Below are 113,413 nucleotides of genomic sequence, written 5' to 3' on the forward strand. Positions count from 1 at the left end.
CGCCCCGGACCCCGGTCCTCAAACGCCGGACGGGCTGATACTCAGCCCCGCCGGCGATTGAGGCGCGGGCGCGGAGCGCCGTAGGGGTGACGGGCAGCGCCCGGACAAAGCGGCCGGGGCCCGGGGGCCGGGGCGCGGGGCGGAGCCCCGCGCCCGCCGAGCGAGTCGGGGGGACCTCCGGCCCGCACCCGCCGAGCGAGTCGCAGGCTACTTCGCCGTCTTGGCCAGGAACGCCAGCAGGTCCTGCCGGCTCACCACGCCCGTCGGCTTGCCCTCGACCAGGACGATCGCCGCGTCCGCCTCGCCCAGGGCCTCCATCAGGTCGGAGACCGGCTCGCCGGAGCCGACCTGCGGCAGCGGCGCGCTCATGTGCTTCTCCAGCGGGTCGCCCAGCGAGGCGCTCTGCGCGAACAGGGCCGCCAGCAGCTCCTTCTCGACGACCGAGCCGATGACCTCGGCGGCCATCACGTCGGGGTGACCGGCGCCCGGCTTGACGACGGGCATCTGCGAGACGCCGTACTCGCGCAGCACCTCGATCGCCTCGCCCACCGTCTCCTCGGGGTGCATGTGGACCAGGGAGGGCATGCCGCCCTCCTTGTCCGCGAGGACGTCGCCGATGCGCGCCGTCGGCCCGCCCTGCTCCAGGAACCCGTGCCCGGCCATCCACTCGTCCGAGAAGATCTTGCTCAGGTAGCCGCGGCCGCTGTCCGGGAGCAGGACCACGACCACGTCGTCCGGCCCGAGGCCCTCCGCGGCGCGCAGCGCGGCCACGACCGCCATGCCGCAGGAACCGCCGACGAGCAGGCCCTCCTCCTTGGCGAGGCGGCGGGTCATCTGGAAGGAGTCCTTGTCGGACACCGCGATGATCTCGTCGGTGACGTTCGGGTCGTAGGCGGTCGGCCAGAAGTCCTCGCCGACGCCCTCGACGAGGTAGGGACGGCCGGAGCCGCCCGAGTACACCGAGCCCTCGGGGTCGGCGCCGATGACCTTGACCTTCCCGCCGCTGACCTCCTTGAGGTAGTTGCCGGTGCCCGAGATCGTGCCGCCCGTGCCGACGCCGGCGACGAAGTGGGTGATCTTCCCCTCCGTCTGCTCCCAGAGCTCGGGGCCGGTCGTCTCGTAGTGCGAACGGGGGTTGTTCGGGTTGCTGTACTGGTCGGGCTTCCAGGCGCCGGGCTCGCGCGCGAGGCGGTCGGACACGTTGTAGTACGAGTCCGGGTGCTCGGGGTCGACCGCGGTCGGGCAGACCACGACCTCCGCGCCGTACGCGCGCATCACGTTGATCTTGTCCATCGACACCTTGTCAGGGCAGACGAAGATGCACTTGTAGCCCTTCTGCTGGGCCACGATGGCGAGTCCTACACCCGTGTTGCCGCTGGTCGGCTCCACGATGGTGCCACCGGGCTTGAGGGCTCCGCTCTGCTCGGCGGCCTCGATCATGCGCACGGCGATCCGGTCCTTCACGGAGCCGCCGGGATTGAAGTACTCGACCTTCGCAAGGACGGTGGCCTGGAGGCCTTCGGTCACACGGTTGAGCTTCACCAGCGGGGTGTTGCCGACGAGGCTGATCATCGAGTCGTGGAATTGCACCATGTTCTCCAAGGACGGGACTCCACGGGTTCTCCGGGAGGTTCGGCCAGAGTATGCGGAAAGGGATTGGACGACCGTCCGTACGGGGCAGGAAGGTCAACGAAGCCCCAGTCAGCGAAGCGAGGTGGCCTGAAGGGTGTCCAGGGCGAGAACGGCCCGCCGCATCGCGGCGGGCGCGGCGTACGGCGGTGGCGGGCTCGGGCTGGTCGGGGTCGCCGCGGTGGGGCTCGTACTCGCGGAGATGCAGTTCGCCAAGCGCACGGTGGGCAGCGGGCTGGGCGATCCCCCGCGCGCGGACGGACTGTACGGGAGCGATTTCAACGGGCCGGAACTGAGTCCGGGCCCGCTGCGGCTGGCCATGCTGGGCGATTCCACGGCCGCGGGCCTCGGCGTACGGCGGGCCAGGCAGACCCCGGCGGCCCTGATGGCGTCCGGGCTGGCGGCGGTGGCCGAGCGGCCGGTGGAGCTGCGCAACGTGGCCCTGTCGGGGGCCATGTCCGACGACCTGGACCGCCAGGTCGGGCTGCTGCTGGACGGGGACCGGCCCGCGCCGGACGTGTGCGTGATCATGATCGGGGCGAACGACGTGACGCGGCGCATGCCGCCCACGCAGTCGGTCCGCCACCTCACCTCGGCGGTGCGGCGGCTGCGCATGGCGGGCGCGGAGGTCGTGGTCGGCACCTGCCCCGACCTGGGCACGATCGAGCCGGTGTACCAGCCGCTGCGGTGGCTGGCCCGGCGGGTCTCGCGGCAGCTCGCGGCCGCGCAGACCATAGGGGTGGTCGCGCTGGGCGCCCGTACGGTCTCGATGGGCGACCTCCTCGGACCGGAGTTCGCGGCGAACCCCCGGGAGATGTTCGGCCCGGACTCCTACCACCCCTCGGCGGAGGGGTACGCGACCGCCGCGATGGCCGTCCTGCCCACGCTGTGCGCGGCGCTGGCGCTGTGGCCGGAGTCCGACCGGCTGGACGTGTCCCGCCACGAGGACATGCTGCCGGTGGCCAAGGCGGCGTCGGCGGCGGCCGGTCTGGCGGGTACGGAGGTCACGGCGGCCCGCGGCCCCTGGGTCCTCCTCAAACACCGCCGCCGGCGCCGGCTCACCGCCGAGGACCCGGCCGCCACCCCGGCCCCGGCCGACCTGCCGTAGCCCCCGCCGGACGGGCTGGAATTGCCCTGCGGGCAATCCGGCCGCGCCCGGCGGACGGCAACGGCCGAATCCAGCCCCGCCGGCGTTTGAGGCGCGGGGTCCGGGGCAGAGCCCCGGCAGCGGCGCCGCAGGCGCACGGCACACCGCCACCCCGCGGGAGCGACCGGCATCACACCGCCCCGGCGGTGACCTCGACCGTACGGGGCGGTAACTTCGCATGCGGTCCCGCAACGACGCACGCACCCCTTTGGAGTCCCGATGCCCGAAGCAGTCATCGTTTCCACCGCCCGCTCCCCCATCGGGCGCGCCGGCAAGGGGTCGCTCAAGGACGTCCGCCCGGACGACCTGACCGCCACGATCATCCAGGCCGCCCTCGCCAAGGTCCCCGAGCTGGACCCGCGCCAGATCGACGACCTGATGCTGGGCTGCGGCCTCCCCGGCGGTGAGCAGGGCCACAACCTCGCCCGTATCGTCGCCGTGCAGATGGGCATGGACTACCTGCCCGGCACCACGATCACGCGCTACTGCTCCTCCTCCCTCCAGACCTCGCGCATGGCCCTGCACGCCATCAAGGCGGGCGAGGGCGACGTCTTCATCTCCGCCGGCGTCGAGACCGTGTCCCGGTTCGCCAAGGGTTCCTCCGACGGCCTGCCGGACACCCACAACCCGCTCTTCGCGGACGCCGAGGCCCGCACCGCCGCCGTCGCGCAGAGCGAGGGCAGCGACTGGCACGACCCGCGTGCGGACGGCCTGATCCCCGACGCGTACATCGCGATGGGGCAGACCGCCGAGAACCTGGCCCGCCTCAAGGGCGTGACCCGTCAGGACATGGACGAGTTCGGCGTGCGCTCGCAGAACCTCGCCGAGGCCGCGATCAAGAACGGCTTCTGGGAGCGGGAGATCACCCCGGTCACCACCCCCGACGGCACCGTGGTCACCGCGGACGACGGCCCGCGCGCAGGGGTCACCCTGGAGGGCGTGCAGGGCCTCAAGCCCGTCTTCCGCCCCGACGGCCTGGTCACCGCCGCCAACTGCTGCCCGCTGAACGACGGCGCCGCCGCCCTCGTCATCATGAGCGACACCAAGGCCCGCGAGCTGGGTCTGACCCCGCTGGCCCGGATCGTCTCCACCGGCGTCACCGCCCTCTCCCCCGAGATCATGGGCCTCGGCCCGGTCGAGGCGTCGAAGCAGGCGCTGAAGCGCGCGGGCCTGACGGTCGGCGACATCGACCTGTTCGAGATCAACGAGGCGTTCGCGGCCCAGGTCATCCCGTCCTACCGCGACCTGGAGATCCCCCTCGACAAGCTGAACGTCAACGGCGGGGCCATCGCCGTCGGTCACCCGTTCGGGATGACCGGTGCCCGGATCACCGGCACGCTGATCAACAGCCTGCAGTTCCACGACAAGCAGTTCGGTCTGGAGACCATGTGCGTCGGTGGCGGCCAGGGCATGGCCATGGTGATCGAGCGGCTCAGCTGAGCCGTAACCGCAGCTGAGCGGAGCGTGAGCGGCCCCAGGCGCCGCAAGGGATCGGGCCTGATCCCTTGCGGCGTACCGGCGCCGAATCCAACCCCGTCGCGGCCGACCTGTGACCGAATCTCCCCCAGGATGTGACCTATCTCCTGGGGGCTCGGCATATATGCAGGTCAGGCGCCATGCGGATGGGCGCATCGGGACGAAAGACCTGTCCATTTCATGACGTAATGCACTGCACGCCATTCCCAGGTCGGGACACTCTGATGTAGGAAGTCGGGGGATCGAATCACACCGGGAGTCACTCAGTGAGCGCCATGTCTCTTGCCCTGCTGCTGACCGCGGCCGCTGCCACGGCCGTCGGCGCTGCTGCGCTGCACGCCGTCCACGGCCTGCGCAAGCAGGTCACGGCCCTGCGCAGTGAGCTGGCGGTGCCGCACCCCCGTGGTGCGACCGTCCCGCACGCCCGCAGCGCCGTGGAGTCCCCCGCCGCCGAGATACGAGCCGCGGTGGCCGAAGCCCTCGCCGAGGAGCGCGAGCGCGAGCTGGCCGAAGCGCGTGCCTTCTGGGCCGCGCAGGAGGCCCGTGACGCCGCCGACGCGCCGTCCCTGCTGGGCGGCCTGCCCGGCCTCGGCGACGACGGCCCGCACCTCTTCCTGCCCCGACAGGCCGACCTGGTGGGTCTGGAGCCGGTCCTCGGCGACGAGGTCCTCGACGAGAACCCGTACCCGGAGGACTCGGCCGAGCTGGCCGCCGCCCGCCGGCGCCACCCCTCGCACCCCGATTTCGTTCCGGTCCAGCCCTCGCACCCCGGCGCCGACCACGAGCGCACGGTCAGCCGCCTGGAGGAGCTCGCGGAGGCCCGTACGGCCCTCGCGGACGTCCGCCCCGGCCCGCTGGGCACCCTCGACGTGTACGTCTTCACGGACGGCACCACGCTCTGCATGACCCCGGGGCACCGGGAGACCGCCGAGCGCCTCGCCGAGGCCCTGCGCTCGGGCACCGCTCCGGTCCTCCTCGGCGGCTCGGGCATCTCCGGCGCCTACGCGCTGACCTTCTCCTGCGGGGACTCCGAAGACCCGGACAGCAACGTCTACATCCTCGCGGACCGCGTCATCGCATCGCTCTAGCCTCGGCCCGCTCCACCAGCCGCACGGCCTCGTCCAGCACCTCGGACGGGGCCTTCGCGCCGTCCTGGGCCGGTACGCCGCGCAGCGCCTCCGCCAGATCGGCGCCGGCCACCGCCACCTGGTCGCCGACGACGAAGAGCCCGGCGTCCGGGATCTCCCGCACGGCGGGGCCCGCCGCGCCCTCCAGGGTCTGCGCCGTCGCCGAGAGCTCGCGGGCCAGCTCCAGTGCCGCCTCGGCGGCTCCTTGGCGCAGGCGGCTCTGCGGCGCGGCCCGCAGCCGGTCTGCGAAACGGTCCACGGCGGCGGTCAGGGGTGAGGTATCGAGCACCCGGCCGACCTTACGCGCCGTCCGCGCACCATTGCCAACGGCCGAACTCTCCGGCACGGTGACGTGAAGAGAACAGCACGGCAACCTTCCGGAGGCGCCCATGTCCGTAGAGTTCTCCGAGCAGACCCACCGCAACATGATCGACAGAATCCCCCTGACCACCGGTCGTGAAGTGTCCGACTGGCTCCGCACCGTGGACGAAGGCCCCTCCCTCGTCCGGTTCGAGGAGAAGGTCAGCTGGCTGCGCGGCGCGCACGAGCTGTCGTACGGCCAGGCCAAGGCGATCATCCACGAGTACGACCTGCGCAGAGCCGCACGCCGGTTCGGCTGACCCCAGCCCCCAGCCCCCAGGACCCGACAACTCAGAACCCCAGTCCCCCTGGACGCGGGAAGGCCCCGCGGGCGTGTGCTCGCGGGGCCTTCCCCATGCGGTGGGCGAACCGGACGGCCGCCGGTGCGACTAGTCGTCGCCCGAGAGGATCTGGAAGAGGCGCAGCAGTTCCAGGTAGATCCACACCAGGGTCAGCGTGAGGCCGAAGGCCGCCAGCCAGGCCTCCTCGCGCGGGGCGCCGTAGGTCACGCCGTCCTCGACCTGCTTGAAGTCCATGGCGAGGAAGGCGGCACCGAGGAGGACGCCGATGATGCCGAAGACGATGCCGAGGCCACCGCTGCGGAAGCCGAGGCCGTCGCCACCGCCGAAGACGGCGAACAGCGAGTTGGCGACCATGAGCAGGATGAAGCCGAGGGCCGCCGCCATCACGAAGCCGGTGAAGCGTCGGTTGACGCGGATCCAGCCCATCTTGTAGGCGAGGAGCACGGCGGCGAAGACGCACATCGTGCCCATGACGGCCTGGATGACCACGCCGGCACCGAAGTAGGTGCTGGTGGCCGCGCTGATGACGCCGAGGAAGACACCCTCCAGGGCCGCGTAGCCCAGGATCAGCGCCGGGACCGGCTTGCGCTTGAAGGACTGGACCATGGCCAGAACGAACGCGACGAGGGCCGCGCCGATGGCGATGCCGTACGACTTGCCGAGGTTCGCCGGGTCGACCGGCAGGAGGACCCAGGACAGCGTCGCCGTGACGATGAGCGTGCCGAGCGTCATGGCCGTGCGGCTCACGACGTCGTCCATGGTCATCGCGTTCGTGCGCGCCGGCGCCTGCGGCATACCCGTCATCGGGTCGGTCGCGTACGGGTTCGTCGCGTACGGGTTGGTCCCGGCCTGCTGGTGCTGCGCGTCAAAGCCCGCGTAGCCACCGTTGTCGCGGCTGAACCCCCGTCGCGAGAAGACCGGGTTACTGCTCCTCATCTCACTCCTCAAGTGGCCACCGAGCGCGGCCTCGCATCAAGAGTAATGCGCTCGCAAAAAAATCACCCTACTGCTGGAGGAGGATCTTAGGAGAAGACATGGCGAAGCGCAGGGGATAAATCGACCGGGCCTCGGGGGAGCTGAGGAGTGCCCGGAGCCGGACTTGAACCGGCACGACCCGAAGGTCAGCGAGGTTTAAGCTCGCCGTGTCTGCATTCCACCATCCGGGCAGGGCGTGGCGGCCCCCGATAAAGCCTTCAGCGCTGCCCCGAGCCTATCCGGAACACCCCGGCCACCACCTGGCCGTCTTTCCGATGTTGTCTGATTTTATTGGCGATTGAGGGAGCGTCAGGACGCAGAACACACGGTGGGCCCCCTCTGCGGGACGATCACCGCCGGTACGGGAATGACGGGATTTCGATGTCCCGCGCCACCCCCGCCCGCCACCCGCGCGCCACCCCCGCGCGTCCCCGGGTCCGCGCAGGTGGATCAGGGTCGCCGTCATACCAGAGGCGTATGCGGACGTCCCCACGGTCAGACTCCAGTGGGCCTGCGAACCGGCACCGCGGCTGATCCGGAGCGCGGCCGGCGCGGAGACGATGGAAAGGTCCCCGCACCGCAGAACGAGGAGCCCTCCCGTGACCACCATGAACCACGCCCCGCGCACCACCCAGGCCGTGGCCGCCCGCGCCACCGGCCTCTCCAAGGTGTACGGCCAGGGCGAGACCCAGGTGGTCGCCCTCGACAACGTCTCCGTGGACTTCGCGCAGGGCCAGTTCACCGCGATCATGGGCCCCTCGGGCTCCGGCAAGTCCACGCTGATGCACTGCGTCGCCGGCCTGGACACCTTCTCCTCCGGGTCCGTGCGCATCGGCGAGACCGAACTGGGCTCCCTCAAGGACAAGCAGCTCACCCAGCTGCGCCGGGACAAGATCGGCTTCATCTTCCAGGCCTTCAACCTGCTGCCGACCCTGACGGCCCTGGAGAACATCACGCTCCCCATGGACATCGCCGGCCGCAAGCCCGACAAGCAGTGGCTGGACACGGTCATCGAGATGGTGGGCCTGTCCGGACGCCTCTCCCACCGCCCCACCCAGCTCTCCGGCGGCCAGCAGCAGCGCGTGGCCGTGGCCCGCGCCCTGGCCTCCCGCCCCGAGATCATCTTCGGCGACGAGCCCACCGGAAACCTCGACTCCCGCTCCGGCGCCGAAGTCCTCGGCTTCCTGCGGAACTCGGTGCGCGAGCTCGGCCAGACCGTCGTCATGGTCACCCACGACCCGGTCGCCGCCTCCTACGCGGACCGCGTCATCTTCCTCGCCGACGGCCGCATCGTCGACGAGATGTACGCCCCCACCGCGGACGGCGTGCTGGACCGCATGAAGGCCTTCGACTCCAAGGGCCGTACGAGCTGAGGCTCCCCCACCCCCCCCCTGCCCGGTCCCGCCGACTCCTCTGGACTCCTCCACCATGTTCCGTACCGCCCTGCGCAACGTCCTCGCGCACAAGGCCCGACTGTTGATGACGGTGCTGGCCGTCACCCTCGGCGTCGCCTTCGTCTCCGGCACCCTGATCTTCACAGACACCCTCGGCAAGTCCCTCTCCAGCCAGTCGGCCAAGAGCTACGACGGCGTCGCCGTCTCCGTGACCTCGTACGGCCAGGGCCGCAACGACGAGGGCCAGAAGGAGGGCGAGCCGGGCATCAGCGCGCAGACCCTCGACAAGGTCAAGGCGCTGCACGGCGTGGACTCCGTCTCCGGCCGCGTCTCCGGCTTCGCGGGCGTCGGTGACGAGAAGGGCGAGCTGATCGGCTCCGGCTGGTCCAACAAGGGCGCCAACTACGCGCCCGTCAAGGACGGCAAGGACCCGCGCTACGCCTTCACCGAGGGCGCCGGCCCGGCCAGGGCCGACCAGGTCGCTCTCGACAAGGCGACCGCCGACACCGGCAAGTACAAGGTCGGAGACAAGGTCCGCGTCGCCACCAACGGCCCGGTGAAGGAGTACACCCTCTCCGGTGTCTTCACCACCGAGGACGGCGCGGTCAGCGCGGGCGGCAGCCTGGTCCTCTTCGACACCGCCGTCGCCCAGGAGCTGTACCTCAAGCCCGGCTTCTACGAGGAGCTCTCCGTCGCCGCCAAGGCCGGCACCTCCGCCGACCGGCTGCTCGCCGACATCAAGCCGCTGCTCGACGCCAAGCACACCAAGGCGCAGACCGGTGCCGAACTCGCCCGGGAACAGGCCAAGGACGTGGAGCGGGGGATGACGAACATGAACCAGATGCTCCTCGCCTTCGCGGGCATCGCGCTCTTCGTCGGCATCTTCCTGATCTACAACACCTTCACCATGCTGGTCACCCAGCGCACCAGGGAACTGGCCCTGCTGCGCGCCGTCGGCGCCAACCGCGGCCAGGTCATGCGCTCGGTGCTCGTCGAAGCCCTCCTCGTCGGTCTCGTCTCCGCCGCCGTCGGCCTGGCCGGCGGTGTGGGCCTGGCGGTCGGCATCCGCTCCGCGATCGAGGCCTTCGGCGCCAAGCTCCCGGCCGGCGACCTCGTGATCGCCCCGACCACCGTCATCGCGGCCCTGGTCATCGGCGTCCTCGTCACCACCCTCGCCGCGCTGCTGCCGGCCTGGCGCACCGGCCGGATCGCCCCGGTCGCCGCGATGGGCAGCGCCCACCTGCCGGCCACCGCTAAGTCCCTGATCGTCCGCAACGTCCTCGGTTCGGTCATCAGCCTCGCCGGCATCGGCGTGGTCATGCTCGGCGTCTCCATGGCCGGCGACGGCCGCATGGTCATCGGCGCCGGCGCGTTCTTCCTGCTCATCGGCGTGATCGTGATCCTGCCGCTGCTGTCCCAGCCGGTCATCGCCGCGATCCGCCCCGGCCTGCAGAAGGTCTTCGGCGTGCCCGGCAAGCTGGCCGCCCAGAACGCCGTGCGCAACCCGCGCCGCACCGCCGTCACCGCCGCGTCGCTGGCGATCGGCCTGACCCTGGTCACCACCCTGTCGGTGCTCGGCATCACCATGGGCAAGGCCGTCGACCGGATGAGCACGGACAACATCAAGGCCGACTACAAGGTCTCCATGGCCGCCGACGGCATGCCCCTGGACAAGTCGGTCGCCGAGACCCTCGCCAAGGCCCCCTCGGTGAAGGCGGTCTCCGAGCAGGCCGCCGGCTTCCTGAGGATCGGCGACAGCTTCCGCTCTGCCTCCGGCGTCAATCCGGCCGGCATCGGCAAGCTGCTGAACATCCAGACCGTCAGCGGCTCGGTGGACTCCCTCGGCAGGGGCGAGGTCCTCGTCGCCGAGAAGACCGCCAAGGACAAGGACCTCAAGGTCGGCTCGACGCTCCAGGTCCAGTACGACGACGGCCAGAAGGCCACGCTCAAGGTCGGCGGCGTCTTCAAGGACCTCGAAAGCCTGCTGTCCCCGTACGTGCTCGACAACAAGATCCTCGCCGCGCACAGCGACGACCAGTACATCCGCGAGGTCTACGTCCAGACCGCCGGCGGCGCCTCCAAGGCGAACCAGCAGGCCGTCGTCGACGCCCTCGGCAAGAACCCTGCGATGAAGGTCTCCACCCAGCAGGACATGCGCAACGAGATGGGCGGCATCATCAACACGATGCTCAACATCATGTACGGCCTGCTCGGCATGGCCCTGATCATCTCGGTGCTCGGCGTCGTGAACACCCTCGCGATGTCCGTCTTCGAACGGACGCGGGAGATCGGCATGCTGCGGGCGATCGGCCTCGACCGCGGCCGGGTCAAGAACATGATCCGCCTGGAGGCCGTGGTCATCTCGCTCTTCGGCGCGGTGCTCGGTGTCGTCATCGGCGTCTTCCTCGCCTGGGCCGTCGGCTCCACCCTCGCCAAGGCGGTGCCGAACTACGCGCTCGTGCTCCCGTGGGACCGGATCGGTGTGTTCCTGCTGCTGGCCGCCGTGGTCGGCGTCCTGGCCGCCATGTGGCCGGCCCGCAGCGCGGCCCGCCTGAACATGCTGACCGCCATCAAGACGGAGTAGCGGGCAGCGCGTCACGCGGAAGGGCCCCGGGGCAACGGCCCCGGGGCCCTTCCGCGTCCCGTGCCCTACTCGGTCCAGGTGCGCAGCCGCAGCGGCAGGCCCGAGTCCCCCGTCGCCGAGGACCGCACCGCGAGGACCTGGTTGACGCCGAGCCGGCCCCGCTCGAAGCCCAGGGCGCAGGCCGCCATGTACAGCTGCCAGACCCGGGCCCGGCCGGGCGAGGTCAGCCGTGCGCACTCCTCCCAGTGCGTCTCCAGCCGCGCCACCCACGCCCGCAGGGTGAGCCCGTAGTGCTCGCGCAGCGCCTCCACGTCGCGGACCTCGAAGCCGGCCCGCTCCAGCTCGCCGACAGTGCTGCCGAGCGGGGACAACTCCCCGTCGGGGAAGACGTAGGCGTCGATGAACGCGTCGATCCGGTAGGCGTCTTCGTCGGGCTCCGGGGGCCGGGCGATCTGGTGGTTCAGCAGCCGCCCGCCCGGGCGCAGCAGGGCGTGCAGGTCGCGGGCGTACTCGTGGTAGCGCTCGGCGCCCACGTGTTCGGCCATGCCGATGGAGGAAACGGCGTCGTACGGACCGTCCTTGACGTCCCGGTAGTCCTGGATCCGGATCTCCACGAGGTCGGTGAGCCCCTCGTCGGCGACGCGTTTGAGGGCGTACGCGGCCTGCTCGCGGGAGAGCGTGACCCCGGTGACCCGGACGCCGTACTCGCGGGCCGCGTGCACCGCCATGGAGCCCCAGCCGCAGCCGACGTCGAGGAGCCGGTCTCCGGGCCGCAGCGCGAGCTTGCGGCAGACGAGGTCGAGCTTGTCGCGCTGGGCGCTCTCCAGGGTCGCGCCGGGTGTCCAGTAGGCGCAGGAGTACACCATCGAGGGGCCGAGCACCCGCTCGTAGAACTCGTTGCCGACGTCGTAGTGGTGGCTGACGGCCTGTCGGTCGCGTCCCTTGCTGTGCTGCTGCCCGCCGCGCCGGGCGGTCGCCTCCTCGGCCGGGGGCGCGGGCGGCGGCAGCGGTCCGGCGAGCGCGATCAGACCTCGTACGGCTGCCCGCCGTTCGGGGTCCCGCAGCAGCCGGGCGGCCTCCGGCAGGGCGGCCGGGCGGGCCTCCCTCGCACGGTCGGCGACGGCTCCCAGGGCCGCTCGCGGCCCGATCCGCCCGACCCGCTTCCCGGCCGGGCCGGCGGGCGCCGGGAGGGCGGCGGGCGGCATCTCGCGCCCCTTCTCCCAGACGAGGCCGGCCACCCGGTCCAGCAGCTCGAACAGGTCGCCGTCGACCGTCAGGTCGCCCGCGACCCAGGCACGGGCCAGGCCGAGTTCACCCGGCTTCCACAGCATCCGGCGCACGGCACGGCGGCGGCGGAAGACGAGCACGGGACCGGTGGGCGGGCCCGCCTCGCTGCCGTCCCACGCACGGATGCGCACGGGCAGCGGGGCTCCCGTCAGGGTCTCGGCCAAAGCAGCCAGCCGCGGCGCGGCGTCGTTCATGGCGCACCTCCACAAAGCTCCGACGAATCCGTCTACCCATTGCGGGCTCCGGGTACGCCGAAGGGGCCGCCCGCACCACGGATGGCGGGAGGCCCCTTCGGGGTCGTGCAGGGTGCGCCGGAGCGCCTACGAGGCCTTGGCCTTCTCCGCCGGGGCGGAGGCGGCGGCCGGAGCCGGCGCCGGCTTGGCGGCTTCGTAGAACTCCTCGCGCGGGGTCTCCAGCGCTCCGAGGGAGACGACCTCGCGCTTGAGGAACATGCCGAGGGTCCAGTCGGCGAAGACGCGGATCTTGCGGTTCCAGGTCGGCATGGCCATGCCGTGGTAGCCACGGTGCATGTACCAGGCGAGACGGCCCTTGAGCTTGATCTTCATCTTGCCCATGACGATCATCGCGACGCCCTTGTGGAGGCCGAGGCCCGCCACAGCACCCTTGTTGGAGTGCGAGTACTCGGTCTGCGGGAAGCCCCGCATGCCCGAGATGACGTTGTCGCCGAGGACCTTGGCCTGGCGCAGCGCGTGCTGGGCGTTCGGCGGGCACCAGGCGTTCTCGACGCCGGCCTTGCGGGAGGCCATGTCGGGAACCTGGGCGTTGTCGCCGGCGGTCCAGATGTAGTCCGTGCCCTTGACCTGGAGGGTGGGCTCGGCGTCCACGTGGCCGCGCGGGCCCAGCGGCAGGCCGTAGCGGGCCAGCACCGGGTTGGGCTTGACGCCCGCGGTCCACACGATGGTGTTGGAGTCGACCTCGAGGCCGTTCTTCAGCACCACGTGGCCGTCCACGCAGGAGTCCATGGAGGTGTTGAGGTAGATCTCGATGCCGCGGGACTCGAGGTGCTCCTTGCCCCAGGTGCCGAGCTTGGGCCCGACCTCGGGGAGGATCTTGTCGGCCGCGTCGACCAGGATGAAGCGCATGTCCTCGCGCTTGATCGTGGAGTAGTACTTCGCGGCGTCGCGGGCCATGTCCTCGACCTCGCCGATCGTCTCGGCACCGGCGAAGCCGCCGCCGACGAAGACGAAGGTGAGGGCCTTGCGGCGGACGTTCTCGTCCGTCGTGGACTCGGCCTTGTCGAGCTGCTCGAGGACGTGGTTGCGCAGGCCGATGCCCTCTTCGACGCCCTTCATGCCGATGCCCTGTTCGGCGAGGCCGGGGATCGGGAAGGTGCGGGAGACGGCGCCGAGCGCGATCACCAGGTAGTCGAAGGGCAGCTCGTACGCCTCGCCGACGAGCGGCGTGACGACGGCGACCTTGCGGTCCTGGTCGATGCTGGTGACCCGGCCGGTGAGTACCTCTGCCTTGGGCAGCACGCGTCGCAGCGGTACGACGACGTGCCGAGGCGAGATGCTGCCTGCGGCCACTTCGGGGAGGAAGGGCTGGTAGGTCATGTACGACCGCGGGTCGACGACCGTGACGGTCGCCTCGCCGTAACGCATCTTCTTCATGATGCGCTTGGCCGCGTACAGACCTACGTACCCACCTCCTACAACGAGGATCCTGGGACGCTCCGTGGTGCTCATGGAACGAGTATCCAGCACCCCCAGGGGTGATGCTCGTGAGCCCCTTCACAAGGTACGGGGGACCCTCTGCTACACTCCGCGGCCCGCGTGACGGAAGTCATGACGCGCAACGGGAACCGTGGCACATCGGGAATCGTTGTTCACCCGTCCTGAACTGGGCTGTAGGCCCTCAACCGGACTGGACCACCGGGATTTGTCCATACGTCTGACACGGAACCCGTCGACTCCGACATTCGCACGAACGCTCGGAGAAACGGGCCCGAGGGCCCTGGAAGAGCCTCAAACGCCCCCTCCAGTTGCCCCGCGGACGCCTTTTCCTTGTGAAGAACTTCACGAACTTCATGTGGATCAAGGGACCAAAGTCCCCTGCGGACCCCTGTAGAGGCAGCCTGAGAGAGCGTTCCGCCTGGGAATCCGCTGCCCGCCGCGCCGCGTCTCAGGCTACGGACCAGGCGATGCCGTCCAGCATCCCCGGTGAACCCGCACGTGTTCACTGCCGCACCGGCGCGTGTACACATGCGCGCGTACACTGCTGTCATGAGCGAGAACGCAGTGACCGTGCGCGAGGCCCGCGCCCATCTCGCGGACCACATCAATCGGGCGGAGCAGGGCGTACCGACCATAATCACCCGTAATGGCGCTCCGGTGGCCGCCCTGGTCCCCATCGCGGACTTCAACGCGCTCGAAGAGGCGGCGGACGAACTGCTCGCCCGCGAGGCGGAGGCCGTGCTGGCCGAAGACGGTCCGACCGTGACCATGGCCGAGCTGCTGGCCGACCTGTTCAGCGAGCGGGGTGACGGAGCGGCGTGAAGTACGCGTTCCGGTTCACCAGGGCGGCGCAACGACAGCTCCGGGCGATCGACAGGCCGACCGCGATGCGCATCCTCGCCGCGCTGACCGCGCTGGGAGACGATCCGTACCGCGAGGACGCCGACGTCAAGAAACTCACCGGGCCGTCCGGCCTGTACCGGCTCCGGGTCGGCAGCTACCGGATCGCCTATCAAGTCCTGGACGGTGAGCTCGTCATCCTCGTCGTCAAGGTCGGCGACCGGCGCGACGTCTACCGCAACATCTGAGTCCGACGTGACGACGGCGCTCCGGTCGGCCGACCGGAGCGCCGTCGTTCAGCGGCTCCTGCCGGCCTCGGCGTCTTCTGCGGTCTTGATGGCGATGCCGTCCAGGATGTCGTGCTCGGACACGACGACCTCCGTGGCCCCGATCCGTTCCATGATCGCCAGCAGGACCAGCGCGCCCGCGCCGATCACGTCCACCCGGCCCTCGTGCATCACGGGGATCGCGGCGCGCTCGGCGTGCGTCTGCGTCAACATCCGCCCGCTGATCTCCCGGACCTGCTCGTAGGAGATCCGGGAGTGGTGGATCCGCTCCGAGACGTACTCGGGCAGGCCGAGCGCGATCCCGGCGACCGTGGTCACCGAGCCGGCCAGACCCACCAGGGTCCGCGCCTCGTGCAGCGGGACCGACTCCTCGGCCAGGTCCAGCGCGGCCTCGATGTCGGCCCGCATCGCGGCGATCTGCTCCGCGGTCGGAGGGTCGGTGACGACCCCGTCGACCACCAGGTGGCGCTCGGTCATCCGGACGCAGCCCACGTTCACCGAACGGGCCGCCCGCACGTGCTCCTCGCCGACCACGAACTCGGTGGAGCCGCCGCCGATGTCCACCACCAGGAACGGCCGCTCCAGGTGCTCGTGGGAGGTCAGCTCCTTGGTGGCGCCGGTGAAGGAGAACTCCGCCTCGTCGTCCCCGGTGATCACCTCGGGCTCGACGCCCAGGATCTCCTTGACGCCCCGCACGAACTCGTCGCGGTTCTCGGCGTCCCGCGAGGCGGAGGTGGCCACGAAGCGCACCCGCTCCGCACCGAGCTCCTCGATGACCCGCGCGTACTCGCGGCAGGCCGCGAAGGTCCGCTCCAGGGCCTCCGGGGCCAGCCGGCCCGTCTTGTCCACGCCCTGGCCGAGCCGGACGATGGTCATGCGGCGGTCCAGCTCGACCAGGTCCCCGGTGGCCGGGTCGCAGTCCGCGACGAGGAGCCGGATGGAGTTGGTGCCGCAGTCGATGCCCGCGACCCGGGTCACTCGGACGCCTCTTCCTGGCCGTCCGCCTTCTCGGCCTCGTCCGCGCACGGGGTGACGCAGGGGCCCTTGGCCCACCACTCCGGCAGCATCGCGAGGGCCTCGTCGCCGAACGGGTTCACGCCCGGGCCCGCGGCCAGGGAGTGGCCGACCAGGACGTGCAGGCACTTCACCCGGTCCGGCATGCCGCCGGCGCTCGGGAAGCCCTGGAGCACCTCGATCGCGTCACGGCGCCGGATGTAGTCCTCGTGCGCGGCCCGGTAGGCGGCGGCCAGCTCCGGGTCCTCGGCGAGCCGGGCCTGCATCTCCTTCATCACGCCGTTGGCCTCCAGCGTGCCGATGGCGCCGGCGGCGCGGGGGCACGTCAGGTAGTACAGCGTCGGGAAGGGCGTGCCGTCGGGGAGCCGCGGGGCGGTCTCCACCACGTCCGGCTGGCCGCAGGGGCAGCGGTGCGCGATGGCGCGCAGCCCGCGCGGCGGGCGGCCGAGCTGCTGCTGGAAGGCGTCGACGTCGGCGTCGGTCGGCTCGGTCCGGTCGGTCTGGGGCGGGGGCGTCTGCATGCCTGGAGGAAGTCTCTTCGTTCTCGTGGATGGGTGCGGTGCTCAGTCGCCCGGGCGGTCGGCCTTGTCGACGCCGTCCCAGACGTTGGAGTACCAGGGCCGGACGGTACCGGCCTTGCCGGTGCGGTGCCGCTCGGCGGCCTCGGCTCCGGGGTCGGTCATGATGTAGCCGATCTCCCCCGGGCGCAGGAAGTGCAGGTGCTTGCGCGCCTGCTGCTCGGCGTAAGCGTCGTCCTGCCAGCGGGCCTTCTCGTCGCGGAGCCGCTCCAGGCGGTCCCGCGCCGCGGCGGCCGCCTTCTGCTGCTCCGCGATCTCCGAGCGCTGGGAGACGTACTGGCGCATCGGATACGCGAGGGCGACGACCAGCGTACAGAGGACGAGCACCAGGAGGGCCGCACGTCCGGTGAGCCGGCTGCGGCGTACCTGACGGCGCGACTGGGAGCGGTAGACGTGGGCGGCGGTCCGCTCGCCGAGCTGCTTGAGCCTGGTCGCGGTGGAGAAGGTGGAGAACCGATCCCGGTTCCCGGCCATTGATCCGCCTCCCCTGTGTACACGTACACGTACCAACCAATACGTCCCCGCACACGGTACGGGACCGAGTGCGGGGACGTACGGAGGCTAGACCCGGAGGTCCGGATCAGCCCTTGAAGCGGGGGAACGCGCTGCGACCCGCGTACACCGCGGCGTCGTCGAGGATCTCCTCGATGCGCAGCAGCTGGTTGTACTTGGCGACGCGGTCCGAGCGGGCCGGGGCGCCGGTCTTGATCTGACCACAGTTCACGGCGACGGCGAGGTCGGCGATGGTGACGTCCTCGGTCTCGCCGGAGCGGTGCGACATCATGCACTTGAAGCCGTTGCGCTGGGCCATCTCGACGGCGTCGAGGGTCTCGGTCAGCGAACCGATCTGGTTCACCTTCACGAGCAGGGCGTTCGCGGAGCCCTCCTCGATGCCGCGGGCCAGGCGCTCCGGGTTGGTGACGAAGAGGTCGTCGCCGACGATCTGCACCTTGGAGCCGATGCGGTCGGTGACGGTCTTCCAGCCGGCCCAGTCGTCCTCGAACAGCGGGTCCTCGATGGAGACGAGCGGGTACGCCGCGACGAGCTCCTCGTAGTACTCCGTCATCTCGGCGGCCGAGCGGGACTGGCCCTCGAACTCGTACTTGCCGTCCTTGTAGAACTCGGACGCGGCGACGTCGAGCGCGAGCGCGATGTCCTTGCCCGGGGTGTAGCCGGCCTGCTTGATGGCCTCGACGATGAGGTCGAGCGCGGCGCGGTTGGACTCCAGGTTCGGGGCGAAGCCGCCCTCGTCACCGAGACCGGTGGACAGGCCCTTGGTGTGCAGGACCTTCTTGAGGGTGTGGTAGACCTCGGCACCCCAGCGAAGGGCCTCGGAGAAGGACTCCGCGCCGATCGGGGCGATCATGAACTCCTGGATGTCGACGTTGGAGTCGGCGTGCGACCCACCGTTGAGGATGTTCATCATCGGAACGGGCAGCAGGTGCGCGTTCGGACCGCCGAGGTAGCGGAAGAGCGGAAGGTCGGAGGCCTCGGACGCGGCGTGCGCCACGGCGAGGGAGACGCCGAGGATGGCGTTGGCGCCGAGGGAGCCCTTGTTCTCGGTGGCGTCCAGGTCGATCATCGCCTGGTCGATCAGGCGCTGCTCGGTGGCGTCGTAGCCGACGAGCTCGGGGCCGAGCTGCTCGATGACGGCGAGGACGGCCTTCTCGACGCCCTTGCCGAGGTAGCGGTTGGGGTCACCGTCACGGAGCTCTACGGCTTCGAACGCTCCGGTGGAGGCACCGGACGGAACTGCAGCACGGCCGGTGCTGCCATCGTCGAGGCCCACCTCGACCTCGACCGTGGGGTTGCCTCGGGAGTCCAGGATTTCCCGGGCTACGACGACGTCGATGGACGGCACGAGCATCTCCTTCTGGGATGTGACGCTGGGTGTGCGGCGGCATGTCAGGCCATGGGACGGCCTTGCCGCTTAGAGCCTAACCGGCTCCGGGCACTCGGCCCGCCGACCGCCCGGGTCCTGGGACGAAAAAGGGCCCGAATACCCCCGTTCCAGGACATACGACTCTGGAGAAAGGTGTCTTGGCCCGCGCACACAGCACCGCCCGGCGCGTGGAGGGGAAGGCGCGCCGGGCGGTGTGGCTGTCACGTGTGGTGAAGACGCCTGCGGCTATTGCCGCATTGTTCAGCTGAGCTTCAGCTTCTGACCCGGGAAGATCAGGTCGGCGTCGGACACGGTGTCCTTGTTCAGCTCGAAGAGCTTCTCCCAGCCGCCCTTGACGCCGTTGGCGTCGGCGATGGCACCCAGGGTGTCGCCGTCCTTGACCTCGTACGAACCGTTCCCCGTCTTGGGGGCCTCGGTGCGCTCGGAGCGGGTGGTCGGGGCCGGGGTCTCGGAGCGCTTGGTCTCCGTCTTCTTCGGCTCGGCCTTCTTGGTCTCGGTCTTCTTCGGCTGGGTCTTCTTGGTGTCGGTCTTCGGGGTCTCCGTCGAGCCGCCGCCGGTGTAGGAGGAGTTCGACAGACCCACGCCGCAGGACGGCCAGGCGCCCTTGCCCTGGCCCTTGAGGACCTTCTCGGCGATGGCTATCTGCTGGGACTTCGAGGCCTGGTTGGCCTGCGGGGCGTACGACTTGCCGCCGTACGCGGCCCAGGTGGAGGAAGAGAACTGCAGGCCGCCGTAGTAGCCGTTACCCGTGTTGATGGACCAGTTGCCGCCGGACTCGCACTGGGCGACGCGGTCCCACTCGCTCGCGGTGGCGGCGCTCGCGGTGCCCGCGGCCATCAGGGGCGCGGCGACGACGGCGCCGGCGACACCGGCCAGCGTGGCGATGCGGACGGCCTTGGTGGCGCGACGGTGCTTGCCCTTGCCGGAAAGCAGCATGACGTTCTCCTCACCGACGCCTACGAGGTGAGCTGTCGGGTTCGGGCGGATGAGTTGCCCGGCCGTGCGACGCAGCGCACGTCTTGACCCCAAGCCGGTCGTGACCGTCTCTCAACGGCCGTTCCCGGCACTTACCTTGGTTCCCCCGCTCCTGCCTTCGGCGCTTGACGCGACGACTGTTCCCCCCGTCCGCCGGCAGGATTCGGCGATGCGGTCGAAGGAGCCCGCGGTGGCGGGCGATTCAGAAGGTAGGCAGGTCCCTCCCCGATGTTCAACGCGCGACATCGGGGAGAAACGGCCCCTACTTGCGTCCTTCTCGGGGGTGTTTGCGCAGGTGAGGACGGGGTTTGCGCAAGCCCCGAGGCGAGACACGCCAGTTGACCGGAAGAGACACATGTCTCACTTACAGAAAACAGACAATCAACTCTTACCGGTCAGCCGAAGTGCCCTTACTGTCCGGATAGATCCAGGTTCTGTCCGGGCTTGATCAAGTTGGCGTCCCCGCCGATGACCTGCTCATTGGCCTTGTAAAGGGCTCCCCAGCCGCCCTTGACGCCCTTGGCATCCGCGATGGCCGTCAGGCTGTCGCCCGACTTCACGGTGTACGTGGGCTTCGACGCGGCGTCAGACGCCCCGGAAGTCTCGGTGGCGGGCGCGCCGCGGTGCTTGCCGGTGCCGTCGGCGGACGTGACGGGCGGTGCGGTCGAGGCGTCAGGTGCTGTGGGGACGCCCGGGTTGGCGGGGTCGGTCGGGTTCACCGGGGGCAGGCTCGGGTCGGTCGGCGTCGTCGTGGGAGGCGCCGTCGGGGAGCCCGGGTCCGCAGGCTTACCCGAGTTGCCCTGATTGCCCTTACCGCCCTTGTTGTCCTGGTTGCCCTGGTCGCCCGGGTTGTTCGGGTTGCCCGGAGTCGTGGGCTGGTCAACCGGGAGGTCGGCCGGGGGCATGACGGGCAGTCCGAGGTTCGGCCCGAGCGGACCGTCGGCGATCCCCGGGGTCGGAGCCCCGAAGTCGGTGGACGGCGGCACGGCTCCGGAGGGCGGCACGACGTCGTCCGGACGGGAGGGCGTGGGCTTCACGCCGCCCTGGTGGCCCGGCTGTCCGGGGTCGACCACCGCGGCGGGGCCCTGCGCGTCCAGCCCGGCGGGCGCGGCGCACATCGGCCATGCCTGCGGGCCCTTCGCCGCGAGCACCCGCTCGGCGATGGCGATCTGCTGGGAACGGCTGGCGAGGTCGGCCCGATCGGCGAACTCGAGCCCGCCGGCCTCGCGCCACTCCTCCTGGGTGAACTGGAGCCCGCCGTAGGCACCGCTGCCGAAGTTGGCGCTCCAGCTGCCGCCGCTCTCGCATTCGGCGACCTTGTCCCACGTGGAGGTGTCGGCCGCGCTCGCGCCGGTGGCGGCGAGCAGCGGCAGGGCCAGCGCGGAGCCGGTGACTCCGGCGGTGACGACTATCGCGGGCACCTGACGGGGGCGTCTGTGGCGGCCGTTCCCGGAACGCATGAGGCTGCACCTTTCGCATAACGGCTGGGTAACGGCAGAACCTAGCCTCCATCGAACGCATGTCACAAGTTCAGTCGGGAACTGACTCCGGGTCAGGCACCCCTCAGATGTTCGGGACTGCGAAGCGAACGGGAAGAGTGCGCAGGCCACGCATGATGAGTCCGCCGCGCCAGCGCAGCTCTTCGGGCGGAACGGCGAGTTCCAGATCCGGCAGACGCGTCAGCAAACTCGCGAGCGCGGTCTGTCCTTCGAGTCGGGCGAGCGGAGCACCCAGGCAGTAGTGGATGCCGTGCCCGTAGCCGAGGTGCTGATTGTCACTCCGGGAGAGGTCCAGGGTGTCCGGGTCGGCGAACCGCTCGGGGTCCCGGTCGGCCGCCGCGAGGACGACCAGGACCGGATCGCCGGTCTCGATCGGCTCGCCGCCGAGGGTCATCGACTCGGTGGCGAACCGCCACGTCGCCAGCTCCACCGGGCCGTCGTAGCGCAGGAGTTCCTCGATCCCGGTCTCCAGCAGGCCGGTCTCCCCGGCGGCGAGGGAAGCCTGGAGGCGCTCGCGCTGGTCGGGGTTCATGAAGAGGGCGTGCAGTCCGTTGCCGATCAGGTTGACCGTGGTTTCGAAACCGGCGAAAAGCAGGATGAAAGCCATCGCGGTGGCCTCGGCCTCGGTGAGGTGGTCGCCGTGGTCACTCGCCCGGATCAGGTCGGAGATGAGGTCATCGCCCAGATCGTCCCGCTTCCGGTGGATCAGTTCCCCGAGATAGGTGCGCATCTTCTTCACCGAACGGGCGACTCCGCCGCGCGGACCGCCGCCGTGTCGGATCATCATCCCGGCCCAGTCGCGGAAGTCGTCCTGGTCCTCGCGCGGTACGCCGAGCATCTCGCAGATGGCGTAGATGGGGAGGGGGAAGGCGAACTCATGGATGAGGTCGGCCTCCCCGTTCCCGCCGGCCCCCGCCTTTTCGACGATCCTGTCGATGAGGTGGTCGGTGAGCTCCTGCACCCGCGGGGTGAACTCGGCCACCCGGCGCGGGGTGAACGCCTTCGACACCAGCCGCCGCAGCCGCGTGTGGTCCGGCGGGTCGATGTTGAGCAGGTGCGTCATCAACTCCGCCTTGCGCTCCCCCGGGATCCCCGTCTTGCCCTTGGCGTGCGCGGGCTCCGCGTGGTGCGCCGGGTTCTTGCTGAGCCGCTGGTCCGCGAGGGCCTGACGGGCATCGGCGTACCGGGTGACCAGCCAGGCCTCGACCCCGCTGGGGAGCTTGGTGCGGTGCACCGGGGAGTGCTCGCGCAGCCAGGCGTACGCCGGGTACGGATCGGTCGCGAACTCCCAGTCGAAGAGGGTCGGCCCCTCGGCGGAAGAGGGGTCGGCGGGAACGTCTGCGGGGGCTGCGGGAGTCTGCTCGTGCACCCGACGACCGTATCCCGCCGCCCACCCGTCATCCCATATGGCCCGTTCGTCGCGGCTGTCCGTAGATGGCCCTCCGCTTGACCTCGCGCACTCCGGTGTTCCTACTTTCGGTTCTGTGGACGTGAGGATCTTGAAAAGCAGTTTCGCGGTGGTGGAGAGACGGGCCGAGCACGCGGTCAAGTTCTTCTACTCCCACCTCTTCTGGCACAACCCCGGACTCCGTGAGCTCTTCCCGGCCTCCTTCGAAGACATGGAAAGACAGCGGGACCGGCTCTTCGCCGCGCTCACGCACGTGATCGCCCATCTGGAGAACGAGACCCTCGTCCCCTATCTACGCGACCTGGGGCGCGACCACCGCAAGTTCCTGGTCGAGCCCCGGCACTACGCGGCCCTCGGCTCCAGCCTGCTCGCCGCGCTCGCCGAGACCTCCGGCGACGCCTGGACCACACGGACGGAGAAGGCGTGGGTCGAGGCCTACCAGGTGATCGCCGACGCGATGATGGCCGGCGCCGCCGCGAGCGAGGACCCGCCGTGGTGGGACGCCGAGGTCGTGCGACACCTGCGGTACGGGGAGGACATCGGCGTGCTCACCCTCCAGCCCCGGATCCCCTTCCCCTATCTCCCCGGCCAGTACACGAGCGTGAGCAGCGAACGGGTCCCGACGACCTGGCGCACGTACTCCCTGGGCAACGCGCCCCGCCCCGACGGCACCGTCGACCTGCACGTCAGCCGGATCGACCGGGGCCGCCTCAGCCCCTGCCTGGTCCGGGACACCCAGCCGGGCGACGTGCTGCGCCTGGCCGCGGCCGGCGGGCGGATGACCTTCCGCCGCGCGGACCGGCCGGTCAGCCTCATAGCCGCCGGCACCGGCTGGGCGCCGGTGCGGGCCATGCTGGAGGAGCTGACGGAGCACCCTCCCGATCAGGACGTGCGGCTGTTCGTCGTGGCGCGGGACGCCGCGCACCTCTACGACCGGCCGCTCATCGACGAGTACGCCGCCGGCTGCGACTGGCTGGGCGTCACCTACATCACGCCCGCTCCCGGCCGGCACCGCAACCAGGCCACGGACCGGCTCATCACCGCCCTCGGCAACCGGGGGCTCTGGCCCGACCAGGACGTCTACGTCAGCGGGCCACCGCTGTTCATCAACGAGACCGCCCGGCTCCTGGAGGAACTGGGTGCCCCTCCCGACCGGATCTTCCACGACTCCGTGCCGGCCAGTGGCAACGGACACGGTCCCGGGTACGGGCGCCCGATGGGTTTCGGCGAGTGGTTCCTGAACCCCCCGCCACCCCACTGGCACGACCCGTCGAGCCGAGACCCGCAGGACGGCCCCGGCTCCTGAACACCGCCGCCGGTGGTTACGCGCCGACTCCCTCGGCCGCACGGATCGCGTCCCGGTAGACGCGGGCCGCCGCTCGCAGAGCCGTCTCGGGGTCGATCCCCTCCTCCTCGGCGCGCGCCGCCAGCGCCAGCAGCTCGTACCCCACGCCCTCACCCCTGGGCAGCTCCACGGCCAGTTCCCCCGCACGGGCACGGCCGGCGAGCTTCGCCGCGAGCGCGAGACCGGGCTGGCCCAGCGGGATCCCGTCGGTGACCGACTCCCGCCGCTTCTCCACCGCCTTGGTGCGCTGCCAGTGCGCGTGCACGTCCTCGGGGGTCTCGGCCGACGCGTCGCCGAACACGTGCGGATGCCGGTTGATCAGCTTCTCGACGAGGGTCCCGGCCACGTCGTCGATGGAGAACGCCCCGCCCGCGCCCTCTTCGTCCTCGTCGTCCTCGTCGCCCGTGCCCTCCTGGGCGATCCGCGCGTGGAAGACCACCTGGAGCAGGACGTCGCCGAGCTCCTCGCGCAGCTCCGTACGATCCCCGGCCTCGATGGCCTCGACGAGTTCGTACGCCTCCTCGATCGCGTACTTCGCCAGGCCCTCGTGGGTCTGCTGCGAGGTCCACGGGCACTCGCGCCGGACCCGGTCCATCACCTGGACCACGTCGAGCAGGCGCGCGCCCGGCAGGTCGTAGGACCCCGGCAGCAGTTCCAGGTCGGGCATCGAGAAGCGGCCCGAGCCGGCGAGCCGCGCCAGCCCGTCGGTGAGCCGCTGGTCGCCCTCCCCGCCGGGGAGCACCACGACCGTGCGGCCGCCCGCGCAGGCGTCGACGAGCGCGTGCGCGTCGGGGGCCTCGTGCTCGACCTCGATGCCGGCCTCCCGCAGGTACGGCAGCTGCGGGTGGCCGGGGTCGGCGCACAGCACCCGGTCCGCGGCGTGCAGGGTCTGCCATGCCGGCCAGGACAGCACGCCGGGGGCGACCCGGTGGCTGGTGGTCAGCAGGACGATGCGGCCGGTGGGCTCGGCGGCGGAGTCGGTGGATGCGGGGTCGGCGGGTGCGTGGTCGGTCACCCTTCGAACCTACCTCTGCGCGGCCGCCATCGGATCCACGGGGGCGCCCTCGGCCCCGGAGCGCTGGACGATCCAGGGGGTCTTCCCGGCGCCGAGCCTGATCTCCTTGTCGTCCCAGGACCCGTAGCGCGGGTTCACCTCGATGTGCAGCGCCTTCACCGCGGCCCGGGCGGGCTCTTCGAGCTTCCCGTTGCCGTACTTGGCGGTCAGCTTGCCCAGCAGGACGCGGTTGCGCAGGAAGCGGTCGGCCTGGCCCGGGGCCATGGCACCGCCCTGGAGGAGCTTCGCCTCGAACTGCTTGCTCCCGCCCTCCTCGGCCACCAGCGCCTTGCGCGCCTCCTCGACGTCCTTGTCGGTGGCCTCGATCCCGGCGGTGTCGGCCATCTTGTCGATGATCCGGGCCTGGAGCATCGCGTCGAGCTTCTGCCGCTCCAGGTTCGGGGTGCTCGCGATGAGCTGGGCGGATCCCTGCCCGGAACGGTTCTGCGCGGCCCGGACGTCGTTCACCTGAGCCTGGAGCGCGGAGGTCGTGATCCGTTCGCCGCCGACGACGGCCGCGGTACCGGGGCGGGCCTGACCGGAGCAGGCGGTCAGCAGGGGGGCCGCCACGAGCAGGGCGGCGGAGACGGAGATCGCTGTGCGACGGTGCAAAGGAGCCTCCAGGGCCGGGAGATTGTGCGTTCTTGCACAAGGCCGTGCGGTGATCGATGTTATGAGGTCGGGGTGTTCCGAGCCACTGGTTCGACCAACGATTCGCGCGCGGACTGAACACGCTCCGTTCATAGGCGAGTCGGCCGGCTTCGGCGATCCGCCGCGCCACCCGGTCACCCGTCCTGGGGACCCCGCCGCCCGGGCCGCGCGCGGGGGCGACCGTCCACCCGGAGGCCACCCTTCGGTCATCCGCTGCTGCCAAGGTGCGCGCACCATGTCGACACCGCACCCATCGCAGCCCGGCGCACCGCACAGCGCACCGCGCCGCCGCAGCCTGCACGGCTCCGCGCTCGCCGCCCTGCTCACGACGGTGGCCGTGTGCGCCGGGGACGCCGTCGCCCGCGTCGACCCGTACGGGCCGCGCCACCGCAGCATCAACGACCTCGGCAACCAGTTCGTGCCCTTCCACGCGCAGCTGTGGGACCTGCTGCACGGCCGGGCGGAGGGCGGGCTGCTGTTCAACTGGCGCTCCGGGTACGGCACGAGCTTCCTGCCGGATCTGGGCACCTACCTGACCAGCCCGTTCGCCCCGCTCGTCGCCCTGTTCCCGCGCGCGGACATCGACCTCGCCGTGTACGTGGTGACCGTGCTCAAGACGGCGGCCGCGGCGGCGGCGATGACCTGGCTGCTGCGCACCCACCGGCGCGGCCCGTGGTGGGCGGCGGGGCTGCTCGGGGCCTCGTACGCGCTGTGCGGCTGGTCGGTGATCGAGGCCTCCTACAACCCGATGTGGCTGGACGGGCTGATCGCCTTCCCGATGCTGTGCCTGACGGGGGAATGGGCGCTGCGCGGCCGCCGCCCCCTGCTCGGGGTGGCGGTCGTGGCCGTCTGCTGGACGGCGAACTTCTACACGGCCTACATGGCGACGCTGGGCGCCGCGCTGGTCGTCCTCGTACGGGTCGTGCTGACCCGGGAGGGCGTCCGGGCCCGGCTCGCCGTGGTCGGGCGGGCGGCCGGGACGACGGTGCTGGGGATCGCGCTGGCGGCTCCGGTGCTGCTGCCGCTGTTCCTGAGCTCCGGGCGGGCCTACCCGGGGTGGGTCAAGGAGTTCCGGCCGGTGTCCTGGGCCGACCTGTTCGCGCGGCTGTTGCCGGCGACGTACTCCTTCTCCTCCCCCGCCGTGTTCGTCGGCACCGGCACGCTGCTGCTGGTGGCGGCGCTGCCCTTCCACCGGGACGTGCCCGCACGGACCCGGCTGTGCTGGGCGGGGCTGACCGCTGCGGTGGCGCTCTCGCTGCAGTGGGCGCCGACGCACCTGGTGTGGCACCTGTTCGCGACCCCGAACGGCAGCCCGTACCGGCAGACCTTCGTCCTGGCCGGGATCGCCGTGATCGCCGCCTGGGCGGGGCTCGCGGCCGGACTGCCGGGGCCGCGCGCCCTGGCCGGCGGGGCGGGCCTGCTGACGGCGGCGGCGCTGTGGGCGGCCGACAGTCCCCTCACGACGCGGATCGGGTACGTGCTGTTCGCGGGCGGGCTGGTGTCGGCGGGCGGCGCGTGGTGGGCACTGCGCCGGCCGCGGCTGGTCCTCCCGGCGGCGGCCCTGCTCGCGGCGGTGCTCGCCGGTCAGGCCGCGGCGACCACGGCGTGGGGCCACAAGGGCAAGCTCGGCGGCCTCGACGACTACCCGTCCTGGTCCACCGCCCACACCGCGCGCGCCGAGGCGCTGGCGGCGGCCGAGGGCTGGCCCGCGTACCGCACGGACCCGAGCCGGCCCGCCCTGACGGGCAACGACCCGATGCTGCTGGGCGGGGAGGGCGGCGCGTACTACAGCAGCCACACCCCGGCGGTGTTCACGAACACGATGGTGGCGCTGGGGGCGGGCTGGACCTCGCGGGGCCGCAACGTCCAGAGCATCGACAACCCGGTGACGGACGCCGTGTTCGCGGTCGGCGCCCGCCTCCAGCCGGACGGCACGGTCCGCCGCGCGCAGGTGCCCCCGCTGGTGACCACCCGCCCGCCGGGCGCGCCCGGCTCCTACGGGGACTCGCCGTTCGCCAACCAGGAGCTGCTGCTGGGCGCGAAGGTGTACGAGGATCCCGAGGCGCCCGGGGTGTGCCGCGCGGGCACCGAGGCCTTCCTGTGGGCCCCGGAGTACAACGCGACGGCCCGCCTCGCCGACGGGCCCGCGTTCCGGCTGAACGGCAACGCGCCCCGCAACCGGGCGGCCGTCCAGCCGCTGGGCGTCTCCCGCGGGCCCGCCTCGGCACTGGTCTTCGACGCGGCGGCGCCGCCCCGCTGGACCCTGTCCTGCCTGGACCGCTCGCGCCTGGACCCGGCGGTGGCCGCCCTGCGCGCCCGCGCCGCCACCTCGGTGCGCGTCGACTCCTCGGGGGTCCGGGCGACGCTGCCGCCGGGCGCCACGGGCACGGCGGTGCTGTCCGTTCCGGCGATCGCGGGGTGGAGCTGCAACGACCGCCCGGCCCGGGCGTACCTGGGCCTGGTCTCCGTCCCCCTCGACGGCCGCACCACCACCGTCACCTGTTCCTTCCGACCGCCGGGCCTGCTGCCGGGCACGGCGGCGGCGGGGACGGCCCTGGCGGTGCTGTCGGCTCTGGCGCTGCGCAGGCGGCGTCAGCGCACCTGACCCAGCCACTGGAGGGTCCGGCGCACCTCGGCGGGGAAGGGGTGGGCCGGGCCGTGCAGGCGCTCCGCGTCGAACAGGAGTCGGACCAGGGTGTCGTGGGCGGCCTGGCGGTCGCCGAGGGAGAGCTGGAGGTGCGCTATCCGGCGGCGGACCTCCAGCGGCAGTCCCGGGTCCGGGTTGGCGTAGTGGTTCTCGAAGAGCGGGAGCAGCGAGCGGTACTCCGCCAGCGCGGCGGCCGGTTCGCCCAGTTGCTCCAGGCACTGGGCCGAGTCGTAGCGGAAGCGCAGGGCCTGGGGGTCGCCCGCCGGGAACTCGTCGGCGAGGCGGCGCAGTTCGGGCAGGGCGCGGCGGTACTGGCCGTCGTCCATCAGCGTGGCCGCGTACTGCTTGCGCAGGGAGCGGACCACCGGGGAGTGCTCGCCGTGCTCGGCGGCGGCCGCCGGGAGGATGCCGCCGAGGATGTCCACGGCCTGGGTGAGCCGGCCCTGGGACAGGAGCCGGCGGGCCTGGTCCACGGCGCCGGGGATGTCCGGCTTGGCGGGCGCCGTCGGCGGCGCGCTCGGGCGGGGCGGGATGCCCGGTGCCGACGACGGGGCGGGCGAGGGGGCCGGGATGCCCGGCACGGACGGGGCGGCGGGGGTCGCGGTGAGCGACGGCGCCCGGTCGGGCCAGGGGGCCTGCGGCCGCAGGAAGGGGCGGGTCGGGTCGAGCGGGCCGGTCGGGGCGGCGCTGCCGCGGGCGGGCAGCAGCGGGGTGAGGGCCTCGTAGACCTCCTGCGCGGAACCGGGGCGCTCCTGGGGGTCCTTGGCGAGGAGGCGGAGCAGGATCGCCTCCAGCTCCGCCGGGACCTCCGGACGCAGCCCGCGCACCGGCTGCGGGGGCTCGTAGAGGTGGCGGTGCAGGACGCCGAGTGCGGTGGATCCGGCGAAGGGCACGTTGCCGCTGAGGAGTTCGTAGAGCAGGACGCCGAGCGCGTAGAGGTCGGTGTACGGGCCCACCGCGCCGCCCATGGCCTGTTCGGGCGCCATGTAGGCGGGGCTGCCGATGGGAGAGCCGGTGCTGGTGAGGCGGGTGGTGTCGGTGTCCATCACCGAGGCGACGCCGAGGTCCAGGACGAGCACGGTGCCGTCGGGGCGGATCATCACGTTGCGGGGCTTCAGGTCGCGGTGGACGATCGGCACCGCGTGCACGGCGGACAGCACCGAGCACAGCTGCGCGACGACGGACACCGCCCACTGCCACGGGTAGGGGTCGTGCTCGGCGAGGTGGTCGGCGAGGTCGGCGCCCTCGACGTACCCCATGACCAGGAAGAGTTCGTCGCCGTCGCTGCCCGCGTCGTGGACGGTGACCAGCCCGGGGTGGTCGACCTGGGCCGTCACCCGGCACTCGCGCACGAAGCGGCGGCGCAGCTCCTCGGCGACGGTGCCGGGGCCCGCGACCTTGTCGGGGCGCAGCAGTTTGACCGCGACGCGCCGGTCGAGGCGCCGGTCGTAGGCCGTCCAGACCTGGCCCATGCCGCCCTGGCCGAGGATGGTGGCGAGTTGGTAGCGGTCGCCGATGAGCCGGTCGGTCACTGGTGCGGGTCCTGGAAGGAGGTCGGGCCCTGGTTCGGGGGCTGGTTCGGGGGCTGGTTCGGGTCCTGCCTGCGCAGCAGTTCGCTGAGCTCGTCGAGTTCGGCGCGCACCTGGCCGATGCGCGGCACGGCGGGCGCCTGCGGGGGCACTCCGGGTGCCTGCATCTGGCCGGGTACGGGCGTGGGCGCCTGGGGCGGGTAGCCGTAGCCCGGCTGCTGGGGGTAGGTGACGGTGGGCGCCTGCTGCCCGTACCAACCCTGGGCCGGGGCCGGGGTCTGGCCGGCGGCCGAGTAGTGCCGGATGTCCTCGTAGAGGAAGTAGGCGATGACGGCGATCGCGGTGGTCAGCGAGGTGATCATCGCGATGTTGGTGTTCGGCCCGGTCTCGCCGTCGGGCGAGTTGTCCGAGCCGACGAACGCGATGCACACGATGTTGACCACGACCGTGCCGACGAAGAGGATCCAGTTCCGGCGCGCCCGCGTGACGATGGCGATCTTCAGCATGGCCGCCCATGCCAGGAACCCGCAGCTGAGCAGGGTGAGCGCGACGAAGAGCACGCGCAGCGATACGTGCAGCCCGTTGCCTGACTGGTGACCGGGCTGCGGCGGCGGGAGGCCGGGGCCGTGCATCGTTGCTCCTGACGGGCCGTGCGGAAAGGTTGCGGGTCTGAGCGTATAAGCCTTTCCGGCCATCGGTGAGGGGGTGTGCGCAACCGTTGCACGCCTGCTGCACACCCCGCGCGCCGCAGCACTAGTCGGGGGCGACCGTCCCGTCCGACAGGCCGTCGTAGAGGCCCTGTACGAGCTGTTCGCCGAGCCGCCCGGCCAGCCTCAGCGCATCCTCGAACTCGGCGAGGGCGCGGAACCGGGCCCCGTATCCGCGCTGCTCGGCCAGCGGTTGGCGGGGCAGCCGCAGCCGGCGCACGTCGAGCCGGGTGGCGGTGGAGGCGTGGCTGCTGGCCCGGCGGGTGCCGGCGGTGCCGCGCAGGAATCCGGCCAGGAACCAGGGGTCGAGGGCGGCCGGGTCGGGCCGCAGCAGGACCAGGCCCCGGCCGGGGACGGCGCCCGCGGTGTCCGCGTCGACGACGCGGGCGACGGAGGCGGCGCCGACGACGGGGACGAGGACGTCGCCTGGGGCGGTGAGCAGGGGGGCCTCGGGGCCCGCCGTCAGGGTGCCGGTGGGGCCCGTGCCCGCGTAGACGTCCTGTTCGGTGAGGACGGGGGCGCCGCCGCTTCCGGAGCCCGTGCCGGTGTGGAGCTCCAGGGCTCCGGCACGGGCCAGTTCGCCGATGGTGGTCAGCGGCGGCCTGGCCGCGGCCCGGGCGGGTGGGGCGGCCGGCGGCGGGGTGAGCCGGGCCGCCCGGCCGAGGGTCTCGGCGAGGCGGTCGCGTACGGCGGTCAGCTCGGCGGGGCCGCCGCCCGCGGCGGGCGGCGGCAGGTGGCGGGCGGGGGTGAGGTCCACGTCGTCGTCGAGGAGTTCGACGACGGGCACGACGCGGGTGGCGCCCGGCACCTCCTCCACCGTGCCGGAGGCGTCGTACGCCGCCCAGGCGGCCTCCACGGCGCCGTTCCCGGCGGCCGCGGCGGCCGCGGTGTCGATGAGCAGCAGCCCGGTCGGGGGCGCCGCGTACGGGGCGGGCCTGCGCAGCACCCACAGGTGCAGGGGGATCCCGTACGGCGGCGCCGCGCCGGCCGGGAGGGCGACGACGGCGCGCAGTGCGCCGCGGCGCAACAGGTCGGCGCGGATGCGGCGGCCGGAGCGGCGGGCGGCGACGGCGGGCGGCATGAGCAGGACGGCGGTGCCGCCCTCGCGCAGGTGGGCCAGGCAGTGCTGGACCCAGGCGAGTTCGGATTCGGTGCGGGCCGGGAAGCCGTACTCCCAGCGGGGGTCGTAGGCGAGTTCCTCGTGGCCCCAGTTGCGTTCGTTGAACGGGGGGTGGCAGAGCACGGCGTCCACGGCGGCGCCCGCGAAGGCGTCGGCGCGCAGGCTGTCGGCGGCGGCCGCGCGGACCGGGGCGGGCCCTCCCAGGGCCAGGCGCAGCGCGGTGAGGGCGGCGAGTTCGGGCGAGGAGTCCTGCGCGTACAGGGCGGTCGCGCCGGGGAGCGCCCGCAGCAGGGTGCCGGTGCCGCAGGCGGGGTCGAGGACGGTGCGGGGGGCCTGCCCGGCCTGGTCGGCGGGTGCGACGAGGGCGGCCATGAGCGAGGCGAGGCCGTCCGGGGTGAGCGTGTACTGGCGGGGGTTGGCGTCGAGGTGGCGGCCCAGGAGGAACTCGAAGGCCTGGTGGGCGCCGAGTTCGGCGGCGAGTTCGGCGGCGGCCCGCAGCAGCGGTACGGCGGCGACCGGCAGCGGGACCTCGGTGAGGGCGTGGCCGGGTCCGAGGCGGGCGCGGAGCACCTCGTCGAGGACGGGGCGCAGCTGTTCGGCCAGGTCCCCGTCGGGGCCGGCGGCCAGCTTCAGCCACTCGGCGGGCCGTTCCCGTACGACGAGCAGCGCGCCGCCCGCCTTGACGAGCGCGGCGACGGACCCGCCGGGGTGGGCGGCGATCTGCTGCCAGACGCGTTCGCGCAGCGGGACCTCGGCGAGCTTGCCCTGGGCGCGCAGCCACCGTTCGACCTCGGGGAGGGCGAAGGAGGGGCTGGTCTCGGTGCCGCCCACGGGTTTGGGGAAGTCGGCGTGGCGGCGGCGCCAGTTGCTGACGGCGGCGCGGCCGACTCCGGCCAGGCGCGCGACCTCGGCCGCGGTGACTTCCGCGGGGGCGGTCACGGCGGGGGTGGTCACGGCAGGGGCGGGGGTGTGGGGAGTGGGGGTGTGGGGGGCCTGGGGTGCGTGGGGGGCGTGGGGGGCGTGGGGGGCGCCGATCTCCTCGGACATGCGGCGGAGCATACCCGTTCACACTCAAGAGACTCATTCACAGCGTGAACTCAACTTCTTCAGTGAATCCTGTTGACTCGGTTCACAAGCATCTGATGTGATCACTCCGTCGAACAGAGAACGCTCAGTAGCCGGAATACGCCGGAGAGGCAGGAGCCACCCATGTCCCACACCTCGCACAAGAGCCGGACCACTCGCCACAAGGTCCTCATCAGCGGTGGCGCGGTCCTCGCGCTCATGACGCTCGGTGCGTGCACCGGCACCGACACCGCGGGCAAGGACGACGCGGCGAAGAAGCCGGCGGCCCCGGCCCCCGCGGCGGGCGGCGACTCCGCGGAGAAGAAGGCCGCCATCAAGGGCAGCGGCACGTTCGAAGTGGGCAAGGACGTCCAGCCGGGCACCTACCGCACCACGGGCAACGGCAGCGCCGGCTGCTACTGGGAGCGGGCCAAGGACTCCTCCGGCGAGGCCGACTCGATCATCTCCAACGACAACGTGGTCGGCGCGAGCTACGTGACCATCGCGGACACCGACAAGATCTTCAAGACCAACGACTGCAAGGCCTGGGAGGCCGTGGACCCCAAGGCCGCGGGCGGCTCGCCGAAGACCGAGTTCTCCGGCAAGGCCGGGATGCTCAAGGTCGGCACCGACATCGCGCCGGGCACCTACAAGTCCGCCGGCCCCGCCGAGGACGGCGCGGGCTGCTACTGGGAGCGCACCAAGAGCGCCGCCCACGACATCGACTCGATCATCGCGAACGAGAACCCGACCGGGCCCGCGGTCGTGACGATCGGAGCCGACGACGCCTACTTCAAGACCAACGACTGCGGGGACTGGAAGAAGTCCTGACCCGCTCCGCCCCGAGCCCGGCCGGCCCCCACCCGGCCGGCCCGACCAACCCCCCACTCCCCCCCACCCGGCCCCCCACCGGCCCGGCCCCCCACCGGCTGCCGCCCCCACCGGCTGCCGCACCCACTAACCGGACCCCCGGGTTCCGGTTGATTTTCGTCCCCCCTTAGCCTTCCCCCCGCCCGCTTTCACCTGCCGAGAGAGTCCCCCCATGCGCACCGTTCGCCGTCCCCTCGCCACCACCGCCGCCCTCGCCTGCGTCGCCGGCCTCGCCCTCACCGGCTGCTCCCTGCTCAAGCCGGCCGCGTCCGGCCCGTTCCCCGACATGACCGGCTCCCAGGTGGCCAACAAGTCCGTGACCGCCCTGCGCGGCACGAACTCGCTCACCGTCAGCGGCAACGTCTGGGACGCGGGCAAGAAGATGCAGCTGAACATGGCCGTCAGCAAGGGCGGGGACTGCAAGGGCACGATCTCCAGCCAGGACGGGTCGTTCGAGCTGATACGCAACGCCCAGTCCGTGTTCATCAAGGCCGACGAGCCCTTCTACCGGGCCCAGATGAAGGACCTGCCCAAGGAGCAGGCCGACGCGGCGGTCAAGACGCTGGCGGGACACTGGCTGAAGTCGAAGGCCACGGACGAGGACTCGAAGGAACTGTCCGCCCTCTGCGACCTGAACCAGCTGCTCAAGGAGTTCGACAAGAGCGAGGGCGCCGAAAAGGGCAAGGTGACCACGGAAGGCGGCCAGGAGGCCCTGACCCTCACCACGAAGACCACCGACGGCACCGAGACCCTGCTCGTGGCCACCAAGGGCGAGCCGTACCTGCTCAAGGCGAGCAACACCGGCAAGGAGCCCTCGGACGTCTCCTTCAGCGCGTTCAACGAGCCGGTGAAGGCCGACGCGCCGACCGGCAAGGACGTCATCGACGCCGACAAGCTGGGCTGACGACGCCCCGCACCGGGTGCACGTGGGGGCCGGGCCCGTCGGGCCCGGCCCCCACGGCCGTCACGAACCGAGGATGGTGGTGAGGAACTCCCCCGTCCAGGCCAGCAGTTCCCGGCCGACCAACGGCTTCCCGCCGATCTTCCCCGTCTTCGGGCGCGGGACCAGCACCTGCGAGGTGGCGGGCTTCAGCAGCGACCCGGGGTAGATCCGCTTCAGCCGCAGCTCCTGCGATTCGCGCAGTTCCACCGGCCCGAAGCGGATGTTGGGGCCCTGGAGGGTGATGTCGCCGACGCCGCACGCCCGGGCCAGCATCCTCAGCCCGGCCACGAGCAGCAGGTTCTCCACCGGCTCCGGCAGCTTGCCGTAGCGGTCGGTGAGTTCCTCGCGCACCGCCTTGATGTCCGCCTCGGAGTTCGCGGCGGCGATGGACCGGTACGCCTGGAGGCGCAGCCGCTCGCCGGGCGCGTAGTCGTGCGGGACGTGCGCGTCGACCGGCAGCTCGATCTTCACCTCCAGCGGCGGCTCCTCCTCCACCCCGCCCTCGACCGCGGCCCGGTAGTCGGCCACCGCCTCGCCGACCATGCGGATGTACAGGTCGAAGCCGACGCCCGCGATGTGACCGGACTGCTCGCCGCCGAGCAGGTTGCCCGCGCCGCGGATCTCCAGGTCCTTCATGGCCACGTACATGCCGGCGCCCATCTCGGTGTGCTGGGCGATCGTCGCGAGCCGCTCGTGCGCCGTCTCCGTCAGCGGCTTCTCCGGCGGGTAGAGGAAGTACGCGTACCCGCGCTCGCGCCCGCGGCCCACACGGCCGCGCAGCTGGTGCAGCTGGGAGAGGCCGAAGTTGTCGCCGCGCTCCACGATCAGGGTGTTGGCGTTGGAGATGTCGATGCCCGACTCGACGATCGTCGTCGAGACCAGCACGTCGAACTTCTTCTCCCAGAAGTCCACCACGACCTGTTCCAGGGCCTGCTCGGACATCTGGCCGTGCGCCGTCGCGATCCGCGCCTCGGGCACGATCTCACGCAGCTTCGCGGCGGCCCGGTCGATGGACTCGACCCGGTTGTGGATGTAGAAGCACTGGCCCTCGCGCAGCAGTTCGCGCCGGATCGCCGCGCCGATCTGCTTCTCCTCGTACGGGCCCACGAAGGTGAGCACCGGGTGCCGCTCCTCCGGCGGGGTGGTGATCGTCGACATCTCGCGGATGCCGGTCACCGCCATCTCCAGGGTGCGCGGGATCGGCGTCGCGGACATCGTCAGCACGTCCACGTTGGCGCGCAGCTTCTTCAGCTGCTCCTTGTGCTCGACGCCGAACCGCTGCTCCTCGTCGACGATGACCAGGCCCAGGTCCTTGAACTTGGTCTCCTGCGAGAAGAGCCGGTGCGTGCCGATGACCACGTCCACCGAGCCCTCCTTCAGGCCCTCCATGGTGGCCTTGGACTCGGAGTCGCTCTGGAAGCGGGACAGCGCCTTCACGTTGACCGGGAACTGGCCGTAGCGCTCGGAGAAGGTCCCGAAGTGTTGCTGCACCAACAGCGTGGTGGGGACGAGGACGGCGACCTGCTTGCCGTCCTGCACCGCCTTGAAGGCCGCCCGGACCGCGATCTCCGTCTTGCCGTAACCGACGTCGCCGCAGATCAGGCGGTCCATGGGGACGGACTTCTCCATGTCCTCCTTGACCTCGGCGATCGTGGTGAGCTGGTCGGGCGTCTCCGCGTACGGGAAGGCGTCCTCCAGCTCCCGCTGCCAGGGGGTGTCCGGGCCGAAGGTGTGGCCGGGCGCCGCCATGCGCGCGCTGTACAGCTTGATCAGGTCGGCGGCGATCTCCTTGACCGCCTTCTTCGCCCGCGCCTTGGTCTTGGTCCAGTCGGCGCCGCCGAGCCGGTGCAGGGTCGGGGCCTCGCCGCCGACGTACTTGGTGACCTGCTCCAGCTGGTCGGTGGGGATGTACAGCCGGTCGCCGGGCTGACCGCGCTTGGCGGGCGCGTACTCGACGAGGAGGTACTCGCGGGTCGCGCCCTGCACGGTGCGCTGCACCATCTCGATGTAGCGGCCGACGCCGTGCTGCTCGTGGACGATGTAGTCGCCGACCTCAAGGGTCAGCGGGTCGATCGACTTGCGGCGCCGGGTCGGCATCCGGCCCAGGTCCTTCGTCGCGGTGCGCTGCCCGGTCAGGTCGGTCTCGGTCAGCACCGCGATCTTCAGCGCCGGGTCGACGAACCCGTTGTCGAGGGAGCCGCACGCCACGTGGACGATGCTCGGCTCCAGGGTGGCGAGGTCCGCCTCCAGCCGGGCCGCGATGCCCTCGCCGCCCAGCACCTCGACGGTACGGGCGGCCGGGCCGTGGCCCTCGGTGAGGTAGACGGTGTGCCAGCCGTCGGCGATCCAGCCCTTGGTGTCGGCCAGCGCGCGGGCCGTGTCACCGCGGTACGCCTCCGGGGCCTGCATGCCCAGCTTCAAGGTGTCCCCGCCGGCCGTCTCGTCGGCGGCGAAGGGGGACACCGACCACCACATCATGCCCAGCTCGCGCGCGTGGTCCCGGACGTCGGCGATCCCGCGCAGCGAGGCCGCGCCGACGTCGATGGGAGCCTCGCCGCCGCCGGCGGTGGCGGCCCAGGACGCCATCAGGAACTCCTGGCTCGTCGCCACCAGGTCCGCGGCCCGGGTCCGCACCCGCTCGGGGTCGCACACCACGGCCATCGCCCCGGCCGGCAGCACGTCGATCAGCAGCTCCATGTCGTCGACCAGGACCGGGGCGAGGGACTCCATGCCCTCGACCGCGATCCCCTCGGCGATCTTGTTGAGCAGTTCCCCGAGCTCCGGGTGCTGCTCGGCGAGGGCAGCGGCCCGCTCCCGCACCTCGTCCGTCAGCAGCAGCTCACGGCAGGGCGGGGCCCACAGCCCGTGCTCGGCGATCTCCAGGGAACGCTGGTCGGCGACCTTGAAGTAGCGGATCTCCTCGACCTCGTCGCCCCAGAACTCGATGCGCAGCGGGTGTTCCTCGGTGGGCGGGAACACGTCGAGGATGCCGCCGCGCACGGCGAACTCCCCGCGCTTCTCGACGAGCTCGACGCGGGCGTACGCGGCGGCGGCCAGCGCCGAGGTCACCTCGCCGAGGTCGACGCTCTGCCCCTGCCGCAGCCCCACGGGCACCAAGTCCCCGAGCCCCTTGACCTGTGGCTGGAGCACGGACCGGATCGGCGCGACGACCACGGAGACGGGACCTGCGGCCGGGTCGTCCTTGCTCGGGTGCGCGAGCCGGCGCAGCACGGCGATCCGGCGGCCGACCGTGTCGCTGCGCGGGCTGAGCCGCTCGTGCGGCAGGGTCTCCCAGGACGGGTAGTCCACCACCTCGTCGGGCGGGAGCAGCGAGCGCAGCGCCGCGGCCAGGTCCTCGGCCTCGCGCCCGGTGGCGGTGACCGCGAGGACGGTCCGCTCGGTGCGCCGGGCCAGCGCGGCGATCACGAACGGCCGGGCGGCACCGGGACCGACGACGTCGACGTGCATACGGTTGCCGTCCCCGGCCGCGGTGGCCGCCTCGGCGAGCGCGGGATCCCGGGTGACGGCGTCGAGCAGTCCGTGCAGGCTCATGAAACGGCTTCCATCCGGTGAGGGGGCAACGCGAAGGACCCGACACGTCACACGGGCCGGGGGTTCCCACCCTACGACGCTCCCCTCCACCACGCGCGAGGGATTCCGGTCCCCCGTGGGAGTGACGGATCAGGCGCGGACCCGCACGCCGGGAACACCGGGATCGGGCGGTCCCGATCTACGATGTCGATGTACTGACCGTCTGAGCTCGCCGCGTCGCCGTCGCCGGAGAGACACGACCGGCCGAGGGGCACGACTCCGTGACGAGTGACGCGATAGCACGTCCGACGCCGGTGACACCGGCCCCCGCGAAGCCGGGCCGGACCTGGTGGCCGGGGCCCTGGGTGGTGGCCGGCGGGCTGTTCCTCGTCTACCTCGTGCTCTCCGTCGGGCGGTTCCGGCGGATGGAGTGGGCCTCCTGGGACCTGGGGATCTTCGAGCAGGCCATCCGCGCCTACGCCCACCTACAGGCGCCCGTCGCCGACCTGAAGGGACCCGGGGCCAACATCCTCGGCGACCACTTCAGCCCGATCATCGCGGCCGTGGCGCCCGTGTACCGGGTCTTCCCCGGCCCCGTCACCCTGCTGGTCGTCCAGGCCGCCCTGTTCGCGGTGTCCGCCGTCCCCGTCACCCGCGCCGCCGGCCGGCTGCTCGGGCGGCCCCGCGGGATCGCCGTCGGCGTCGCGTACGGGCTGTTCTGGGGGATCCAGCGCGCCGTGGAGTTCGACTTCCACGAGATCGCCTTCGCCGTGCCGCTGATCGCCTTCGCCCTGGAGGCGCTGCTCGCCGGCCGGTGGCGGGCCGCACTGCTGTGGGGGCTGCCGCTGGTCCTCGTCAAGGAGGACCTGGGCTTCACCCTCGCCGCCCTCGCCGTCGTGGTGGCCTGGCGGGCCCGGCACACCGACCGGCGGGCCGTGTGGACCGCGCTCGGTGTCGCCGCCGGAGCCGCCGTCTTCGCCGTCCTCGTCTTCACCGTCTTCATACCGGCCTTCGCGACCGCGGGCTACGGCTACTGGGACAAGATCCACGGCGCGGGCCCCCTCGACGGCCTCGGCACCAAGCTCACCACCCTGACCTGGGTGCTGCTGCCCACCTCCGGGCTGCTCGCGCTGCGCTCCCCGCTGCTGCTGGTCGCCGCCCCCACCCTCGGCTGGCGGTTCCTGTCCGGGGACGACCACTACTGGTCCACGGACTGGCACTACAGCGCCGTCCTGATGCCCGTCGTCGCCCTCGCCCTCGTCGACGCCATCGACGCCCTGCGGCGCAGCGAACGGCCGTGGCTGCGCTCGTACGCCCTGCACATGCCCATCGCCGTGCTCGCCGCCTCCCTCGCGCTGGCCGCGACCTCGATGCCGACCGCCAAGCTCGTCGAGGCGAAGACGTACGAGAAGCCCGCGCGCGTGACCGCGATCGAGCACCTCCTGTCCCGGATCCCCGACGGGGCGACCGTGGAGGCCGACACCGGGCCGCTGACCCGGCTGACCTCCCGCTGCCGGGTGCTGTGGATCGGCGGGAGCAAGGGCGTGGTCCCCGAGTGGATCGCCATCGACAACGGCTCGAAGTGGGCGGGCCAGGACCCGACCGCGTACGCCACACAGCTGCACCCCGGCGAGCGGTACGACCTCGTCGGCGAGGCCGAGGGCGTCGTCCTGATGCGGCGCGTGCACTGAACGCACGGCGCCGGCCCGGAACCTCCCCCGTGGGTCCCGGACCGGCGCCTCCCCCGTACGACCGGGGGCGGTGCTACTCGCTCGCGATCGCGTTCAGGACGTTCATCCGCCCTGCCCGGAAGGCCGGGACCAGCGCGGCGAACAGGCCCACCAGGGCCGAGCCCGCGAACACCCCGAGGATCGTCGGCCACGGGATCTCCAGCACCTTCAGGCCCTGGAGCGCGAGCAACTGGTGCGCGGTGGCTCCCCAGCCCATGCCCAGCCCGAGGCCGAGCAGCGCGCCGAACAGGGCGATGACCACCGACTCCAGGCGGATCATGCGGCGCAGCTGGCGGCGGGAGAGGCCGATGGCGCGCATCAGGCCGATCTCGCGGGTCCGCTCGACCACCGACAGGGCCAGGGTGTTCACGACGCCCAGGACCGCGACGATGATGGCGAGGGCGAGGAGCCCGTAGACGATGTTCAGGAGCTGGCCGACCTGGTCCTTCAGGGACTGCTTGTAGTCGGCCTGGTTGCGGACCGCGTACTGCGGGTACTCCGCCAGCCCCTTCTTGACCGCCTCGTACGCGGCGGCCTCGTCCTGCCCGTCCTTCGCGCTGGCCAGCAGCATGAAGGGCTGCGGCAGCCGGTCCGCCGGGACGTTCGCCTGGGCGACGGCGGTGCTGACGTACTTCATCGTCTTGTCGAGGTTGCCCTCGTCGCTGGTGATCGCCGCGACCTTCAGCTTGACGGTGTTGCCGCCGGTGAAGGCGACCGTCAGCTCGTCGCCGAGCTTGACGCCGTGCTTGCCCGCGTACTCCGAACCCACCGACATCGAGTTCGCCCCGTACGCCGCCGCGTGCTCGCCGGCGACCATCTTGCGGCGGATGTCCTTGGCGTACGTGGGGTCGGTGGCGCCGAGCCCCACTTCCTCGGTGGTGCCGTCGGGCGCCGTGACCTTGGCGTCGACCTCCCGGTAGGCGGTGACGTGGTCGAGGCCCTTGACGGCGCGCATCGCCTGCTCGGCCTGCGGCATGACCGGCTGCCCGGTCTGGGAGTTGACGATGAAGTCGGCGCCGACGGACTTGTCGAGCTCTTCGGTGGCGGAGGCCACCATCGAGGACCCGACGACCGACAGACAGGCGACCAGCGAGAGGCCGATCATCAGGGCGGCGGCGGTGGCGCCGGTGCGGCGCGGGTTGCGCAGCGCGTTGCGCTCGGCGAGCCGGCCGACGGACCCGAAGGGCCGCAGGACGACGCCGGAGAGCACCCGCACCACGCCCGCGGCGAGCAGCGGGCCGATCACGATGAAGCCGATGAGGGTGAGGACGACGCCCAGGCCCAGCCAGAGCGCTCCGGGTCCGGCCTTCTCGGCGGCCGAGGCCAGGTAGAGCCCGGCGCCGCCGGCGGCGGTGAGGACCAGGCCGATGACGGCGCGGACCACGCCGGCCTTCTTGTCGCCCGGGGTGCCCGACTCGCGCAGGGCGGCCATCGGGGAGACCTTGCCGGCCCGGCGGGCCGGGATGAAGGCGGCGACGACGGTGACGACGACACCCAGGAGGATGCCGGCGACCGGGGTGGTCCAGGCGATGGTGAGGTCGTCCGTGGACAGGTTCATGCCCATCTGGCCCATGAGCTTCATCAGTCCGACGGCCAGGCCCACGCCCACGCCGATGCCCGCGATCGAGCCGACGAGACCGAGGAGGAAGGCCTCCAGGACCACGGAACTCAGCACCTGGCCGCTGTCGGAGCCGATGGCGCGCATCAGGCCGATCTCACGGGTTCGCTGGGTGACCAGCATCGCGAAGGTGTTGAAGATCAGGAAGATGCCGACGAGGACGGAGATGAGGGCGAACCCGAGCATCGCCCACTTCATGACGTCGAGGAAGGAACCGACGTCCTTGCGGCCCTGGTCCGCGGATTCCTTGGCGGTCTGGAGCTTGTAGGTGTCGGCGCCGACGGCGGCGGCGATGCTCGTCTTGAGCTGCTCGTCACTGACGCCGTCCTTGGCCGTGACGTTGATGTTGGTGAACGCGCCGGGGGCGGCGAGCAGTTCGCGCTGCGCGGTGGCCGTGTCGAAGTAGACGACGGTGGCGCCCGGGTTGGTCACCTTGAAGGTGGCGATGCCGGAGATCGTGGCGCGAAAGTCGCCGGTGACGGCGATGGTGCGCAGCTCGTCCCCGATCTTCAGCTTGTGCTTCTTCGCCGTGTCGGCGTCGACCATCACCTCGGTGGGGCCGCGCGGCTCGTGGCCGGAGCCGACCTTCATCGACTTGAGCTCGTTGTCGTTCCAGCTCGCGGCGATCGTCGGGGCGCCGGAGGTGGGGCCGACGTTCTTGTTCCCGGCGGCCACGACCGTCACGGACAGGGAGACGACGCTGCCCTGGGCGGACTGGACGCCCTGGACGGCCGCGACCTTCTGGACGGCGTCGCCGGGGATGACCGCGGGCCGGGCGTTGCGCGGGTTCTCGACGTTCTCGTCGCCGCCCCCGGCGGGCTTCGCGGAGACCGTGACGTCGGCCCCGGTGGTCGCGAAGAGCTTGTCGAAGGTGGCGTTCATCGTGTCGGTGAACACCAGGGTGCCGCAGACGAAGGCGACGGAGAGCAGGACGGCGATGGCCGAGAGCGCCATCCGCCCCTTGTGCGCGACGAAGTTGCGCCGCGAGGTCTTCAGGACGGTGTTGCTCACGAGGTCCGCCCGCGCGCGTCGAAGTCCTTCATGCGGTCCAGGACCTGGTCGGCCGTCGGCCCGTACATCTCGTCGACGATGCGTCCGTCGGCGAGGAAGATGACGCGGTCCGCGTAGGAGGCGGCGACCGGGTCGTGGGTGACCATGACGATGGTCTGGCCCAGCTCGTCGACCGAGCGGCGCAGGAAGCCCAGCACCTCGGCGCCCGCCCGGGAGTCCAGGTTTCCGGTGGGCTCGTCACCGAAGATGATCTGCGGGCGGGCCGCGAGGGCGCGGGCCACGGCCACGCGCTGCTGCTGGCCGCCGGACAGTTCGGTCGGGCGGTGCTTGAGGCGGCCGGCGAGGCCGACGGTCTCCACGACCCGGTTCAGCCACTGCGCGTCCGGCTTGCGGCCCGCGATGTCCATGGGGAGCGTGATGTTCTCCAGGGCGTTGAGCGTGGGCAGCAGGTTGAACGCCTGGAAGATGAAACCGATCCGGTCACGGCGCAGCTGCGTGAGCTTCTTGTCCTTCAGCCCGGTGACCTCGGTGTCGTCCAGGAAGATCTGCCCGCTGGTCACCGTGTCGAGCCCGGCGAGGCAGTGCATCAGCGTGGACTTGCCGGAGCCGGACGGACCCATGATCGCGGTGAACTGCCCGCGCATGATGTCCACGTCCACGTCGTCGAGGGCGACCACCCGCGTCTCCCCGGAGCCGTAGGCCTTGACGACCTTCCGCGCCCGGGCCGCGACGGCTTCATGCCCTCCAGTACCCCCGTGCCTGGTTTCGGTCATAGCCGTTGTCACGGTCTTTCTCCTTCTGCGGTGTGCGGTGTGCGGTGTGCGATCTGCGGGCTGCGATCTGTGGGCTGCGGCCTGCGCTGCCGTCGTCCTGAAGTCTCCGGCGGGAGGGGTGTCGGGCGCGCTGGTGCCCATCGCCGTATCCGCCCGGGGGTTAACCCCACCCCCGGCCGTCCGGCCCCCGGCCCCCCTGGCCCGTATGTTCCAGTCAACGAGCCGCCGGGGGCCGATTCCTCCTCCGCCGGGACGAACGGCCCCTGGCCCGTAATACGGAGGTCCCCTTAGGGGTTGTCCACCCTTCGGACGATGCGTCCTGGGGGATATCCCGGGGCACCACCGCGGTGAGATGGTGTTCCCCGCATATACGTGTACGGGGAAGGGATCTTGTGGGCGCAAGGGAAGGCACGACCGGCGCGACCGGGACCACGGGGATCGCGCCCGCCGGGCGACCGCCCCGGGCCGTCGTCGCCTCGCTCATGCTCGGGATGGCCCTGGTCGCCCTCGAAGGCACCGTCGTGGCCACCGCGGTCCCGCAGATCGTCGGCGACCTCGGCGGCTTCTCCGTCTTCTCCTGGCTCTTCTCCGGGTACCTGCTCGCCGTCACCGTCACGCTCCCCGTCTACGGGAAGCTCTCCGACACCCTCGGCCGCAAGCCCGTGCTCCTCTTCGGCATAAGCCTGTTCCTCGTCGGCTCCCTGCTCTCCGCCGCCGCCTGGAACATGGCCGCCCTCATCGCCTTCCGAATCGTCCAGGGCCTGGGCGGCGGCGCCCTCCAGGGCACCATCCAGACCCTCGCCGCCGACCTCTACCCGCTCGCCGAACGGCCCAGGATCCAGGCCCGCATGTCCACCGTGTGGGCCACCTCGGCCGTGGCCGGCCCCGCCATCGGCGGGCTGCTCGCCTCCTACGCGCACTGGCGCTGGATCTTCCTGGTCAACCTGCCGCTGGGCGCCCTCGCCCTGTGGATGATCTCCCGCCACCTCGTCGAACCCGTACGCTCCCCCGGCCGCCGCGGCCCGGTCGACTGGGCCGGCGCCCTCGGGGTCTTCGCCTGCGGCGGGGTGCTGCTCTTCGCGCTCGTCCAGGGCGGGGTCGCCTGGCCCTGGCTGTCCGCGCCCTCGCTCGGCCTCTTCGCCGCCGGCGCCCTCCTGGCCGCCGTGGTCGTCCGGGTGGAACGCCGGGCCGAGGAACCGATCCTGCCCGGCTGGGTCTGGCGCCGGCGCACCATCGCCGCCGTCAACCTCGCCATGGGCGCGCTCGGCCTGCTGATGGTCGCCCCGATGGTGTTCATGCCGACGTACGCCCAGTCCGTGCTCGGCCTCGGGCCCGTCGGCGCGGGCCTGGTCATGTCCGTGATGACCCTGAGCTGGCCCATCAGCGCGGCCCTCAGCCAGCACGTCTACCGGCGCATCGGCTTCCGCAACACCGCCGCCCTCGGCATCTCCCTGGCCGCGGCCATCCTCTTCGCCTTCACCCTGCTGCCCCACCCGGCCCGGCCCTGGCAGCCCGCACTGATCATGCTGCTGCTCGGCGGGGCCCTCGGCCTCTTCCAGCTCCCGCTGATCGTCGGCGTCCAGTCGACCGTCGGCTGGGCCGAGCGCGGCACCACGACCGCCTCCGTGCTGTTCTGCCGTCAGGTCGGCCAGAGCGTCGGGGCGGCCTTGCTGGCGGCCGTCGCCAACGCCACCCTCGCCGCGCGGCTCGCGGACGCCCCCGTGGCGGGACTCCCCGGCCACCTCGACGACGTCGCGAAGGCGCTGGAACGGCCGGAGCTCCTCCCCGGAGCCGCCGCCGCGTACCTGCGCGAGGCCGTCGCCGCCGCTGTGGACCACATCTTCCTCGGCGCCACGGCCGCGGCCGTCGCGGCCCTGCTGATCCTGCTGCTGGTGGCCCCGCGCCGGTTCCCCGTCCTGCCCGACCAGGAGCAGTGACGACAGGGGGCACTTGTCATGACCCCGGCCATTCGGACACCCTGTGACCAGGACCGCATCCGGGGGGACGACATGGCATCCACGCTCTTCGCACTGGCGTTACTCGCCGCACTGACCGTGCCCGTCGGCCTGCGCCTGCGCCGCCACCCCGGTTTCATCACCGGCCGCGACGGCCGCCTCTCCACCTCGATCGTCCTGGCCCTGGCCTGGACCGTCATCCTCGTCTGGCTGCTCCTCGCGATCCTCGTCCACGGCCTCACCGCCGGCGGCGGAGTCTCGTACTTCCAGGGCGACGACGGCCCGCTCTCCACGCTGACCGGCGTCTACCTGCCGCTGCTCGGCGGCCCGTACGCGGCCCTGATCGGCGCGAAGACCGTCGTCGGCATGCGGCTGGAGAACGGCAGCATGGCCAAACCCGCCCCGAAGCCGACCGCCTCCGGCCGCAGGCCGCTGCGCGAACTCGTCGCGAACGACAGCGGCCGCGTGGACCTCGTCGACCTCCAGTACGTCGCCCTCAGCGCGGTCACGATGGCGTACGTGGTCCTGTTCTTCCTCGCCGACGTCGACGGCGGACTCCCCCGACTCCCCTCGGAGATCTGGGCCCTGACGGGCGCCCCGGCCGGCGCGTACCTGATCAACAAGATGGCCGTGCGCGGCAACCCGGTCATCACCGGCGCCACCCTCACCGGCCCGACCCTCACCATCGAGGGCGGCGGCTTCACCCCCGACCCCACGGTCACCGTGAACGACAGCGCCACCCCGGCCACCTCCGACCCCGCGACGGGCACCCTGACGGCCACCCTCCCCGAGGGGACGAAGCCCCCGCTCACCCTGGTGGTCACCACCAACCGCGGCCTGCGCAGCGACCCGTACCGCCTGGAGCCCTAGGCCGCCCCTTCCCCCTTGTGGCGGGCGTAATACCGGGCCACCCGGGCCCGGTTGCCGCACACCGACGCCACGCACCAGCGGCGGCGCGGGTGCGCGGGCAGGAACAGCAGCACGCACCCCTCCCCCTCGCACGCGCGCACCGACCCCACCCGGGGATCCGTCAGCAGGTCCACGACCGCGTCGGCCAACTCCGCCGCCAGCCGCCGGGCCGGCGGGGCCGCCCTGCGCGGGACGGCCACCACCCCGCCCCCGGCCTCCCAGGCCAGCTCGCGGTGGGCCGGCGCCGCGGCCAGGGCCCCGTTCAGCACGCCCAGCGCATCCGCCGGCGGCCGCTCCCCGCTCCGCACCGCCCCGACCACGGCACGCGCGGCCTCCCGCACCCCGCACACGGCCGCCACCTCGGCGGCGCCCACCTCCCCGACCGGACCCAGCCGCCCCTCCTGCACGGCCAGCCACGCGGAGAGACCGGCCGGGTCGGCGATCAGATCGCCGACGGCGGTACGGGTGTTGAGGAGGTCCAGGGCGAGGGGCTCACCGATGAGCGGAAAGTCGACAGTCACGTCCCTAATGCTATCAACCCCCCTTGACCCATTAAGGATCATCGACAAGACTAATGGAACCAACACCCCAGGAGGCATGTGATGAGCGCAGTCGCAGTCGAAGTCCGGCACCACACGGTCGACGTCGACGGAGTCCGCGTCGCCTACCGCGAGAGCGGCCCCGCCGACGGCCCCGTCCTGCTGCTCCTGCACGGCTTCCCCACCGCCTCCCACCAGTTCGCCCGCCTGATGGACGCCCTCGGCGACACCCCCTGGCGCCTCATCGCCCCCGACCACCCCGGCTTCGGCCGCACCGAGACCCCCGCCGACTTCACCCACACCTTCGACCGGCTCGCCGACACCCTCGAAAACTTCACCGACGCCCTCGGCCTGGACCGCTACGCCCTCTACGTCTTCGACTTCGGCGCCCCCATCGGCCTGCGCCTCGCCACCCGCCGCCCGGACCGCGTCACCGGCCTGATCGTGCAGAACGGCAACGCGTACGAGGAGGGCATGTCCGACATGGCCCGCGAGTTCACGGCCCTGCGGCGGGACGTCCCCGGCAACGAGGAACAGGTCCGCGGCCTGTTCACCCTCGAAGGCACCCGCTTCCAGTACGAGGCCGGCGTCGCCGACACCTCCCTGATCTCCCCCGACAGCTGGACCCTCGACGCGCACTACCTCGGCCTGCCGGGACGCGCCGACGCACAGGCCGACCTGGCCTTCGACTACGCGTCCAACCTGCGGCGCTACCCGGAATGGCAGGCCTGGCTCCGGAACTCCGGGGTACCGGTCCTGGTCGTATGGGGCGCCGGCGACCCCTTCTTCACCCCGGTCGGCGCGAAGGCGTACCTGCGGGACGTGCCGGACGCCGCCGTGCACGTCTTCGACGGGGCGGGCCACTTCGCCCTTGAGACCCACCTGAACGTGATCGCACCGCTGATCGCGGCCTTCCTGACGACCCTCCCCTGACCCCGCCGCTGCCGGGGCTCCGCCCCCCGCCTGCCCGGCGCCGCTGCCGGGGCCCCGCCCCGGAAGCCGCGGGACCTCACCCAGCCGAGCCCCCCGCAGGGGGCCCCGCCGGGGTCCGACCCGTCAGCGCCGCCAGGCTCGCCCGGACGTGGTCCATGTGCGCCCGCATCTCCTCCTCCGCCTCCGCGTGCTCCCGCAAGACCCGCTCCGTCTCTCGCCCCACCCGCTCCTCCTCCACCCGCGCCCCCGCCAACACCTCCGCGGCCAACGCCTCCGCGTCCTCCTGGCCGTGCCGCGCCGCCTCCTCCGCCTCCGCGAACCCGCGCCGGGCCCCCGCCAGACGGGACTCCGCCGCGCGCTCCGCCTCCGCGTGCCGCGCGGCCGACTCCGCCTCCCGCGCCTCCAACTCCCGCTCAGCCGCGTCCCACCGGTCCACGTGCTCCTGCTCCCGGTCCGCCAGCAGCGCCTCCGACCGACGCCGCACCGCGTCCAGACCCGCCGCCGCCTCCGCCCGCCACCCCGCCGCGTCCTCCCGCGCCGCACCCCGCGCGTCGTCCGCCTCCCGCTGGGCCCGCAACAGCCCCTGACGGGCCCGGACCTCCGTCTGCTCCCGTACCGCCACCGCGTCCTGCCGCGCCAGCTCCGCCACCCGGTCCGCGTGCGCCTCGGCCGCACCCCGCGTCGCCGACGCGTCCGCCCGCGCGTCCACCCGCAGCGTCTCCGCCTCCTCCTGCGCCAGCAGCAGGATCCGACGGGCGCGCTCGCTCAGCTCGTCGTACGTCTGCGGCTGCGGCGCCAGCGCCGCCACCGCCTCCCGCAGCCGCTCCGCCTCCGCCTCCATCTGCTTGGCCAGGACCGTCAACCGCGCCACCCGCTCCCAGGCCTCGTCCCGGCTGCCCGACAGCCGGGCCAGGTACCGGTCCACGTCCTCCACCCGGTAGCCACGGCCGCGCACGATCGCAATGGGTGCACTCATCCTGGAAGCGCCTCTCTCGCGGGGATTCCCGTCAAGGATGCGCCATTTGCTCCCGGAAGCCCGAATGGCCGGGCCGAAACCCCTTTCGAGGGGTCTCGACCCGGCCATTCGTCCACAGCGAACGGGCCGCCGCTACAGCAGCCCGTCCCACATCTGCTCCAGCAACACCGACCACCAGCTCTCCGGCGAAGCCAGCGCCGCACTGTCCAGCCCCGCCAGGTTCGCCTGGAAGTCGACCGTCCAACGCCCCGCCTGCTCCGGCGTCAGGTGCTGCCGCAGCCGCCACATGTGACCCAGCATCGCCAGCGACCGCACGAACTGCGGCAGGCTCGAATTCACGAACTGCGGCGGCACCGGCGCACCGCCCGGACCACCCTCCACCGGCACCGCCACGATGTGCGCCGTCCCGTACTGCACGCACAGCGCCTTGCCGAAGTCACTGCCGACCACCAGGTACGAACCCGCGTCCGAAGCCGGCTGCACCTGCCGCTGCGCCGCCATCTCGGCCAACGTCGGCACCGGCTGACCCGGCACCGCCTGCGCCCAGAAGAACGGCCCGAAGTCGACCGGCAGACCCGACCACATCAGCGTCTGCGCCACGATCTCCGGCACACCCTGACGGGACACCGCCCGCTGGTCGAAGCGGAACACGCCCTGCGGACCGAACGCCCCCGCCAGCTCCGCCGCGATCGCGTCCAGCGGGATCGCCGGCTGCAGCGGAACCTGCGGCAGCGGCGCCCGCACCGGCGCGGGGCGCGCCGGACCGTCCGCCACCTGGTGGAGTTCGCCCTGATGGGTGAGCAGATGCCGCATGCCCTGCTGACGGCCCGCATGGTCCTTGCCGTACGGAGCCACGCTCGTGATCCGCACCTGCGGCCACGTCTCCCGGATCATCCGGGCGCAGTAACCGCCCGGCAGCTCACAGGACTCCAGCTCCGTGTGCAGCTCCAGCACCTGCTGCGGCGGCACGTTCATGGCGCGCAGCTCGTGCAGGATCTGCCACTCCGGGTGCGGGGTACCGGGCGCCGAGCGGCGGATGAGCTGCTGCTCGGAACCGTCGGGCGCGCGGTACCGGAGCACCGCCTGGTAGCCGGGCCCGACCGTGGGCACGCCGGAGGGAGCCGGCGGCATCTGGTGCGCCGCAGGGGCCTGGGGCGCCGCATGCCCCGCCACGGATCCGCCCGGGGGCGGGCCGGGGGGCGCCGGCGGCCGACCGGTGACGGCCGGACCGGCCAGCATCGTCGCGGCATGGTCCAACCCGCCCCCGAGCGACCCGCCACCGGGAACCCCCGGCGGACCGGGAGGCTGCGGAGCGCCACCGGGAGCCCCCGGAGGACCGGGAGGCGCCGGCGGCTGACCCGTGATCGCCGGACCCGCCAACATCGTCGCGGCATGGTCCAACCCACCACCCAGCGACCCACCACCGGGAACCCCCGGCGGACCGGGAGGCTGCGGAACCCCACCACGCGGAGCCCCCGGAGGACCGGGAGGCGCCGGCGGCCTACCCGTGACCGCCGGACCCGCCAACATCGTCGCGGCATGGTCCAACCCACCACCCAGCGACCCACCACCGGGAACCCCCGGCGGACCGGGAGGCTGCGGCGCCCCCGGCGGAGGCGGCGGCATCGGCGCACCCTGCGGCCCCGGCGTACCCGGCACTCCTTGCACTCCCTGCACTCCCTGTCCTTCCTGCACTCCCGCCGACAACGGCGCGCCCGACCCTCCGGACGCCCCCGGAGCCACCGGCGGGGGCGGCACGGCAGCGCCGCCGGCGCCCCCGGCCGAGTCGCCCCGCCGATCGATCCTGGCCCGGCTCGTGGGCGCGTCGGCGATGTCCGCCGCGTCCGACCCGAGCGCCGGCACGATCCGGGTCTTCGGCAGGCTGCTGCCACCGGGGATCAGCGTGGTCTTCGCCTCCGGGGCGACCCCGGAGGACGGGGCGTCGTCCAGGTCCGACCCGGACAGCGGCGGCGCGAACACGGTCGCGGGCAACGGCACGGAGGCGTCGTCCGTACCGGAGTTCACATCCGTACCGGCCCACGGGGTGGACCCGGCCGGCACCCCGTCGTTGGCGGTCGGCTCGTACGGGATCTCACCCCCGCGCCGCAACGGCACCGCGTCCACGGGCTCCGCGGCCCGAACCGGCACGGCGTCCACGGGCTCGACCGCAACGGGCTCCGGAGCCCCCACGGCCACGCCACCACCATCAGACGCACCGGCCCCGGCGCCCACACCCACAGACGCACCAGCAGCCACACCGGCACTCGCAGGCACACCGGCATCCGAACCGCCAAGCCCAGCCGCAGGCGTCACGGCAGGCGTCACCGCCGGCGGAATCCCCGCCCGGTCCGCCGCCTCCTGCAACCACTCCGGCGGGCTCAGGATGAACGAAGTCTGCTCCGAATCGATCCGCGGCGGCGGAACCGAAGCCTCCGAAGCCGACGCGGCCGCGGCCGCCCCGTACTCCTCCTCGTACCGGCGGATCACCTCACCCACCGGCAACCCCGGCCACAACGTCACCTCACCGCTGTCCCTCGCGATGACCAGCCGCTGCCGCCCACCACCGGACACCGGACCGGCCGCCCGGTCCTCCGCCCACACCACGAACCCGAGCCCGAACTCCCGTACCCGCACCTCACGATGCTGGTACCCGGGCACGTCCCCGTTGATCCACTCCTCGGCGCGCTCCTGCGCCTGCGCAAACGTCACCATCGCGCGCTCAACCCTCCACCCGCGCCGGACCCGCCACGGGAACCGAGCGTGCGAATCCGCCGTCCACCATCAGACCGGCCACCGTTTCCAGCTCCGGCGGATTGCCGGCCAAGCGCTCCAGGAAGGCATCGAAATCAGCGCCGCACGGCAACAACAGCCGCTCCACACGCTCCTGGACGGACCACCCGTCCCGGTCACGCGCGTCGTCGTACGGCGAGAACCACACCGACCCGATCGACTCGCCCTTGACCTTCAGCGCCAGCAGCCCGCCCTGCGCGAAGGCCACGCACAGGTAGTCCTTCGTCAGGTGGTCGCGCAGGCACTTGTTGACGTAGACGAGATCGTTGACCGCCGCCTCCTCACGCACCGTGAAGAACGGCTGGTCCACCAGCAGTCCGAGGTCCACGTCCAGACCCGCGCCCACCGGAGCACAGCCGCCCGCCGCCTTCAGGAACGACCGGTACGCCTCCGGCAGCCGGTAGCCGAGATCCTCCTCGACACCCTGCACCTGCGACTCGGACACCGAGACCACCGACTTCGGCAACCCCATGTGCACCGGACGCACCTCCTGCAACGGCCTCGTCCCACGCTTCTCGTGGTCCACCGGAGCCGTCGCCAGGCCCGCGTGATGCCGCAACAACGCCTTCACCTCGACCGGCACCAGCTCCATCCGCCGCGAACCCGCGACGTGGTGCCACGTCCAACCGTGCGGCGTCGCGACCGGACCGACCGTGTCCCACAGCTCGTGACCCGTCGCCTTCATCGCGGCGTTCGCGGACACGTAGTCCGTCAGACGCAGCTCGTCCACGCCGAACCCCTCCGGCGGCTCGGCGATCTCCACCGCCGCCCGCGCGTACGCGGAGAAATCCGGATGCCCCGCACCGCCCATCCGCACTCCGTGGGGATGCCGAGCAGCCCGGACCGGGTCCGGGAAATGCACGACCTGCCCCGAGTACGCGGCGTTGGGTGGCGCGGCATGCTGCCCGAGCCGACCTGTCGTCATGGCGGTAGCCCCCTGCTGGATCTGGCTGGTTCACCACAGCCTATGCGCTGGGGCAAGAGCGTCACCCGCCCGCGACCGGCCCACCCACCCGCGGGCCGGGAACATCCGAATTGATACGAATATTCGACCCCGCTTCCGTATGACGGATGACATTTGGCAGGCTGTCCCCGCAGCACGGGGGCGTGCGCACAGCGGCGACCACCGCGGCCACGGGAGGGAAAGCGCGAACATGCACAACACGGCAACACGTACAGACCGGGCCGACTCCACCGGCCCCGGAACCGGACCCCCCACGGGCCCGGCCACCCCCCAGGCCACCGCTACGGCCGCCGCCCAGGCCCCCGAAGCGAGCGGCCCCACCGGCGACCCCCGCCTACGCTGGAGCAGCACCAACGGCCGCCCCGCCGCGCCCGTCCTGCGCTTCCGCCGCGACGGCATCCTCCCCACCATCGCCGCCGCCCTCTCCGTCCGCGGCGAAACCCTCACCGGCACCGCCGGCAAGGGCGACCAACCACCCGCGCTCCACCCCCTCGTACAGGACTTCCTCGACACCCTCACGAGCGGCCAGCGCGAACGGTTCACCGGCCGCTGCCCCGAGGCGATCCTGCTCTCCCGCCACCTCGCCGGCGTCGAAGGCGCCCGCTCCAAGCGCGCCTCCCGCAAACCCCTCTCCCCGAGCGAGGCCCGCCGCTCCCTCAAGCACTCGAAGATCACCGCACGCCGCATCCGCGAGGACGGCGACCCCCTCCACGGCAGCTACGCACCCCCCTGCCGCTCCTGCGAGGCCCTCCTCGCCCACTTCGGCGTACGCCACGTCGACCTCACCCCCGCCGAGTAGCCATGACCACCACCTCAGCCTCCTACGACCGCTCCTCGGCCACCCGGTTCCCCGTCTCCGTGGACTCCGCCCTGCGCACCGCCGGCTGGGAACCCGGCCGCTGGGACATCAAGCAGGCCGAGTACTGGGCCGACGCCCTCCGGGACCACACCACCCCCGCCGGCCACCGCCACACCGTCTTCCCCGCCGCCGTCGAGGCCTGGGCCGAATTCGGCGGCCTCACCATCACCACCCGCGGACCGGGCCGCCAGATAGCCCCTGTGGCGATCCGCGTCGACCCGACCACCGGCCTCCACCTGGCCCGCACCTTCGCCGACCTGGGCCGCGCCCTGTCCACGGAGCTCTGCCCCCTGGGCACCGAGGCCGACGCCGGCTCCCACCTGGCCATCGACCGCGAGGGCCGCGTCTACGGCATCGACCACACCGGCGACTGGTACCTCGGCGCCAACCTCGACGAAGCCCTCGCCCTCCTCCTGACGGGCCTCCAACCCACCCGCCTCACCACGGGCTGACAGGCCCGGGCCCACGACGGGGCCACCCCCGGCACCCGCACACACGCACTCAGGCGGGCCGAATCCAGCCCCTCCGGCGTTTGAGGAGCGGGGGTCCGGGGGCAGCGCCCCCGGCAACGGCGCCGCACCGGCCCACCCAGCCGGCACCCGACCTAGCCCCCCGCCCCCACAGGCAGCACCGCCGACACCTTGAACCCGCCCCCATCCGTAGGCCCCGACACGAACACCCCACCCAGCCCGAGCACCCGCTCCCGCATCCCCACCAGCCCGTTCCCCCCACTGGGAAGCCCCGGCTCCGGAGCCTGGGCATCACACGGCCCGTTCTCCACCTGCATCGCCACCTCCCCCTCCCGGTGCGCGAGCCGTACGACGACCCGCGCGCCCGGAGCGTGCTTGTGGCAGTTGGTCAGCGCCTCCTGCACCACCCGGTAGGCGGTCTGCTCCACCTCCGCCGCGTACGCGGACACCGCCTCCCCGTGCACCACCATCTCGACGACCATCCCCGCCACCCGCGACTGCCCGACCAGCGCTTCCAGCTCGCACAGCGAAGGCCCGTCCTCGACCCCCGGACCCCCCACCAACGCCACCGGCACCGCGGCGGCGGCAGCAGCCGGGACCGCCACCCTCACCGGCTCCTCCCGCCGCAGCACCCCGAGCATCTCCCGCAGCTCGGTCAGCGCCTGCCGCCCCATGTCCCCCACCAGCGCCGCGTTCTTCGCCGCCCGCACCGGATCCTTCGCGGCCACCGCCTCCAGCGCCGCCGCGTGCACCACCATCAGCGACACCCGGTGCGCGACCACGTCGTGCATCTCCCGCGCGATCCGGGTCCGCTCCTCCGTACGGGCCCACTCGGCCCGCTCCTCCGCCCGGTCCGCCAGCAGCGACAGCTCCCGCTCCAGCGAGTCCGCCCGCTCCCGGAGGCTCTCCATCAGCCGCCGCCGGGCCCCCATGTACAGCCCGAGCAGCACCGGCGGCACGGTCAGCGCCACCGCCACGAACACGGACAGCATCAGCACGAACGTCCGGCCGGCCTCCGTGTCCCCGCTGGTCCGCAGGTACATCACGGCGAAGGTCGCGGCGAGCGCCATCGAGGTCAGCGTGGCGGTGATCCGGCGGGGCACCTCGGAGGAGGCCACCGTGTACAGGCCCACCACCCCGAGCAGGAACCCCATCACGGCCGGCGTGACGCCGATCCCCACCAGCACCACGGCCACCGGCCACCGGCGCCGCACGAGGAGCGTTGCCCCCACCATCACCCCGAACAGCACCCCGGCCGCGGTCGGCACCCCCGCCTCGTGGGCGAAGGACACGCCCTCGAACCCGCACTCCACGGCGGACGCCACACCGAGCGCCACGTCCACCACGACGTCCCGCCGCCGCCCCCACCACCACACAGGCGGGCCCGCGCGGCCTTCCACATCCCCCGAACCGGTCATGCCGACCAGCGTACGCAGGGGCCCCAGCACACGGTCGACCGGAATTCCGACGAACTCGCGGTAATCGCACGTACGAATGATTAGCCCGTAATCCGAGATCTGAATCCCGCATTCCGGACGACATTGGGGACATGACCGAAATCCGACGTCGCCCCGGCGACGGCACCGGCGGACTCCGCCACGGCACCACGACCTTCGAATCCCTCCGCGAGCAGGCGGTGACCCTGCGCCGCGAGGGCCTCAGCCGCCGCCAGATCCGCGACCGCCTGCACGTCCACAACAACGACATCCTGAACCGCCTCCTGGACGGCGAGCCCGCCCCCGAGTGGACCAAGCGCCCGAACGCCAAGGACGACCTCCGCGCGAAGGCCCGAGAACTCCGCCTCCAGGGCCTCACGTACGACCAGATCCAACTGGAACTGGGCTGCTCGAAGAGCTCGATCTCCCTCTGGGTCCGGGACCTGCCGAAGGTCGACCACCGGTCCCCTTCGGAACAGGCCCGGGACGCCGCACTCAAGCGCTGGGCCCACGAGAGCCCGCGCCGCGGGGAGGCTCGCGAAGCGGCCATCAAGACCGCGCGGGAGGAGGTCGGCCCCCTCGCCGACCAAAATCTGTTCCTCGTCGGTGTCGCCCTCTACTGGGCCGAGGGATCCAAGAGCAAGCCCTACCGCCGCGACGAGACCGTCACCTTCATCAACAGCGATCCCGGCGTCATCCGGGTATGGCTGGCCTGGCTGCAGCTCATGGAGATCCCCCGCGAGCGCCTGAAGTTCCGGGTGATGATCCACGAATCCGCCGACGTGGAGGGCGCCGAGCAGTACTGGGCCGACCTCGTCGGAGTGCAACGAACCCAGCTCCAGAGGACCACCCTCAAGAAGCACAATCCGAAGACCGTGCGCAAGAACACCGGCGCGGAGTACCGGGGATGCCTGATCGTCCGCGTCTCCGCCAGTTGCGAGTTGTACCGTCGCATTGAAGGTGCATGGTGCGGCATAGTAGGTGCCGTCGACTCGATCAACAGAGGCGAATGTCCGATTTAGTCGGCTTTGCTATCCCCTGTGGTGTAATCGGCAGCACTGGGACCTTTGGAGTCCTATGTCCGGGTTCGAGTCCTGGCAGGGGAGCAGAGCAAGGATCGGGTCCTGACCTTCAAGGTCAGGACCCGCCCTCGTTTCCGGCCCATGACCCCCCGGTATCCTTCACGGGTCCACTCCCGAAAGCCGAAGGGCACACCCGTGAGCGCCAACCGCCCGGCAGCCGTCGTCGTACTCGCAGCGGGTGAAGGCACCCGCATGAAGTCCGCGACTCCCAAGGTTCTGCACGAGATCAGCGGGCGCTCGCTCGTCGGTCACGTCGTCGCCGCCTCCCGTGAGCTGGACCCCGAGCACCTCGTCGTGGTCGTCGGGCACGCCCGGGAGCAGGTCGTCGCGCACCTCGCCGGCATCGATGCCGACGTCCGCACCGCCGTCCAGTACGAGCAGAACGGCACCGGGCACGCCGTCCGCATGGCCCTCGAAGAGCTCGGCGGCGCGCCGAACGGCACCGTGATCGTCGTCTGCGGCGACACCCCGCTCCTCACCGGCGAGACGCTGCGCCAGCTCGCGGCGACCCACACCGCCGACGGCAACGCCGTCACCGTGCTCACCGCCGAGGTGCCGGACTCCACCGGCTACGGCCGCATCGTCCGGGACTCCGAGAGCGGCGCGGTCAAGGCGATCGTGGAGCACAAGGACGCCACCGACGCCCAGCGCGCCATCCGGGAGATCAACTCCGGGGTCTTCGCCTTCGACGGGGCCCTGCTCGCCGACGCGCTCGGCAAGGTCCGCACGGACAACAGCCAGGGCGAGGAGTACCTCACCGACGTGCTCGGCATCCTGCGCGAGGCCGGCCACCGCGTCGGCGCGGCCGTGGGCGCCGACCACCGGCAGATCCTGGGCATCAACAACCGCGTGCAGCTCGCCGAGGCCCGCGCCCTGCTGAACGCGCGGCTGCTGGAGCAGGCGATGCTGGCGGGCGTGACGGTCGTCGACCCCGCGAGCACCTTCGTGGACGTGACGGTGACTTTCGGCCAGGACGCGATCGTGCACCCGGGCACCCAGCTGCTCGGCGCCACCCACATCGCCGAGGGGGCCGAGGTCGGCCCGAACACCCGGCTGACGGACACCCGGGTGGGCGAGGGGGCCCGTGTGGACAACACGGTGGCCGACAGCGCGGTCATCGGCGCGCAGGCCTCGGTGGGCCCCTTCGCGTACCTGCGTCCGGGCACGAACCTGGGCGTGAAGGCCAAGGCGGGCACGTACGTGGAGATGAAGAACGCGACGATCGGCGAGGGCACGAAGGTGCCGCACCTGTCGTACGTCGGGGACGCCACGATCGGCGAGTACACCAACATCGGCGCGGCGAGCGTCTTCGTGAACTACGACGGTGAGCACAAGCACCACACCACCGTCGGCTCGCACTGTAAGACGGGGTCGGACAACATGTTTGTGGCACCCGTCACCATCGGGGACGGTGCGTACACCGCCGCCGGGTCGGTGATCACGAAGGACGTTCCGGCCGGCGCGCTGGCCGTGGCCCGGGGCCAGCAACGGAATATCGAGGGCTGGGTGGCTCGGAAGCGCCCGGGAAGCGCCTCGGCGACGGCGGCTCAGTCGGCGGTCCAGGTGGACTCCGACGCCCGTTGAGGTGAACTGACCGGAAACGGGTACGTTCAGGACGGCGTACCGTGATAGGTGCACCCAATTCGGCTGGCTCACCGTGTGCGGGACGGACGCACATGGGGGCGAGCAGCTTTCAACACGTCTGAGGAGACAGTGCTGTGACCGGGATCAAGACGACCGGCGAGAAGAAGCTGATGCTCTTCTCCGGCCGCGCCCACCCCGAGCTGGCCGAGGAGGTCGCGCACCAGCTCGGTGTCGGCCTCGTGCCGACCAAGGCTTTCGACTTCGCGAACGGCGAGATCTACGTCCGCTTCCAGGAGTCGGCGCGCGGCGCGGACTGCTTCCTGATCCAGAGCCACACGGCTCCGATCAACAAGTGGATCATGGAGCAGCTGATCATGATCGACGCGCTGAAGCGCGCGTCGGCCCGCTCCATCACGGTGATCGTGCCGTCCTACGGGTACGCCCGTCAGGACAAGAAGCACAAGGGTCGTGAGCCGATCTCGGCCCGCCTGGTCGCCGATCTGCTGAAGACCGCGGGTGCGGACCGCATCCTGACGGTGGACCTGCACACGGACCAGATCCAGGGCTTCTTCGACGGCCCGGTGGACCACCTTTCGGCCCTGAACGTCCTCGCGGACTACGTGGGCGCGAAGGTGGACCGCTCGAAGCTGACGATCGTCTCCCCGGACGCCGGCCGCGTGCGCGTCGCCGACCGCTGGTGCGACCGTCTGGACGCGCCCCTCGCCATCGTGCACAAGCGCCGCGACAAGGACGTCGCCAACCAGGTGACCGTCCACGAGGTCGTCGGTGAGGTCAAGGGCCGCGTCTGCGTCCTGGTCGACGACATGATCGACACGGGTGGCACGATCTGCGCCGCCGCCGACGCGCTGTTCGCGCACGGCGCGGAGGACGTCATCGTGACGGCCACGCACGGCATCCTGTCGGGTCCGGCGGCCGACCGTCTGAAGAACTCCAAGGTCAGCGAGTTCGTGTTCACGAACACCCTGCCGGACCCGTCGGACCTGGAGCTCGACAAGATCACGGTGCTGTCGATCGCCCCGATGATCGCGCGTGCGGTGCGCGAGGTCTTCGAGGACGGTTCCGTGACGAGCCTGTTCGAAGAGGACCACTGAGCCTCTAGAAGATCCTTTTGAAGTGCGGCCTTCCCGCCGGGTAGACTCCTGAAGTTGCTCGGCGAGGGAGGCCGCACTTTTGTGTGCGGGCACTCCGTTATCGACGCGCTCTTCGTAGCAGGCCGTTTCGGCCGGGTGACCCTGTCCTTCTTTCCGTCACCCCACGAGGAGTGAGCATGTCCGAGGTCAAGCTTTCCGCCACCCTGCGCGACACCTTCGGCAAGGGCTCTGCCCGCCAGGCCCGTCGCGACGCCCTGATCCCCGCCGTCATCTACGGTCACGGCAACGACCCGAAGCACGTCAACGTCGAGGCCCACGGCCTGGCGCTGGCGCTGCGCACCCCGAACGTCCTGATCTCCCTGGACATCGCGGGCGACGGCGTCGAGCTGGTCATCCCGAAGGCCGTTCAGAAGCACCCCCTGAAGCGCTCGATCTCCCACGTCGACTTCCTGATCGTCAAGAAGGGCGAGAAGGTCACCGTCGACGTCGCGATCGTCACCGAGGGCGAGCTGGCCGCGGGCGGCAACATGCTGGAGACCCTGCAGAACACCGTCTCCGTCGAGGCCGAGGCCACCCACATCCCGACCGAGGTCACCGTCTCGATCGAGGGCCTGGAGGCCGGCGCCACCATCCACGCCAAGGACCTGGTCCTCCCGGCGGGCACCACCCTGGCCATCGACGGCGACGTCGCCGTGCTGCAGGTCGTCGCCCCGCAGGCCGAGGAGCCGGCCGCCGAGGCCGAGGGCACCGAGGCCTGAGCTTCGCCTTCGCCCTTCAGCAGTTGCTGACCGACCGCCGTCCGGCTCCACTGGAGCGGGACGGCGGTCGTCTTCGTTTAAGGAGCTATTGATGTCGGATGACGCGGCGACTCCGTGGCTGATCGTGGGCCTGGGCAATCCGGGTGGTGAGTACGCGGGCAACCGCCACAACATCGGGTTCATGGTGGCCGACCTGCTGGCCGAGCGGATCGGCGGCAAGTTCAAGGCGCACAAGGCGCGTGCGCAGGTGTTGGAGGGGCGCATCGGGCCTCCGGGGCCGGCGAACCGCCGTGTGGTGCTGGCGAAGCCGATGTCCTTCATGAACCTGTCGGGTGGTCCGGTGACGGCGCTGCGCGATTTCTACAAGGTGCCGTTGGAGCGGGTCGTCGCGGTCCATGACGAGTTGGACATCGACTATCCGACGTTGCGTCTGAAGCTGGGCGGCGGGGACAACGGGCACAACGGTCTGAAGTCGATGACGAAGTCGATGGGTGCGGACTACCACCGGGTGCGTTGTGGGATCGGTCGGCCGCCGGGTCGGATGCAGGTCGCGGACTTCGTGCTGAAGGACTTCTCGTCGACGGAGCGCAAGGATCTGGACTGGTTCGTGGACCGGGCGGCGGATGCGGTGGAGTGTCTGATCGCGGAGGGTCTGGAGCGCGCCCAGTCGGCGTACAACTCGTAGGTCTTTTCATGGGGAAGCCCCCGCACCGTGGGTCGGTGCGGGGGCTTTTTCGTGTGCCCGTGTGTCCGCGGGGCGGTCGGGCGGGCGGTCAGCCGGTGTTGCGCAGGCCGGCGGCGACGCCGTTGACGGTGAGCAACAGGGCGCGGGCGAGGAGCGGGTCGGGCTCTTCGCCGCGGGCGGCTGCGGCGCGCTGGCGGGCCAGGAGGGAGACCTGGAGGTAGGAGATGGGGTCCAGGTAGGCGTCGCGCACGGCGAAGGTCTGCTGGAGGACGGGCTGGGAGGCGAGGAGTTCGTCGCCTCCGGTGATGCGCAGGACTTCGGCGACGGTGAGGGCGTGTTCGGCCTCGATGCGGTCGAAGACGTGCTTGAGCTCGTCGGGTACGAGGGTGTCGACGTAGTGGCGGGCGATCCGCAGGTCCGTCTTGGCCAGCGTCATTTCGACGTTGGAGAGGAAGTTGCGGAAGAAGTGCCAGCGCTCGCCCATTTCGGTGAGGACGTCCTCGTGGCCGGCTTCGCGCAGGGCCTTGAGGCCGGAGCCGACTCCGTACCAGCCGGGGACGATCTGGCGGGACTGGGTCCAGCCGAAGACCCAGGGGATGGCGCGCAGGCCGTCGAGGCCGGCGCCGGAGTCGGGGCGGCGGGAGGGTCGGGAGCCGAGGTGGAGGTCGGCGAGCTGGTCGACGGGGGTGGCGGCGAAGAAGTAGGAGGGGAGGTCGGGGTCCTCGACGAGTGCGCGGTAGGCGCCGTGGGCGGCTTCGGAGACGATGTCCATGGCCGTGTCCCAGCGCGTGAGGGCGTCGGGGGACTGGCGGGGCGCGGTGTGGAGGGCGGATGCCTGGAGGGTGGCCGCGACGGTCAGTTCGAGGTTTTCGCGTGCGAGGGACGGGACGAGGTACTTGTCGGAGATGACCTCGCCCTGTTCGGTGACCTTGATCTCGCCTTCGAGGGTGCCCCAGGGCTGGGCGAGGATGGCGTCGTGGGAGGGACCGCCGCCGCGGCCGACGGTACCGCCGCGGCCGTGGAAGAGGCGCAGGCGGACGCCGTAGCGGTGGGCTACGTCGCGCAGGCGGCGCTGGGCGCGGTGGATTTCCCACTGGCTGGTGGTGATGCCGCCGAACTTGGAGGAGTCGGAGTAGCCGAGCATGACCTCCTGGACGTCTCCGCGGAGGGAGACGAGGCGCCGGTAGGAGGGGTCGGCGAGCATGTCGCCGAGGATGACATCGGCGGCGCGGAGTTCGTCGGTGGTTTCGAGGAGCGGCACGATGCCGATCTTGGCCCAGCCGGCGTGGAGGTCGATGAGGCCGGCTTCGCGGGCGAGGACGGCGGCGGCGAAGACGTCGTCGGCGCCCTGGCACATCGAGATGATGTAGGACTCGATGACTTCGGGGCCGAACTTCTCGAAGGCGTCCTTGATGGCGAAGAAGACGCCGAGGGTCTTGTGTCCGGCCGGGTCGAGGGGGGCCGGGGTGGGGGCGAGGGGGCGGCGGGAGCGGAATTCCTTGGCGAGGAGCTTCTGCCGGTAGTCGCGGGGCATGTCGGCGTAGCGCCAGGATTCCTCGCCGAGGCGGTCGAAGAGCTGGCCGAGTGCGTGGTGGTGGGCGTCGGCGTGTTCGCGGACGTCCATGGTGGCGAGCTGGAGGCCGAAGGCGGCCAGGGTGCGGATGGTGCGGTCCATGCGGCCGTCGGCGAGGAGTCCGCCGCGGTGTTCGCGCAGGCTGGTCTGGATGAGGGTGAGGTCGGTGAGGAGCTCGGCGGTGCCGAGGTAGTCGCGGCCTTCCTCGTGGGGGGTGCCCTTGGCGAGGCGTTCGCGGGTGTTGAGGAGCTTTTGGCGGACGCAGGTGGCCTTGAGGCGGTAGGGCTCTTCGGCGTTGAGTCGCTTGTAGCGGGGGCTGATCTCGGGGAGGCGTTCGAGGTCGGCCTGGAGGGAGGCGAGGAGTTCCTCGGTGGCTCCGGCGTAGCGGATGGAGTTGGACAGGAGCGAGCGCAGGAAGTCGACGAGTTCGAGGGCGTCGCTGATGCCGTGTTCGTGCTGGAGGATCAGGATGTCGCGGGTGACGTCGGGGGTGACGTTGGGGTTGCCGTCGCGGTCGCCTCCGATCCAGGTGCCGAAGGTGAGGGGGCGGGTGCCGGCAGGGAGTTCGACGCCGACGCGCTGGAGTTCGGCGGCGAGGTCTTCGAGGACGTCGCCGACGGCTCCGGCGTGGAGTTCGTCGAGGTAGTAGATGGCGTTGCGGGCCTCGTCGGAGGGTTCGGGGCGGACGACGCGGAGTTCGTCGGTCTGCCAGACGAGGTCGATGTTCTCGGCGAGGCGCAGGTCGTGGCGGCGGCGGTCGCCGGCGCCGGTGACGGGCTCCTCGAGGAGGGCGGCGATGCGGCGGAGCTTGCCGAGGACGCTGCGGCGGGCGGCTTCGGTGGGGTGTGCGGTGAAGACGGGTCGGACGTTGAGGTTCTTGACCGTTTCGCGCAGGTGCTCGGGGTCGGCGTCCTTGAGCATGTCGGCGGTGCGGGCGAGGAGGCCGCCCTCGGCGGCGCGGTGGGCGCGCAGTTCCTTGCCTCGGTGTACCTGTTCGGTGACGTTGGCGAGGTGGAAGTAGGTGGAGAAGGCGCGCACGAGCTTGGCGGCGGTCTCCAGGTCGGTGTCGCCGAGGAGGGTGGCGGCGGCTTCGCCGTCGGTGCGGGTGAGTGCGCGCACGCGTTCGACGAGGTCGAGGAGGTCTTGGCCCTCCTGGCGTACGAGGGTTTCCCCGAGGAGGTCGCCGAGGCGGCGGATGTCCGCGCGCAGCTCTGCGTTCGCGGCGTCCGTGGTGTGGGCGGGGGCCTGGTCAGCACTGCTCACAGGTGCGGCTCCTTGCAGTGTTTCGAGCGCTACTGGGCGGTGGGCTCCCGACCGCGCGCAGCGCTGCTGCTTCCTGATGCGCAGCTCGGGCTGCCCGTGCGGACCGCGCTGTCCGCCGGGGACAGGATAGGTGTCCTGTGCTTGTGCCTGGGCAAATGTCTCACCAGACGGCAAGTGGAGGGGCCGTGCGGGGGGTGTCTTGGTCGTGGGGGTGGTGTGCTCTCGCGCGCCTCGGGCGCGCGCCTGTTGCCTGGTGGCCCGCCTTTGCCATACTTACGTTGCCGTAGGTTACGGGTCCGTAACCTCGGCCCTGCCGGCTTCTCACCCTCAGGGGACCTCCATGACCACCAGTCCCGATCTGATCGAGGACGTGTCCGCGCCCTCCGACGGGTCTGTGCCATCCGCGACTCTCGGCGGCGAGAACAAGCGGTCCATCGAGCAGATCGCGCTTCTTCTGTTCATCACCGTTCCCTTCGTGGCCGTGCTGGCGGCGGTTCCGCTGGCCTGGGGCTGGGGGGTGAGCTGGTTGGATCTGGGCCTGATGGTGTTCATGTATTTCGTGGCGTGCCACGGGATCACGGTCGGTTTCCACCGGTACTTCACGCACGGTTCCTTCAAGGCGAAGCGGCCGTTGCGGATCGCGCTCGCGGTGATGGGTTCGCTGGCGGTGGAGGGGCCGCTGGTGCGGTGGGTGGCCGATCACCGCAAGCACCACAAGTACTCGGACCACGAGGGTGACCCGCATTCGCCGTGGCGGTTCGGGGAGACGGTGCCGGCGTTGATGAAGGGCCTGTGGTGGGCGCACATCGGTTGGCTCTTCGACGAGGAGCAGACGGATCAGCAGAAGTACGCGCCCGATCTGATCAAGGATCCGGCGATCCGGCGGATCTCGCGCGACTTCATCTTCTGGACGATGTTCTCGCTGGCGATCCCGCCGTTGGTGGGGGGTCTGGTGACGATGTCGTGGTGGGGTGCGTTCACGGCGTTCTTCTGGGGTTCGCTGGTGCGGGTCGCGCTGTTGCACCACGTGACGTGGTCGATCAATTCGATCTGTCATGCGGTGGGGAAGCGTCCGTTCAAGTCGCGTGACCGTTCGGGCAACGTGTGGTGGCTGGCGGTGCTGTCGTGCGGTGAGTCCTGGCACAACCTGCACCACGCGGATCCGACGTCGGCTCGTCACGGTGTGCTGCGGGGACAGGTCGATTCCAGTGCCCGGCTGATCCGCTGGTTCGAGCAGTTGGGGTGGGCCACGGACGTGCGGTGGCCGTCGGCGTCGCGCATCGACGCCCGACGCAGGGAAACCGCGTCGAAAGCGGCATGATGGGGGACGTGGCGATCGACGGCGGTACTTCCAGCAGTGACAAGCCCAGGCGAGGACGCCGGGTGCGGATGACGGGCGCCGAGCGGCGCCAGCAGCTGCTGGACATCGGCCGGGCGCTTTTCGCGGAGAAGGGCTTCGAGGGCACGTCGGTGGAGGAGATCGCGGCGAAGGCCGGGGTGTCCAAGCCGGTGGTGTACGAGCACTTCGGCGGCAAGGAGGGTCTGTACGCGGTCGTCGTGGACCGGGAGATGCGCCAGCTGTTGGACGGGGTGACGGGCGCGCTGACGGCCGGGCATCCGCGGGAGCTGTTGGAGCAGGCGGCCTTCGCGTTGTTGGACTACATCGAGTCCTATACGGACGGTTTCCGGATCCTGGTGCGTGATTCGCCGGTCGCGCAGTCGACGGGCACGTTCGCGTCGCTGATCAGTGACATCGCCACGCAGGTGGAGGACATCCTGGGTCTGGAGTTCAAGGCCCGGGGCTTCGATCCGAAGCTGGCGCCGCTGTACGCGCAGGCGCTGGTGGGGATGGTGGCGTTGACGGGGCAGTGGTGGCTGGACGTGCGCAGGCCGAAGAAGGCGGAGGTGGCGGCGCACCTGGTGAACCTGGCGTGGCACGGGCTGGACGGGCTGGAGTCGAAGCCGCAGCTGGTGGGCCGCCGCAAGAACTGAGCGCGCTCCTGGGTACGCGACGGCGCCCCGTCACCGGTGATCCGGTGGCGGGGCGCCGTCGCGTGGTGCCGGTGGGCCGCTGTCAGGCGCAGGGTTCCAGGGTGTGCGGGTCGAGGCCGTGCGGTTCGAGGAATTCGAGCCGGTTGCCGACCGGGTCTTCGGAGTAGAAGCGGCGGTGGCCGGGCAGGTTGTCGTCCCAGACGACCTTGGCCCCCCGCTGTTCCAGTCTGCTCGCGTACTCGACGATGCCGGTCACGCGCAGTCCGGGGTGGGCCTTGCGGGCGGGGCGGAAGTCGTCCTCGACGCCGAGGTGGAGCTGGACGGGGCCGGCGGTGAACCAGCAGCCGCCGCGTGCGGCGAGGACGGGTGGTTTGGGGATCTCGGTCATGCCCAGGACGTGGATGTAGTACGCGCGGAGCAGGTCCTCGGATCCGGGGGGCGCGGCGAGTTGTACGTGGTCGACGGCGGTGAGCACGGTCAGGCCTCCTTGCGTGCGACGGCGAAGATGCGGCGGAAGGGGAAGACGGTGCCGCGCGGTCCGGGCTGGTAGGCCTCGCGGAGCCGGTCGCGGTACTCGGCGAGGAAGGCGTGGACGGCGTCCTCGTCGTCGCCGAGGGCGGTGAGGACGGGCCGCAGGGCGGTGCCCTTGACCCAGTCGAGGACGGGGTCGGGGCCTTGGAGGAGCTGGTGGTAGGTGGTTTCCCAGACGTCGACCGCGCAGCCCAGTTCGGTGAAGCGGGCGAGGTACTCGGCGGGTTCGAGGAGGTGGATGTAGCGGGCACCGTGGCCGGCGAGCCGGGTGCGCCAGCGGGGGGTGTCGCAGAGTTCGGCGAGCAGGGCGTGGCTGGGGGCGGTGAAGTTGCCGGGGATCTGGAAGGCGAAGGTGCCGCCGGGGCGCAGTCCGTTGATCCAGGCGCCGAAGGAGCCGGGGTGGCTGGGGACCCATTGGAGGGCGGCGTTGGAGACGATCAGGTCGTAGGGCTCGTCGGGTAGCCAGGAGGCGAGGTCGGCGTGCCGGAAGTCGAGGCTGCCGCCGCCGGGGGTGGGGCCCTCGTGTTCCTGTGCGGCGCGGTGGAGCATCTCCGGGGAGAGGTCGAAGCCGGTGATCCTGGCGTCGGGCCAGCGGTCGGCGAGGAGGGTCGTGACGTTGCCGGGGCCGCAGCCGAGGTCGGCGATGCGGGCGGGGGCGGTGGGGAGTTCGGGTATGCGGTTCAGGAGGTCGAGGAAGGGCCTGGTGCGGTGGCCGGAGTGGCGGAGGTACTGCTGGGGGTCCCAGGTGGGTGCGGACGGCGCGGTGGACGTGGGGGTCCCGGCGCGCGCGGTATCGGAATGCATGTTCGAGCCTCCCTGCTGGCGGGGCGGTCGGAAGCGGAATCGGTTCCGGGACGCTCCATGCCCCACGCTCACGGCAATTATATCTCGACATCAAGATAGTCGTGGTCAAGAAGCTCGACATGAAGAGACTTCATGTCGACAGACCCCTTACACTGATCGGCATGGAGGACGAGGTCGACCGACTGGTAGCGGCATGGCGCCGGGAGCGCCCTGACCTCGACGTGGAACCGCTTGAGGTGCTGAGCCGCGTGAGCAGGCTCGCGCGCCACCTCGACCGCGCCCGCAGGCTGGCCTTCTCCGAGCACGGCCTGGAGCCCTGGGAGTTCGACGTACTGACCTCCCTGCGCCGCGCCGGAGCGCCCTACCAGCTCTCCCCCGGCCAGCTCCTGACGCAGACGCTGGTCACCTCCGGCACCATGACCAACCGCATCGACCGGCTCGCCAAGAAGGGCCTCGTCGAACGGCTCCCGGACCCCAGCGACCGCCGGGGGGTCCTCGTGCGACTCACCCCCGAGGGTCGCGACCGCGCCGACCAGGCCCTCGCCGGGCTGCTGGCCCAGGAGCGGGCGATCCTCGCCCAGCTCTCCCAGCACCAGCGCGCGGACCTCGCCGGGCTGCTACGCCAGTTGACCGCTCCGTTCGACAACATCCCCGGCTAGCCCCAGATCGGCCGGCCGTACGCCCGCCCGCCGGGCCAGGGCCACCGCCGCCAGCGTGGAGTGCACGCCCAGCTTGCCCAGCACGTTCTGCATGTGCGTGCGGACCGTGTGCGGGGACAGGAACAGCCGCGCCGCCACGTCCTTGCGGCCCAGCCCGGCCACCATGCAGCGCAGCACCTCGTGCTCGCGCGGGGTCAGCGACTCGACCAGCCGCTCGCTGTCCGTACGGTGCTTGCGCGCGGCCGTCAGCTCGCGCAGCACCCCGGTGAGCAGCGCGGGCGGCAGATGGGTCTCCTCGCGCAGGACCCCGCGGATCACGGCCAGCAGCCGCGAGAGCGAGCAGTCCTTGGCCACCCAGCCCGAGGCTCCCGCCTGGAGCGCGTGCGCGGCCCGGCGCGGTTCGTCGCGCTCGGCCAGGACGACCGTGCGCACGCCCGGGTGGGCGCCCCGTACGGTCGCGACCAGCGCGATCCCGTCCGCGCCCGGCGGCGCGGCCCCGGAGCCGGACTCCCGTTGGGCGGGCACGCCCCCGGAGGGCCCGGAGGCGCCCGGGGACCCGGCCGCGGCGGCCAGGTCGGCGTCGACGAGCAGGACGTCGAAGCGGCGGCCCTCGGCCACCGCCCGTTCGAGGCAGCGCAGGGCGGCCGGACCGCTGCCGGCCGCGGACACGTCCACGTCCGGCTCGGCCGCGAGCGCGGCTGCGAGCGATTCGGCGAAGATTCGGTGATCGTCGACGACGAGAACCCGGATACGAGCCACAAAACCCCCAAGGGTAGGGGAACGGACGACGGCGGGTACGGCGCCCGGACCGGGTGATCCGCAGCTGCCACGGCCGCCGCCGAGACATCTCTGCACTACCCCGGACCGGACGTCGTACCCGACTTGTCTCGACCCCTGAATCAACACCGGCCCCCACCGGTGTCACGCATCAGCGTAGGGCCGGGGGCGACACGCGGTTGGCCGAATAGCAGAAGTTTTCCCTGTGATTTTCCTGTGGGGACGGCCCGAACGGGCTTTGTGGTGGCTTGAATTCGACTGCACCGAAGGTCCGGATGGCGGCATCCGCACCGGCGTGTGCCACGGGCAGTTGCACGGGGTGCATTTCACCCGGCGTGTGCACGCCGGGCGCCCGCGCACAGCGCCCGCAAACCGCGTGTGCCTGACAGACACGCGCCCCCCGCACCGGAGGGTGCGGGGGGCGCGTGGGAAAGCGGATGAGCGGGGTGGTTCAGGAGGCGTCCCTGCGCGCGAAGTTCCACGCGTCCGTGATGATGCCGGTGAGGTCCGGCCGGCTCGGGGTCCAGCCCAGGCGCTCGTGGGCGGTGCGCGCGGAGGCCACCAGCTTCGCCGGGTCGCCGGGCCGGCGCGCGGCGACGACCTCGGGGATCTCGTGGCCGGTCACCTTGCGGACGGTCTCGACGACCTCGCGCACCGAGAACCCGCTGCCGTTGCCCAGGTTGCAGATCAGGTGCTCGCCGGCGGTGGCGTTCTCCAGCGCCGCCAGGTGGGCCTCGGCGAGGTCCGCGACGTGGATGTAGTCGCGGACGCAGGTGCCGTCGGGCGTCGGGTAGTCCTCGCCGTACACCGAGATCGCCTCGCGCTCGCCCAGCGCGACCTGGAGCACCAGCGGGATCAGGTGGGTCTCGGGGCTGTGGCGCTCGCCGAACTCCTTGTAGGCGCCGGCCACGTTGAAGTAGCGCAGGGACACCGCGGCCAGGCCGTGCGCCACGCACTCACCGGCGATCATGTGGTCGACGGCCAGCTTCGAGGCGCCGTACGGGTTGGTCGGCGCGGTCACCGAGGCCTCGGTCAGCAGGCCCTCCGTCGGCTCCCCGTAGGTGGCGGCGGTGGAGGAGAACACCAGCTTGCCGATGCCCGCCTCGCGCATCGCGGCCAGCAGGGCCATGGTGCCGCCGACGTTGTTCTGCCAGTACTTGCCCGGGTTCACCACGGACTCGCCGACCTGCGAGGAGGCCGCGAAGTGCAGGACGCCGTCGAAGGAGCCGTCCACGTACTGCGCGGCGTCCTGGATCCGGCCCTCGATGAAGGAGGCGCCCGCCGGGACGCCTTCGCGGAAGCCGGTGCTGAGGTCGTCGAGGACGGTCACCTCGTGGCCGGCCTCCAGCAGGTGCGCCGCGACCACGCTGCCGACGTATCCGGCCCCACCCGTTACAAGGTACTTGCTCACTCGACTACTGCCTCTCCCAGGGAAACGCGCACAGGGGTACGCGCGTACTAGGAGACTGGCTTACCGGATGAGGCGGCTCCGGGGAAATCCGGGGCCCCGATCAAGCCTCCCCCACGCCCCGCGGCGGGCCCGCCCGGTCCAGCAGGCCGGTACGGGCGGCCAGCGCGGCCGCCTCCAGCCGCGAACCCACGCCCAGCTTCATCAGGACCCGCTGCACGTGCGTACGGGCGGTGCTCGGGGCGATGGCCATGCCCGCCGCGATCAGCCGGGTGTCCTCGCCCTCCGCGACCCGCACCAGCACCTCCACCTCGCGCGGGGTCAGCAGCCGCAGCAGCCTGCTGCCCTCGTCGTCGGGCTGGGCGGCGGGGTTCAGGAGCTCCGCGAACGCCCCCTGGAGCAGCCCGGGGGCGATGGCCGGCTCCCCGGCCCGCGCCTTGGCCAGAGCGCGCTCCACGCCCTCGATCCGCTCGTCCTGGCGTACGTAGCCCGAGGCGCCCGCGGCGAAGGCGGCGGCGATGCCGCGCGGGCTGGGCACCGGGCCCAGGACGACGACGGCGATCTGCGGGCGCTCCCGCTTGATCCGCACGATCGGTTCGAACACCCCGGGCTCGGCGGGGGTCGCGGTCCCCAGCAGGCAGACCTCGGGGGCCCGGCTGATGACCAGCTCGGCGGCACCCGCGGACGGCGCGGTGGCCGCCAGCACCCGGTGACCGCGCAGTTTCAGGGCAGAGGCGAGCGCCTCGGCCAGCAGCCGGTGGTCGTCGACCACCACGACCCGTACGCCCATTGAGGCACCCACCCCCGAATCATCTGACCCGGCAAGCTACACGCTTGTTCGACGGTCCGCTCCGGTATCGACGCAGAAGCCCCCGGAAGGACGGACCTTCCGGGGGCTTCCCGCCACGTGGCGGCGCGGCGCGGGCGTCAGCTCGCGGTGAAGGAGATGAAGAGGTACTCCGGGTCCCTGTCCGAGATCGGCTTGCGGACCGACGTGCGGGAGATGAAGAGCTTCCCGTTGTGGTAGCGGTATTCGGAGTATTCGGGCGAGAAGGCGGTCTCGGCCCGCTGGCTCGCCTTGTCCGCCGGGTTCTCCATGAGGAGGGTTTCCTTCATCGTCTTGCCGTCGATGCTGACGATCTGGCCGCCCTTGTCGTACGGGGGCTCCTTGTAGGCGATGACGTTCGGGCCGTCCATGCGCAGCGGCGTGATCTGGTACCGCTCGCCCGCGTCGGCGCGGTCGGAGGTCTGCTTGCCCGTCGACAGGTCGAAGGAGAGCAGCTCGTTGGTGCGGCTGATGCCCTCCTTGCCCTGGTGCTCGTAGGAGGACAGGTAGAGCTTGCCGTTGCCGACGACCATGCCCGTGCACTTCTCGACGTCGGTGGCCGCGCACCTGCCGTCGAAGTTCCCGGAGGTGAGCGCGATGCGGGCCTTCAGCTCGCCCTTGTCGTCGACGACGAAGAGGTCGCTGACGCCGGTGGCGTTCTTCGCGGTCTTGCCGACGTCGGCACCGACGATCAGCGGGTTGGTGGAGACGATGCTCGCGTAGTCGATGCCCGGGGACAGCTTGTAGGAGGCCTTGGGCGCACCGGTGTTCGGGTCCAGGACCTGCGCGTACAGGGTGTAGTTGGGGCTCTGGCCGCACTTGCGGATGACGGCGAGGGCCTCGCCGCCGGCGTAGCCGGTGTCGCGGCACTGTTCGGCGTCGACCTTGGGGACCCACAGGGGCTTGCCGTCGGCGAGGCTCCAGGCGGCGCCGCCGGTGGAGATGTCCGCGGCGGCCACGGTGTTGCCGCTGATGGTGACCTCGCGCAGGTTCGCGGGCCGGTCGCCGCCGCTGGCGCTCTTGGCGTCTGCGGACCAGAGGAGCTTGCCGGCGTCCAGGTCGATGACGCCGACCATGGTGCACGCCGGGTACTTGGTCTCGGCCGTCGGCTGGGTGGGGCGGAAGAGGATCGCCGACTTGTTCTGGCTGACGTGCTTCGTCGCCCCGCAGACCTCGCCCGGGAGCGGGATCTCCCACTTCTTGCCGCCGTCGACCAGGTTGTAGCCGACGACCTTGGACACGTCGGACTTCACGTAGGTGGAGTCGGTGATCCAGGAGCCGATGGTGCCGACCTGCTCGGCGGGCTGCGGGCTGGTCAGGTTGAAGAGCGTCTTCGCCTTCGGGTTGGAGGGCGCGTTCTCCTTGCCGGCGCCGCCTTCCTGGGGCTTGTCGTTGCCCGTGGAGGCGCTGGATCCGCCCGCGGTGGTGTGCCCGCCGTCGTCGTCGCCGGTGCCGGAGGCGTACCAGAGTCCGCCGCCGACGATGAGGACGACGGCCAGCAGGGCCGCGCCGACGATCATCAGCTGGTTGCGCTTGTCGTTGCCGCCGCCGGCCGGGGCGCCCGTCGTCGCCGGGGGCTGGGGGGCGTACATGGGCGTGGTGGCGGGCCCGGGCTGCTGCTGCGGGTATCCGTAGCCGGGTCCGGGCTGCGGGTAGCCGTACGCGGGCTGTCCGGGGGCTGGCGGCGCTGCGGGCGGTGCGGGCGGCGGCGGCACGGGCTGGGCCGCGGGCTGGGCCGGCATGGTCGCGGGCTGGGCCGCGGGCTGGGCCGGCATGGTCGCGGGCTGGGCCGGCGGCTGCTGCGCGGGCGCCGACGGCCCGGGCGGCGGAGGCGGGGGGAACCCGCCCGGCGGGCCGAAGCCGCCCGGCGGGGGATCCTGCGGCGCTCCGAAGCCGCCGGACGGCGGCTGGCTGGGGGGCGGCGGGGTACTCATGCGTTGCTACTGCCTCTCGGTGGGTGGCTGTCGGACACGTTCACTTTCCGAAGACCATGAGGAGCTTCTCTTCCTTGCCCTCGGCCTTCAGTCGGCCGGTGGAGATGAAGAACCGTCCGTCCACCCAGTCGACCTTCGGGAGACGGAACGAGTGCTCGATCGGAGCGGCGGGGCCCGACGGGTTGCGCAGGAGCGCGGTGGGGGTGCCACCGGCGGCGGGGATCGAGAGGATCTCGCCGCCCTTGTCCTCCTCGGCCAGGCGGTAGAAGACCAGTTGTCCGTCCGCGGCCTTGAGGGGGGTGATGGTGCGCCCGTCCCCGGCCGGGGTGCGCCACTTGGCCTTTCCGGATGCCAGGTCGAAGGCGACGATCTCGTTCGCCTTGCCGCCCGACGCCTTGGTGGCCAGGTAGAGGGTGTCGTCGGCGACGGCGGAGGAATCGCACGTCGTCAGGGAGCGGAAGAGGCCGGTGTCGCCGCAGCCGACGGGGAAGCTGCCCTCGCCGCTGAGGGTGGCGGTCTGCTTCCCGTCGGGGCCGATGACGACGATGGAGCGTTCCTTGCTCTCCTCGTTGCCGAGGTCGAGGACGACCGGGTCCACCGAGTAGATGCCGGTGACCTTGAACTTCGGGGGGAGCCGGAACGTCCAGCCCTTCGTGCCGGTGACCGGGTCGATGCCCTGGACCTCGGCGGTGCTGTTCTCGTCCCGGCAGGTGGCGAGGGCGATCATCTTGCCGTTGCCGGACGTGTAGGAGTCGGCTCCGCAGCCTTCGGCCTGGTTGCCGCTGAAGAGCTTGTCGCCGGTGCTGATCCTGAAGGCGCTGGCGTTGCCGCCGCGGCTGATGGCGACGGTGTCGCCGGTGATGTCCACCGTGGGGCTGGTGAAGAGGTCGAAGAGCCCTTCCTTGGGCACCTCCTTCGACCAGACCTCCTTGCCGGTCTTGAGGTCGACCACGCGCATCTGCGTGCAGGAGGCGGTGTCCGACTCGCCGTCCTTGTACATGACGACCGTCTTGCCGTCGGTGGTGGTCTGCGAGGTGGTGGCGCAGATCAGCGCGGGGAAGGGCAGGGTCCACTTCTCCTTGCCGTCGGCGACCGACCAGGCGGTGAGGGACTTCCCCACACCCTTGACGACGGTGTCGCCGGTCACCCACTGGCCGGGGGACTCCACGCCCATGCCGGGACCGTCGATCTTGACCGTTTTGAGCCAGAGGACCTTGTCCTCGCCCTGCTTGCGGCCGGAGTTGAGGTCGGCTTCCCCGCTGCCGTTGCCACTGCCGTCGCCGTTGTCGACGGAGGTCGACGCGGAGGGCTTGCCGTCGGCGGGGGACCCCTGCGCGACGGGCTTCTTCGGGTCACCGTCCCGGCCGGCGAGGGTGAGGTAGACGACGCCTCCGATGAGCAGGAGCCCCGCCACGGAGGCGGCGACGAGCACGGTGGACTTCTTCTTCGGCGGGGTTCCGGGCACGGTCGGCGGCATCCCGGGCGGGCCGGGGGGCGGCGGCGGATATCCGTACATCGGCTGCGTGGCGGGCTGTTGGGGCTGCTGGAACTGCTGCGGCTGCCGGGTCTGGGGCTGCTGGGCGTACGGGTTGGCGCCCTGCGGCGGGTAGCCGTACGCGGACGGCTGCGGGGGGCCGGGCAGGTGACCGTAATCGGAAGGCGTCGGCGGCTGGTTCGGCGGCTGGGGCGGCTCGGTCATCAGCGCAACCTTCGGCTTCGGATGGTCGTGGGGGATGACCTTTCTATCACTGCCCGCCTGCGCACAACGGGCCGCTCCGCCCCTGTTCCCAAGGGAGGACCGGCCCGTGACGCCGCCGTTATCGGGGCGGTTGCGCGCTTCGGCTACTGGGCCTCTTCGGCCAGTTCCAGCCAGCGCATCTCCAAATCGTCCCGCTCCGAGAGGAGTTCGCGCAGTTCCGCGTCGAGCTTGGCGACCTTGTCGTAGTCGGTGGAGTGCTCGGCGATCTGCGCGTGCAGGTTGCTCTCGCGGTCGGAGAGCTTGTTCAGCTGGCGCTCGATCTTCTGGAGTTCCTTCTTCGCCGCGCGGGAGTCACCGGACGAGCTGGACTTCGCGGCGGCAGCGGCGGGCGCGGGCGCCGGGGCGGCCGCCTCGATCATCCGCTGTCGGCGTTCGAGGTACTCGTCCAGACCGCGCGGCAGCATCCGCAGGCTCGCGTCGCCGAGCAGGGCCATCACCGTGTCGGTGGTGCGCTCGATGAAGAACCGGTCGTGGGAGATCACGATCATCGAGCCGGGCCAGCCGTCGAGGAGGTCCTCCAGCTGGGTCAGGGTCTCGATGTCGAGGTCGTTGGTGGGCTCGTCGAGGAAGAGGACGTTCGGCTCGTCCATCAGCAGGCGCAGGATCTGCAGCCTGCGCCGCTCGCCACCGGAGAGGTCGCCGACGGGCGTCCACTGCTTCTCCTTGGTGAAGCCGAACTGCTCGCACAGCTGGCCCGCCGTCATCTCGCGGCCCTTGCCGAGGTCGACGCGGTCGCGCACGCGCTGGACGGCTTCGAGGACCCGCAGGGACGGGTCGAGTTCGCCGACCTCCTGGGAGAGGTAGGCGAGCCGGACGGTCTTGCCGACGGTGACCTGGCCGGCCGCGGGCTGGGACTCGCCCTGGGTGCGGGCGGCTTCGGCCAGGGCGCGCAGCAGGGAGGTCTTGCCGGCGCCGTTGACGCCGACGAGTCCGATGCGGTCACCGGGGCCGAGGTGCCAGGTGAGGTGCTTGAGGAGGACCTTGGGGCCGGCCTGGACGCTGACGTCTTCCAGGTCGAAGACGGTCTTGCCGAGGCGGGCGTTGGCGAAGCGCATCAGCTCGGACTTGTCGCGCGGCGGCGGCACGTCGGCGATCAGCTCGTTGGCCGCCTCGATGCGGTAGCGCGGCTTGGAGGTGCGGGCGGGGGCGCCGCGGCGCAGCCAGGCCAGCTCCTTGCGCATCAGGTTCTGCCGCTTCTGCTCCTCGGTGGCGGCGATCCGCTCGCGCTCGGCGCGGGCGAAGACGTAGTCGCTGTAGCCGCCCTCGTACTCGTGGACGTCTCCGCGCTGGACGTCCCACATGCGGGTGCAGACCTGGTCGAGGAACCAGCGGTCGTGGGTGACGCAGACGAGCGCGGAGCGGCGCTCCTGGAGGTGCTTGGCCAGCCAGGAGATGCCCTCGACGTCGAGGTGGTTGGTGGGCTCGTCGAGGACGAGGAGGTCCTGGTCGGCGATGAGCAGCTTGGCGAGCGCGATGCGGCGGCGCTCGCCGCCGGAGAGCGGGCCGATGACGGTGTCGAGGCCCTGGCCGAAGCCGGGGAGGTCGAGCCCGCCGAAGAGGCCGGTCAGCACGTCGCGGATCTTGGCGTTGCCGGCCCATTCGTGGTCGGCCATGTCCCGGATGATCTCGTGGCGGATGGTGGCCGCGGGATCGAGGGAGTCGTGCTGGGTGAGGACGCCCATGCGCAGGCCGCCCGACTGGGTGACGCGCCCGGTGTCGGGCTCCTCCAGCTTGGCCAGCATGCGGATGAGGGTGGTCTTGCCGTCGCCGTTGCGGCCGACGACACCGATCCGGTCCCCCTCGGACACGCCGAGGGAGATGCCGTCGAGCAGGGTACGTGTGCCGTACACCTTGCTGACTGCCTCGACATTGACCAGATTGACGGCCATCAGACGCGCTCCAGGGAAGGGGTGTGGATCAGCCCCTCAGCCTAACGCGCCGGGCAGCGCCGGACCGTTCCACCAGGAGCCAACCGCCCAGTGCCATCGCGATGGCGGCCGGCGCGGTGACGGGAACGGCGATCAGGGTCGCGCTGTGGCCGTCGAGCAGGCCGCCGAGTCCGGTCATGGACAGCCCGAGGACGCCGAGGAGGCACAGGGTGATGCCGGCGGCGGCGCGGGGCCCGCTGCCGGGGCCGGCGGGGGCCGCTGCCGGGGCCGGCGGGGCCTCGAAGCGGCGGAACAGGGTGACCAGGGCTCCGGTCAGGGCGGCCGCCGCCAGGACCCGCACGGGCACCTGCGCCCACCAGGCGGCGGTGGCCGGCTCGGGCAGGGAGATGCCGAGGGCGAGCTGGGCCGCGTACACGGCGAGCATGGCGGTGAGGTGCCAGAGGAAGGCGGTCATGGCGATCCCGTTGGCGGCGACGACGCCGCGCCAGACCCGCGGGCGGGCCAGCCAGGCGGCGGCGGGCTTCGTCACGAGCTGGACCGCGCCGACGAGCCACAGGCCGTGGCAGAGCAGGGCCAGGGTGGGCGGGGCCATGTTGGAGACCTTCTCGCCGGGCATCCCGACCATGGACAGCGGGTACGGGCCGTACGCCACCAGCAGCGCGGCCCCGGCCAGGCCGGCGGCGGCGAGGAGGGCGGGGCGGCGGATGCGGCCGTCGGCGCGGAGGAAGCCGAGCTGGTGGACGGCGAGCCAGACGAAGCCGAAGTTCAGGAACTCCACGTACGGCACGCCGAGCGCGAAGCGCAGTACGTCCACGACGGCGGCCGCGCCGCACAGCCCGGCGAAGGCCGCCCAGCCGTGGCGTTCGTGCAGCTTCAGCAGCGGCGGGGTGAAGGCGACCATGGCGAGGTAGATCCCGATGAACCAGAGCGGCTGCGTGACCATGCGCAGCGCGGCCCCGCTCAGCCGCCCGTCACCGGCTCCGGCGAGCTGCACGGCGAGCGCGAGGGCGGCCCAGACGAGGACGAAGACGAGCGTGGGCCGCAGCAGTCGGCGCAGCCGGGCGCGCAGGAAGTCGGCGTAGACGGGCCGGCCGTCGCTCCGCCGCACCAGCGACCGGTAGGACAACGCGTGCGAGAACCCGCCGACGAAGAAGAACACCGGCATCACCTGGAGGGCCCAGGTGAGCACCTGGAGCGCGGGCACGACGGCGAGGAGGTTCCCTATGCCGTCGGTGCTGACGGCGGCCATCAGCCAGTGCCCGCCGATGACGGTGCCGAGGGAGGCGACCCTCAGCAGATCCACGTACCGGTCCCGTCCGGCGGGGGTGGCCCCGGCGATGTCGCGTGCGCTGGCTGTCATGAGGCTACGGTCCCCCGCGGCCCGGCTCCGCCGACAGGGTGCGGATACTCAACTCCCGCCTGAGTATCCCGCCGTTGCGGGGGCTCCGCCCCCGAACCCCCGCGCCTCAAACGCCGGCGGGGGGGGGGGGGCGCCGCCCCCCCCCCCGCCGGGTGGTGGGGGGGGGGCGCGGGCCGGCCCCCGGGGGGGAGGGCGCGACCCCACCGCCCCGAGGCCCGGGGGTGGGCCCCCCCCGGGGTCCGGGGCGGAGCCCCGGGGGGCTACGGCAGGACCACCGCTCCCGGTGCCGGGGACGACGCCACGCGGGTGGTGCGGCACGTGCCCGAGGCTTCCAGGGCCGCGGCCACCTTCAGCGCGGATTCCGGGTCGCGGACCAGGAAGGCCGTGGTCGGACCCGAGCCGGAGACCAGCGCGGCGAGCGCACCGGCTTCCACGCCCGCGCCCAGCGTCGCGGCGAGCGACGGCCGCAGCGACAGCGCCGCCGGCTGGAGGTCGTTGGACAGGGCGCCCGCCAGCGCCTCCGGGTCGCCGGAGGCGAGGGCCGCGAGGAGTGCCGGCGAGGCCACGGGCTCCGGGATCTCCCGGCCCTCGGCGAGCCGGTCGAACTCCCGGAACACCGCCGGCGTGGACAGCCCGCCGTCGGCCACCGCGAACACCCAGTGGAAGGTACCCGCCTCCACGGGGGTCAGCAGCTCCCCGCGCCCCGTGCCGAGCGCGGCCCCGCCGACCAGGCTGAAGGGGACGTCGCTGCCGAGCTCCGCGCAGATGTCCAACAGCTCGGCCAGCGGGGTGTTCAGCCCCCACAGCGCGTCGCAGGCCACCAGGGCCGCCGCGCCGTCCGCGCTGCCGCCCGCCATGCCCCCGGCCACCGGGATGTTCTTCGCGATGTGGAGGTGCACCGAGGGGGAGATGCCGTGCCGTGCCGCGAGGGTCTCGGCGGCCCGCGCGGCCAGGTTCGTACGGTCCAGCGGGACCTGGTCGGCGTCCGGGCCGGTGCAGCTGACGGTCAGGGAGTCCGCCAAAGTCGCCGTGACCTCGTCGAAGAGGGAGACGGCGAGGAAGACGTTGGCGAGGTCGTGGAAGCCGTCGGGACGCGCCGCGCCCACCGCCAGCTGGACGTTGACCTTCGCGGGGACCCGTACGGTCACACCCGCACCCGCACCCGCACCCGTGCTCACAGCGCCGGCCTCTCCGCCTGCGGCTTGTGCTCGGCGATCGCGGCGAACTGCTCCACCGTCAGCGACTCACCGCGCGCCTGCGGGGAGATCCCGGCGGCGACCAGCGCCTCCTCGGCGCCCGCCGCCGAACCGGCCCAGCCGGCCAGCGCGGCGCGCAGCGTCTTGCGGCGCTGTGCGAAGGCGGCGTCCACGACCGCGAAGACCTCCGCCTTCGAGGCGGTGGTCTTGATCGGCTCGGTGCGGCGGACGAGGGAGACGAGGCCCGAGTCGACGTTGGGGGCGGGCCAGAAGACCTTGCGGCCGATGGCGCCGGCCCGCTTGACGTGCGCGTACCAGTTGGCCTTGACGGAGGGGACCCCGTACACCTTGTTTCCGGGTTCGGCGGCGAGCCGGTCGGCGACCTCCGACTGCACCATGACGAGGGTCCGCTCGATGCTGGGGAACCGGTCGAGCATGGTCAGCAGCACGGGCACGGCCACGTTGTAGGGCAGGTTCGCGACGAGCGCGGTCGGCGCCGGCCCGGGCAGCTCCGTGACCAGCATCGCGTCGGAGTGGACCAGCGCGAAGCGGTCCTTGCGGTCGGGCATCCGCGCCTCGATGGTGGCGGGCAGCGCGGCCGCGAGGATGTCGTCGATCTCGACGGCGGTGACCCGGTCGGCGGCCTCCAGCAGAGCGAGCGTCAGCGAGCCCAGCCCCGGCCCGACCTCGACGACCACGTCGTCGGGCCGCACCTCGGCGGTGCGCACGATCCGGCGGACCGTGTTGGCGTCGATGACGAAGTTCTGCCCCTTCTGCTTCGTCGGCTTCACGCCGAGTACGGCGGCCAGCTCCCGGATGTCGGCCGGGCCGAGGAGGGCGTCGGAAGGGGCGGGGGGGTTCTCGTTGGGCTGCTGCTCTGCGGTGCTCACCGGGCAAGCCTACGGCCGCAGTGCGGCCACGGGCTCGCCCCCCGCTGCACGTAGAGCTTCTTCGCCCGGTACGTCTGCTCCCCGGCCGGTGCGTCCTGCGGGCGGCCGCTGCCGCCGAGGGCCTGCCAGGTGCGGACGTCGAACTGGTAGAGGCCGCCGTACGTGCCCGAGGCGTCGGTGGCGGAGGGGCGGCCGCCGGATTCGCATTGGGCGAGGGCGGCCCAGTCGAGGCCGTCGGCGCCGGAGACGGAGGTGGGCAGTGGCTTGGTGCCGACCTTGACGAGCTGGGTGACGGGCTCGCGGACGGTCTCCTCGGCGATGCGGCGGGGCTTCTGCCGGACCCCGTTGACGGTGCGCAGGCCGTAGGTGACCCGGCGGGCGCCGGGCCTGCCGGAGCGTTCCACGACCTCGGTGCCGGTGAAGAGGGAGGGGTCCTCGGTCCTCTCGACGGCGTACGGGATGCGTTCCTCGCGGACCTCGCGGGTGCCGGTGATGCGCAGGACGGTGACGGTCTGGCCGTCGCGCGGGAAGGAGTCCGGGGGGACGGAGGTGGTGTCCTGGCCGTGGAGGGTGATGCCGGCCTGGTCGAGGGCCTCCTGGACGCTGGCGGCGTTGGTGCGGATGGTGCGTTCCCTTCCGTCGGCGAGGAAGGTGACGCTGCGTTCGGTGCGGACGCTGAGGGCGAGGCCCGTGCGGGGGACGGGGGCCTCGCGGGGGGAGGAGAGGTAGGCGCCCTCGGCGCGGATGCCGAGCTGGCGCAGGGCGCCTTCGACGGTGCGGGCGGTCGTCCACAGTTGGCGGGGCTGTCCGTCGAGGGTCAGGCGCAGGGGGCGGCCGTAGCGGACGATGACCTCTTCGCCGTCGTCGAGGGGTTCGCCGGGGGCGGGGGCGACGAGGTCGTGGGGGCCGACGCCGAGGCCTTCGGAGGCCAGGAGTTCGTCGACGTCGTCGGCGAAGGTGTGGAGGTTCCTGGGGACGCCGTCCACGGTGAGCCGGACCGTCTTGTCGGCGGCGACGAAGGCGGTGGTGCCGCCGGCGAGGAAGGCGACGACGAGCGCTTGGGGCACGATCCGCCGCCAGGTCCCTCCCGGGGTGGGCGGGGGTCCGGCCGCGGCCCGTCTGCGCCTGGTGCCGGGCCCGGCGGGGGCCGTCGGGGTGGCGTCCCCGCCCCGGCGGCCGGTGCCGGGTCCGGCGGGGGCCGGCAGGGTGGCGGGCTCTGCGCTCCGGCGGCGGCCGGTGCCGGCGGGGGCCGGCGTGGTGGCGGGGTCCTGGCCCCGGCGGCGGCCCGTGCCGGGGCCTACGGGGGCGGGGGCGGGGGCCCCGGCGTGGCGCCTGCCGGCCACCGGCGGTGCCTCCGCTCCGGGAGGGGCGGCGGGGCTCGGGGCCTCGGCCGCGGCACCGCGCCGCCGACCCGGCCCCGGTGGGGCGGGGGCCGTGGCCGTCGCCCCACCCGCCGCGCCCCGGCGGCGGCCGCCGACCGGTGCGGCGGGGCCGTCCTGCGGGGTGGGGGCGGCGGTCCGGTCGAGAGTCTGGCCCCGGGCCCGCCGACGCGAGCCGCGTCCACCGCCCCGAGGGGCCGGAACCTCGGGGTCGGCCGCCCCGAAGCCGGCCCCGGACCCCGGCGCGGACTCGGGGGTGGGCTCCGGGGCGGATGCGGACACGGCGGTCGGTCCGGGGCCCGGCCCGGGTCGGCCGCGGCGGTGACTGCCCTGCGTATCGCTCACGACGCTCACTCCCCTGTTGGTCGGCACCCGCTGGTTCGGGGGCACGGCACCATAGCGGAGGAGTCGTCACACTCCAAAGTTGTACGACTACTCAGGGTGGCGAAGCAGGGCTGTGTCGGACGGCGTCAGTAGTCGAACGCGCGGGCCGTGTTCGCCGCCAGGGCCGTGGCCATCGCGTCCTCGTCGATGCCGCGCACGGCGGCCATCGCGCGCACCGTCAGCGGAATGAGATACGGGGCGTTGGGCCGGCCGCGGTAGGGCGCCGGGGTCAGGTACGGGGCGTCGGTCTCCACGAGGACGAGTTCCAGCGGGGCCACCGCCAGGGCCTCCCGCAGCGGGGCCGCGTTCTTGAAGGTGACGGTCCCGGCGAAGGACATGTAGTACCCGGCGGCGGCGCACTCCCGGGCCATCTCGGCGTCCCCGGAGTAGCAGTGGAAGACGGTCCGTTCCGGGGCGCCCTCCTCGCGCAGTACGCGCAGTACGTCCGCGTGGGCCTCGCGGTCGTGGATGACGAGGGCCTTGCCCTGCCGCTTGGCGATCTCGATGTGGGCGCGGAACGAACGCTCCTGCGCGGCCATCCCCTCCGGCCCGGTGCGGAAGTAGTCCAGTCCGGTCTCGCCGACCGCCTTGACGTGGTCGAGGGCGGCCAGCGCCTCGATCTCCGCGAGCGCCTCGTCGAGCGCCGCGTCGCCGCCGCCCGCCCGCGCGCCCTGGCGGGACCAGCCGTCGGGGTCCCCGTGCACGATGCGGGGGGCCTCGTTGGGGTGGAGGGCCACGGCCGCGTGGATGTTCTCGTACGCCGCCGCGGTCTCGGCGGCCCACCGGGAGCCCTTCACGTCGCAGCCGACCTGGACGACGGTGGTCACTCCGACGGAGGCGGCCTTCGCGAGGCCCTCCTCGACGGTGCCGGACTGCATGTCCAGGTGGGTGTGCGAATCCGCGACCGCCACCCGGAGGGGTTCGGGCAGCGGCGGCGGCGCGTCTTTCGAGGAGGGGCTCATGCGGCCGATCTTATGACCGGCGGAAGATCCCCATCAGCCGGGAGAGCAGGCCCCGGCGCCTTTCCGACTCGTCCACCGGGACGGGTCCCGGGGCGTCGTGCGCGCGCGGCTTGGGGGTCCGGGGGACGTTCGCCCCGGCCGGCACCGGCCCGGCGATCCCCGGGGCGATGCGGTGGTGGTAGAGCCTGTCGATCGTGCCGAGTACCGAGGAGACCTGACCGGCCCGCATGATGCGCACGACGTGGCCGTCGCAGTTCATGCAGGTCGGGTTGGACAGCGGGGAGGGAACCCGCTCGCCGCCGACCATGTACATGATGAACTGCTCGCCCCTGCCGTCCACGTGGTGTTCTATCGCGTAGGCCTGCTCCCAGGCGTATCCGCACTTCATGCAGGCGAAGGAGTACGCCTCGTGCACGGTCTGCACGGGAGCGGATACAGGGCCGGGTACCGCGGCGGCTACGGGTACCGGGGTGTCAGCGATCTCACTCATGCCAGCTCCTCTTGTTCCACTGGTGCCATTGCCAGTGGACGCCTCTTCGGGCGGGAGCGCATCAGGCCCTGTCTACTGTTGGACGGTATTTGGGCGACTCATGTCCCAAAGCGCCCGGTGCGCGGTCTGAGCTTTGCTTTTCAGGTTAGCCCTTTACCGACCTGGGGCATCTTTTGAGCCACATTCTTTGCCGCGACGACCGCGTCGAACACTTCCCGCTTGGGTACTCCGGCCTCCGCCGCGACCGCCGCGATGGCCTCCTTGCGGCGCTCCCCCGCCTCCTCGCGCACCCGTACCCGGCGCACCAGCTCCTCGGCGTCCACGTCTCCGGGGCCGGCCGCCGGGGCCCCCTCGACCACGACGGTGATCTCCCCGCGCACGCCCTCGGCGGCCCAGGCCGCCAGCTCGCCGAGGCCGCCGCGCTTGACCTCCTCGTACGTCTTCGTCAGCTCGCGGCACACGGCGGCCCGCCGGTCCGCACCGAAGACCTCGGCCATCGCGGCCAGGGTGTCGTCGAGCCGGTGCGGGGCCTCGAAGTAGACGAGCGTGCGCCGCTCGCCCGCGACCTCGCGCAGCCGGCCGAGGCGCTCGCCGGCCTTGCGCGGCAGGAACCCCTCGAAGCAGAAGCGGTCCACGGGCAGCCCGGACAGGGCGAGCGCGGTGAGCACGGCGGAGGGACCGGGGACGGCGGTGACCTTGATGTCCTTCTCCACGGCGGCGGCCACGAGCCGGTAGCCGGGGTCGGAGACGGAGGGCATGCCGGCGTCGGTGACCAGCAGGACGCGCTTGCCGTCCTCCAGTGCATCGACGAGTTCGGGGGTGCGCGCGGACTCGTTGCCCTCGAAGTACGAGACGACGCGCCCGGTGGTGTGCACGCCGAGGCCCTGGGTCAGCCGGCGCAGCCGCCGGGTGTCCTCGGCGGCGACCACGTCGGCCCGCTCCAGCTCGGCCGCGAGCCGCGGCGGGGCGTCCGCGAGATCGCCGATCGGCGTCCCGGCGAGGACGAGCACGCCGACGGTGGAGGAGGGTTCGGTACGGAGGGGCTGGTCAGTCGTCACCGGCCCATCCTCTCAGTCCCGTGGCCCGTCGCCCCCCGGGTACTGGGGCGCACACAGATCTCTTCCCTACGATGTGCCGGTGACCAGTACCGCGACGCCGCCGCCCAGCCCCGCGGGGGCACCTCCCGCCCTGCCGTCGGGGCGGGCCGAAGAGCAGCCCACCTGGCTGCGCCGCCTGCGCGGATTCGGTTACGCGCCGCCCGCGGGCGCGCCCGCGGACCTGCGCACCCGCCTGGTGCCCCCGTACACGCAGCCGTCCCCCCAGCTGTGGACGACCTTCGGGCTGCGGCCCGAGGTGTGGGGGACGTGGAACCGGATCCTGGCGTGGGCGGGACCGGTGCTGGTGGCGCTGGTCGCGGGCGTGCTGCGGTTCGTGCACCTGGGCAGCCCGAAGGCGGTGATATTCGACGAGACGTACTACGCCAAGGACGCCTGGGCCACGATCAAGCAGGGCTACGAGGCGAGCTGGCCCAAGGACATCGACAAGCTGATCCTCGACAACCCGCACGCGGTCGCGCTCCCGACGGACGCCGGCTACGTCGTGCACCCGCCCGTCGGCAAGTGGGTCATCGGGCTCGGCGAGTGGATGTTCGGCTTCGATCCCTTCGGCTGGCGGTTCATGACCGCCCTGCTCGGCACCCTGTCGGTGCTGATGCTGTGCCGGATCGGGCGCCGACTGTTCCGCTCCACCTTCCTGGGCTGCCTGGCGGGCGCGCTGCTCGCGGTGGACGGGCTGCACCTGGTGATGAGCCGCACCGCGCTGCTCGACCTGGTGCTGATGTTCTTCGTGCTGGCCGCGTTCGGGGCGCTGCTGATCGACCGGGACCGGACCCGGGCCCGGCTCGCGGACGCGCTCCCGGTGGACGAGGAGGGCCGTACCCGGCCCGATGCGAAGATCGCCGAGACGCTGCGGCTGGGTTGGCGGCCGTACCGGATCCTGGCGGGCGTCTGCCTGGGTCTGGCCGCGGGCACGAAGTGGAACGGCTTCATCGCGCTGGCGTTCTTCGGCGTCCTGACGGTGCTGTGGGACGCGGCCGCGCGCCGTACCGCGGGTGCGGGCGCCCCGTACGCGTCGATGCTGCGCCGCGACGCGCTGCCCGCCTTCGTGTCGACCGTCCCGGTCGCGATCGTCACGTACCTGGCCTCCTGGTCGGGGTGGATCTTCAGCCCGGACGACGGCAAGGGCGGCTACCTGCGCGACTGGGCGGCCAAGTACGACCAGAAGAGCTCGCTGTCGTTCCTGCCGGAGTGGGTGCGCAGCCTGTGGCACTACGAGACCGAGGTCTACAAGTTCCACGTCGGCCTGACCTCGGGGCACACCTACGAGTCGAACCCGTGGAGCTGGCTGGTCCTGGGCCGGCCCGTCTCCTACTTCTACGAGTCCCCGGCGCCCGGCACGGACGGCTGCCCGGCGACCGAGACGGGCAAGTGCGCCCGCGAGGTGCTGGCGCTGGGCACCCCGCTGCTGTGGTGGGCGGGCTGCTTCGCGCTGCTGTACGTGCTGTGGCGGTGGTTCTTCCGCCGCGACTGGCGGGCGGGTGCGATCGCGTGCGCGCTGGGCGCGGGTCTGCTGCCCTGGTTCAACTACCAGGAGCGGACGATCTTCTACTTCTACGCGGTGGTCTTCGTCCCGTACCTGTGCCTGGCGGTGGCGATGATGATCGGGGCCTTGCTGGGGCCGGCCGGTTCGAGCGAGCGCCGGCGGGCGCTGGGCGCGATCGGGGCGGGCGTGCTGGTGCTGCTGATCGCGTGGAACTTCATCTATTTCTGGCCGATCTACACCGGCCAGTCCCTGCCGATGGACTCTTGGCGGGGCCGGATGTGGCTGGACACCTGGGTATGACCGCATAGCCCGGCCGGTCGCCCGGCAGGCATCCAGGAGGGCCTTCCCCGCTTCGTCGGGGCGGGCCCTCCTGCCATTTCCCGCACCCTTTCGGCCATCGCGGGTTCCGGTCCGGTAACGAGAGCGGACTCGGGTGACGACGCGGCGTAAGGTCCGCACCAAGGGCTCTTTGAACATGTTCAGAGAACCGTGACTCGGGGGAGGATGCGAAATGAACGGGGCGGCAAAGGGCGCCATCGTCGGCGGGGTGTTCCTCGCACTCGTCGGCGGCGCCGGGTACGGGGTGTACGCGCTGGTCGGGGACGGCGGCGGGGGCGCGAAGAACGGCGAGAAGGACGGTACGACCTCCGTCCAGGCCGGCAAGGGCAGCGGGCCGATCACGGAGAAGGAGACGGTGGAGACCGCCAAGGCCTTCCTCGCCGCGTGGGCCGCCGGGGACTCGGCCGCGGCGGCCGCGCTGACGAACAACGCGCAGGACGCGCAGCCCGCCGTCGGCGACTTCACGGCCAAGGCGCACGTGTCCAAGGCCGTGATCACCCCCGGCGCGTACGACGGCACGGGCGTGCCCTTCAAGGTGGAAGCGGAGATCACGTACGAGGGGACGACCAAGCCCTTCGCCTACGACTCCCGGCTCACCGTGGTGCGCGGGCTGACCACCGGGAAGGCGCTGGTCGACTGGAAGGAGGCGATCATCCACCCGCAGCTCCAGCGGGGCGAGAAGCTGCGCGCGGGCTCCCCCGCGACCCCGCCGGTCAAGGCGCTCGACCGCAACGGCAAGGAGCTGACCGCCGAGCAGTACCCCTCGCTGCGGGCCGTCCTGGACGACCTGCGCAAGGCGTACGGGGAGAAGGCGGGCGGCACGAAGGGCGCGGAGGTGTGGATCGAGCCGGCCGGCCCGAGCGAGCCCAAGCGGACCCTGATGACGCTGGCCGAGGGCAAGCCCGGGGAGATCCGGACCGTCCTGGACGCCGATGTGCAGGCGGCGGCGGAGAAGGCGGTGGGGAAGTACCCCGAGGCCTCGGTGGTCGCGGTCCAGCCGAGCACGGGCGAGATCCTGGCGGTGGCCAACCACCGCAAGGACGGCTTCAACGCGGCGATGCGGGGGGCTCGGGCGCCCGGCTCGACGATGAAGATCGTGACGGGGGCCATGCTGATCGAGAAGGGCCTGGTGTCGGCGGACAAGCCGGCGGCCTGCCCGGCCACGGCCACGTGGGAGGGGCGGACCTTCCACAACCTGAACAACTTCAAGTCCGAGGGGGAGACCTTCGCGTCGAGCTTCGCCAGGTCCTGCAACACGGCCTTCATCAGCCTGATCGACGACGTGCACGACAACGGCGCGCTGCCGCGGGAGGCCAGGGACGTCTTCGGCATCGGGCTCGACTGGAAGACCGGGGTCGTCTCGGTGGACGGGTCGGTCCCGGAGGCGTCGGGGTCGGGCGCGGCCGCCGCGTACATCGGCCAGGGCACGATCACGATGAACCCGCTGAACGTCGCCTCGATCACGGCGACCGCCCGGACGGGGGTGTTCCGCCAGCCGGTGATCGTGAAGGCCTCGCTGGACGGGCGCACCCTCGCGACCGCCTCGCGGGCGCTGAAGCCGGGGGTGTCGGCGCAGCTGGTGAAGATGATGAGGCTGACGGCGACGAGCGGCACCGCGCGCGAGGCGATGGCCTCGGTCGGCGGCTCGGACAAGGGCGCGAAGACCGGCTCCGCGGAGGTCGACGGCGCGGGCAGCCCGGACAGCTGGTTCACCGGCTTCAGCGGCGACGTGGCCGCCGCGGCGATGGTCGAGGCGGGCGGCCACGGCGGCGAGGCGGCGGGGCCGCTGGTGGCGGAGGTCCTGAACGCGGGGTAGCCCTCCCGGGCGGGGTCGGGCCGGACGGGCGGCCGGGCCACCCGGGGCTCCGCCCCCGGACCCCCGGTCCTCGAACGCCGGACGGGCTGCTTTGCCTCCGGCGGCGCCTCAAACGCCGGCGAGGCTGGATTCGCCCGCTGCCGCCCGCCTGACATTTCAGCCCCGTCGGCGTTCGAGCCGCTGGGGGCATATCCAGCCCCGCCGGCGTTTGAGCCGCTGGGGGCATATCCAGCCCCGCCGGCGTTTGAGCCGCGGGGTCTGGGGCGGAGCCCCAGGGAACGGTGGAAGGGCGGGTAGGGGACCAGCCCCGCAGGGACCCGGCCGCACCCAGCTCCCGGGCCGGCGCCAGGGCCGGGGCCGGGGCCGGGGCCAGGGCCAGGGGCCGGGGGCCGGGGCCGGGGGCCGGGGCCGCCGGTCCGGGGCCGGGCCCGTGGGGGTGAAAGGCGCTCGACCCGGGCGGAGCCGCGGCGCTAGCGTCCCCCCATGACGACCACCCCCACGCACCCCCTGTTCGCCGAGGCCCTGCAAGGGCTGGGGCTCGACCCCGCCGTCCGCAGCTTCCCCGAAGGGACCCGCACGGCCGCCGACGCCGCCGCCGCGATCGGCTGCGAGCTCAGCCAGATCGTGAAGTCGCTGATCTTCGCCGCGGACGGGGTTCCCGTACTGGTCCTCATGGACGGCGCCTCCCGCGTCGACGTCGAGGCCGTACGCCGCGAGCTCGGCGCCGCCAAGGTCACCCGGGCGGACGCGGCCGTGGTCCGGGAGACCACCGGCTACGCCATCGGCGGGGTCCCGCCCTTCGGGCACCGCACCCGCACCCGGGTGCTGGCGGACCGGTCCCTGTTGGCCCACACCGAGGTCTGGGCGGCGGCCGGCACCCCGAACAGCGTGTTCCCGATGGCCCCCGAGGAGCTCATCGCGCACGCGGGTGCCACGCTCACCGACGTACGCGAAGGCCGCGAAGGCTAGAGCGCCGACTTCAGGGCCCGTACCAGCGCCTGCGCCCGCGGGTCGGCCGTGACCGACTTGGCGTGGGCGTTGGTGACGTAGCCGAACCCGATGCCCGACTCCGGGTCCGCGAAGGCCAGGGAGCCGCCGCGGCCCGGGTGGCCGAAGGAGGCCGGGGAGAGCAGCGGGGAGGCCGGGCCGTGCAGCATGTAGCCCGGTCCGAAGCGGGTGTTCACGATCAGCACCCGGTCGGGGCCCGACGACAGCTCCCGGCCGGCCAGCGCGGTGGTCTCCGGGGTGAAGACCCGGGCGCCGTCCTCGACCACGCCGATGGTGGCCCCGTAGAAGCGGGCGAGGGCGCGTGCGGTGCCGATGCCGGCCGAGCCGGGGAGCTCGGCGGCCTGGTAGGCGGGGTCGTTCTCGTCCGGCTGGGGGTCGATGGCCGCGAAGGCGCGACGGGTCAGGGAGTCCGGGTCGGCGTACGCCTCGGAAACGTTTCTCCGCGGCCGGGTCTTCAGCAGGCCCGCGCGCTCCGGCGGCTCGACGGGCGCCACCCGGCCCACCCGGTGCGCCTCGGCCTCCGGCAGGCCTATCCAGAAGTCCAGGCCCAGCGGCTCGGCGATCTCCTCCGCGAGGATCGAGCCGATGGTGCGGCCGGTGGCCCGGAGCACCAGCTCGGACACCAGCCAGCTGAAGGTCTGCGCGTGGTAGCCGTGCTCGGTGCCGGGCTCCCAGAAGGGCCGCTGCGCGGCGACCGCGTGGGCCCCGCTGACGCCGTCCGCCGCCTCGGCGACGGTCAGCCCCCGGTCCAGCGCCGGAACGCCGGCGCGGTGGGCGAGCAGGTCGCGGACGAGGGTCTTCTCCTTGCCGCCCGTCTTGAACTCGGGCCAGTACGAGCCCACCGGCGCGTCCAGGTCCAGCAGCCCGCGCTGGTGCAGCAGCAGCGGCACGGCGGCGGCCACGCCCTTCGTGGCGGAGCGGACGATCGTCGCGGTGTCCTCGGCCCAGGGCCCGGAGCCTTCGTCGCCGTCGGCGTCCTTGGTGCCGCCCCACAGGTCGACGACCTTGCGGCCGTCCCGGTAGACGGCCACCGCCGCGCCCCGGTCGCCGAGCACCTCGAAGTTGCGTACGAAAGCCTCGCGGACGGGCTCGAAGCCCTCCGCCACCGACCCGTGGACATCCACGTCTACTCCCAGCACCTGCCGCGGCGCCCCGACGGCGCCCACGCCACAATGCAACGCCGGCCGGAGCGCCCTGCTTCCCGGGTCCCCCCGCAGCGGCTCACCGGGCCCGGCGCCGATCAGTGCGAGGGGCGCGTCAGAAGGGGCGTGCGCGGGTCGAAGCCGAACGGCAGCTCCAGCCGGTGCGCCCGCATCAGCTCCTCGTCGCACAGCAGTTCCTGGGTGGGACCGTCGGCGGCGATGACCCCTTCGCTGAGGACCACCGAGCGGGGGCACAGCTCCAGTGCGTACGGCAGGTCGTGGGTCACCATCAGCACGGTCACGTCGAGCGAGCGCAGGATGTCCGCGAGCTCGCGGCGCGAGGCCGGGTCGAGGTTGGACGAGGGCTCGTCGAGGACGAGGATCTCCGGCCGCATCGCGAGGACCGTGGCGACGGCCACCCGGCGGCGCTGGCCGAAGGACAGGTGGTGCGGCGGCCGGTCGGCGAAGTCCGCCATGCCGACCTGCTCCAGCGCCCCGCGCACCCGTTCCTCCAGCTCGGCGCCGCGCAGGCCCGCGGCGGCGGGGCCGAAGGCCACGTCCTCGCGGACGGTCGGCATGAACAGCTGGTCGTCGGGGTCCTGGAAGACGATCCCGACCCGGCGGCGGATCTCGGCGAAGTTCCGCTTCTCCACCGGCAGCCCGGCCACGGACACCGAGCCGACCCCGCCGCCCAGGATGCCGTTGAGGTGCAGCACGAGGGTGGTCTTGCCAGCGCCGTTGGGGCCGAGCAGGGCGACCCGCTCGCCGCGCCCGACGCTCAGGTCCACCCCGAAGAGGGCCTGGTGGCCGTCGGGGTAGGCGTAGGCGAGGCCGGTCACTTCAAGAGACGGAGCAGGGGTCACAGGGACCATCCCATCAGACAGACGGCGAGGGCCGTCACCGGGAGCGCGGCCGCGTACGCCCACTGGGCGCGGGTGGCCACGACTTCGTCGATCACCGGCATCGAGCCGGCGTAGCCGCGGCTGACCATCGCGAGGTGGACCCGCTCGCCGCGCTCGTAGGAGCGGATGAACAGCGCGCCTGCCGTCTTGGCCAGCACCCCCCAGTGGCGGATGCCGCTCGCCTCGAAGCCGCGCGAGCGCCGCGCGATGGACATCCGGCGCAGCTCGTCGCTGATGACGTCCCCGTACCGGATCATGAAGGTGGCGATCTGCACGAGCAGCGGGGGCAGCTTCAGCCGTTGCAGGCCGAGCAGCAGTGCCCGCAGTTCCGTCGTCGAGGCGAGCAGGACGGAGGCGGCGACGCCGAGGGTGCCCTTGGCCAGGACGTTCCAGGCGCCCCACAGGCCGGAGACGCTGAGCGACATGCCGAGGACCTCCACGCGTTCGCCCTGCGCGACGAACGGCATGAGCACGGCGAAGGCGACGAAGGGGATCTCGATCAGCAGCCTGCGCAGCAGGAAGCCGGCCGGGATGCGGGCCGCGGCCGCGACCGCCGCGATGAGCAGTGCGTACGCCCCGAAGGCCCAGACCGCCTCGCGCGGTGTGGAGACGACGACCACGACGAAGGCGAAGGTCGCCGCCAGCTTGCAGTGCGGGGGCAGGTCGTGGACCGGGGTGTGGGCGTGCCGGTAGAGCTTGTGGGCGTGTCCCGCGCCCATCAGAGGGCGGCCATCAGACGGCTGCCGAGGAGACGGCGGAAGGCTCGGTGGTGCGACGGCGCCGGACGGCCCAGAAGATCCCGGTGCCCACGGCCACGGTCGCGCCGACGCCGAGGGCGCCCGCGAGGCCGCCGGAGAGGCGGGCGTCGGCGACGTCCTTGACGGAGTAGTCGGCGAGCGGGGAGTCCTTGGCGGCGTGGTCCTGGACCTTGGCGTCGATGCCCTGGTCGGCGGCGACCTTCTCCAGGCCGTCGGGGCTGGCGGAGGCGTAGAAGGAGACGAAGCCGGCCAGTACGAGGGCGGTGACCAGGCCGGTGACCCACACCTTCGTGGTGGAGCGGGCGGCGACGGGCGCGGCGGCCGCGGGGGCGTCGACCAGTTCGCCGCCGACGCGCAGCTTCAGCGGGTTGCCCAGCCCGCGCGCCCCGTGCACGAGGTCGGGGCGTACGGCGATCACGGCGCCCACGGTCGCCGCGGTGATGAGGGCCTCGCCGATGCCGATGAGCACGTGGACGCCGACCATCGCGGTGAACACCTTGCCGATGGGCACGTCGGTGGTCCCGCCGAGGGCGTAGATCGCGGTGAAGGCCGCGGCCGCGCCGGGCACGGAGAGCAGGGCTCCGGCGAAGGCGGCGACGGTCACCGAGCGGCGGCCGGCCGGCAGCACCTTGAGCAGCCCCCGGAAGACCGCGTAGGCGACGACGACGGTGACGACGCCCATGACGGTGATGTTGACGCCGAGCGCGGTCAGCCCGCCGTCGGCGAAGAGGATGCCCTGCATGAGGAGGACCACCGACACGCAGAGCACGCCGGTGTAGGGGCCGACGAGTATCGCGGCGAGCGCCCCTCCGAGCAGGTGGCCGCTGGTGCCGGCGGCGACGGGGAAGTTGAGCATCTGCACGGCGAAGATGAAGGCGGCGACGAGGCCCGCGAGCGGCGCGGTGCGCTCGTCGAGCTCGCGGCGGGCGCCTCGCAGGCTGACGGCGACCGCGCCGGCCGCCGCCACTCCGGCGGCCACCGATACGGGTGCGTTGATGAATCCGTCGGGCACGTGCATGGGGGCTCCGCTTTCTCGCAGTTTTCAGCCGTCCAAGAATAGTGCCTAGTTGCAAACCGTTGGCAACAGCGTCCATGTCACAAATGGCCCCGTGCGATTTCGGCGGAATGTGCGAGGCTGGAGGACAAACGGACGCAGATGTGCCGAAAAGAGGAGTCTTGTCGTGTCAGCCACCGCCGAGAATCCCCCAGCGACCGCCACCTCCGTCGAGGAGCGCGTGATCGCGCGCGTGATCAGCGACGACCCCCTCTACCGGAAGATCCCGGTGGCCCTGCGCTTCGCCGAGTCCGAACCGCTGGCCGTACGGATCGTCTTCCCCGCCGAGCTGTCCCCCGAGGGCACGGAGAACGAGTGGGTGTTCCCCCGTGCCCTGCTCGAAGCCGGCCTCCAGGCGCCGACCGGGAGCGGGGACGTACGCGTCTGGCCCTGCGGCCGCGTCCAGGCGGTCGTCGAGTTCCACTCCCCCGACGGGGTGGCGGTGGTGCAGTTCGACATCGCGGCCCTGCGCCGTTTCCTGCGCCGTACCAACGCCCCGGCCCCCGCCGGTCGCCGGCTCGCCTGAACGGGACCGGCCCCGCACCCCCGGTGATCGGGGGTGCGGGGCCGGGACCGTCGTGCGGGAGCGGTTACGCGTTGACCAGCTCGCGGCTCTTGCCCGGGCCCTCCGTGCCGTCGGAGGAGTCGGAGGCCAGGTGCTTGCGCAGGCTCTCGCCCTCGACGTCGACGTTCGGCAGCAGCCGGTCGAGCCACTTGGGCAGCCACCAGGCCTTGTGGCCGAGCAGGGCGAGCACCGCCGGGACGATGGCCATGCGGACCACGAAGGCGTCGAAGAAGACGGCGACGGCCAGGCCGAAGCCGATCATCTTGACCATCTGCTCGCTGGCTCCGATGAAGCCGGCGAACACCGCGATCATGATGACGGCGGCGGCCACGACCACCCGGGCGCTGTACTGGAAGCCGGTCACCACGGCTTGGCCCGGGCGCTCGCCGTGGACGTACGCCTCCCGCATGCGGGTGACGAGGAAGACCTCGTAGTCCATGGCCAGACCGAAGACCACGCCGACCATGAAGATCGGCATCATCGACATGATCGGACCGGTCTGCTCCACGCCGAAGAGCGAGCCGAGCCAGCCCCACTGGAAGACCGCGACGACCGCGCCGAGGGCGGCGACGACGGAGAGCAGGAAGCCGAGGGCCGCCTTGAGCGGGACCAGGACCGAGCGGAACACCAGCATCAGGAGCAGGAAGGCGAGGCCGACGACGAGCGCGAGGTAGGGCAGCAGCGCGTCGTTCATCTTCTGCGAGAAGTCGATGTTCATCGCGGTGGCGCCGGTGACGAAGACGTCGTCCCCGTTGCCGTCGCGGATCTCGTGGACCAGGTTCTCGGTCTGCGTGGAGGACGGACGGTCCTTCGGGATGACGGTGATGACCGCGGCGTCGCCGGCCTTGTTCGGGTTCGGCGGGGTGACCATGGCCACGCCGTCCAGGCCCTTGATCCGGTCGACCGTCTTGTCGGCGAGCGCCTTGTCGCCGTCGACGACCACCAGCAGGGGGCCGTTGAAGCCCGGGCCGAAGCCGTCGGACAGCAGGTCGTACGCCTGACGCTGTGTGGTGGAGACGGGCTGGGCGCCGTCGTCGGGCAGACCCATCTCCAGCTTGCTCGCGGGGATCGCGATGACGCCGAGGCCGATCACACCGGCCAGCAGCACCATGACCGGGCGGCGCAGGACGAAGCGCGCCCAGCGGGTGCCGCCGTTGGGCTTCGCCTTCGTACCGGCGGGCTTGCCCTTGCCGAACAGCTTGCTCTTCCGGCCGGCCGGAAGGACCTTCTTGCCCGCGAAGCCCAGGATGGCCGGGACCAGGGTGAGCGCCACCAGGACGGCGATGACGACGGTGCCGGCGGCCGCGACGCCCATCTTGGTGAGCATCGGGAGGTTGACGACGGCCAGGCCCACCAGGGCGATGACCACGGTCAGACCGGCGAAGACGACGGCGGAGCCGGCCGTTCCGACCGCCCGGCCCGCGGCCTCGTCGCGCTCGCGGCCCTCGGCGAGCTCCGCGCGGTAGCGGGAGACGATGAAGAGGGCGTAGTCGATGCCGACCGCGAGGCCGATCATCATCGCGAGCGTGGAGGTGGTCGAGCCGAGGTCCAGCACGTTGGCGAGCGCGGTGATGGAGGAGACGCCGATGCCGACGCCGATCAGCGCGGTCAGCAGCGGCAGCCCGGCCGCGATCAGCGAGCCGAAGGTGATGACGAGGACGATCCCGGCGATCAGGATGCCGACGACCTCGCCGGAGCCGGTTTCGGGGGCCGCCATCAGGGCGTCGCCGCCGATCTGGACGTTCAGGCCCGCGGCCTTGGCGTCCTTGCCGGACTCCTTGAGCGCGTCGCGGGTGGCGTCCTTCAGCTCCATGCCGCTGACGTCGTACTTGGTGCTGATGTAGGCGGTGCTCTCGTCCTGGCTGACCGCATGGGTCTCGTACGGGTCGGCGACGGAGGAGACCTGCTCACCGCCCGGTCCGGACTTCAGCCCGGCGACGATCTTCTGCACCTCGGCCTTGGGGCCCGGGTCGGTGATCTTGGCGCCTGCGGGGGCCTTGACGACGATACGGGCGGTCGCGCCGTCGGCGGACATGCCCGGGAAGCGCTCGTCCAGCAGGTCGAAGGCCTTCTGGGCCTCCGAGCCGGGGATCGAGAACGAACCGGAGGTGGGCGCTGCCGCCGTGGCGGCGCCGAATCCTGCGGCGAAGAGCAGCGCCACCCATATGAGGGCGACGATGCCCCGGCGCCTGAAGGCGCCGCGGCCGAGCCGGTAGAGGAAGGTAGCCACGAGGGTGGTTCTCCCGTTCAGGTCGTGGGATGGAAAAGGGCAGGAAGAGCCGGCCCGACGACGAGAGCGGCGTGTCAGGAGCAGCGGAACGCGACGAGCAAGGGGACGGGGCGAAACGGGGAGGATCAGACGCCGAGGGCGGGGAACACCACGGCGTCGATGAAGTCACCGAGGAACGTCCGGTCCACCGGACGGTCCTCGATCAACGGGAGCGCGATGAACGCCCCGATGAGCATGTGGGGTACGAAGTCGAGGGCACGGCAGTCCGGGCTGATCTCGCCCCGGTCCACCGCGCGCCGCAGCATCGACTGGAGACCGTTGATCTCCGGGTCGACGAGCAGCTCGCGCAGTGCCTTGTGGAGTTCCGGGCTCTCGTGGATGGCGTGGGTCAGACCCCGCATCAGTGCGGTGTCCTTGGCCATCTGCGCGTCGTCCGAGTGCTCCACCATGCGCGCGAAGTCCCCGCGCAGGCTGCCCGTGTCGATCTCCCGCAGCGAGACGGGCTGCGTACATCGCAGGGCCTTGGCGACCAGCTCCGGCTTGCTCCCCCACTGGCGGTAGAGGGTGGCCTTGCTGGACTTCGTACGGGCGGCGATCGCGTCCATGGTCAGCGCCTCGTAGCCGACGTCACGCAGGAGGTCGAGGACCGCCTCGTGCAGTTCGGCCTGCCGTTCGGGGGTGATCCGGCTGCGCCGCGGCGCGTGCGCCTCGGTCATCTCCGCACCTCCCACTCGAACGAAACCACTTCGTACTCTTAAGACCATACCCCCCACTTCAACGAAACGAAACCGTTCCGTTTCGCTAGCGGGCGTGGTCTGGATCACCTGTACGAGTTGCCAGGCCCCCCCGGCGCGGAAAGCATTGGGGGGTGAGTCACGACGTCGCGTACCTCCGCTTCCCGCACCTCCACGACGACCTGCTGTGCTTCGCCACCGAGGACGATCTTTGGATCGCGCCCTTGGTTCCCCCTGGAGATCCGGTCGGCCGGGCCTGGCGCCTGACCGTCGACCGGACCAGGGTCAGCCACCCGCGCTTCTCCCCCGACGGCAGCCACATCGCCTACACCAACTGGCGCAGCCTCGACCCCGAGATCCACCTCGCCCCCGTGGACGGCGGGCCCGTCCGCCGGCTCAGCTACTGGGGCGCCACCGACACCCGCGTCTGCGGCTGGGACCCGGACGGCAACGTCCTCGCGGTCACCTCGCAGGGCCAGCCCTTCTCCTACTACTCCTGGGCCTACAAGGTGCCGACGGACGGCAGCCCGGGCGGGCGCCTGCCCTGGGGGCCGGTCTCCGACATCCAGGTCGCCGACATCGACGGGGAGCACCGCACCCTGCTGCTCACCGGCAAGCCGCCGCACGAACCCGCCGCGTGGAAGCGCTACCGGGGCGGCGCCACCGGCCGGCTGTGGCTGCACGGCAAACGGCTGCTGGAGGACATCGAGGGCCACCTCGACGCCGCGATGTTCGTGGACGGCCGCATCGCCTTCCTCTCCGACCACGAGGGCGTCGGCAACCTGTACTCCTGCCGGCACGACGGCACCGATCTGCGCCGCCACACCGACCACGAGGAGTTCTACGCCCGGCACGCCTCCAGCGACGGCCGCCGGGTCGTCTACCAGTGCGCCGGCGAGATCTGGCTCGTCGACTCCCTCGCCCCCGACTCCGTCCCCCGCAAGCTCGACGTCCGGCTCGGCGGCCCGCGCGCCGGTCGACGCACCTACCAGGTCCCGGCCGCCAGCCACGTCGACTCCCTCTCCGTCGACACCACCGGGCGGGCCAGCGCCGTCGTCGTGCGCGGCAGCCTGTACTGGCTCACGCACCGCGACGGGCCGGCGCGGACCATCGCCGACACCCCGGGCGTACGGGTCCGGCTGCCCGAGATGCTCGGCTCCGGCGGCCAGGTCGCCTACGTGACGGACGCCGAGGGCGAGGACGCGATCGAGATCGCCTACCTCCCCCGCGCCTCCGGCGACCGGGAGCCGCGCCGGCTGGCCTCCGGCAAGCTGGGCCGCGTACTGGAGCTGCTGTCCGACCCGGACGGGGAACGGCTCGCGATCGCCTCCAACGACGGGCGGCTGCTGCTCCTCGACGCGACCGAGGAGTCCGACGGGGAGGTCACCGAGCTCATCACGTCCATCAACGGGCCCGTCACCGACCTGGCGTTCTCCCCCGACGGGGCCTGGCTGACCTGGTCGCACCCGGGCATCGGGCGCTCGCTGCGGCAGATCAAGATGGCCCGGATCTCCGGCCCCGGGCCGCGCGTCATCGTCGACGTCACCAACGGCCGATTCGAGGACGAGAACCCGGTCTTCACCCGCGACGGCCGCTACCTGGCCTTCCTGTCCTGGCGCGGCTTCGACCCGGTCTACGACGTGCACACCGGCGACCTCTCCTTCCCGCTGGGCTGCCGCCCCTACCTGGTGCCGCTGTCCTCGGCCACCCCCTCCCCCTTCGCGCTCTCCGCCGAGGGTCGGCCCGCCGCGGGCGGACTCGACCCGGCGGAGGGCGACACCGGCGACGGCACGGTGACCGTCGAGGTGGAGGGGCTGGAGAGCCGGGTCACGCCCTTCCCGGTGACCGCGTCCAAGTACTCGGCCCTGTACCCGGTGAGCGGCGGCGGACTGGTCTGGCTGCGCTGGCCCATCTCGGGCGCGCTCGGCGAGACCTTCGCCAACCCGAACGACATCAGCGGCAAGCCGACGCTGGAGTGCTTCGACCTCACCAAGGCCCGCAAGACGGAACTGGCCTCCGGGCTGGACTGGTTCGCGGTCAGCGGCGACGGCACCCGGCTCGTCATCAACGACGACGGCGACCTGCGCGCGGCCCCCGCCACCGAGTCCGGCGACAGCGATTCGACGGTCTACCTCGACCTGCGGCGCATCCTGCACGAGGTGGACCCGGCGGCCGAGTGGCGCCAGGCCTTCGAGGAGGCGGGCCGGCTCATCCAGGCGTACTTCTGGGAGCCGAAGATGTGCGGCATCGACTGGGACGGCGTACTGCGCCAGTACCGCCCCCTGGTCGAACGGGTCGCCTCCCCCGACGAGTTCGCGGACCTGCTGCGCGAGGTCCTCGGCGAACTCGGCACCTCGCACGCCTACGTCTCCCCCGCCCGGCGCAACGAAGGACCGCCCCACTACCAGCGGGCCATCGGGCTGCTCGGCGCCAACCTCGTGCACCGGGAGGAGGGCTGGGTGGTCAAGCGGATCCTGCCCGGCGAGTCCTCCGACTCCAAGGCCCGCTCCCCGCTGGCCGGCACCGGCATCCGCGACGGCGCGGTGCTCACCCACGTCGACGGCCGGCCCGTGGACCCGGTGACCGGGCCCTACCCGCTGCTGTCGGCGGCCGGCGGCACCACCGTCGAGCTGACCTTCACCCCGGGCGACGGAGAGGGCCCGGCCCGCCGGGTGGCGATCGTGCCGCTGATCGACGAACGGCCGCTGCGCTACCAGGACTGGGTGGCCAAGCGGCGGGCCGTCGTCCGCGAGCTCAGCGGCGGCCGGTGCGGCTACCTCCACATCCCCGACATGGGCGGCTCGGGCTGGGCGCAGTTCAACCGCGACCTGCGCATGGAGATGTCCCGGCCCGCGCTGATCGTCGACGTGCGCGGCAACGCGGGCGGGCACATCAGCGAGCTGGTGGTGGAGAAGCTGACCCGCTCGATCCTCGGCTGGGACCTCACGCGCAACGCGCAACCGGTGTCGTACGCCTCCAACGCGCCCCGCGGTCCGATCGTGGCGCTCGCCGACGAGGCGACCTCCTCGGACGGCGACATGATCACCGCGGCCTTCAAACTGCTGGGCCTGGGCCCGGTGGTCGGCCAGCGCACCTGGGGCGGGGTGGTCGGCATGACCGGCCGGCACACCCTCGGCGACGGCACGGTGATCACGGTGCCGATGAACGCCGCCTGGTTCCCGGAGTACGGCTGGTCGGTGGAGAACCACGGCGTCGAACCGGACCTGGAGATCCTGCGCACCCCGCTCGACTGGGCCGAGGGCCGGCACGCCCAGCTCGACGACGCCGTGCACCTGGCACTGGAACTCCTCGAACAGGACCCGGCCGCGGTCCCGCCGGGCTACACGGACGTCCCGGACCGCCGCCGCCCGAAGCTGCCGCCGCGCTAGCAGGGGCAGAGCACGCGAAAGGGGCGCGATCCCCGCCACGGCGGGAATCGCGCCCCTCGGCGCCGCCTACCGACCGAGGTCAGGCGTCGAAGTCGTCGTCGAACCGGGCTCGGGCCTTGTCGTCCGCCCCCCGCGCCTTCCTCTTCGCCTGTTCCGCGGCCTGCGAAGAGCGTTCGGCGGCTTCGTCCTCGGCTCCACCGGCCTCCGACTTCGCCTTCTGCGCGAGCCGTTCGGCCTTGTCCTGGAACTGGTCCTTGATACCCATGCTTTTCACTCCGTGCGGGGTGTAGGTGGTCGGGCCCGACCAGACTTGCACGGCCGGACGAACCCCGCATTTCGATCAGCGGTCGACGGTGCGTTCCTTCTCGTCCGCGGCGCCACCGGCCCCCACAAGGCCCTTGGAAACACCGGCCAGTCGCGGTTCGAACCGCTTCATCTCGCGCTGTCCGACCGTCGCGATGATCCCCGGCAGGTAGCCGCGCATCCCCTGCATCCCGCGCAGCCACCACTGCGCGTACACGTGCGCCGAGCGCCGCTCGATGCCCGCCACGATCCGGTCGACGGCCGGGCCCAGCGGATAGGTCCGGTTGGACGGCCACGGCAGCCGTTGGCGCAGCTCGCGCATCACCTCGTCCTGGTCGGCGCCGCGCACCATGTCGGTGTCGGTCCAGGAGAGGTAGCCGACGCCGACCTTGACGCCCTTGTAGCCGACCTCGGCGCGCAGGCAGTGAGCGAAGGCCTCGACACCCGACTTGGAGGCGCAGTACGCCGTCATCATCGGGGCCGGGGTGATCGCGGCGAGCGAGGCGATCTGCAGGAAGTAGCCGCGGCTCTCCATCAGTACGGGCAGGAAGGCACGGGCCGTGACGGCCCCGCCGATGAGGTTGACCTCGATGACCCGGCGCCAGGCGTCGGGGTCCGAGTCGGCGAACGGCCCGCCGGCGGCTACTCCCGCGTTGGCGACGACGATGTCGACCTTGCCGAAGCGCTGCTTGACCTCCTGGGCGACGCGGGCCATGGCCTCGTGGTCGGTGACGTCGGCGTACCAGTGGTCGCTGTCGGTGTGCAGCCGCTCGGAGACCTCCTTGAGGGCCTCGGGCTCCAGGCCGACGAGCGCGATCTTCGCACCGCGCGCGGACAGTTTGCGGGCGAGCAGCTCGCCGACTCCGCGGGCGGCGCCGGTGACGACGGCGACCTGGCCTTCCAGACTGCTGCGGGAGCTCATGTCGTCTTCTCCTCAACGTCGCTGTTCACGTTCACGTTCACATCGATCTCCACGAGCTCGCGTATGGCGCTCGTCACCGCCTCCGGCGCCTCGATCGGCGTCATGTGCCCCATCCCGGTCAGCTCGGTCAGCCCGACGCAGTTCGGCAGCGCGGCGGCCAGGCGGCGGGCGTGCGTGACCGGGGTGAGCCGGTCGGCGGTGCCGCCGATCACCGCGGTGGGCACGGTGAGCGCGGCCAGGTTCGCGTCGAGGTCGAGCCCCGCCAGAACCTCGGACCACGCGTGCCGCACCTTGGTCGGGCAGGCGTGCACGATCCGGGCGCAGGCCTCGACCCGGTCCGGGGCGGAGCCGGGGCCCATGGTGGCGTACTTGAGGACCTTGCGGGCGACGCTTGTGACCGGCCCGAGCGGGGCCCGGGAGCCCAGCACCGCGCCGGTGACACGGGTCCGGGCGGGCCCGGCGCGCAGCGGCAGCACCCGCGCCTCCTCCACCAGCCGGGAACTGCCGGTGCTGCACAACAGCGCGGCGGACACGTGCGCGGCGAACTCCGGCCGCCCGGCGGCGGCCATGATCGTCATGCCGCCCATGGAGTGCCCGGCGACGACGGCCCGCTCCCCGGGCTCCAGCACGGCCCCGAGCACCGCGACGAGGTCGTCGGCGAGGGCGGTCGTGCTGTGCGCGGCAGCGGCCGGGCTGCGCCCGTGCCCCCGCTGGTCGTATGCGATGACCTTGTGGTCCTTGGCCAGTTCCCGCACCTGGGCGGCCCAGAAGGCGGTGGAACAGGTCCACCCGTGCGCCAGCACCACGGCCGGCGCCCCGTCCTCCCCGTGCACCTCGACGTGCAACCGCGCCCCGTCGGCGGACACGGCGACGACCTCCCGCCGCGCGACGGGCGGCGCGTAGACCCCGGAGTCCACATGCATCAACCTGCTCACGCGGCCCCCTCCCCAGCGCCCGTCTCAGCCCCGCCGGCGTTCGAGACGCCGCCGGAGGCCAATTCAGCCCCGCCGGCGTTTGAGGCGCGGGGGTTCGGGGGCAGCGCCCCCGGCAACGGCGCCGCACCGGCCCCCGCGGCCCCCGCCCGCCGCCGCCCGCCCTTCGCCCCGGCGGGAGCCGCCACGGCAGGGACACGCTCCCGAACCCGTACGACCTCGTACTCGGAGAGGTCGACCAGACGGGTCTCCTTCCGGAACTCACCGGTCGTCCCCGGCCACACCGTCGTGTTGCGCCCCTGTGCGTCGAGGTACCAGCTGGTGCAGCCACCGGTGTTCCACACCGTCCGCTCCATCCGCGCCTGCACGTACCGGTTCCACTTGTTCACCGCCGACGGCCTCGCCGCCAGCGCGACCCGCCCCCCGAGCACGCCCAGCTGCCGCAGGTAGTCCGCCATGTAGTTCAGCTGCGACTCGATCATCAGGATCATCGAGCTGTTCCCCAGCCCGGTGTTCGGACCGATGATCGTCATCCAGTTGGGGAAGCCCGCCGCCGTGGCCCCGCGCAGCGCCTGCATCCCGTCCTTCCAGGTGTCCGCGAGGGTCTCGCCCTCCGCGCCCACCACCCGGTCCGCGATCGGCATGTCCGTGACGTGGAAGCCCGTGCCGAAGACGATCGCGTCGACCTCGGTCTCGGTCCCGTCCGCGGCCACCAGCACAGAGCCCCGGATCTCCTTCAGCCCCGAGGCGACCAGGTCCACATTGGGCCGGGCCAGCGCCGGGTAGTACTCGCTCGACAGCAGGATCCGCTTGCAGCCGATCCGGTACGACGGCGTCAGCTTGGCCCGCAGCGCCGGGTCCTTGATCGAGCGCGCCATGTTGGCCTTGGCCAGCGATTCGATGAGCCCGAGCTGGTTGGGCCGCTTCGTGAACGCGCTGACCTGGAGCTCCCGGATCCCCCACAGCAGCCCGCGCCGCGCCGCCCGGGTGAACGGCAGCTGCCGGTGCAGCCAGCGCTCCACGGCCGTGATCGCCCGGTCGGTGCGCGGCATCACCCACGGCGGGGTCCGCTGGAACAGCGTGAGCCGCTGCACCTCCGGCGCGATGGCCGGCACGATCTGGATGGCGGAGGCACCCGTACCGATCATGGCGACGCGCTTGCCGGCGAGGTCGTAGTCGTGGTCCCAGCGCGCGGAGTGGAAGACCTTGCCGGGGAACTCGGCGAGCCCCGGGATCTCCGGCATCTTCGGGTCGGACAGCGGCCCGGTGGCGGAGACGACCACGTCGGCGGTGAGGTCCCCGCCCGCCGTCTCGATCTCCCAGTGCAGCTCGTCCGCGTCCCAGCGCATCATCCGGACCTCGTGGTTCAGCCGGATGTGGCGGCGCAGCCCGAAGGTGTCGGCGACGTGTTCCAGGTACTCGCGGATCGCCGGCTGCCCGGAGAACGTCCGCGGCCAGTCCGGGTTGGGCGCGAACGAGAACGAATACAGGTGGGAGGGAACGTCGCACGCGCACCCGGGGTAGCTGTTGTCGCGCCAGGTCCCGCCGACCGAGTCGGCCCGCTCGAGTACGACGAAGTCGGTGATCCCCTCGCGCCGCAGCCGCACGGCCGCGCCGAGCCCGCCGAACCCGGACCCGATCACCGCCACGCGTACGTGCTCACGCACGCGCTCGCCCTTGCCCATGCCGCCCATGCCGCCGCCTTCCGCATCTGCAACACTGCCAGCAATCACTGGCACAATCGGGAGAGTAGAGCAGGCCCGTACTCATGGGTAGGGGTCGCGCGCGGAAAGTTACCGCCCGTACGCCATAGGCTGCGCTCGTGGCGAAGGATGAGACGGAACCGGACACAGTGCGTGAGTACCGTACGGAGGAACTGGCCGAGGCGGCCGGCATCCCCGTGCGCACCCTGCGCTTCTACCGCGAGCGCAAGCTGCTCCCGCCGCCCCGCCGAGAGGGCCGGATCGCCTGGTACGACGAACACCACCTGGCCCGGCTGCGCACCATCGCCGCGCTGCTGGAACGCGGCCACACCCTCGGCGGCATCGCCGAACTGACCGCCGCGTTCGAGAGCGGCCGCGACGCCGGCCAGGTCGGCGAGCTGCTGGGCATCGGCTGGTCGGAGGAGACCCCGGTCCGCCTGTCCCCCGAGACGCTCGCCGACTACTTCGAGGGCGAGGTCACCCCGGAGAACCTGGCGGCCGCGCTCGACCTCGGCTACCTGGCCGTCGACGGCGACGAGATCGTGCACGTGAGCCGCCGCCTGCTCGACGTCTCCTCGGACCTGGTCCGCGAGGGCGTGCCGCTGGCGGACGTCCTGGAGACGGGCCGCCAGGTCCGCGCGCACGCGGACGCGATGGCGGCCCTCTTCACGGAGCTCATCGCCGCCCACATACCGGGCGAGGACGCCCTGACCCGGCTGCGCCCGCTGGCGAAGAGCGTGGTCGAGGCGGAACTCACGATGGCGATGGACCGCGTGCTGTCCCGTGGGGACGGGAATCAGACCCCGAGCTCGTAGACGACGGTGACCGGCGCGTGGTCGGACCACCGCTCGGGGTGCGTCTCGGCTCGCTCCACGAAGGCCTTCACGGCCTTCGCGGCCAGGCCCGGGGTGGCCACCTGGAGGTCGATGCGCCAGCCGGCGTCGTTGTCGAAGGCCCGCCCGCGGTAGGACCACCAGGAGTACGGGCCCTCGGTGTCGGGGTGCAGCCCGCGCACCACGTCCACGTAGCCGGTCTCCGCGTACACCTTGCCGAGCCACTCCCGTTCCTCGGGCAGGAAGCCGGCGTTCTTCCGGTTGGTCTTCCAGTTCTTGAGGTCGGCTTCCCGGTGGCAGATGTTCCAGTCGCCGCACACCACGACCTCGCGCCCGTCGGCGGCGGCCCGCACCTTCAGCTCCGCCAGATAGGCGCGGAACTCCTCCATGAACCGGTACTTCTCGTCCTGCTTCTCGGTCCCCGCCTCGCCCGAGGGCAGGTAGAGGCTGGCGACGGTCACACCGGGCAGATCGATCTCGATGTAGCGCCCGCTGGTGTCGAACTCGTCACTCCCGAACCCGACCTGCACCCGCTCGGGCTCCCGACGCGTGTACAGCGCGACGCCCGCCCGCCCCTTCGCCGCCGCCGGCGCGAACACGGTGTGCCACCCCTCGGGCTTCCGGGCCTCCTCCGGGATCTGCCCCTCCTCGGCCCGCACCTCCTGGAGGCAGACGACATCGGCGTCGGACCCGGCCAGCCAGGGGACGAAGCCCTTCTTGGCCGCGGCGCGGATCCCATTCACATTCACGGAGGTAACGGTGAGCATCCCAGCACCATAGCCGGAGCGTTCCGTACGATATTCGAATGTCTCACGGTATAAACCTCCGCGCCGTGCCGTACGACCACCCGGACGCGGTCAAGCTCAACGACCTGGTACAGATCGAATACCAGGAGCGGTACGACGGCGAGGGCGACGAAACGTTCCTCGACCCGGCGATGTTCGTACCTCCGCAGGGCCTCTACCTGCTCGCCTACGACGCCTCGGGCACCCCGGTCGCGAGCGGTGGCTGGCGCAGCCAGGAGGAGAACGACGAGGGCTACTCGGACGGCGACGCCGAGCTCAAGCGCATGTACGTCATCCCCGAAGCCCGCGGCCTGGGCCTGGCCCGCCGCATCCTGGCGACCCTGGAGGACGACGCCCGAGCGGCGGGCCGCACCCGCATGGTCCTGGAAACGGGCGACCAGCAGCCGGAGGCCATCGCCCTGTACCTCTCGTCGGACTACGCGATGTGCACCAAGTTCGGCTTCTACCGCGACTACGACTCCAGCCGCTGCATGTCGAAGCCGTTGCGCAACCCCAGCCCCGCCGGCGTTTGAGGCGCGGGGGCCGGGGCGGAGCCCCGTCAGCGGCGCCGCACCCGCCCACGCGAACCCGCCCCTGCAAACCCACCCCGGCCGGGGCGAACTCCAACCCCGCCGGCGCTTGAGGCGCGGGGGCTCCGGGGCAGCGCCCCGGCAGCGGCGCCGCACCCGCCCACCCGCCTTACCCCCGCGGGAGCCAAACGGCCTCGTCCGTGCCCCAGCGGGACGGCCCCCGCCCCCACTCCCCGAAGGGACTCGCGGCGTACCGGAGCACCCCGTACCCCGAGTCCACCTCCCGCAGCCACGGCCCGGCCGAGTAAGCCCCCCGCCCGCACCGGCCCCCGGCCGGCCCGGCGAGCCCCCGCACCAGCCACGACCCCGTCCCGGCGAGGGAGAACCGCAGCCCCCGCCCACCCCCCTCCGCGAGACCCCTCAGCACGCCCGCCGCCACGAGGTACCCCGTCCCGTGGTCCAGCGCCTGCGCCGGCAACACCCCCGGCACCCCGTCCGCCCGCGGCCCCGCATCCGCGCACGCCGCCGTGATCCCGTACCCCGCCTGCACCAGCGAGTCGAACCCCCGCCGCCCGGCCCACGGGCCCCACTCCCGCCACCCCCACGCGCACAGCTCGGCCACCACCAGCCCCGGCCACCGCTCCAGCAGCTCCGCCGCGCCGAACCCGTACCGCTCCAGCGCCCCCGGCCGGTACCCCGAGACCACCACGTCGGCCTCCGCCAGCAACCCCTCGAACACCGCCCGGTCCCCCGCCACCCCGAGGTCCAGCCGCGCCGACCGTTTCCCGAAGCCGGTGTCCGCGAACGCGTCGTCCGCCTCCGGAAGCCGCGGCGAGTCGATGCGCAGGACGTCCGCGCCCAGCAGTCCGAGCGTCCGCGTGGCCACCGGCCCGGCGATGACCCGGGTCAGGTCCAGCACCCGCACCCCGGCCGCGGGCCGCCCGGCGGGGGCGGGTCCGAGCGGCCGCCCCCGCGCGCCCGATAGCCGTACGGGTTCCACGAGCGGCTGCGGCTCCCCGTACTCCTCGGCGACTGCGACGGCCAGCCCGCCCCCCGCGTACACCAGCTCCTGAACCTCCACGGCCGGCCGGCCCGCCACCGCCGCCCGCAGCGCCTCGGGAGTCGCGGAAGGCAGCCCCAGCGCCCGCGCCAACGCCGCCTCGTGGTGCGGATAGTTGGCGTGCGTCCGCACCCACCCGTCCGCCGCCCGCCAGAAGCCCGACAGCGGCGCGAAGTTCACCGGGGCCCGCCCCGCGACCCTCAGGTGCCGCTCGCTGACGAACGCCGTCGCCACCGCGCCCTCGTCCACCACCACCGGAGTCAGGTCCTGCGGCCCGCCACCGGCCCGTACGGCGGCCAGCTCGCCCGCCGCGAGCGCGCACGCCCCGACCGTGGACCGCGCCAACTCCGCGACCGGCAGCGGCCCTTCTCCCAGATCCCCGGCCCCCCGGTACCGCACGCGCCCCACGAGCCCCGACGCCCCACCGAGCGCCGCCCAGGCCTGCGCGGTGCCCCCGTCCCGCCCACCCGCATCAGCGATCGTCATGGCCCCATTCTGCGATCCCCACCACCGCCGCGGCGATCCGCGGGACGAACACCGGGCCGGCCGCCAACAGGCCCCGGAAACGCCGAAATCCCGCCCGGTCTTTCGACCGGACGGGATTTCATGACGTTCCCGAGAGCTACTCGCGAACTGTCGTTTGTGGACCTGTGGGGATTTGAACCCCAGACCCCCTCGATGCGAACGAGGTGCGCTACCAGACTGCGCCACAGGCCCTTGCGACGTGTGAAACATTAGCATCCCCGCGCCGGTGCTCCAAAACGCGTATCCCGGAGCGTCCGCGCAGGTCACCGATCACTCGTTCGCGGCACGCGGGCGGTCGTCGCTCTCGTACTGGTCGAACAGCGGTGTGCGGCCCCGGCCCTGGCCGCGCGGGCGCGGGGCGGACTGGGGTTTCGGGTCCTGCTTCGGGGCCGCCGGCTGCGACTGCGGTTGGGCCCGCAGGCGGGGGTCCGTCGGCTCGGCCGCGCTGGAGCGGGTCGAGCTCCAGGCGTCCGGGGTCGCGGGGCCGGTCGCGCGCGGGGCCACCGGGGCCGTCACATACGTCGGCAGCGGGACCGGTACCGGCTCCCAGCTGTCACCGCGCACCGCGCCGCGGTCGCGTTCGCGCTGCTGGTCCACCCACTCGGCGTGGTCGGTCTGCTCGACCAGCGCGCGCCGCCCGGCCTCCTGCGGGGAGACCGGTGGCGCGGGGTCCGGTTCGGCGCCCGGCGCCGCGGTCTCCTCGGAGTCCCGGCGGCGCGGGCGGTTCTCCCTCAGGTTGCGCGCGGCGGCCTCGGCGCGGCGCCGGTCCATCGTGAACTCGTAGCGGCGCCGCTCCTGGACCCGCAGGTGCACGATGTACGCGCTCAGGAGCAGCGCGGGCACGGCGGGGGCCCACAGGTAGCGCAGGCCGCCGACCGCGGCGACGATCGCGCCGAGGGTGAAGACGAGGAAGAGGAGCGCGGTGGTGCGCCTGCGGCGTGCGAGGACCTGGAGGCGCTGTTCTCGCCGGGCCCGCTCCGCGCGGTGCTCCCGTTGGGTGGCGGCCTGTCTCGGCTCCGCCCTGGTCGGGGACACGCCGAGGGCCCGGGCGTCGGCGTCGACGGAATCGACCGTCTCCGTGACCGCGTCCGGGTCCGCGTGGGGCTGGGGCTCCGCCTCCTCGGCACCGCGCTCACGCAGCCCCTTGGCGTAACGGCGCTCCATTCCCGCCCGGCCCGAAAGCAGCCGAATGGCAGTGGAGAAGCGTTCCGTCGGACGGGCTTCGTTCAGCTCGTCCTGCCTCCGGAGCCACATGGGCACCAAGTAGGCGGCCCAGGCCCCGACAATGACTGCGTAGATGAGGCCGCTGCTGCTCACACCTCACACCGTAGAGGGACGCGGCCTACGGGATCGGCCAATTGGGCCGGTGTGTCGCGCGATCTCGCTGATATCACGGACTTTTTTTGTGATTCTTCGGATCAGGTTATGGGCAAATCGGTTACCCGGGGCCTACCCGGCTCGATAAATCGAACGGATAATCGATTATCTATTTCGGCGGGGCCCCCGACTGCCGGGACCGCTGCCAGCGCCGCAGCAGCCCGTCCGGCACCTCCTCCGCCGTGACCGCGTAGACGAGGTGGTCGCGCCAGGCACCGTCGATGTGCAGGTAGCGCGGACGCAGCCCCTCCTCGCGCAGGCCCAGCTTCTCCACGACCCGTCGGCTCGGTCCGTTCTCGGGGCGGATGCACACCTCGATCCGGTGCAGTCCGACCTTCGCGAAGCAGTGGTCCACCGCCAGCGCCACCGCCGTGGGCATGACCCCGCGGCCGGCCACGTCGCGGTCCACCCAATAGCCGACGTGCGCCGCACACATCGAGCCCCAGGTGATCCCGGCGACGGTGAGCTGGCCGACCAGCCGGCCCTGGTACTCGATGACGAAGGGCAGCATCCGGCCCGCGTTCGCCTCGGCCCGCAGGTGGCGGACCATCTGGCGGTACGTCGGCCGCTGTATCACCGGCCCCCAGGGGGCGGGCGGCGGAATGGTGGCCTCCCACGGCCGGAGCCAGTCCCGGTTGCGGCGGTTGACCTCCCGCCAGGCCTTCTGGTCCCGCAGTTTTATCGGCCGGAGGGTGACGTCGCCGTCGGTCAGGACCACCGGCCAGGTGGGGCCGTTCAGCTCGTGCTCCCGGAGGGTTCGGCCGGTCTGGGGTGGTCTCCGCCGCGGATCTGGTCCACGGCGTGCGGGATGACGCGGGAGAGGACGGCGAGACCGTCGCGCACACCGCCCGTGGAGCCCGGCAGGTTCACGATCAGGGTGTGCCCGGCGACGCCCGCCAGCCCCCGGGACAGCGCCGCGGTCGGCACCTTCGCCAGGCCCTCGGCGCGGATGGCCTGCGGGATGCCCGGGATCTCGTAGTCCAGCACCCGGGCGGTGGCGTCGGGGGTGCGGTCGGTGGGCGAGATGCCGGTGCCGCCGGTGGTCAGGATGACGTCGTAACCCGCGGCCACGCCCTCGCGCAACGCCTGCTCGACGGGATCGCCGTCGGGGACCACCCTCGGGCCGTCCACCGCGAAGCCGAGCTTCTCCAGCGCCTCGGCGAGCAGCGGGCCGCCCTTGTCCTCGTACACGCCCTGCGAGGCCCGGTTCGAGGCCGTGACGACGAGGGCCCGGCCTTGGGCGGCGGCCGCACGGGCCCCCTCCTCCGGCCGGGGGCCGTGGCTGTGGCTGTGGACCTCGCCGCCGCGCGGGGGGTTCACGAGCGCGCCCAGTCGCCGGACTTGCCGCCGGTCTTCTCCTCCACCCGGACGTCCGTGATGACGGCGCCCTTGTCCACGGCCTTGACCATGTCGATCACGGTGAGCCCGGCGACCGCGACGGCGGTCAGCGCCTCCATCTCGACGCCCGTGCGGTCGGTCGTCTTGACGGTGGCGAGGATCTCGACGGCGTCGTCGGCGACCTCCAGGTCGACCTTCACGCCCGAAACGGCCAGCGGGTGGCAGAGCGGGATCAGGTCGGGGGTCTTCTTGGCCCCCATGATCCCGGCGATCCGCGCGGTCGCGAGGGCGTCGCCCTTGGGGACGCCCTCGCCGCGCAGCAGCTCGATCACCCGGGGGGAGACGAGTACCCGTCCGCTGGCCCGCGCCGTCCGGGTGGTGACGTCCTTCTCGGAGACGTCGACCATCCGGGCCGCGCCGGCCTCGTCGATGTGGGTCAGCCTGCTCTGGGTACTCATTGCTGCGCCGCTCCGCTCTGGGCCCGCGCGGGGCCTGTGTGGTGCGACACACGCTACCGGCAACGGCCCCGGTTCAGCCGAGCAGGACCACTTCGAGCTCGGTGCCCGGCTCCACCGAAGTGACGTCCTCCGGTACGACCATCAGCGAGTCGGCGTGCGCCAGCGCGGCGATCAGGTGGGAGCCCGATCCGCCGACCGGGCTGACCGTGCCGCTTTCCGCGTCGTACTTGCCGCGCAGGAACTGGCGGCGGCCGGCCGGGGAGCCGAGCGCCTTGTCGGCCGTCAGCACCGCACGCACGCTGGGGCGGCGCACCTCGGACTCCGGCAGGCCCATGAGCGTCCGGATGGCGGGGCGCACGAACAGCTCGAAGGAGACGTACGAGGACACCGGGTTGCCGGGCAGGGCCAGCAGCGGGGTGTGGTCCGGGCCGATCGTGCCGAAGCCCTGCGGCTTGCCGGGCTGCATGGCGAGCTTGCGGAAGTCCATCCGGCCGCCGTCGATGTCGCCGCCGTCCGTGCCGTCGGCGCCGGCGTCGCCCTGGCCGACCGAGGACAGTGCCTCCTTGACCACGTCGTACGCGCCGACGCTGACCCCACCCGTGGTGACGAGCAGGTCGGCCCGGATCAGCTGGTCCTCGATGGTGGAGCGCAGGGTGTCGGCGTCGTCCGCGACCGCCCCGACCCGGTAGGCGATGGCCCCGGCGTCCCGCGCGGCCGCGGCCAGCGCGAAGCTGTTGGAGTCGTAGATCGTCCCGGCGGCCAGCGCCTCGCCCGGCTGGACCAGCTCGCTGCCCGTGGACAGGACGACCACGCGCGGGCGCGGCCGCACCCGAACGGTGCCGCGTCCGATGGCGGCGAGCAGGGCGATCTGCGGCGGGCCGAGCACGGTCCCCGCGGCCAGGGCCAGGTCCCCGGCCTGTACGTCGCTGCCGCGCGAGCGGACGTGCGCCCGCGCCTCGGCGGCCCGGTGCACCCGCACCTCGCCGGCCGCGCCGTCGGGGGCGGCGCTGGCCGGGGTCATCCCGGAGACCGCGCCGCCGCCGGCGCCGCCGTCGGTCCACTCGACCGGTACGACGGCTTCCGCGCCGGGCGGAAGCGGGGCGCCGGTCATGATGCGGGCGGCCTCGCCGGGGCCGACGGTGGGCAGCTCACCGCTGCCCGCCGCGACGTCCCCGACGACCGTCAGCACCGCGGGGAACTCCTCGCTCGCACCCTGGACGTCGGCGACCCGGACGGCGTAACCGTCCATGGAGCTGTTGTCGAAGGGCGGGAGGGCGACGGGCACGGTGACGTCCTCGACCAGGACACAGCCCTGGGCGTCCAGCAACTGGAGCTCGATCGGCTCCAGCGGGCGGACGGCGGCGAGGACGTCCGCGAGGTGCTCGTCCACGGACCACAGACGGTGGCCGGTCTCCTGCGGTGCGGAACTGCTCAAGGTGCTACATCTCCTCCGTGACGTAACGGTGAAGCCAGGTGCGGAACTCCGGACCCAGGTCCTCGCGCTCGCACGCGAGGCGGACGATGGCCCGCAGGTAGTCGCCGCGGTCACCGGTGTCGTAACGACGACCCCGGAAGACCACGCCGTGCACCGGACCGCCGACGGTCTCGTCCGCGGCCAGCTTCTGCAGGGCGTCGGTGAGCTGGATCTCCCCACCGCGGCCCGGCTCGGTCTCCCGCAGTATGTCGAAGATCGCGGGGTTGAGGACGTAGCGTCCGATGACCGCGTAATTGCTGGGGGCGTCCGCGGGGTCCGGCTTCTCGACGAGCCCGGTGATCCGGACCACGTCCTCCTCGTCGGTGGCCTCGACAGCGGCGCAGCCGTAGAGGTGCACGTTGGCCGGGTCCACCTCCATGAGGGCGATGACGGTGCCGCCGGTGCGGGAGTGGATGTCGGCCATCTGACGCAGCAGCGGGTCGCGCGGGTCGATGAGGTCGTCGCCGAGGAGGACGGCGAAGGGCTCCCGGCCGACGTGCGGTTCGGCGCACAGCACGGCGTGGCCGAGGCCGCGCGGGTCGCCCTGGCGGACGTAGTGCATGGTGGCCAGGTCGCTGGACTCCTGGACCTTCTTCAGCCGGTCGTCGTCGCCCTTGGCGATGAGCGCCGATTCCAGCTCGTAGTTCCGGTCGAAGTGGTCTTCCAGGGCACGCTTGTTACGCCCAGTGATCATGAGGACGTCGTCGAGTCCGGCTCCCACGGCCTCCTCGACCACGTACTGGATGGCCGGCTTGTCCACAACCGGGAGCATTTCCTTCGGGGTCGCCTTGGTCGCCGGAAGAAAACGAGTACCGAGGCCCGCAGCCGGAATAACAGCCTTCTTGATCACGGGGTGCAACATAGTCATGGCCAGAACGATAGTGGGTCCCGGCGGACGCTCAACGGGATCGCGGTAGGTAGATCCACTTATGTCCATATTCCAAGGAAGATTTGGTTCGCTGTGAATGAGAACCCGCACACCGCCGCCTCCACCAAGGCCGAGCTGCGCCGGGAACTCCTCGCAGCCCGCCGCGCCTTGTCCCCCGACGCCTGCAGCGCGGCGGCCGCCGCGCTCGCCGCCAGGGCCGTGGAACTGCCCGAACTGGCCGACGCGCACACGGTGGCCGCGTACGTATCCGTCGGCACGGAACCGGGCACCCGCGATCTGCTCGACGCCCTGCGCGCGGCCGGGAAGCGCGTGCTGCTCCCCCTGCTGCTGCCCGACAACGATCTCGACTGGGCCGCCTACGAGGGCCCGGCGAGCCTCGCCGAGGCCGCGCACCCCGGGAAGATGCGGCTGCTGGAGCCCTCCGGCCCGGCGCTCGGGCCGGACGCGGTGACCGGCGCCGAGGCCGTGCTGCTGCCGGGGCTCGCGGTGGACGGGCGCGGGATGCGGCTCGGTCGCGGCGGGGGCTCGTACGACCGGGTCCTTCAGCGGCTGGAGCGCGCCGGGGCCCATCCCGCGCTGGTGGTGCTCCTCTACGACGACGAGGTGGTCGCGCGGGTCCCGGAGGAACCGCACGACCACCCCGTGCGTGCGGTGGCCACCCCTTCCGGGGTGCTCCGCTTCTAAGGCGTGTGGCTTCTGAGGCCTGTGGGCCGCTAGGGCTTGAGGGTCAGGGTGTCGACCGTCGCCTTGTCGACGGCCTCCTTGCCGAAGGGCCACTCCAGGAGCTCGCCCTTGGCCCACATCGTCGTCTGGTCGGTGTAGTTCGAGTGGTACGTGTGCCCCGAGGCGCCCGTGAGGTTGATCCATCGGGACTTGTCGAGGTCGTTGAGGTTCACGACCATCCGCATCGACGGCACCCACGTCACCCCGTACCCGCTGGAGGCGTTCCAGCCGGTCGCGTTGACGGTGGCCTCGCCGCCGCCCAGGTTCCAGGGGCCGCGGTTGAGGAGCCACTGCATGAAGCCGGGGCCCTCGGTGCCGATCGTCTGGTTCTTCAGGTTCAGCTGGTGCAGCCGGCCCCAGCTCCAGGTGGACTGGTCCTTGCCGAGCTTGGCGGTCAGCTCCCAGCGGGCGTCCTCCATGGCCCGCGCGAACAGCTCGTCGCGGGTGGTGGTCGCCGGCACGGTCAGGTTCTTCTTCGGCGCGGCCCACCAGGCCGACTTCTCGTCCTTGACGAGGCGGCGGACCACCTCGAACCAGCGGTCGCCTCCGTCCGGCTGCGCCGAGTCGCTGCCGCGCATGCCGCATTCGCGGACCACTTCGGCCAGGTCGTCGTTGGGGCCGCTGCTCTGGTCGTGGACGTTCATGCAGCTGCCCTCGATGCGCAGCTCCTTCGGCATCTTGTCGCCGAAGGCCAGCTTGAGGATGTTGCGCCAGACCGCGTTGAAGTACGCGGCCGCGGCCGAGTCGGGCTCCTGGGTGTAGTTCCAGCCCTCCAGCAGCTTCTGCGCGGAGCGCACGTCCGGGTCCTTGACCTCGATCTTG

The 113,413-nt window shown here is 72.1% G+C and carries 94 protein-coding genes, 3 tRNA genes and 1 riboswitch (1 of these 98 cut by a window edge); of the genes, 35 read left to right on the plus strand and 62 right to left on the minus strand.

The window, feature by feature from the left end:
- Nucleotides 1-207: 207 nt before the first annotated feature.
- Complete coding sequence (locus ACFYYJ_RS17995) at nucleotides 208-1,590, minus strand: cystathionine beta-synthase (RefSeq protein WP_389133990.1); 1,383 nt, start codon at nucleotides 1,588-1,590, stop codon at nucleotides 208-210.
- Between the two features lie 136 nt (nucleotides 1,591-1,726).
- Here ACFYYJ_RS17995 and ACFYYJ_RS18000 point away from each other — a divergent pair, with 136 nt between their 5' ends.
- The 3 genes from ACFYYJ_RS18000 (at nucleotide 1,727) to ACFYYJ_RS18010 (ending at nucleotide 5,340) form a co-directional block, all read left to right on the plus strand.
- On the plus strand, nucleotides 1,727-2,737 hold the full coding sequence (locus tag ACFYYJ_RS18000) for an SGNH/GDSL hydrolase family protein (protein WP_385366970.1): 1,011 nt from the start codon (nucleotides 1,727-1,729) through the stop codon (nucleotides 2,735-2,737).
- 258 nt (nucleotides 2,738-2,995) lie between these two features.
- Nucleotides 2,996-4,216, plus strand: a complete 1,221-nt coding sequence (locus tag ACFYYJ_RS18005) for an acetyl-CoA C-acetyltransferase (protein WP_385133759.1) — start codon at nucleotides 2,996-2,998, stop codon at nucleotides 4,214-4,216.
- A gap of 311 nt (nucleotides 4,217-4,527) precedes the next feature.
- Nucleotides 4,528-5,340 (plus strand): hypothetical protein, encoded by an 813-nt coding sequence (locus tag ACFYYJ_RS18010; RefSeq protein ID WP_385366230.1) that lies wholly within the window; start codon nucleotides 4,528-4,530, stop codon nucleotides 5,338-5,340.
- Here the strand turns inward: ACFYYJ_RS18010 and ACFYYJ_RS18015 are convergent.
- Nucleotides 5,324-5,668 carry a hypothetical protein gene (locus tag ACFYYJ_RS18015; protein WP_385133757.1) on the minus strand — a complete coding sequence of 115 codons (345 nt, stop codon included), beginning with the start codon at nucleotides 5,666-5,668 and terminating at the stop codon, nucleotides 5,324-5,326. The genes ACFYYJ_RS18010 and ACFYYJ_RS18015 overlap by 17 nt on opposite strands.
- Before the next feature lie 100 nt (nucleotides 5,669-5,768).
- Here ACFYYJ_RS18015 and ACFYYJ_RS18020 point away from each other — a divergent pair, with 100 nt between their 5' ends.
- Complete coding sequence (locus tag ACFYYJ_RS18020; RefSeq protein ID WP_030036969.1) at nucleotides 5,769-5,999, plus strand: DUF4287 domain-containing protein; 231 nt, start codon at nucleotides 5,769-5,771, stop codon at nucleotides 5,997-5,999.
- Nucleotides 6,000-6,128: 129 nt separating this feature from the next.
- On the opposite strand, the gene ACFYYJ_RS18025 is transcribed toward ACFYYJ_RS18020, so the two are convergent.
- Together ACFYYJ_RS18025 and ACFYYJ_RS18030 are read right to left on the minus strand one after the other, a co-directional pair.
- Nucleotides 6,129-6,977 (minus strand): Bax inhibitor-1/YccA family protein, encoded by an 849-nt coding sequence (locus ACFYYJ_RS18025; protein WP_385133755.1) that lies wholly within the window; start codon nucleotides 6,975-6,977, stop codon nucleotides 6,129-6,131.
- 148 nt (nucleotides 6,978-7,125) lie between these two features.
- Nucleotides 7,126-7,207: transfer RNA gene (locus tag ACFYYJ_RS18030), tRNA-Leu, on the minus strand.
- A gap of 408 nt (nucleotides 7,208-7,615) precedes the next feature.
- Between ACFYYJ_RS18030 and ACFYYJ_RS18035 the strand changes: the two genes are divergently transcribed.
- Complete coding sequence (locus tag ACFYYJ_RS18035) at nucleotides 7,616-8,389, plus strand: ABC transporter ATP-binding protein (protein ID WP_385133752.1); 774 nt, start codon at nucleotides 7,616-7,618, stop codon at nucleotides 8,387-8,389.
- A gap of 55 nt (nucleotides 8,390-8,444) precedes the next feature.
- Nucleotides 8,445-10,994 carry an ABC transporter permease gene (locus tag ACFYYJ_RS18040; protein WP_389133544.1) on the plus strand — a complete coding sequence of 850 codons (2,550 nt, stop codon included), beginning with the start codon at nucleotides 8,445-8,447 and terminating at the stop codon, nucleotides 10,992-10,994.
- Between the two features lie 65 nt (nucleotides 10,995-11,059).
- Here ACFYYJ_RS18040 and ACFYYJ_RS18045 read toward each other — a convergent pair whose 3' ends face one another.
- Together ACFYYJ_RS18045 and ACFYYJ_RS18050 are read right to left on the minus strand one after the other, a co-directional pair.
- Nucleotides 11,060-12,475, minus strand: a complete 1,416-nt coding sequence (locus ACFYYJ_RS18045) for a class I SAM-dependent methyltransferase (protein WP_389133547.1) — start codon at nucleotides 12,473-12,475, stop codon at nucleotides 11,060-11,062.
- Nucleotides 12,476-12,601: 126 nt separating this feature from the next.
- Nucleotides 12,602-13,987 (minus strand): NAD(P)/FAD-dependent oxidoreductase, encoded by a 1,386-nt coding sequence (locus ACFYYJ_RS18050; RefSeq protein WP_385128694.1) that lies wholly within the window; start codon nucleotides 13,985-13,987, stop codon nucleotides 12,602-12,604.
- Nucleotides 13,988-14,524: 537 nt separating this feature from the next.
- Between ACFYYJ_RS18050 and ACFYYJ_RS18055 the strand changes: the two genes are divergently transcribed.
- Complete coding sequence (locus tag ACFYYJ_RS18055) at nucleotides 14,525-14,797, plus strand: type II toxin-antitoxin system Phd/YefM family antitoxin (RefSeq protein WP_389133552.1); 273 nt, start codon at nucleotides 14,525-14,527, stop codon at nucleotides 14,795-14,797.
- Nucleotides 14,794-15,063 (plus strand): type II toxin-antitoxin system RelE/ParE family toxin, encoded by a 270-nt coding sequence (locus ACFYYJ_RS18060; protein WP_389133555.1) that lies wholly within the window; start codon nucleotides 14,794-14,796, stop codon nucleotides 15,061-15,063. The genes ACFYYJ_RS18055 and ACFYYJ_RS18060 overlap by 4 nt, the downstream gene beginning before the upstream one ends.
- Before the next feature lie 48 nt (nucleotides 15,064-15,111).
- On the opposite strand, the gene ACFYYJ_RS18065 is transcribed toward ACFYYJ_RS18060, so the two are convergent.
- From ACFYYJ_RS18065 to ACFYYJ_RS18095, 7 genes are all read right to left on the minus strand, one after another.
- On the minus strand, nucleotides 15,112-16,080 hold the full coding sequence (locus ACFYYJ_RS18065; protein ID WP_389133558.1) for an exopolyphosphatase: 969 nt from the start codon (nucleotides 16,078-16,080) through the stop codon (nucleotides 15,112-15,114).
- Nucleotides 16,077-16,637 carry a DUF501 domain-containing protein gene (locus tag ACFYYJ_RS18070; protein WP_389133560.1) on the minus strand — a complete coding sequence of 187 codons (561 nt, stop codon included), beginning with the start codon at nucleotides 16,635-16,637 and terminating at the stop codon, nucleotides 16,077-16,079. The genes ACFYYJ_RS18065 and ACFYYJ_RS18070 overlap by 4 nt, the downstream gene beginning before the upstream one ends.
- 42 nt (nucleotides 16,638-16,679) lie before the next feature.
- Nucleotides 16,680-17,168, minus strand: coding sequence for a septum formation initiator family protein (locus ACFYYJ_RS18075; protein ID WP_389133563.1), 489 nt, complete (start codon nucleotides 17,166-17,168; stop codon nucleotides 16,680-16,682).
- 106 nt (nucleotides 17,169-17,274) lie between these two features.
- A complete protein-coding gene (eno, locus tag ACFYYJ_RS18080; RefSeq protein ID WP_385128689.1) occupies nucleotides 17,275-18,561 on the minus strand; it encodes a phosphopyruvate hydratase in 1,287 nt (428 codons plus the stop codon).
- A gap of 276 nt (nucleotides 18,562-18,837) precedes the next feature.
- Nucleotides 18,838-19,533, minus strand: a complete 696-nt coding sequence (locus ACFYYJ_RS18085) for a transglycosylase family protein (RefSeq protein WP_385128688.1) — start codon at nucleotides 19,531-19,533, stop codon at nucleotides 18,838-18,840.
- Nucleotides 19,534-19,535: 2 nt separating this feature from the next.
- Nucleotides 19,536-19,706: riboswitch (cyclic di-AMP (ydaO/yuaA leader) on the minus strand.
- A 276-nt stretch (nucleotides 19,707-19,982) separates the two neighbouring features.
- Nucleotides 19,983-21,032, minus strand: coding sequence for a transglycosylase family protein (locus ACFYYJ_RS18090; RefSeq protein WP_389133567.1), 1,050 nt, complete (start codon nucleotides 21,030-21,032; stop codon nucleotides 19,983-19,985).
- Nucleotides 21,033-21,135: 103 nt separating this feature from the next.
- Nucleotides 21,136-22,440, minus strand: coding sequence for a cytochrome P450 (locus ACFYYJ_RS18095; protein WP_389133570.1), 1,305 nt, complete (start codon nucleotides 22,438-22,440; stop codon nucleotides 21,136-21,138).
- Between the two features lie 148 nt (nucleotides 22,441-22,588).
- Between ACFYYJ_RS18095 and ACFYYJ_RS18100 the strand changes: the two genes are divergently transcribed.
- The gene (locus tag ACFYYJ_RS18100; protein ID WP_385364727.1) at nucleotides 22,589-23,785 is read left to right on the plus strand and encodes a globin domain-containing protein; all 1,197 of its coding nucleotides are present in this window, start codon (nucleotides 22,589-22,591) and stop codon (nucleotides 23,783-23,785) included.
- A gap of 16 nt (nucleotides 23,786-23,801) precedes the next feature.
- Here ACFYYJ_RS18100 and ACFYYJ_RS18105 read toward each other — a convergent pair whose 3' ends face one another.
- Together ACFYYJ_RS18105 and ACFYYJ_RS18110 are read right to left on the minus strand one after the other, a co-directional pair.
- Entirely contained in the window at nucleotides 23,802-24,839 is a 1,038-nt protein-coding gene (locus tag ACFYYJ_RS18105) for a nucleoside triphosphate pyrophosphohydrolase (protein WP_385128684.1), read from the minus strand.
- A 9-nt stretch (nucleotides 24,840-24,848) separates the two neighbouring features.
- On the minus strand, nucleotides 24,849-25,490 hold the full coding sequence (locus tag ACFYYJ_RS18110) for a SurA N-terminal domain-containing protein (RefSeq protein WP_385128683.1): 642 nt from the start codon (nucleotides 25,488-25,490) through the stop codon (nucleotides 24,849-24,851).
- A gap of 274 nt (nucleotides 25,491-25,764) precedes the next feature.
- Between ACFYYJ_RS18110 and ACFYYJ_RS18115 the strand changes: the two genes are divergently transcribed.
- Entirely contained in the window at nucleotides 25,765-28,134 is a 2,370-nt protein-coding gene (locus ACFYYJ_RS18115) for a YfhO family protein (protein WP_389133574.1), read from the plus strand.
- On the opposite strand, the gene ACFYYJ_RS18120 is transcribed toward ACFYYJ_RS18115, so the two are convergent.
- The 3 genes from ACFYYJ_RS18120 to ACFYYJ_RS18130 all read right to left on the minus strand — a co-directional run bounded on the left by ACFYYJ_RS18120 (nucleotide 28,122) and on the right by ACFYYJ_RS18130 (nucleotide 32,579).
- Nucleotides 28,122-29,648: a protein kinase gene (locus ACFYYJ_RS18120; RefSeq protein ID WP_389133993.1), complete on the minus strand. Its 1,527-nt coding sequence runs from the start codon at nucleotides 29,646-29,648 to the stop codon at nucleotides 28,122-28,124. The two genes, ACFYYJ_RS18115 and ACFYYJ_RS18120, sit on opposite strands and share 13 nt — an antisense overlap.
- Nucleotides 29,649-29,704: 56 nt before the next feature.
- Nucleotides 29,705-30,337, minus strand: coding sequence for a hypothetical protein (locus ACFYYJ_RS18125; RefSeq protein WP_385128681.1), 633 nt, complete (start codon nucleotides 30,335-30,337; stop codon nucleotides 29,705-29,707).
- 121 nt (nucleotides 30,338-30,458) lie between these two features.
- Nucleotides 30,459-32,579, minus strand: coding sequence for an N-6 DNA methylase (locus tag ACFYYJ_RS18130; protein ID WP_389133576.1), 2,121 nt, complete (start codon nucleotides 32,577-32,579; stop codon nucleotides 30,459-30,461).
- A 162-nt stretch (nucleotides 32,580-32,741) separates the two neighbouring features.
- Between ACFYYJ_RS18130 and ACFYYJ_RS18135 the strand changes: the two genes are divergently transcribed.
- Entirely contained in the window at nucleotides 32,742-33,428 is a 687-nt protein-coding gene (locus tag ACFYYJ_RS18135; protein WP_385128679.1) for a hypothetical protein, read from the plus strand.
- A 211-nt stretch (nucleotides 33,429-33,639) separates the two neighbouring features.
- Entirely contained in the window at nucleotides 33,640-34,371 is a 732-nt protein-coding gene (locus ACFYYJ_RS18140) for a hypothetical protein (RefSeq protein WP_385128678.1), read from the plus strand.
- 60 nt (nucleotides 34,372-34,431) lie between these two features.
- Here ACFYYJ_RS18140 and mfd read toward each other — a convergent pair whose 3' ends face one another.
- A complete protein-coding gene (mfd, locus tag ACFYYJ_RS18145; RefSeq protein ID WP_389133580.1) occupies nucleotides 34,432-37,962 on the minus strand; it encodes a transcription-repair coupling factor in 3,531 nt (1,176 codons plus the stop codon).
- A gap of 260 nt (nucleotides 37,963-38,222) precedes the next feature.
- On the opposite strand from mfd, the gene ACFYYJ_RS18150 reads away from it, so the two are divergent.
- A complete protein-coding gene (locus tag ACFYYJ_RS18150) occupies nucleotides 38,223-39,632 on the plus strand; it encodes a DUF2079 domain-containing protein (protein ID WP_385128676.1) in 1,410 nt (469 codons plus the stop codon).
- A 73-nt stretch (nucleotides 39,633-39,705) separates the two neighbouring features.
- Here ACFYYJ_RS18150 and ACFYYJ_RS18155 read toward each other — a convergent pair whose 3' ends face one another.
- Entirely contained in the window at nucleotides 39,706-42,243 is a 2,538-nt protein-coding gene (locus ACFYYJ_RS18155) for an ABC transporter permease (RefSeq protein WP_385363362.1), read from the minus strand.
- A gap of 53 nt (nucleotides 42,244-42,296) precedes the next feature.
- Nucleotides 42,297-43,073: an ABC transporter ATP-binding protein gene (locus ACFYYJ_RS18160; protein WP_376659822.1), complete on the minus strand. Its 777-nt coding sequence runs from the start codon at nucleotides 43,071-43,073 to the stop codon at nucleotides 42,297-42,299.
- Nucleotides 43,074-43,465: 392 nt separating this feature from the next.
- Here ACFYYJ_RS18160 and ACFYYJ_RS18165 point away from each other — a divergent pair, with 392 nt between their 5' ends.
- Both ACFYYJ_RS18165 and ACFYYJ_RS18170 read left to right on the plus strand, forming a co-directional pair.
- Nucleotides 43,466-45,010, plus strand: a complete 1,545-nt coding sequence (locus tag ACFYYJ_RS18165) for an MFS transporter (protein ID WP_385363351.1) — start codon at nucleotides 43,466-43,468, stop codon at nucleotides 45,008-45,010.
- Between the two features lie 72 nt (nucleotides 45,011-45,082).
- Nucleotides 45,083-45,898 (plus strand): hypothetical protein, encoded by an 816-nt coding sequence (locus tag ACFYYJ_RS18170; RefSeq protein ID WP_385363352.1) that lies wholly within the window; start codon nucleotides 45,083-45,085, stop codon nucleotides 45,896-45,898.
- On the opposite strand, the gene ACFYYJ_RS18175 is transcribed toward ACFYYJ_RS18170, so the two are convergent.
- On the minus strand, nucleotides 45,895-46,458 hold the full coding sequence (locus tag ACFYYJ_RS18175) for a CGNR zinc finger domain-containing protein (protein WP_389133583.1): 564 nt from the start codon (nucleotides 46,456-46,458) through the stop codon (nucleotides 45,895-45,897). The genes ACFYYJ_RS18170 and ACFYYJ_RS18175 overlap by 4 nt on opposite strands.
- 81 nt (nucleotides 46,459-46,539) lie before the next feature.
- On the opposite strand from ACFYYJ_RS18175, the gene ACFYYJ_RS18180 reads away from it, so the two are divergent.
- The gene (locus tag ACFYYJ_RS18180) at nucleotides 46,540-47,409 is read left to right on the plus strand and encodes an alpha/beta fold hydrolase (RefSeq protein ID WP_389133585.1); all 870 of its coding nucleotides are present in this window, start codon (nucleotides 46,540-46,542) and stop codon (nucleotides 47,407-47,409) included.
- Nucleotides 47,410-47,485: 76 nt separating this feature from the next.
- Here the strand turns inward: ACFYYJ_RS18180 and ACFYYJ_RS18185 are convergent, their stop codons facing one another.
- The 3 genes from ACFYYJ_RS18185 to ACFYYJ_RS18195 all read right to left on the minus strand — a co-directional run bounded on the left by ACFYYJ_RS18185 (nucleotide 47,486) and on the right by ACFYYJ_RS18195 (nucleotide 52,100).
- The gene (locus ACFYYJ_RS18185) at nucleotides 47,486-48,385 is read right to left on the minus strand and encodes a DivIVA domain-containing protein (RefSeq protein WP_385128671.1); all 900 of its coding nucleotides are present in this window, start codon (nucleotides 48,383-48,385) and stop codon (nucleotides 47,486-47,488) included.
- Nucleotides 48,386-48,517: 132 nt separating this feature from the next.
- Nucleotides 48,518-51,097: an SUKH-4 family immunity protein gene (locus ACFYYJ_RS18190; RefSeq protein ID WP_389133589.1), complete on the minus strand. Its 2,580-nt coding sequence runs from the start codon at nucleotides 51,095-51,097 to the stop codon at nucleotides 48,518-48,520.
- Between the two features lie 7 nt (nucleotides 51,098-51,104).
- On the minus strand, nucleotides 51,105-52,100 hold the full coding sequence (locus ACFYYJ_RS18195) for an SMI1/KNR4 family protein (RefSeq protein WP_376659811.1): 996 nt from the start codon (nucleotides 52,098-52,100) through the stop codon (nucleotides 51,105-51,107).
- Nucleotides 52,101-52,329: 229 nt separating this feature from the next.
- On the opposite strand from ACFYYJ_RS18195, the gene ACFYYJ_RS18200 reads away from it, so the two are divergent.
- Nucleotides 52,330-52,938, plus strand: coding sequence for a YwqJ-related putative deaminase (locus tag ACFYYJ_RS18200; RefSeq protein ID WP_385128669.1), 609 nt, complete (start codon nucleotides 52,330-52,332; stop codon nucleotides 52,936-52,938).
- A gap of 2 nt (nucleotides 52,939-52,940) precedes the next feature.
- On the plus strand, nucleotides 52,941-53,450 hold the full coding sequence (locus ACFYYJ_RS18205) for an SUKH-3 domain-containing protein (protein WP_389133591.1): 510 nt from the start codon (nucleotides 52,941-52,943) through the stop codon (nucleotides 53,448-53,450).
- A gap of 152 nt (nucleotides 53,451-53,602) precedes the next feature.
- Here the strand turns inward: ACFYYJ_RS18205 and ACFYYJ_RS18210 are convergent, their stop codons facing one another.
- Nucleotides 53,603-54,886 (minus strand): sensor histidine kinase, encoded by a 1,284-nt coding sequence (locus ACFYYJ_RS18210; protein WP_389133594.1) that lies wholly within the window; start codon nucleotides 54,884-54,886, stop codon nucleotides 53,603-53,605.
- A gap of 131 nt (nucleotides 54,887-55,017) precedes the next feature.
- Between ACFYYJ_RS18210 and ACFYYJ_RS18215 the strand changes: the two genes are divergently transcribed.
- The 6 genes from ACFYYJ_RS18215 (at nucleotide 55,018) to pth (ending at nucleotide 60,125) form a co-directional block, all read left to right on the plus strand.
- Entirely contained in the window at nucleotides 55,018-55,926 is a 909-nt protein-coding gene (locus tag ACFYYJ_RS18215) for a hypothetical protein (RefSeq protein ID WP_389133597.1), read from the plus strand.
- Between the two features lie 12 nt (nucleotides 55,927-55,938).
- Nucleotides 55,939-56,010, plus strand: a tRNA-Gln gene (locus ACFYYJ_RS18220).
- A gap of 111 nt (nucleotides 56,011-56,121) precedes the next feature.
- Complete coding sequence (gene glmU, locus ACFYYJ_RS18225; protein WP_385363359.1) at nucleotides 56,122-57,570, plus strand: bifunctional UDP-N-acetylglucosamine diphosphorylase/glucosamine-1-phosphate N-acetyltransferase GlmU; 1,449 nt, start codon at nucleotides 56,122-56,124, stop codon at nucleotides 57,568-57,570.
- Nucleotides 57,571-57,704: 134 nt separating this feature from the next.
- Nucleotides 57,705-58,682, plus strand: a complete 978-nt coding sequence (locus ACFYYJ_RS18230; RefSeq protein WP_376659817.1) for a ribose-phosphate diphosphokinase — start codon at nucleotides 57,705-57,707, stop codon at nucleotides 58,680-58,682.
- 176 nt (nucleotides 58,683-58,858) lie between these two features.
- Nucleotides 58,859-59,440, plus strand: a complete 582-nt coding sequence (locus ACFYYJ_RS18235) for a 50S ribosomal protein L25/general stress protein Ctc (RefSeq protein ID WP_385363360.1) — start codon at nucleotides 58,859-58,861, stop codon at nucleotides 59,438-59,440.
- Between the two features lie 91 nt (nucleotides 59,441-59,531).
- On the plus strand, nucleotides 59,532-60,125 hold the full coding sequence (gene pth, locus ACFYYJ_RS18240; RefSeq protein ID WP_385128663.1) for an aminoacyl-tRNA hydrolase: 594 nt from the start codon (nucleotides 59,532-59,534) through the stop codon (nucleotides 60,123-60,125).
- A gap of 88 nt (nucleotides 60,126-60,213) precedes the next feature.
- Here the strand turns inward: pth and ppc are convergent, their stop codons facing one another.
- Nucleotides 60,214-62,961: a phosphoenolpyruvate carboxylase gene (ppc, locus tag ACFYYJ_RS18245; RefSeq protein ID WP_389133603.1), complete on the minus strand. Its 2,748-nt coding sequence runs from the start codon at nucleotides 62,959-62,961 to the stop codon at nucleotides 60,214-60,216.
- Nucleotides 62,962-63,301: 340 nt separating this feature from the next.
- Here ppc and ACFYYJ_RS18250 point away from each other — a divergent pair, with 340 nt between their 5' ends.
- A complete protein-coding gene (locus tag ACFYYJ_RS18250) occupies nucleotides 63,302-64,282 on the plus strand; it encodes an acyl-CoA desaturase (protein WP_385128661.1) in 981 nt (326 codons plus the stop codon).
- The gene (locus ACFYYJ_RS18255) at nucleotides 64,279-64,953 is read left to right on the plus strand and encodes a TetR family transcriptional regulator (RefSeq protein WP_384591860.1); all 675 of its coding nucleotides are present in this window, start codon (nucleotides 64,279-64,281) and stop codon (nucleotides 64,951-64,953) included. Before ACFYYJ_RS18250 ends, ACFYYJ_RS18255 begins: the two co-directional genes overlap by 4 nt.
- 82 nt (nucleotides 64,954-65,035) lie before the next feature.
- Here the strand turns inward: ACFYYJ_RS18255 and ACFYYJ_RS18260 are convergent, their stop codons facing one another.
- Both ACFYYJ_RS18260 and ACFYYJ_RS18265 read right to left on the minus strand, forming a co-directional pair.
- Entirely contained in the window at nucleotides 65,036-65,428 is a 393-nt protein-coding gene (locus tag ACFYYJ_RS18260) for a glyoxalase (protein WP_385132490.1), read from the minus strand.
- A 2-nt stretch (nucleotides 65,429-65,430) separates the two neighbouring features.
- Nucleotides 65,431-66,288, minus strand: a complete 858-nt coding sequence (locus ACFYYJ_RS18265) for a trans-aconitate 2-methyltransferase (RefSeq protein WP_385132493.1) — start codon at nucleotides 66,286-66,288, stop codon at nucleotides 65,431-65,433.
- Nucleotides 66,289-66,449: 161 nt separating this feature from the next.
- On the opposite strand from ACFYYJ_RS18265, the gene ACFYYJ_RS18270 reads away from it, so the two are divergent.
- Nucleotides 66,450-66,947, plus strand: a complete 498-nt coding sequence (locus ACFYYJ_RS18270) for a MarR family winged helix-turn-helix transcriptional regulator (RefSeq protein WP_384591851.1) — start codon at nucleotides 66,450-66,452, stop codon at nucleotides 66,945-66,947.
- On the opposite strand, the gene ACFYYJ_RS18275 is transcribed toward ACFYYJ_RS18270, so the two are convergent.
- From ACFYYJ_RS18275 to rsmI, 13 genes are all read right to left on the minus strand, one after another.
- The gene (locus ACFYYJ_RS18275; RefSeq protein ID WP_385132496.1) at nucleotides 66,906-67,706 is read right to left on the minus strand and encodes a LuxR C-terminal-related transcriptional regulator; all 801 of its coding nucleotides are present in this window, start codon (nucleotides 67,704-67,706) and stop codon (nucleotides 66,906-66,908) included. The two genes, ACFYYJ_RS18270 and ACFYYJ_RS18275, sit on opposite strands and share 42 nt — an antisense overlap.
- A gap of 469 nt (nucleotides 67,707-68,175) precedes the next feature.
- Nucleotides 68,176-69,135, minus strand: coding sequence for a UDP-glucose 4-epimerase GalE (gene galE, locus ACFYYJ_RS18280; RefSeq protein WP_389133611.1), 960 nt, complete (start codon nucleotides 69,133-69,135; stop codon nucleotides 68,176-68,178).
- A gap of 100 nt (nucleotides 69,136-69,235) precedes the next feature.
- Nucleotides 69,236-69,922, minus strand: coding sequence for a response regulator transcription factor (locus ACFYYJ_RS18285; protein ID WP_385365773.1), 687 nt, complete (start codon nucleotides 69,920-69,922; stop codon nucleotides 69,236-69,238).
- 137 nt (nucleotides 69,923-70,059) lie between these two features.
- Nucleotides 70,060-71,733 (minus strand): PQQ-binding-like beta-propeller repeat protein, encoded by a 1,674-nt coding sequence (locus ACFYYJ_RS18290; RefSeq protein WP_389133614.1) that lies wholly within the window; start codon nucleotides 71,731-71,733, stop codon nucleotides 70,060-70,062.
- A 199-nt stretch (nucleotides 71,734-71,932) separates the two neighbouring features.
- Nucleotides 71,933-73,591 carry a PQQ-binding-like beta-propeller repeat protein gene (locus ACFYYJ_RS18295; protein WP_389133617.1) on the minus strand — a complete coding sequence of 553 codons (1,659 nt, stop codon included), beginning with the start codon at nucleotides 73,589-73,591 and terminating at the stop codon, nucleotides 71,933-71,935.
- 143 nt (nucleotides 73,592-73,734) lie between these two features.
- The gene (locus ACFYYJ_RS18300) at nucleotides 73,735-75,540 is read right to left on the minus strand and encodes an ABC-F family ATP-binding cassette domain-containing protein (protein WP_389133620.1); all 1,806 of its coding nucleotides are present in this window, start codon (nucleotides 75,538-75,540) and stop codon (nucleotides 73,735-73,737) included.
- 28 nt (nucleotides 75,541-75,568) lie between these two features.
- Nucleotides 75,569-76,900, minus strand: coding sequence for an acyltransferase (locus ACFYYJ_RS18305; RefSeq protein WP_385365772.1), 1,332 nt, complete (start codon nucleotides 76,898-76,900; stop codon nucleotides 75,569-75,571).
- Nucleotides 76,901-77,160: 260 nt separating this feature from the next.
- Complete coding sequence (locus ACFYYJ_RS18310) at nucleotides 77,161-78,078, minus strand: 4-(cytidine 5'-diphospho)-2-C-methyl-D-erythritol kinase (protein WP_389133623.1); 918 nt, start codon at nucleotides 78,076-78,078, stop codon at nucleotides 77,161-77,163.
- Nucleotides 78,075-78,986, minus strand: coding sequence for a 16S rRNA (adenine(1518)-N(6)/adenine(1519)-N(6))-dimethyltransferase RsmA (rsmA, locus tag ACFYYJ_RS18315; protein WP_384737176.1), 912 nt, complete (start codon nucleotides 78,984-78,986; stop codon nucleotides 78,075-78,077). Before rsmA ends, ACFYYJ_RS18310 begins: the two co-directional genes overlap by 4 nt.
- Nucleotides 78,983-80,329 carry a ubiquitin-like domain-containing protein gene (locus tag ACFYYJ_RS18320; RefSeq protein ID WP_389133997.1) on the minus strand — a complete coding sequence of 449 codons (1,347 nt, stop codon included), beginning with the start codon at nucleotides 80,327-80,329 and terminating at the stop codon, nucleotides 78,983-78,985. Before ACFYYJ_RS18320 ends, rsmA begins: the two co-directional genes overlap by 4 nt.
- Before the next feature lie 506 nt (nucleotides 80,330-80,835).
- Complete coding sequence (locus ACFYYJ_RS18325; protein WP_389133627.1) at nucleotides 80,836-81,711, minus strand: TatD family hydrolase; 876 nt, start codon at nucleotides 81,709-81,711, stop codon at nucleotides 80,836-80,838.
- Nucleotides 81,712-81,721: 10 nt separating this feature from the next.
- On the minus strand, nucleotides 81,722-82,201 hold the full coding sequence (locus tag ACFYYJ_RS18330; protein WP_385132517.1) for a hypothetical protein: 480 nt from the start codon (nucleotides 82,199-82,201) through the stop codon (nucleotides 81,722-81,724).
- 140 nt (nucleotides 82,202-82,341) lie between these two features.
- A complete protein-coding gene (rsmI, locus tag ACFYYJ_RS18335) occupies nucleotides 82,342-83,259 on the minus strand; it encodes a 16S rRNA (cytidine(1402)-2'-O)-methyltransferase (RefSeq protein ID WP_389133631.1) in 918 nt (305 codons plus the stop codon).
- 79 nt (nucleotides 83,260-83,338) lie between these two features.
- Here rsmI and ACFYYJ_RS18340 point away from each other — a divergent pair, with 79 nt between their 5' ends.
- The 3 genes from ACFYYJ_RS18340 to ACFYYJ_RS18350 all read left to right on the plus strand — a co-directional run bounded on the left by ACFYYJ_RS18340 (nucleotide 83,339) and on the right by ACFYYJ_RS18350 (nucleotide 87,926).
- Nucleotides 83,339-85,102: a dolichyl-phosphate-mannose--protein mannosyltransferase gene (locus tag ACFYYJ_RS18340; protein WP_385132522.1), complete on the plus strand. Its 1,764-nt coding sequence runs from the start codon at nucleotides 83,339-83,341 to the stop codon at nucleotides 85,100-85,102.
- 211 nt (nucleotides 85,103-85,313) lie between these two features.
- Nucleotides 85,314-86,957, plus strand: a complete 1,644-nt coding sequence (locus ACFYYJ_RS18345; protein ID WP_385366406.1) for a penicillin-binding transpeptidase domain-containing protein — start codon at nucleotides 85,314-85,316, stop codon at nucleotides 86,955-86,957.
- Between the two features lie 483 nt (nucleotides 86,958-87,440).
- A complete protein-coding gene (locus ACFYYJ_RS18350; protein ID WP_385122592.1) occupies nucleotides 87,441-87,926 on the plus strand; it encodes a YbaK/EbsC family protein in 486 nt (161 codons plus the stop codon).
- Here ACFYYJ_RS18350 and ACFYYJ_RS18355 read toward each other — a convergent pair.
- The 4 genes from ACFYYJ_RS18355 to ACFYYJ_RS18370 form a co-directional block, all read right to left on the minus strand.
- Nucleotides 87,923-89,089: a serine hydrolase domain-containing protein gene (locus tag ACFYYJ_RS18355; protein WP_385366675.1), complete on the minus strand. Its 1,167-nt coding sequence runs from the start codon at nucleotides 89,087-89,089 to the stop codon at nucleotides 87,923-87,925. The genes ACFYYJ_RS18350 and ACFYYJ_RS18355 overlap by 4 nt on opposite strands.
- 116 nt (nucleotides 89,090-89,205) lie before the next feature.
- Entirely contained in the window at nucleotides 89,206-89,979 is a 774-nt protein-coding gene (locus ACFYYJ_RS18360; protein WP_385122596.1) for an energy-coupling factor ABC transporter ATP-binding protein, read from the minus strand.
- A complete protein-coding gene (cbiQ, locus tag ACFYYJ_RS18365) occupies nucleotides 89,967-90,728 on the minus strand; it encodes a cobalt ECF transporter T component CbiQ (RefSeq protein ID WP_385366676.1) in 762 nt (253 codons plus the stop codon). The genes ACFYYJ_RS18360 and cbiQ overlap by 13 nt, the downstream gene beginning before the upstream one ends.
- Nucleotides 90,729-90,741: 13 nt before the next feature.
- Nucleotides 90,742-91,785: an energy-coupling factor ABC transporter permease gene (locus ACFYYJ_RS18370; protein WP_389133636.1), complete on the minus strand. Its 1,044-nt coding sequence runs from the start codon at nucleotides 91,783-91,785 to the stop codon at nucleotides 90,742-90,744.
- Nucleotides 91,786-91,948: 163 nt separating this feature from the next.
- On the opposite strand from ACFYYJ_RS18370, the gene ACFYYJ_RS18375 reads away from it, so the two are divergent.
- Nucleotides 91,949-92,347 (plus strand): SsgA family sporulation/cell division regulator, encoded by a 399-nt coding sequence (locus tag ACFYYJ_RS18375; protein WP_389133639.1) that lies wholly within the window; start codon nucleotides 91,949-91,951, stop codon nucleotides 92,345-92,347.
- A gap of 64 nt (nucleotides 92,348-92,411) precedes the next feature.
- On the opposite strand, the gene ACFYYJ_RS18380 is transcribed toward ACFYYJ_RS18375, so the two are convergent.
- Both ACFYYJ_RS18380 and ACFYYJ_RS18385 read right to left on the minus strand, forming a co-directional pair.
- Nucleotides 92,412-94,616 carry an MMPL family transporter gene (locus tag ACFYYJ_RS18380; RefSeq protein ID WP_389133641.1) on the minus strand — a complete coding sequence of 735 codons (2,205 nt, stop codon included), beginning with the start codon at nucleotides 94,614-94,616 and terminating at the stop codon, nucleotides 92,412-92,414.
- A 125-nt stretch (nucleotides 94,617-94,741) separates the two neighbouring features.
- Complete coding sequence (locus ACFYYJ_RS18385; RefSeq protein WP_385122610.1) at nucleotides 94,742-95,332, minus strand: TetR/AcrR family transcriptional regulator; 591 nt, start codon at nucleotides 95,330-95,332, stop codon at nucleotides 94,742-94,744.
- Between the two features lie 152 nt (nucleotides 95,333-95,484).
- On the opposite strand from ACFYYJ_RS18385, the gene ACFYYJ_RS18390 reads away from it, so the two are divergent.
- Nucleotides 95,485-98,739 carry a S41 family peptidase gene (locus tag ACFYYJ_RS18390; RefSeq protein ID WP_389133644.1) on the plus strand — a complete coding sequence of 1,085 codons (3,255 nt, stop codon included), beginning with the start codon at nucleotides 95,485-95,487 and terminating at the stop codon, nucleotides 98,737-98,739.
- Between the two features lie 79 nt (nucleotides 98,740-98,818).
- Here the strand turns inward: ACFYYJ_RS18390 and ACFYYJ_RS18395 are convergent, their stop codons facing one another.
- From ACFYYJ_RS18395 to ACFYYJ_RS18410, 4 genes are all read right to left on the minus strand, one after another.
- The gene (locus ACFYYJ_RS18395; RefSeq protein ID WP_385361636.1) at nucleotides 98,819-99,004 is read right to left on the minus strand and encodes a hypothetical protein; all 186 of its coding nucleotides are present in this window, start codon (nucleotides 99,002-99,004) and stop codon (nucleotides 98,819-98,821) included.
- A gap of 75 nt (nucleotides 99,005-99,079) precedes the next feature.
- Nucleotides 99,080-99,964 (minus strand): SDR family oxidoreductase, encoded by an 885-nt coding sequence (locus ACFYYJ_RS18400; protein WP_385122617.1) that lies wholly within the window; start codon nucleotides 99,962-99,964, stop codon nucleotides 99,080-99,082.
- Nucleotides 99,961-100,899, minus strand: coding sequence for an alpha/beta fold hydrolase (locus ACFYYJ_RS18405; protein ID WP_385361640.1), 939 nt, complete (start codon nucleotides 100,897-100,899; stop codon nucleotides 99,961-99,963). Before ACFYYJ_RS18405 ends, ACFYYJ_RS18400 begins: the two co-directional genes overlap by 4 nt.
- Entirely contained in the window at nucleotides 100,896-102,590 is a 1,695-nt protein-coding gene (locus ACFYYJ_RS18410) for a flavin-containing monooxygenase (protein ID WP_389134001.1), read from the minus strand. The genes ACFYYJ_RS18405 and ACFYYJ_RS18410 overlap by 4 nt, the downstream gene beginning before the upstream one ends.
- Nucleotides 102,591-102,718: 128 nt before the next feature.
- Between ACFYYJ_RS18410 and ACFYYJ_RS18415 the strand changes: the two genes are divergently transcribed.
- Nucleotides 102,719-103,414 (plus strand): MerR family transcriptional regulator, encoded by a 696-nt coding sequence (locus ACFYYJ_RS18415; RefSeq protein WP_389133647.1) that lies wholly within the window; start codon nucleotides 102,719-102,721, stop codon nucleotides 103,412-103,414.
- Here the strand turns inward: ACFYYJ_RS18415 and ACFYYJ_RS18420 are convergent.
- Entirely contained in the window at nucleotides 103,396-104,199 is an 804-nt protein-coding gene (locus ACFYYJ_RS18420) for an exodeoxyribonuclease III (protein WP_389133650.1), read from the minus strand. The genes ACFYYJ_RS18415 and ACFYYJ_RS18420 overlap by 19 nt on opposite strands.
- A gap of 38 nt (nucleotides 104,200-104,237) precedes the next feature.
- Between ACFYYJ_RS18420 and ACFYYJ_RS18425 the strand changes: the two genes are divergently transcribed.
- Nucleotides 104,238-104,750, plus strand: coding sequence for a GNAT family N-acetyltransferase (locus ACFYYJ_RS18425; RefSeq protein ID WP_385361646.1), 513 nt, complete (start codon nucleotides 104,238-104,240; stop codon nucleotides 104,748-104,750).
- A gap of 166 nt (nucleotides 104,751-104,916) precedes the next feature.
- Here ACFYYJ_RS18425 and ACFYYJ_RS18430 read toward each other — a convergent pair whose 3' ends face one another.
- From ACFYYJ_RS18430 to galU, 8 genes are all read right to left on the minus strand, one after another.
- Nucleotides 104,917-106,293, minus strand: a complete 1,377-nt coding sequence (locus tag ACFYYJ_RS18430) for a CoA transferase (protein WP_389133652.1) — start codon at nucleotides 106,291-106,293, stop codon at nucleotides 104,917-104,919.
- A 157-nt stretch (nucleotides 106,294-106,450) separates the two neighbouring features.
- A tRNA-Ala gene (locus tag ACFYYJ_RS18435) sits at nucleotides 106,451-106,524 on the minus strand.
- 78 nt (nucleotides 106,525-106,602) lie between these two features.
- Nucleotides 106,603-107,649: a gephyrin-like molybdotransferase receptor GlpR gene (gene glpR / locus ACFYYJ_RS18440; protein WP_389133655.1), complete on the minus strand. Its 1,047-nt coding sequence runs from the start codon at nucleotides 107,647-107,649 to the stop codon at nucleotides 106,603-106,605.
- 169 nt (nucleotides 107,650-107,818) lie between these two features.
- Nucleotides 107,819-108,427, minus strand: coding sequence for a GNAT family N-acetyltransferase (locus tag ACFYYJ_RS18445; protein ID WP_385122635.1), 609 nt, complete (start codon nucleotides 108,425-108,427; stop codon nucleotides 107,819-107,821).
- A 17-nt stretch (nucleotides 108,428-108,444) separates the two neighbouring features.
- Nucleotides 108,445-108,900, minus strand: coding sequence for a molybdenum cofactor biosynthesis protein B (locus ACFYYJ_RS18450; RefSeq protein WP_385122692.1), 456 nt, complete (start codon nucleotides 108,898-108,900; stop codon nucleotides 108,445-108,447).
- A 125-nt stretch (nucleotides 108,901-109,025) separates the two neighbouring features.
- Nucleotides 109,026-109,505 carry a cyclic pyranopterin monophosphate synthase MoaC gene (gene moaC, locus ACFYYJ_RS18455; protein WP_385361652.1) on the minus strand — a complete coding sequence of 160 codons (480 nt, stop codon included), beginning with the start codon at nucleotides 109,503-109,505 and terminating at the stop codon, nucleotides 109,026-109,028.
- 73 nt (nucleotides 109,506-109,578) lie between these two features.
- The gene (gene glp, locus ACFYYJ_RS18460; protein ID WP_389133659.1) at nucleotides 109,579-110,940 is read right to left on the minus strand and encodes a gephyrin-like molybdotransferase Glp; all 1,362 of its coding nucleotides are present in this window, start codon (nucleotides 110,938-110,940) and stop codon (nucleotides 109,579-109,581) included.
- A gap of 4 nt (nucleotides 110,941-110,944) precedes the next feature.
- Complete coding sequence (gene galU / locus ACFYYJ_RS18465; RefSeq protein WP_385122642.1) at nucleotides 110,945-111,847, minus strand: UTP--glucose-1-phosphate uridylyltransferase GalU; 903 nt, start codon at nucleotides 111,845-111,847, stop codon at nucleotides 110,945-110,947.
- Nucleotides 111,848-111,940: 93 nt separating this feature from the next.
- Here galU and ACFYYJ_RS18470 point away from each other — a divergent pair, with 93 nt between their 5' ends.
- Nucleotides 111,941-112,552, plus strand: a complete 612-nt coding sequence (locus ACFYYJ_RS18470; RefSeq protein ID WP_385122644.1) for a 5-formyltetrahydrofolate cyclo-ligase — start codon at nucleotides 111,941-111,943, stop codon at nucleotides 112,550-112,552.
- A gap of 29 nt (nucleotides 112,553-112,581) precedes the next feature.
- On the opposite strand, the gene ACFYYJ_RS18475 is transcribed toward ACFYYJ_RS18470, so the two are convergent.
- Nucleotides 112,582-113,413, minus strand: partial view of a penicillin acylase family protein gene (locus ACFYYJ_RS18475; protein ID WP_389133663.1) — the 3' end only. The gene runs 2,027 nt beyond the window's last position; the window shows 832 of its 2,859 coding nt (coding positions 2,028-2,859); its start codon lies off the right edge, out of view; the stop codon is at nucleotides 112,582-112,584.

The sequence above is a fragment of the Streptomyces sp. NPDC002467 genome, assembly GCF_042889825.1.
Lineage (GTDB): Bacteria > Actinomycetota > Actinomycetes > Streptomycetales > Streptomycetaceae > Streptomyces.

What these genes read in the sequence shown, in the direction of transcription:
- ACFYYJ_RS18140 (WP_385128678.1), top strand. Translation starts at nt 33,640, where the DNA reads ATGCGCACCGTTCGCCGTCCCCTCGCCACCACCGCCGCCCTCGCCTGC.
- ACFYYJ_RS18160 (WP_376659822.1), bottom strand. Translation starts at nt 43,073, where the DNA reads ATGACCGAAACCAGGCACGGGGGTACTGGAGGGCATGAAGCCGTCGCG.
- ACFYYJ_RS18115 (WP_389133574.1), top strand. Translation starts at nt 25,765, where the DNA reads ATGTCGACACCGCACCCATCGCAGCCCGGCGCACCGCACAGCGCACCG.
- ACFYYJ_RS18075 (WP_389133563.1), bottom strand. Translation starts at nt 17,168, where the DNA reads ATGGCCGGGAACCGGGATCGGTTCTCCACCTTCTCCACCGCGACCAGG.
- ACFYYJ_RS18120 (WP_389133993.1), bottom strand. Translation starts at nt 29,648, where the DNA reads ATGGGCCAGGTCTGGACGGCCTACGACCGGCGCCTCGACCGGCGCGTC.
- ACFYYJ_RS18045 (WP_389133547.1), bottom strand. Translation starts at nt 12,475, where the DNA reads ATGAACGACGCCGCGCCGCGGCTGGCTGCTTTGGCCGAGACCCTGACG.
- ACFYYJ_RS18090 (WP_389133567.1), bottom strand. Translation starts at nt 21,032, where the DNA reads ATGCGTTCCGGGAACGGCCGCCACAGACGCCCCCGTCAGGTGCCCGCG.
- ACFYYJ_RS18305 (WP_385365772.1), bottom strand. Translation starts at nt 76,900, where the DNA reads ATGACAGCCAGCGCACGCGACATCGCCGGGGCCACCCCCGCCGGACGG.
- ACFYYJ_RS18125 (WP_385128681.1), bottom strand. Translation starts at nt 30,337, where the DNA reads ATGCACGGCCCCGGCCTCCCGCCGCCGCAGCCCGGTCACCAGTCAGGC.
- ACFYYJ_RS18300 (WP_389133620.1), bottom strand. Translation starts at nt 75,540, where the DNA reads ATGGCCGTCAATCTGGTCAATGTCGAGGCAGTCAGCAAGGTGTACGGC.
- pth (WP_385128663.1), top strand. Translation starts at nt 59,532, where the DNA reads ATGTCGGATGACGCGGCGACTCCGTGGCTGATCGTGGGCCTGGGCAAT.
- ACFYYJ_RS18130 (WP_389133576.1), bottom strand. Translation starts at nt 32,579, where the DNA reads ATGTCCGAGGAGATCGGCGCCCCCCACGCCCCCCACGCCCCCCACGCA.
- ACFYYJ_RS18345 (WP_385366406.1), top strand. Translation starts at nt 85,314, where the DNA reads ATGAACGGGGCGGCAAAGGGCGCCATCGTCGGCGGGGTGTTCCTCGCA.
- ACFYYJ_RS18190 (WP_389133589.1), bottom strand. Translation starts at nt 51,097, where the DNA reads ATGGTGACGTTTGCGCAGGCGCAGGAGCGCGCCGAGGAGTGGATCAAC.
- ACFYYJ_RS18395 (WP_385361636.1), bottom strand. Translation starts at nt 99,004, where the DNA reads ATGGGTATCAAGGACCAGTTCCAGGACAAGGCCGAACGGCTCGCGCAG.
- ACFYYJ_RS18055 (WP_389133552.1), top strand. Translation starts at nt 14,525, where the DNA reads ATGAGCGAGAACGCAGTGACCGTGCGCGAGGCCCGCGCCCATCTCGCG.
- ACFYYJ_RS18290 (WP_389133614.1), bottom strand. Translation starts at nt 71,733, where the DNA reads ATGCCGGCCCAGCCCGCGGCCCAGCCCGCGACCATGCCGGCCCAGCCC.
- ACFYYJ_RS18200 (WP_385128669.1), top strand. Translation starts at nt 52,330, where the DNA reads ATGCACAACACGGCAACACGTACAGACCGGGCCGACTCCACCGGCCCC.
- ACFYYJ_RS18050 (WP_385128694.1), bottom strand. Translation starts at nt 13,987, where the DNA reads ATGAGCACCACGGAGCGTCCCAGGATCCTCGTTGTAGGAGGTGGGTAC.
- ACFYYJ_RS18020 (WP_030036969.1), top strand. Translation starts at nt 5,769, where the DNA reads ATGTCCGTAGAGTTCTCCGAGCAGACCCACCGCAACATGATCGACAGA.
- ACFYYJ_RS18040 (WP_389133544.1), top strand. Translation starts at nt 8,445, where the DNA reads ATGTTCCGTACCGCCCTGCGCAACGTCCTCGCGCACAAGGCCCGACTG.
- ACFYYJ_RS18250 (WP_385128661.1), top strand. Translation starts at nt 63,302, where the DNA reads ATGACCACCAGTCCCGATCTGATCGAGGACGTGTCCGCGCCCTCCGAC.
- ACFYYJ_RS18350 (WP_385122592.1), top strand. Translation starts at nt 87,441, where the DNA reads ATGACGACCACCCCCACGCACCCCCTGTTCGCCGAGGCCCTGCAAGGG.
- ACFYYJ_RS18210 (WP_389133594.1), bottom strand. Translation starts at nt 54,886, where the DNA reads ATGACCGGTTCGGGGGATGTGGAAGGCCGCGCGGGCCCGCCTGTGTGG.
- ACFYYJ_RS18400 (WP_385122617.1), bottom strand. Translation starts at nt 99,964, where the DNA reads ATGAGCTCCCGCAGCAGTCTGGAAGGCCAGGTCGCCGTCGTCACCGGC.
- ACFYYJ_RS18025 (WP_385133755.1), bottom strand. Translation starts at nt 6,977, where the DNA reads ATGAGGAGCAGTAACCCGGTCTTCTCGCGACGGGGGTTCAGCCGCGAC.
- ACFYYJ_RS18215 (WP_389133597.1), top strand. Translation starts at nt 55,018, where the DNA reads ATGACCGAAATCCGACGTCGCCCCGGCGACGGCACCGGCGGACTCCGC.
- ACFYYJ_RS18410 (WP_389134001.1), bottom strand. Translation starts at nt 102,590, where the DNA reads ATGGGCGGCATGGGCAAGGGCGAGCGCGTGCGTGAGCACGTACGCGTG.
- ACFYYJ_RS18180 (WP_389133585.1), top strand. Translation starts at nt 46,540, where the DNA reads ATGAGCGCAGTCGCAGTCGAAGTCCGGCACCACACGGTCGACGTCGAC.
- ACFYYJ_RS18295 (WP_389133617.1), bottom strand. Translation starts at nt 73,591, where the DNA reads ATGACCGAGCCGCCCCAGCCGCCGAACCAGCCGCCGACGCCTTCCGAT.
- eno (WP_385128689.1), bottom strand. Translation starts at nt 18,561, where the DNA reads ATGCTCGTGCCGTCCATCGACGTCGTCGTAGCCCGGGAAATCCTGGAC.
- ACFYYJ_RS18155 (WP_385363362.1), bottom strand. Translation starts at nt 42,243, where the DNA reads ATGGCGCTCTCGGCCATCGCCGTCCTGCTCTCCGTCGCCTTCGTCTGC.
- mfd (WP_389133580.1), bottom strand. Translation starts at nt 37,962, where the DNA reads ATGAGCCTGCACGGACTGCTCGACGCCGTCACCCGGGATCCCGCGCTC.
- ACFYYJ_RS18195 (WP_376659811.1), bottom strand. Translation starts at nt 52,100, where the DNA reads ATGACGACAGGTCGGCTCGGGCAGCATGCCGCGCCACCCAACGCCGCG.
- ACFYYJ_RS18360 (WP_385122596.1), bottom strand. Translation starts at nt 89,979, where the DNA reads ATGGTCCCTGTGACCCCTGCTCCGTCTCTTGAAGTGACCGGCCTCGCC.
- cbiQ (WP_385366676.1), bottom strand. Translation starts at nt 90,728, where the DNA reads ATGGGCGCGGGACACGCCCACAAGCTCTACCGGCACGCCCACACCCCG.
- ACFYYJ_RS18430 (WP_389133652.1), bottom strand. Translation starts at nt 106,293, where the DNA reads ATGACGATCGCTGATGCGGGTGGGCGGGACGGGGGCACCGCGCAGGCC.
- ACFYYJ_RS18265 (WP_385132493.1), bottom strand. Translation starts at nt 66,288, where the DNA reads ATGCATTCCGATACCGCGCGCGCCGGGACCCCCACGTCCACCGCGCCG.
- ACFYYJ_RS18205 (WP_389133591.1), top strand. Translation starts at nt 52,941, where the DNA reads ATGACCACCACCTCAGCCTCCTACGACCGCTCCTCGGCCACCCGGTTC.
- ACFYYJ_RS18385 (WP_385122610.1), bottom strand. Translation starts at nt 95,332, where the DNA reads ATGACCGAGGCGCACGCGCCGCGGCGCAGCCGGATCACCCCCGAACGG.
- moaC (WP_385361652.1), bottom strand. Translation starts at nt 109,505, where the DNA reads ATGAGTACCCAGAGCAGGCTGACCCACATCGACGAGGCCGGCGCGGCC.
- ACFYYJ_RS18370 (WP_389133636.1), bottom strand. Translation starts at nt 91,785, where the DNA reads ATGCACGTGCCCGACGGATTCATCAACGCACCCGTATCGGTGGCCGCC.
- ACFYYJ_RS18235 (WP_385363360.1), top strand. Translation starts at nt 58,859, where the DNA reads ATGTCCGAGGTCAAGCTTTCCGCCACCCTGCGCGACACCTTCGGCAAG.
- ACFYYJ_RS18085 (WP_385128688.1), bottom strand. Translation starts at nt 19,533, where the DNA reads ATGCTGCTTTCCGGCAAGGGCAAGCACCGTCGCGCCACCAAGGCCGTC.
- ACFYYJ_RS18010 (WP_385366230.1), top strand. Translation starts at nt 4,528, where the DNA reads ATGTCTCTTGCCCTGCTGCTGACCGCGGCCGCTGCCACGGCCGTCGGC.
- ACFYYJ_RS18070 (WP_389133560.1), bottom strand. Translation starts at nt 16,637, where the DNA reads ATGCAGACGCCCCCGCCCCAGACCGACCGGACCGAGCCGACCGACGCC.
- ACFYYJ_RS18420 (WP_389133650.1), bottom strand. Translation starts at nt 104,199, where the DNA reads ATGCTCACCGTTACCTCCGTGAATGTGAATGGGATCCGCGCCGCGGCC.
- ACFYYJ_RS18005 (WP_385133759.1), top strand. Translation starts at nt 2,996, where the DNA reads ATGCCCGAAGCAGTCATCGTTTCCACCGCCCGCTCCCCCATCGGGCGC.
- ACFYYJ_RS18330 (WP_385132517.1), bottom strand. Translation starts at nt 82,201, where the DNA reads ATGAGTGAGATCGCTGACACCCCGGTACCCGTAGCCGCCGCGGTACCC.
- ACFYYJ_RS18285 (WP_385365773.1), bottom strand. Translation starts at nt 69,922, where the DNA reads ATGGGCGTACGGGTCGTGGTGGTCGACGACCACCGGCTGCTGGCCGAG.
- ACFYYJ_RS18185 (WP_385128671.1), bottom strand. Translation starts at nt 48,385, where the DNA reads ATGAGTGCACCCATTGCGATCGTGCGCGGCCGTGGCTACCGGGTGGAG.
- galU (WP_385122642.1), bottom strand. Translation starts at nt 111,847, where the DNA reads ATGACTATGTTGCACCCCGTGATCAAGAAGGCTGTTATTCCGGCTGCG.
- ACFYYJ_RS18270 (WP_384591851.1), top strand. Translation starts at nt 66,450, where the DNA reads ATGGAGGACGAGGTCGACCGACTGGTAGCGGCATGGCGCCGGGAGCGC.
- ACFYYJ_RS18135 (WP_385128679.1), top strand. Translation starts at nt 32,742, where the DNA reads ATGTCCCACACCTCGCACAAGAGCCGGACCACTCGCCACAAGGTCCTC.
- ACFYYJ_RS18325 (WP_389133627.1), bottom strand. Translation starts at nt 81,711, where the DNA reads ATGAGCCCCTCCTCGAAAGACGCGCCGCCGCCGCTGCCCGAACCCCTC.
- ACFYYJ_RS18255 (WP_384591860.1), top strand. Translation starts at nt 64,279, where the DNA reads ATGATGGGGGACGTGGCGATCGACGGCGGTACTTCCAGCAGTGACAAG.
- ACFYYJ_RS18425 (WP_385361646.1), top strand. Translation starts at nt 104,238, where the DNA reads ATGTCTCACGGTATAAACCTCCGCGCCGTGCCGTACGACCACCCGGAC.
- ACFYYJ_RS18170 (WP_385363352.1), top strand. Translation starts at nt 45,083, where the DNA reads ATGGCATCCACGCTCTTCGCACTGGCGTTACTCGCCGCACTGACCGTG.